Source organism: Streptomyces sp. JH002, assembly GCF_050916115.1.
GTDB classification, from domain to species: Bacteria; Actinomycetota; Actinomycetes; order Streptomycetales; family Streptomycetaceae; genus Streptomyces; species Streptomyces xiamenensis.
In genome coordinates, this window is sequence record NZ_CP087989.1 from 5039654 (window position 1) to 5154996 (window position 115343).

Below are 115343 nucleotides of genomic sequence, written 5' to 3' on the forward strand. Positions count from 1 at the left end.
ACGCGAACGCCGGGTCGTACGTCAGCGCCGCCGGGTTGGTGGAGGCGATCAGCGGCGAGTGACCGTCCGCGTGCTGCAGGCCCTCACCGGTCAGCGTGGTGCGGCCGGCCGTGGCGCCCACGATGAAGCCGCGGCCCAGCTGGTCGCCCAGCGCCCACATCTGGTCGCCGGTGCGCTGCCAGCCGAACATCGAGTAGAAGATGTAGAACGGGATCATCGGCTCGCCGTGCGTGGCGTACGCCGTGGCCGCCGCCGTGAAGTCGGCCATCGAACCGGCCTCGGTGATCCCCTCGTTCAGGATCTGGCCGTTGACGGCTTCCTTGTAGTGCAGCAGCTGGTCGCGGTCGACCGACTCGTAGGTCTGGCCCAGCGGCGAGTAGATCCCGGCGGACGGGAACATCGACTCCATGCCGAAGGTACGGGCCTCGTCGGGGACGATCGGCACCCAGCGCCGCCCCGACTCCTTCTCCCGCATCAGGTCCTTGACCAGCCGGACGATCACCATGGTGGTGGCGACCTCCTGCGAGCCCGAGCCCTTCTCCAGCGCCTTGAACGCCTTCTCGGACGGCTCCGGCAGCACCACCTGGTGCACCCGGCGGGCCGGCGCCGGACCGCCCAGGGCCGCGCGCCGCTCCTGGAGGTAGCGCACCTCGGGGGAGTCGGGGCCGGGGTGGGCGTAGGGCACCAGGTCGCCGGACAGCTCGCTGTCCGGGATGGGAAGCTCCAGCAGGTCCCGCATGGTGCGGAACTGCTCCATCGTGAGCTTCTTCATCTGGTGGTTGGCGTTGCGCGACTGGAAGCCGTCGCCCAGGGTGTGGCCCTTGACGGTCTGGGCCAGCACCACGGTCGGGGCGCCCTTGAACTCCACGGCCGCCCGGTACGCGGCGTACACCTTGCGGGGCTCGTGGCCACCGCGCGAGGTGTGGAAGCACTCGGCGATCTTCGCGTCCGGCAGCGAGGCGCCCAGCTGGGCCAGCGCCGGGTCGGTGCCGAAGAAGTGGTCGCGGATGTAGGCGACGTCGCGGGTGGCGTACGTCTGGAACTGCGCGTCCGGGACCTCCCGCAGCCGCCGTACCAGCGCGCCGGTGGTGTCGGCCCGCAGCAGGTCGTCCCAGGCGGAGCCCCACAGGGTCTTGATGACGTTCCAGCCGGCCGCCCGGAACTGGGCCTCCAGTTCCTGCACGATCTTGAAGTTCGCGCGCACCGGGCCGTCGAGCCGCTGGAGGTTGCAGTTGATGACGAAGGTGAGGTTGTCCAGACCCTCACGCCCGGCCAGCGCCAGCGCGGCGGTCGACTCGGGCTCGTCCATCTCGCCGTCGCCCAGGAACGCCCACACGTGCGAGGCGGAGGTGTCCTTGATGCCGCGGTTCTCCAGGTAGCGGTTGAACCGCGCCTGGTAGATCGCCGACAGCGGGCCTATGCCCATGGAGACGGTGGGGAACTCCCACAGCCACGGCAGCCGCCGCGGGTGCGGGTACGAGGGCAGGCCGGCGCCGCCCGACTCCTGGCGGAAGTTGTCCAGGTGCGCCTCGGTGAGGCGGCCGTCGAGGAAGGCGCGGGCGTAGATGCCGGGGGAGGCGTGGCCCTGGATGAACAGCTGGTCGCCGGAGCCGGGCGCGTCCGCCGCGTCCTTGCCGCGGAAGAAGTGCTGGAACCCGGTCTCGTACAACCAGGCGGCGGAGGCGAAGGTGGCGATGTGGCCGCCCACGCCGTACCGGGCACCCCGGGTGACCATCGCGGCGGCGTTCCACCGGTTCCAGGCGGTGACGCGGGCCTCCAGGGCCTCGTCACCGGGGAAGTCGGGCTCGGCGCCGGTGGGGATGGAGTTGATGTAATCCGTCTCCAGCAGCGAGGGCACATCGATCCCGCTGGCCTGGGCGTGCTCCACCGTACGGCGCACCAGTTGGCCGGCCCGGTGCGGGCCGGCGGCGGCGGCCACGGCGTCGAGGCTCGCGCCCCACTCGGCGGTCTCCTCGGGATCACGATCCGGCAGCTGATCGAGCGCGGAGAGCCGAAGGCGTACGGGATCGGGCATGGGTGGCCCCCTTCCGGACAGGACAATGTCATGCGGGTGTAACAACGGTTCGCTGATGACTGTAAGCCCGTGATCGATGATCGATCAAAGGTGGGTCGTAAAAAAACGCTCAGAACGGGGAAATTGGCATCCTGTGCCAGGACAATTGCGCATCTTCAGGCCCCTCGTGCACCCTGTGCCACCCCCGCCGGGTCCCCGTCCGGCACCTCCCGGCTCTCCGGAACGTGCGGCGCGCAGTTCAGCACATGCGCCTTCACCAGCTCACCGATCCGCGGATCACCCCGCGTGAACGCGTCCAGCAGCGCCTGGTGCTCCTCCGCGTACGACTGCTGCCGCGTCCCCAGCCAGCGGATCGACAGCGCCGTCCACACCTCGATCCCCAGCGACTCCCAGGTGTGCAGCAGCACCCCGTTCCCCGCCGCGCGCACCAGCTCCCGGTGGAAGGCCACCGTGTGCCCCACCTGGGCCTCCCCGTCCCCCGCCCGGTCCGCCGCGTACAGGGCCGCCACATGCGGCTCCAGCGCCGACACGTCGCGCGCCAGCCGCCCCGCGGCCAGCTCCGCCGCGATCTGCTCCAGACCGGCGCGCACCGGATACGTCTCCTCCAGCACGGACACGGTCAGCGCCCGCACCCGCACCCCCTTGTTCGGGACGGACTCGATCAGCCGCAGCGCCTCCAGCTCGCGCAGCGCCTCGCGTACCGGCGTCTGGCTGACCTCCAGCTCCACCGCGATCCGCCGCTCCACGATCCGCTCGCCCGGCTGCCAGCGCCCGCTGACGATCCCCTCCACGATGTGCTGACGGATCTGCTCGCGCAGGGAATGCACGACCGGCTGACTCATGACTGACATCACGCTCCCTGGTACAGGCTGCCCTGGGGGTGTCGTCACAGTCCCGCCTGCCCCGCGGTGTCTGGCACCGGCACCTCGCTGCGTTGTCGCATCGCCCGCATAACCCGCTGTGAGGGCGACCCTCCGCCTTGCGATGCACCGCACCAGAATCCGCGGGGCCCGCCCTTCGGGCGGACGGCGCCACTGTGAAGACACCCCCCAGAACAATAAGGCCGCGCCCCGCCCGGAATGCTCCGGACGGGGCGCGGCCCGCGGTGTCGCCGTGGCCTTACAGACCCAGCTCACCCTCGAACTCGCCGGCCTCCAGGCGGGCCTTCACGTCCGCCAGGTAGCGGGCGGCGTCCGCGCCGTCCACCAGCTGGTGGTCGTAGGACAGCGTCAGGTACACCATGTCGCGGATCGCGATCGTCTCACCCAGCTCGGGGTGGTTGATCACGACCGGACGGCGCACCGTGGCACCGATGCCCAGCTCGGCGACCTGCGGGTAGTTCACGATGATCGTGTCGAACAGCGCACCGCGCGAACCGGTGTTGCTGATCGTGAACGTGCCGCCGCCCATGTCGTCCGGGCTCAGCTTGCCGGAGCGGACCTTGCCGGCCAGCTCGGCGGTCTTCTTGGCGATGCCCGCCAGGGACAGGTCGCCCGCGCCCTTGATGACCGGGACCATCAGGCCCTTCTCGGAGTCCACCGCGATCCCGATGTTCTCCACATCGTGGTACGTGACGGTGTCGTCGTCGTTGAGCTTGGCGTTGACGGCCGGGTGGACCTTCAGCGCCTCGGCCGCGGCCTTCACGAAGAACGGCATCGGGGACAGCTTGGTGCCCTCGCGCGCCAGGAAGGACTCCTTGGCCCGCGCCCGCAGCTTCATGATCCGGGTGACGTCCACCTCGACCACGGTGGACAGCTGCGCCTGGTTGTGCAGCGCCTTCATCATGTTCTGCGCGATGACCTTGCGGATCCGGGTCAGCTTCACCGTCTGGCCGCGCAGCGGGGACGGGGTCTGCGGAGCCGGGGCGGCCTTCGCGGCGGCCGGGGCGGCGGCGGGCGCCGCGGCGGCCTTGGCGGCCTCGGCCGCGGCGAGCACATCCTGCTTGCGGATGCGGCCGCCGACACCGGAGCCGGTGACGGTGTTCAGGTCCACGCCGTTCTCGCCGGCGAGCTTGCGCACCAGCGGGGTGACGTACGCGCCCTCCGCGGCCGGCGCGGGGGCCGGTGCCGCGGCGGCCGGAGCCGGAGCGGGTGCGGGGGCAGGCGCGGGCGCCGGTGCCGGAGCGGCCGGAGCCGGGGCGGGTGCGGCGGCCTGGGGGGCCGGCGCGGGAGCCGGGGCGGGAGCCGGGGCGGCCGGAGCCGGAGCGGCGGCCGGGGCGGGCTCGGCAGCGGCCGCCGCACCGATCACGCCCAGCTTGCCGCCGACCTCGGCGACCTCGTCCTCGCCCACCGTGATCTCCAGCAGGGTGCCGGAGACCGGCGCCGGGATCTCGGTGTCGACCTTGTCGGTGGAGACCTCGAGCAGCGGCTCGTCGGCCTCGACCGACTCGCCGACGGCCTTCAGCCAGCGGGTGACGGTGCCCTCGGTGACGGACTCACCGAGCGCGGGCAGCACCACGTCGGTGCCGGAGGCGGCACCGCCGGACGGCGCCGCCGCAGCGGCGGGGGCGGCCGGAGCCGGGGCCTCGGCCTGCGCCGGGGCGGGCGCGGGCTCGGCCGCGGCGGGCTCCGCGGCCGGGGCGGCGGGAGCGGCGGCCGCCCCCGTACCGTCGTCGATGATCGCCAGCTCGGCGCCCACCTCGACGGTCTCGTCCTCGGCGACCTTGATGTTGGTGAGAACACCGGCGGCGGGCGCCGGGATCTCGGTGTCGACCTTGTCGGTGGAGACCTCGAGCAACGGCTCGTCGGCCTCGACACGCTCACCCTCGGCCTTCAGCCAGCGGGTGACGGTGCCCTCGGTCACGCTCTCGCCGAGCGCCGGAAGGGTTACGGAAACCGGCATGGTTTCTGTTGCTCCTTACGAGATGTGCGGTACGGATGGTGGCGCGCTCTGGTGGGCAACGCGGCCTGGGTCAGTCGTGGGAGTGCAGCGGCTTGCCGGCCAGGGCCAGGTGGGCCTCGCCGAGCGCCTCGTTCTGCGTCGGGTGCGCGTGGATGAGCTGCGCGACCTCGGCGGGCAGCGCCTCCCAGTTGTAGATGAGCTGAGCCTCGCCGACCTGCTCGCCGAGCCGGTCGCCGACCATGTGGACGCCGACGACGGCACCGTCACGGACCTGCACAAGCTTGATCTCGCCCGAGGTCTTCAGGATCTTGCTCTTGCCGTTGCCGGCCAGGCTGTACTTCAGGGTGACGACCTGGTCGGCCCCGTACCGCTCCTTGGCCTTCGCCTCGCTGATGCCCACGGAGGCGACCTCGGGGTGGCAGTACGTCACCCGCGGCACACCGTCGTAGTCGATCGGCACCGGCGACAGACCCGCCAGCCGCTCGGCGACCAGGATGCCCTCGGCGAAGCCGACGTGCGCCAGCTGCAGGGTCGGGATGAGGTCACCGACCGCCGAGATGGTGGGCACGTTGGTGCGGCAGTACTCGTCCACCAGCACGTGGCCGCGCTCCATGGCGACCCCGGCCTCCTCGTAGCCCAGGCCCTGGGAGACCGGACCGCGGCCGATGGCCACCAGCAGCAGCTCGGCCTCGTGGACCTTGCCGTTGTCCAGGGTGACCCGGACGCCGTCGGCGGTGTACTCCACGCCCTTGAAGAAGGAACCGAGGGAGAACTTTATGCCGCGCTTGCGGAAGGCACGCTCCAGCAGCTTCGAGCTGTTCTCGTCCTCCGCCGGAACCAGGTGCGGCAGGCCCTCGATGATCGTGACCTCGGTGCCGAACGACTTCCACGCCGAGGCGAACTCGACGCCGATGACGCCACCGCCCAGCACGATCGCCGACTTCGGGACCCGGTCCAGGACCAGCGCGTGGTCCGAGGAGATCACCCGGTCGCCGTCAATGGTCAGACCCGGCAGCGACTTCGGGGTGGAGCCGGTCGCCAGGAGGATGTGCCGGCCCACGTAGCGCTTGCCGTTCACATCCACGGAGGTGGCCGACGACAGCCGGCCCTCACCCTCCACGTAGGTGATCTTGCGCGAGGCGACCAGACCCTGGAGCCCCTTGTAGAGCCCCGCGATCACCCCGTCCTTGTACTTGTGCACCCCGGCGATGTCGATACCGTCGAAGCTGGCCTTCACGCCGAACTCCGACGCGTCGCGGGCGGCATCGGCTACCTCACCGGCGTGCAGCAGGGCCTTGGTGGGGATGCAGCCGTTGTGCAGACAGGTGCCGCCCAGCTTGTTCTTCTCGATCAGGGCGACGTCCAGGCCCAACTGCGAAGCGCGCAGGGCCGCGGCGTAACCGCCGCTGCCGCCACCGAGAATCACCAGGTCGAAAACGGTGCTGGCGTCGTTCGCCACGTCACGTTCCTCCAAGCATGGGGTTCACCGGAACCCGGTCCGCATCGACCGGCCGGCGGTGTATGTACGCCGCGTGGTGTGATGCGCGGCTCGATGTGGCTCGCCCCGGTTGGTTGAGCCCGGCCCTGTCCTGCCGGAACAACATCTTCGCACTTGTCGGCGACAAGTGAGACGCCGGGCCGGGCAGGGCCGGGGCCACCGTGACGGGCATCACGTGACGGGGCGGGTCAGCCCTGTCCCTCCAGCTCTCCGGCGGCCGCCCGCTCGGCGAGCAACAGCAGGGTGCGCACGGCCGAACCCGTACCACCCTTCGGGGTGTAACCGAAGGCGCCGCCCTCGTTGAAGGCCGGGCCCGCGATGTCCAGGTGCGCCCACGGGGTGCCCGCCGGGACGAACTCCTTCAGGAACAGGCCGGCCACCAGGCCGCCGCCCATCCGCTCACCCATGTTCTTCAGGTCGGCGATGGTGGAGGTGCTGATGCCCTCGGCCAGATCGGCGAGCAGTGGCATCTCCCAGGACTGCTCGCCCGCGCGGCGCGCGCTGTCGTGCAGCAGACCCCGGAAGGTGTCGTCGTTGCCCATCACGGCGAAGGTGCGCTTGCCCAGCGCCAGCATCATCGCGCCGGTCAGGGTCGCCACGTCGACGATCGCGTCCGGGGACTCCTCGCCGGCCCGCACGAGCGCGTCGGCCATCACCAGCCGGCCCTCGGCGTCGGTGTTCAGCACCTCGACGGTCTTGCCGCCGTACATGCGCAGCACGTCACCGGGGCGGGTCGCCGAACCCGAGGGCATGTTCTCGGCCAGCGCCAGCCAGCCGGTGATGTTGACCTTCAGGCCCAGCCGGGCGGCGGCCACGACCGTGGACAGGACGGCGGCGGCGCCGGCCATGTCGCACTTCATCGTCTCGTTGTGACCCGCGGGCTTGAGGGAGATGCCGCCCGAGTCGTAGGTGATGCCCTTGCCGACCAGCGCGATCGTCCGGTCCGCCTCGGGGTGGGTGTGCGCCACCCGCACCAGGCGCGGCGGGGACTGCGAACCGATGCCGACACCGAGGATGCCGCCGAAGCCGCCCTCGCGCAGCGCCGCCTCGTCCAGCACCTCGACGGACAGGCCGTGTTCGGCGGCGGCCTCGGTGGCGTGCGCGGCGAAGTCGGCGGGGGTGAGGGCGTTCGGCGGGGTGTTCACCAGGTCGCGGGTGCGCGCCACCTCGGTGGCCAGCACCTCGGCCCGCGCGATCGCGTCCTGCCGGGCGGCGTCGTCCGCACCCTCGGCGTCGGCGGTCAGCACCGTGACGCGCGCCAGCGGACCGCGGTCGTCCTCGCCGGTCTCGCGGAAGGCGGTGAACGCGTAGGCGCCCAGCAGCGCACCCTCGGCGACCGCCGCGACCCGCGCCGCGTCGGAGACCGGCAGCGCGAACGCGGCGTGCTCCGTGCCGGACAGCGCGCGGGCGGCGGTGCCCGCCGCGCGGCGCAGCGTCTCCGGGTCGAAGTCCTCGCCGTCCTGCGGCGCGGAGCCGAGCCCCACCGCGATCACCAGCGGCGCGGTGGTGCCGGCCGGAGCGGGCAGCCGGGTGATCTCGTCCTTGCCGCCCTTGGCACCGAGGGTGGCCAGCACGCCGGCCGCCTCGGTCAGCAGCCCGGCCGGAGCCGGGACGCCGGCGGCCGGCGCGGGGCCGCCCTCGCCCTTGACGATGCCGATGACCAGGGCATCCGCGCTCACCGCTGTCGCGGAGGTCTTGCTGAGGGTCAGTGCTGTCACGGTGCAGTTATTCCGTTTCGTCGTAGGTCGGGGCCGACGGCCCACAGGGTACGCCGGGCCGCCGTCAGCCTGCTCCCAGGGTCGCCACGAGCAGGGCGGCCGTACCGGCGGTCTCGGACAGCGCGCCCAGCACATCACCGGTCACGCCGCCCAGCCGCCGGCGGCAGCGGGCGAGCAACCCCTCGGCTGCGCACAGCCCGAGAAGGGCGGCGCAGCCGCCGAGGGGCCAGACGACGAGCGTACTGAGCGCCACGACGGAGCCGGCGAGGGCGTACGCGCCGCCGCGCGGCACCACGCCGGCGACGACCGCGCCCAGGCCGTCCGCCCGGGCGGCGGGCACCCCCGCCCGGCAGCCGAGCGTGAGGGCGGTGCGCGAGACCAGGCCGCACAGCACGGCGGCGGCGAGCCCGTACCGTTCCCCCGCCCCGTACAGCTGGGCGAACGCGGCGACTTGCGCGAGCAGCACGAACAGCAGCGTGACCACGCCGAACGGGCCGATGTCGGAGCGCTTCATGACGGCCAGCGCCCCCTCGGCGGGCCGCCCGCTGCCCAGCCCGTCGGCGACATCGGCGAGCCCGTCCAGATGCAGCCCGCGGCTGAGCACGGCCGGCACCGCGACGGTGCCGACGGCCACCAGCCACACCCCGAACCCGAGCCGCGACAGCCCCCAGCCGGCGCCGGCGGCACACAGCCCGATGACAAAACCCGCCACCGGGGCACACAGCATCCCCACCCGTGCGGTGGCCCGGTCCCAGCGGGGCGGCGTGCGGCCCAGCGGCAGCACGGTGAGCGTGCCGAAGGCGAACCGCAGACCGTGCCGCACTGCGTCCAAAGGGGGTGCGGGCGGCGTGGCATCCATGAGGCGGCAGCGTAGCCCCGGACGCTCAGGAACCATGGGGCACTGGCTGTACCGCAACATCGTCGAACCGGGGAAGCTGCCGCTGCTGCTGGCGCTGGCCGCGTTCATCCTCACCTTCGTGATCACCCGCACCATCACCCGGCTGATCCGGGCCGGCCGCGGCCCCTTCCACGATGTGACGGGCGCGGGCGGCACCCACGTCCACCACGTGGTGCCGGGCGTGATCCTCATGCTCATCGGCGGCTTCGGCGGCATCGCGGCCGGTGCGGTGGGCATCACGGCGTACGTGGTGGCGGTGCTGTTCGGGATCGGCGCGGGCCTGGTGCTCGACGAGTTCGCGCTCATCCTGCATCTGCACGACGTGTACTGGAGCGAGCAGGGCCGGCAGAGCGTGGAACTCGTGGTGGTCACGGCGGCCCTGGTGGCGATGCTGCTGGCGGGGTTCGTCCCGCTGGACGTCAAGAACGTCTCGGCGGAGGAGGAGGTCACGCGCGGCAACGCCATCGCGACGGTGCTGGTCAACTTCGGGTTGGTGCTGATCACCCTGCTCAAGGGCAAACGCTGGCTGGCGCTGTGGGGGGTGCTGGTCCCGCCGGTCGCCCTGTTCGGGGCGGTCCGTCTGGCCCGCCCCGACTCGCCCTGGGCCCACCGCCTGTACCGGCGCCGCCCGAAGACGGCGGCCCGCGCCGCCCGCCGGGCCGAACGTCACGACGCCCGCTGGTCGGGCCCCAGCAAGAAGGTGGAGGACTGGCTGGGCGGCACCCCGACCGACGAACAGCGCCAGAAGCGGGACGGCGGTGGCGGTGGCGGGGACGCGGGCGGGGCGTAGCACCGGCGGCCCGGGACGCGGGCCCGGCGCCGCCCGGCACGGGTGGGCGGGCACGGCGCACCACCATCCACCGCACCGTCAGGGACCGCCCGCCCGGGGCGACTTACGTCGCCTCGGTGATCGCGGTCTCCGCCGCGTCGTCCCGCGCGGGCCCGGACTCCGGGGCCGGCTCCGGCAGGACCGGGAGCTCGGCCGCCAGGTCGGCCGCCGCACGGACCAGGGGGAGGGCCAGGAGCGCCCCGGTGCCCTCGCCCACGGTCACGCCGTGATCCAGCAGCGGGTCCATCGCCATCCGATCCAGGGCCTTGGCCTGCCCGGGCTCCCCGCTCGCCTGGCCCGCCAGCCACCAGTCGGGGGAGCGGAACGCGATCCGCTGCGCCACCAGCGCGCACGCCGTGGAGACGACGCCGTCCAGGATCACCGGGGTACGCCGTACCGCGCACTGGAGCAGGAAGCCCGTCATCGCCGTCAGGTCGGCCCCGGCCACCGCCGCGAGCAGCGCCAGCTGGTCGCCCAGGATCGGCCGGCCCCGGCGCAGCCCGTCCCGGATGGCCGCGCACTTGCGCATCCACGCCAGGTCATCGATGCGGATCCCGCCGCGCCCGGTGACCACCGAGGCGTCGGTGCCGCACATGGCGGCGATCAGCACCCCGGCGGGGGTGGTGCCGCCCACCGAGATGTCCCCCAGGAGCAGCAGGTCGGTGCCGGAGTCGGCTTCCTCGTCGGCGACCGCCATCCCGGCGCGGAAGGCCGCTTCGGCCTCCTCGGGGGTCAGCGAGTTCTCGATGTCGAGCCGGCCCGAGCCGCGCCGTACCCGGTGCCGGGTGACCTCCTCGGGGAGTTCCTCCACCGGGCAGTCCAGCGAGGTGTCCACGATCCGCAGCGGCACCCCGGCCCGCCGGGCGAGGATCGCCGCCGGGCTCGTACCGTCCAGGGCGGCCCGCACGAGAGTTGAGGCGCTGCCGGCCGGGCGCGCCGAGACCCCGAGTTCGGCGATGCCGTGGTCGCCGGCGAACAGCACCGCCTTGGGCGATTCGATCGCCCGCACCGGCACCTGTCCCTGGGCGGCGGCCAGCCAGCCGCCCAGGTCGTCCAGCCGGCCGAGTGCCCGGGCCGGCAGCCCGATCCGGGTGCGCCGGTCCTCGGCCTCCCGCCGCAGCTTGGCACTTGGCCGCTCGATGAGGTCGCCGAAGGCATCAAGGGTCAGACCACCGTCGCTCATGGGGTAGAGGCTACCTGTCCGTCACCGCAGCGCAGCGGCCCGTGGTGCGGCCCCGGCCACCCGGTCCCGGCCGGCCCGCGCGGCGCCCGGGCGGTCAGGGCCGGAGCGTGGTCACGGTGCCCGCCACCGCCAGCAGGACCTGCTCGCACTCGGCGGCGATCGCCGCGTTGAGGCGGCCCAGTTCGTCGCGGAAGCGGCGGCCGGCCGGGGTCGCCGGGACTATGCCGGCGCCCACCTCGTTGCTCACCAGCACCACGGTGCGCCCCGTGCTCCGCAGCGCCTCGGCCAGCTCCGCCGTGCGCCCGGCGACCTCGGGCAACTCCCCGGCGTCCGCCGCCTCCCAGGCGCGGGCCCGGTCCATGACGTCGGTGAGCCACAGCGCCAGACAGTCGATCAGCAGCGGTGGCCCGTCAGCCTCCTGAAGCAGCGGAACCAGGTCGCAGGTCTCCCTCGTGCTCCAGCCGCCGGGGCGCCGCTCGCGGTGGGCGGCGATGCGGTGCTGCCACTCGGGGTCGGCGGGCCGCTGTCCGCCGGTGGCCACGTAGACGACGTCGGGGTACGCGGCCAGCCGCCGTTCCGCCTCGGCGGACTTGCCCGACCGCGCGCCGCCCAGGACCAGGGTCCGCCGCGGTGGCTCGGGCACGTCGCGGAAGTCCCCGACGGCCAGGGTCGTGCCGTCCGGTTCCAGCCGGGCGCCGGCCGCGGCCAGCCGGCGGCGCAGTTCGGCGCCGGGCGGTACGTCGTGGTCCAGGTGCACGGCCAGGACATCGGTGGTCCAGGTCACCGCGCCCGCCGCCCGCAGCCGGGCCAGCGCCCCGGGGCGGCCGATGACGTCCAGCAGGCACATGTCGTAGGCGGGTCCGTCGGCCGGCAGCCCGGCGGGGGCGGCGCCGGGCGGCAGGTACAGCAGCCGGCTGCCGTCGGGGCCGGTCACCGCGTAGCCGGTACCGGGAACGTCGAGCGCCAGCGCGCGGACCCGGTGCCCGGTGATCAGGGCCAGTTCCTTGCCGTCCGGGACGCGCACCGGGGCGGGCAGGTCGGCCGGCACCTCCACGCCGGGGGAGGTGTGCGGGTGGGTGAGCAGCACCTGCCGTACGCCGTGCAGCGTCCGCCCGGCGCGGGCGGCGGCCAGGGCCGGTCCCGGGGTGAGGTCGAGCAGCAGGACCCCGTCGATCAGCAGCGCGGTCGCGTTGCGCGCGTCGGGGCCCAGCGCCCGGGCGCAGGAGGCGCACGGGCAGCCGGGGCGGGGGAGACCGGCGGGCGCGCCGGTGCCGAGCAGAGTGACGTCCACGTGCTGATCCTCTCGCCATCCGATCGCGTCCGCTGTCGCAGCCGCGCGTGGGTGGGGGGTGATCTAGTCTGCGATCAGCGGTAGCCGGAGCGGCGTGCGGGCAGTACATACCGAGATCGCACTTGTAGCAGCAGTAGCGGAAGCGGCAGAAGCGGAGGCGTCCATGGCGTGGGTGTGGCGGTTCGAGAAGGCGGACGGTTCGGTGGCCCCGGTCGGCTCCGACCCGGGTGACTTCGGTACGCAGGGGGATGCGGAGAGCTGGATCGGCGAGATCTGGAAGGACCTGCTGGCGGAGGGCGTGGACCAGGTGACGCTGCTGGAGGACGGAAGCAAGGTGTACGGGCCGATGAGCCTGCACGAGGCGGCGGACGACAGCTGACCCCGGGGCCGGCCGGCCCCGTCAGTCGGAGCCGGATCATCGGGTGTTCGGCTTGTCGTACCCCAGTTTCCCCGCCTCGTACGCCACGATGGCCCCACGCGCCACGGAGGGACGGGCGATCCGCCGGTCTCCCGCCCCTCCGCACGGGGCGCGGGTGAGCGACGAGAGTGGGCGAATACCTCGATGACGCACCCACCGGAGACCGCCGGCCGAGGCCGGATCCGCAGCGGGAGAGCGGTGGCGGTGACCGTCGCCGCGGTCGTCCTGGCCGTTCTCCCGGCGGCGGCCCGGGCCATCGTCGGAGGCGAGAGGGCGACCGGGGAATACCCCTTCGTCACCGCCGTCTCCGGCCAGCGCGACGACGGCGTACCCGCCTTCCGCTGCGGCGGATCCCTGATCCACGAGCGGTGGGTCCTGACGGCCGCGCACTGCGTGACCGGCGGCGACGCCACCGTGGACCCCGCCCGGCTGTCGGTGCGGGTGGGCTCCCGGGACCGCACCGCCGGGGGCGCCGTGGCCGGGGTCTCCGAGGTCCTCGTCCACCCCGGCCACGCGCCGCGGGAGTCCTGGCACGCGGACCTCGCCCTGCTCCGGCTGGACCGGGCGGTGGACCTGGAGCCCGTCGAGCTCGCCGGCCCGCCCGCCCGGCCGGGCGACCGCGTCCGCGTCCTCGGCTGGGGCCTCCTCGGCGCCACCCACCCCGCCCCGCCGGCCGAACTGCACCAGCTGGACACCGAGGTGATCCCGGACGCCGCATGCCGCACCGGTGGGCCCCACGACCTCACCGAGGGGGACCTCTGCGTCAGCCCCGACCCGGCCGACGGCACCTGCTACGGCGATTCCGGCGCCCCCGTCCTGCGGTACGCCGACGGCCGTCGGCAGCTGACCGCCGTCGTCTCCCGCGACCTCGCCCCCGGCGGCGCCTCCGAGGAGTGCGGCCTCCACCACGGCGTGCACGTCAGCGTCCCGCACCACGCGCGGTGGATCGAGAGTGTCCTGAACGCCGGCTGACCCCCACCGGCGTACGGGGCCCCGGCCCCGTACGCCGCCCGTCCCTCACACCTCGCCCAGCGTCACCTTCGTGTCGTGCCGGTCGCCGTTGCGCAGATACCCCACCGCCACCTCGTCGCCCGGCTGGTACGCCGCCAGCGCCTCCGACAGCGTCACCACATCGCTCACCACCTCGTCGCCGAGCCGCACCAGGACATCCCCGGCCCGCAGCCCCGCGTCCGCCGCCGGGCCGTTCTCCGTCAGGTCCACGATCGCCGCCCCGATCGGCTGGAACCCGTCGCCCAGGATGGTCCGCACCGTCACCCCCAGCGCCGCCCGCCCCGACCGGGTCACCTTCCCGTCCTCGATCATCTGGTCGGCCAGATCGGTGACCGTGCGTGAGGGGATCGCGAACCCGATCCCCGGCGCCTGGCCCCCGCCCAGCTGCGGATCGCGGGCCGCCAGCGTGGGGATGCCGACCACCTCACCCTTGAGATTGACCAGCGCGCCCCCGCTGTTGCCCGGGTTGATGGCCGCCGAGGTCTGCACCAGGTCGCCCAGCGTCGCCTGGCCCTCGCCCTCGCTCACCGAGCGCCCCACCGCCGAGACGATGCCCTGGGTGACGCTGGAGGACAGCCCCAGCGGGTTGCCCATCGCCAGCACGATCTGCCCCACCTCCACCCGCCCGCTGTCCCCGAACGTCGCGGGCCGCAGCCGGTCCGGCCGGTCGTCCAGCACGATCACGGCCAGGTCCTGCGGGGCGTAGGTGGCCACCAGGGTGGCCGGCAACGGCTGCTGCTGATCCGCCAGCAGCACCTCGAACTCCTTCTCCTCACCCACCACATGGGCGTTGGTGACGATGTGCCCGTCGCCGTCGTAGATGATCCCCGAGCCCAGCCCGTCCCGCGTGGTGATCTGCACGACCGAGGGCAGCACATCCGACACCACCTGCTGGTACGCGTCCTCCAGCGCCCCCGCGTCGGCCCGCGGCGCGGTGTCGGCGGCCGGCGCCGCACCGTCCGACCGGGTGCAGCCGGCCAGCAGCGCGCACAGGGCGCCGAGCGCGGCCAGCGCGCGGAGGGGACGGCGGAGGGGGAGCGCTGAGGGACCGGGGATCGGCGTCATACAGCGGATTGTGACGGCGCACGCCCCCGGGGCGGCGCATATGCGCTACGCCATTCCGGGGGCGTGTGGGAGAAGCGGACGGCTCAGCGGCCGGTACGGGGCGCCTCGCCCCGCTTGATCTGCGGCTTCGGCAGCCGCATCCGGCGCAGCTGGAGGGTACGCATCAGCGCGTACGCACGCGCGCCGCGGTGGCTCTCGTTCGGGTAGTGCTCCACGAGCGCCTTCTTCAGCTGGCGCGAGGAGACCACCGAGTCCATCACGATCATGAGGATGACACCGAGCCACAGCAGCATCGCGATCGGCGCCGCCGACGGGATCATGCTGAGGACCAGGATCAGCACGGCGATGGGCAGGAAGTACTCCGCCACATGCCACTTGCTGTCGGTGAAGTCCCGCGCGAAGCGGCGCACCGGGCCGCGGTCACGCAGCGGCAGATGCCGCTCGTCACCGCTCAGCAGCGCCTCGCGCTGCTTGGCCAGCGCCACCTTGCGGGCGTCGCGCTGCCGCTTGGCGGCCTCCTTGCGGGAAGCCGGCGGCTTCACGACGGCACGCCGCAGGGCCTCCGCCTCGCTGCGCTTGGGGGTGGGCCGCCCCTTGGGCGCCTGGGCGTCATGGATCTGCGGCTCGGCCACCGTCGCGGGGGCCTGCTCTTCTTTCGCACGGCTTCGGAACACATCTCCAGGGTACGGGGTGAGCCGCGGGAACCGTGAGCCCCCTGCGGCAACCCCGGTCCCACCCAGGGTCGCCCCTCCACCTTGCGCCGGACTCGGTCCGGTATCGATCCTCCTGCGGGATGACCCGATTCCGGGCCGGACAGTGCGCTAATGGGAGAGCGCCCCGTAGGCTAGGGGATCAAGCAGGAGAATGGTCTTTAGGTCCGAGTCCGTCACGAAGGGGGCGCCCAGGCCGATGAGTGGTTTGATGAAGCGGATGGGGATGATCTTCCGCGCGAAAGCCAACAAGGCCCTGGACCGGGCCGAGGACCCGCGCGAGACGCTCGATTACTCGTACCAGAAGCAGCTGGAGCTGCTCCAGAAGGTACGCCGCGGGGTCGCCGACGTGGCGACCTCCCGCAAACGTCTTGAGCTCCAGCTGAACCAGCTGAACGGCCAGTCCTCCAAGCTGGAGGAGCAGGGCAAGAAGGCCCTGGCCCTGGGCCGTGAGGACCTCGCCCGCGAGGCCCTGACCCGGCGCTCCGCGCTCCAGCAGCAGGTCTCCGACCTGCAGACGCAGCACGAGACGCTCCAGGCCGAGGAGAACAAGCTGACCCTGGCCGCCCAGCGGCTGCAGGCCAAGGTGGACGCCTTCCGCACCAAGAAGGAGACCATCAAGGCCACCTACACCGCGGCCCAGGCGCAGACCCAGATCGGCGAGGCGTTCTCCGGCATCTCCGAGGAGATGGGCGACGTCGGCCTCGCGATCCAGCGCGCCGAGGACAAGACCGCGCAGCTCCAGGCCCGCTCCGGCGCCATCGACGAGCTGCTGGCCTCCGGTGCCCTGGACGACCCGACCGGGACCTCCAAGGACGACCTGACCGCCGAGCTGGACCGCATCTCCTCCAACTCCGACGTGGAGCTGGAGCTGGAGCGGATGAAGGCCGAGCTGTCCGGCGGCAGCAGCGGCGGCCGGACCGCGATCGAGGGCGGCAACGGCTCCGCCACGCGGGGCGACCAGCAGGAGTCCCCCCGGTTCGACAAGCAGTGACAGCCTGTCCGCGCTGAAGAACACCCACAGGGGCAAGGAGAGCGGTGTGATCGTACGGATCATGGGTGAGGGGCAGGTGAAGCTGGATGACAGCCACTTCCCCAAGCTCAATGAACTCGACGACGAGCTGACGGCCGAGGTCGAGGCCCATGACGAGGAGGGATTCCGGCGGACGCTGACCGCGCTGCTGGACGCCGTCCGGGGCATGGGCACACCGCTGGACGCCGACGCGCTCGAACCGTCCGATCTGCTGCTTCCCCCGCCGGACGCGAGCATCGACGAGGTCCGCGCGATGCTCACCGACGACGGCCTCATCCCGGACTGACCCGGCCCGCCCGCGGGCCGGTCCGACCCCGGACCGGCCCCCGACGTGCCGTCCCACCGGCCGTGTCACGCCGCTGCGTACGCGGCCGGTGCCGCACAACGGCCGCTGCTCGTACCCTGGCACAGTGACTGCGCACCCCGGCACTCCCGCCCGCCCACGGCCCTGGCTGCTGCACCCGCTGGTCGTGGACGCGCTGGTGGCCTCGGTGACGCTGCTGATCGTGCTCGTCCTGTCGGTCACGATCAACAAACACCCCGGTGGCGGCGACGGCTTCGGCGAGCGCCCGCTGCCCCTGCACACCGTCGTCACCGCGCTGCTGGGCGCGGGGGCGCTGGTGCTGCGCCGCCGCCATCCGGGCCCGGTGCTGTGCGCCACCATCCTGCTGACGCTCGTCGAGCTGATCATGGGCACGTTCTCGCACTCGCCCGGCGAGCGCCACACCTCGATGATGGGCATGGTGGCGGTGGCCCTGTTCACCCTGGCCGCCTCCACCGACCGCCCCACCACAGTGCGGGCGGGCACCTGCACGCTGGCCCTGATCACGGTGGCCGGCATGCTGCTGGGCGCCCAGCCCTGGTACACCTCGGAGAACTTCGGCATCATCGCCTGGACCGCGCTGGCCGGTCTGGCGGGCGACGCCGTGCGCCACCGGCGGGCCGCCGTCAACGCGATACGCGAGCGGGCCGAGCGCGCCGAGGCCACCCGCGAGGAGGAGGCACGCCGCCGGGTCGCCGAGGAGCGGCTGCGGATCGCCCGCGAACTCCACGACGTCGTCGCCCACCACATCGCCCTGGTCAATGTGCAGGCCGGGGTCGCCTCCCATGTCATGGACAGCCGCCCCGACCAGGCCAAGGAGGCGCTCGCCCAGGTACGGCTGGCCAGCCGGCAGGCGCTGAGCGAGCTCCAGACCACGGTCGGGCTGCTGCGGCACCGCGACGACCCGGTCGCCCCCACCGAGCCCACCAAGGGCCTGGCGGTGCTCGGTGACCTCGTCGACGGCTTCAGCCGCGCCGGGATGGGGGTGGCCGTCGAGCGCGGGGACGGCGAGGAGGAACGCGCGCTGCCCGCCGCCGTGGACCTGGCCGCCTACCGGGTGGTCCAGGAGGCGCTCACCAATGTCCACAAGCACGCCGGGCCCGACGCCAAGGCACGGGTGCGGATCTCCCGCTCGGGGCGGGGGGACTCCGCGCGGCTCGAGGTGATGGTGCTGGATGATGGGCACGGCGGCGCCCCCGCGCCGCCGCGCGCCCCGGCCGCCGGTGGCGGCCACGGACTGACGGGCATGCGCGAGCGGGCCGCCGCGCTCGGTGGCAGCTGCGAGACCGGGCCGGTGCCCGGCGGCGGGTTCCGGGTACGGGTGGTGCTGCCGCTGCGTTCGCCGGGCGGCCCCGCCGTGGAGCGGTCGGAGGCCGCCGACCGTGGCTGGGTGCGTCCGTGTGGCTGAGAGGGTGTGGGCATGATCCGGGTGATCCTGGCCGATGACCAGGCGCTGCTGCGCAGCGCGTTCCGGGTGCTGGTGGAGTCGGAGCCCGACATGACGGTCACCGGTGAGGCGTCGGACGGCGCCGCGGCGCTGGCGCTGGTGCGTGAGCGGGGCGCCGACGTGGTGCTGATGGACATCCGGATGCCCGGTCTCGACGGGCTCGCCGCGACCCGGGAGATCAGCGCCGACCCGGCGCTGAGCGCGGTGCGGGTGGTCATTCTGACCACCTTTGAGTCGGACGACTACGTGGTGGAGTCGCTGCGGGCCGGCGCCTCCGGGTTCCTGGGCAAGGGTGCCGAGCCGGGCGAGCTGCTGTCGGCGATCCGGCTGGTGGCGGCCGGGGAGGCGCTGCTGTCACCGGCGGCGACGCGCTCGCTGATCACCCGCTTCCTGGCCACCGGGGACCACGGCGCGGCGGGTGGTGGCGCGGCGGCCGACCTCCAGGTGCTGACGGCCCGCGAGCGCGAGGTGCTGGTGGAGGTGGCGGGCGGGCTGTCCAACGACGAGATCGCGGCCCGCTTCGAGGTGAGCCCGCTGACGGTGAAGACCCACATCAACCGGCTGCTGACCAAGCTGGCGGCCCGGGACCGGGCCCAGCTGGTGATGACCGCGTACGAGACGGGTCTGGTGCGGCCCCGCTTCCCCGGCTGAGGGCCGGGCACCGGGGGCCCCGTGCGGGGCCCCCGTGGTGTCGTGCGGGTCAGGGCAGGGCGAGCATCTGCTCCAGGGCCAGCTTGGCGTACTTCTCGGTCTGCGGGTCGACCGTGATGCGGTTGACGGTGCGTCCCTCGGCCAGCGCCTCCAGCGTCCACACCAGGTGGGGCAGGTCGATGCGGTTCATGGTGGAGCAGAAGCAGACGGTCCGGTCGAGGAAGACGATCTCCTTGCCCTCGGCGGCGTAACGATTCGCCAGCCGGCGGACCAGGTTCAGCTCGGTGCCGATCGCCCACTTGGAGCCGGCCGGGGCCGCGTCCAGCGTGTTGATGATGTACTCGGTCGATCCGACGTAGTCGGCGGCGGCCACCACCTCGTGCCGGCACTCGGGGTGCACCAGGACGTTGACACCGGGGACCCGGGCCCGGACGTCCTCCACCGACTCCAGCGAGAACCGGCCGTGCACCGAGCAGTGGCCGCGCCACAGGATCATCTTCGCGTCGCGCAGTTGCTGGGCGGTGAGCCCGCCGTTCGGCTTGTGCGGGTTGTAGAGGACGCAGTCCTCCAGGGACAGGCCCAGGTCGCGCACGGCGGTGTTGCGGCCCAGGTGCTGGTCGGGGAGGAAGAGCACCTTCTCGCCCTGCCCGAAGGCCCAGCGCAGGGCGCGCTCGGCGTTGGAGGAGGTGCAGATGGTGCCGCCGTGCCGGCCGGTGAAGGCCTTGATGTCGGCGGAGGAGTTCATGTACGAGACGGGCACGGTCCGCTCGGCGACCCCGGCCTCGGTGAGGACGTCCCAGGCCTCGGCCACCTGCTCGGCGGTGGCCATGTCGGCCATGGAGCAGCCGGCGGCCAGGTCGGGCAGGATGACCCGCTGGTCGTCGGTGGTGAGGATGTCGGCGGACTCGGCCATGAAGTGCACGCCGCAGAAGACGATGTACTCGGCGTCGGGGCGGGCCGCGGCGTCACGGGCGAGCTTGAAGGAGTCGCCGGTGACGTCGGCGAACTGGATGACCTCGTCCCGCTGGTAGTGGTGGCCCAGGACGAAGACGCGCTCGCCCAGCCGCTCCTTGGCGGCGCGGGCCCGGGCGACCAGGTCGGGGTCCGAGGGGGAGGGGAGGTCCCCGGGGCAGTCCACGCCGCGCTCGCTGGCGGCGTCGGCCTCGCGGCCCAGCAGCAGGAGGGCCAGGGGAGAGGGCTGGACATCCAGGGGATCGGCGGTGCTCGGGGCGGTGTTCACGGCCACCCAACCCTTTCCGGCGCGTCCACGCCTTTTCGTCTATCTGACGTTATGGATGATAGCCGCTTCGCGTCAGTTTGACGACGCTGAAAGCGTCAATGTGACGCATCCCCGGTTTCGGGTCCCCGGGGGTGTGCGAGCATGGGAAGAAGGGAAAAACACCCGCCCAGAACCGGAATGATTCCGTAGGGCTTTCTGTTGGAGCAGCCGGCAGAGGATTCCGTACTACCCGGGAGAGAAGCAGATGTCCGTATCGGACCAGACCGTTGTGAGCGACGGCATCATCCTTTCCGACGCGGCCGCGGCCAAGGTCAAGAGCCTGCTGGAGCAGGAAGGCCGGGAAGACCTCGCACTGCGCGTTGCGGTCCAGCCGGGCGGCTGCTCCGGGCTGCGCTACCAGCTCTTCTTCGACGAGCGCTCGCTCGACGGCGATGTCGTCAAGGACTTCGACGGCGTCAAGGTCGTCACCGACCGGATGAGCGCCCCGTACCTGGGCGGCGCCTCCATCGACTTCGTCGACACCATCGAGAAGCAGGGCTTCACCATCGACAACCCCAACGCCACCGGCTCCTGCGCCTGCGGCGACTCCTTCAACTGAGTCGCACACACCAGCACGCGCGCGAAGGGCGGCGGCCCCCCTGGTGGGGCCGCCGCCCTTCGCCGTGCCACGGGCCTGTGGTGCGCCGCCGCTCAGCTCACCGGGATCTCCTGACCCCACTCGTCGACCAGCGTCCGGTCGCCGATGGGGGACTCCAGCGTCAGCTCACCGGTCTGCTCCTCGGCCACCAGGATGCACGCGTCGTACGGATCACCCGGCACCTCCTCGACCAGCACCCGCACCTCGTCCGCCGACTCCTCGGCGACCAGGCGGTACTCGGCGCACACCCCGGTCCAGTAGGTCAGCTCGAGCGCGGTGTCCTGCGGGTCGTAGGACTCGACGGAGGTCCCGGTGTACCCGGGCTCCTCCCCGCCGTCCGAGCCACCGGTCGTGCCGCCGTCCCCGGGGTACGCCGGCTCGGCCGACCCGGCGGAGGAGCCGGAGTCGGGGTACGAGCCGTCCGGGATCCCGTCGAACTCCACCGCCGGGTACTGGAGGGTGCTGTCGAGGCCGTCGCCGCCGCTCAGGGTGTAGGACCAGCCCGGCACCAGCGTGGTCGGGGTGAAGTCGTTCTCCTGCCACAGCATCAGGACCTGCTCCGCGCCGGTCACCTCACGCTGTTCGACGATCGGCTCGGGCAGCTCGATCGGCTCCGGCAGCGGCACCGGCGCGCACTCCGCGACCGTCGCCCCGGCGGACTCGCCCTCCGGGTCACCGTCGATGTGCGGCATCTCCTCGGGCAGCAGCGTCGGACAGTCGGCGAAGCCGGGCTCCACCCGGGCCACCGGGCCCGCCTCGGCCGCGTTGCGCGCGTCCAGCGTCTCCTGGGCGCTCAGCATCTCCCGCTCCCGCTCCACCACCGGCTCACCGACCGATCCGGAGGCGGAGACGATCACGCCCTGCGACGACACCGTGATCTCGGTCTCCAGACCGTGGGCCCGCAGCCCGTCCACCATGCGGGTGAACAGCAGCGTGCGGTTCCCGTCGTGTCGCTCCAGCTCCTCCACCGGCGCGTCCGTCAGCCCCAGCAGGTCGAGCAGCGGTGCGGCGGCCGTCAGCGCCTCCTCCCTGGACGGCGCGGGCCCCACGGGCTCCGCCGGCGCTCCCTCGCTGCTCACGATGGTGTGCGGGTCATCCGGATCGCTGGGCTCCACCGTCGTGTACGCGTCGACCCCGGATTCGGCCGAGTAGAACCACTGACCCGTCTCCCTGGTCGCCGAGAGATAGGAGCCGTTCGCGTCCGGCCCGGCGGCGTGCCACCAGTGGCCGTCGCTGAGCCTGGGCTCCCCCTCCACCCCGAGCGCCGCGGCCAGTTCGGCCACCCGCTCCTCGTCGATCCCCTGCGCGAATCCGTACACCGGGGCACTTCCCGGGCCCTCCGGCAGCGGCCCGGTGGCGACCAGCTCCGTGCCCCAGTACCCGCCCGGCCAGTCGGCGACCCCTTCTCCCGCGGTGCGCGACCCGGGATCGCTCCACTCCGGTTCCAGGGCTCCCTCCCACTCCCCGCCCCCGTCCCCGCCGCCGAGCACCGCCTGCGCGCCGAAGAGGCCGCCCGCCAGCAGGGCGACGCCCAGGGCTCCCGCGGTGACGGTCAGCCAGCGCGGGCGTTCCCTGCGGGGTGGCTCCTGCGCCGGGGTGAGCACTTCTGTCTCGTCCGACTCTTCCGTCACGGCCAAGCTCCTTCCATGGGCTCTTACCACTGGGACGGAACGACCCCACGCCGGGTTCCTGGGGCCACCGGTAGCCTGGTCGGGCCGATATCCGTGCCTCCCCGGGAGCAGTCCACCGTGCGCATCGCCGTCTCCGGCTCCATCGCCCATGACCATCTGATGACCTTCCCCGGCCGGTTCGCCGACCAGTTGGTGGGGGATCAGCTGCACACCGTCTCGCTCTCCTTCCTCGTCGACGCCCTCGAGGTGCGCCGCGGCGGGGTCGGCGCCAACATCTGCTTCGGGATGGGGCAGCTCGGCGCCCGCCCGATCCTGGTGGGCGCGGCCGGCGAGGACTTCGAGGAGTACCGGGCCTGGCTGGACCGGCACGGCGTGGACACCTCCGCCGTACGGATCTCCGAGGTGCTGCACACCGCCCGTTTCGTGTGCACGACGGACGCCGACCACAACCAGATCGGCTCCTTCTACACCGGCGCCATGAGCGAGGCCCGGCTGATCGAGCTGGCGGCGGTCGCCGCCCGCGTCGGTGACCTGGACCTGGTGCACATCGGGGCCGATGACCCCGAGGCGATGATGCGCCACACCGAGGAGTGCCGCACCCGGGGCATCCCCTTCGCCGCCGACTACTCGCAGCAGCTGGCGCGGATGGACGGCGAGGACATCAAGAACCTCACCGAGGGCGCCGCCTACCTCTTCAACAACGAGTACGAGAAGGCCCTCATCGAGACCAAGACCGGCTGGTCGGCCGAGGAGGTGCTGAGCAAGGTCGGCACCCAGGTCACCACGCTGGGCGCGCGCGGGGTGCGGATCGACCGGGCGGGCCAGGAGACGATCTTCGTCGGCTGCGCCGAGGAGGAGTCGAAGACCGACCCGACCGGCGTCGGCGACGCCTTCCGCGCCGGGTTCCTGGCCGGGCTGGCCTGGGGCGCCTCGCTGGAGCGTTCCGCCCAGGTGGGCTGCATGCTGGCCACGCTGGTGATCGAGACGGTCGGCACCCAGGAGTACACGCTGCGCCGGGGCGCCTTCATGGAGCGCTTCACCAAGGCGTACGGCGCGGACGCGGCGGCCGAGGTCCGCGAGCACCTGCGCTAGGTCCTGTCCGACACATGGCGCCGGTCAGGCCCGCGTTGTCCGGTGCTGGGGGCAGCTCCCGGCCGAGGGCCGGGGGAGCGACGCGGGCCGGGCGGGATGTGTCGGACAGGCCCCAGGGAGCCTCCGGGCCCCGGGGGCGCCTGCTCCGTTCCCGCACCTCACCCGAGGTGGCGGGAGGGGAGCCCCCGGAGCGGGCCGTCCGGGTGATTCCCCGGCGCCCCCGGTTCACTCCGCCCGGCGGACCCGGTACGCGGTGGCGCCCGCGTCCGCTTCGCTCTCGCCCAGATAGTCGTGGTGGTGGGTGTGGCACCAGGCGGGGATGTCCAGACGGGCGGCCTCGTCGTCGGACAGGACGGTGACCACCGCGCCCACCGGCACGGTGCCGATCACCGCCGCCAGCTCGATCACCGGGACCGGGCAGCGCTTGCCGAGCGCGTCCACCGTCACCCCGTCCGGGCCGCTCGCCACCACCACCGGGTCGGCGTCCGGCACCAGTTGGGCACGGACGGAGCCGACCGCCTCGGGGAGGGTGGCCAGGAAACGGTTCACCTCCCCGCGGGTGGTCCCCGGTGGCAGCGAGACCCGTACGTTGCCCTCCGAGAGCACGCCCATCGCCCGCAGGACATGGCTGGGCGTGAGCGTCGAGGAGGTGCACGAGGAGCCGGAGGAGACCGCGAAGCCGGCCCGGTCCAGGGCGTGCAGCAGCGCCTCGCCGTCCGCGTAGAGGCAGGAGAAGGTGACCAGGTGCGGCAGCCGCCGTACCGGGTCGCCCACCACCTCGGTGTCGGGGACGAGTTCCGGCACCCGGTCCCTGATCCGGTCCACCAGGGCGGCCAGCCGCTCCGCCTCGGCCGCGGCCTCCTGGCGGACCGCGCGCAGCGAGGCCGCCGCCGCCACGATCGCCGGGATGTTCTCGAAGCCGGCCGCCCGGCCGCGTTCGCGCTCGTCGGCGGGCGGCGGGGGAGCGAACCGTACGCCCTTGCGCACCACGAGCAGCCCCACCCCGGCCGGGCCGCCCCACTTGTGCGCGCTGGCCGCCAGCAGCGACCAGTCGCCGGGCACCGGACCCCAGGGCAGCGACTGGGCCGCGTCCACCAGCAGCGGGACCCCGGCCGCCCAGCACAGCTCGGCCGCCTCCGCGACCGGCTGGGCGGTGCCCACCTCGTGGTTGGCGGACTGGAGGCAGACCAGCGCGGCGGGGTCGCCGTCGCCCAGCGCCTGCCGCAGGGCGTCGGTGCGCAGCCGTCCGGTGCGCTCGACCGGCAGTTCGGTGACGGTGCCGCCCGCCGCCTCGTGCGTCCCGGCGGCGTGCAGTACGGCCGAGTGCTCGACCGCCGACACCAGCAGCCGCCGGCTCACCCGGCGGCGGGCGGCCAGCGCGCCCGCGATGCCGGTGTGCAGCGCACGGGTACCCGAAGGGGTGAACGTCAGTTCGTCGGGGCGGCAGCCGACCGCCTCCGCCGCCGACTCGCGCGCCGCGTCCAGCAGCATCCTGGCCCGGCGGCCCTCACGGTGCGGGCGGCCGGGATCGGCCCACCCGTCGTCGAGCGCGGCCAGCAGGGCCTGCCGGGCGACCGGGTGCAGGGGGAGGGAGGAGGCGGCATCGAAGTAGGACACCCCCTGAACGTAGCGCCCCCGCGTCAACCCGGTGCCCGCGGCCACCCGGTATCGAACCCCTGTGCCCGACGCGCTCGCACGGCGTCAGAAGGGGGCGCTGAGCGGGGACTCGGCGGGTGGCGGAACCGGCGCGCCGGGTTGGGCACCCTCCCCGCACGACCTCAAATAGCGTCCAGTAGGGTTTGCACCGCATAAACATCCAAACCCCTGCCCGTGTCAGGGCCGGTGCCCCCGCCCCGGGCGAAGGCAGTGGCCGTATACCGCGGGCGAGACTCTCGGGAAGGCGCTACGTGAGTCCCAACGGCTCCGACCGCTCGTCGCGGCGCCCGGTGCGGCGGATCCTGCCGCAGGCGTTGCTCGCGGGCTTGGTCCTGGCGACCGCGACAGGTTGCACATCCGAGGACTTCCCCCGTCTCGGTATGCCCACTCCGGTGACGGAGGAGGCGCCGCGCATTCTGTCCCTGTGGCAGGGCTCGTGGGCCGCCGCTCTGGTGACGGGCGTACTGGTGTGGGGGCTGATCCTGTGGAGTGTCTTCTTCCACCGCCGGTCCAGGACCAAGGTGGAAGTGCCGCCGCAGAACCGGTACAACCTGCCCATCGAGGCGCTGTACACCCTGGTTCCGCTGGTGATCGTCTCGGTCCTCTTCTACTTCACCGCACGTGACCAGACCAAGCTCCTGGAGACCTCGGACCAGCCGGACCACGTGATCAACGTGGTCGGTTTCCAGTGGAGCTGGGCCTTCAACTACCTGGAGCCGGTCGGACACCTGTCCGAGGAAACCCCGACCCAGAAGTTCGCCCAGAACGCTCCCGAGCTGGCGTCCATCCCCGACCGCTTCATGGAGGCCGTCCCGGAGAACGCGGACGGGGTCTACACCGTGGGCGCGCTGGACGACCGCGACCCGGACACCGGCAACCCCGGGCCCACCCTGTGGCTGCCCGAGGGCGAGACGGTTCAGTTCATCATCACGTCGCGGGACGTCAACCACTCCTTCTGGGTGGTTCCGTTCCTCATGAAGCAGGACGCGATCCCCGGGCACACCAACCGCTTCGAGGTGACCCCGAACAAGCAGGGCACCTTCATGGGCAAGTGCGCCGAGCTGTGCGGCGAGGCCCATGCCCGGATGCTCTTCAACGTGAAGGTCGTCTCCCCCGAGGAGTACCAGCAGCACCTCCAGGATCTGGCTGCCCAGGGTCAGACGGGCTTCATCCCGGCGGGCATCGAGCAGACGGAAGCCGCCACTAACGCGGAGACGAACCAGCCGTGACAATCCTTGACACCCCACAGGAGGCCGGCGCCGCGAAGGCAGTGCCGCCGGTGCGCCGGAAAGAGCCCGGCAATATTGTGATCAAGTGGCTCACCACCACGGATCACAAGACGATCGGCAATATGTATCTGCTGACGTCGTTCATCTTCTTCATCATCGGCGGCGTCATGGCGCTCATCATGCGCGCCGAGCTGGCCAGGCCGGGTCTGCAGCTGGTCTCCAAGGAGCAGTTCAACCAGCTGTTCACCATGCACGGCACGGTGATGCTGCTGCTCTTCGCGACCCCGCTGTTCGCCGGGTTCGCGAACTGGATCATGCCGCTGCAGATCGGCGCGCCCGATGTGGCGTTCCCGCGGCTGAACATGCTGGCGTACTGGCTGTACCTCTTCGGCGGTCTGCTGGTGATCGCGGGCTTCTTCACCCCGCAGGGCGCCGCGAGCTTCGGCTGGTTCGCCTACTCACCACTGTCCGACGCGGTCCGCTCGCCGGGCGTGGGCGCCGACATGTGGGTGATGGGTCTGGCCTTCTCCGGCTTCGGCACCATCCTGGGCGCGGTCAACTTCATCACCACCATCATCTGCATGCGCGCCCCCGGCATGACGATGTTCCGGATGCCGATCTTCACCTGGAACGTCCTGCTCACCGGTGTGCTCGTGCTGCTGGCCTTCCCCGTGCTGGCCGCCGCGCTGTTCGCGCTGGCCGCCGACCGGGTGTTCGGGGCACAAATCTTCAATCCGGCCAACGGCGGCTCGATTCTGTGGCAACACCTCTTCTGGTTCTTCGGCCATCCAGAGGTGTACATCATCGCGCTGCCGTTCTTCGGCATCATCTCGGAGATCATCCCGGTCTTCAGCCGCAAGCCGATCTTCGGTTACATCGGTCTGGTCATCGCGACCATTTCCATCGCCGGTCTGTCGGTGACGGTGTGGGCGCACCACATGTACGTGACGGGAGCGGTACTCCTACCGTTCTTCTCGTTCATGACCTTCCTGATCGCGGTACCGACCGGTGTGAAGTTCTTCAACTGGATCGGCACCATGTGGAAGGGGTCGCTGAGTTTCGAGACCCCGATGCTGTGGTCGATCGGCTTCCTGGTCACGTTCCTCTTCGGTGGTCTGACCGGCGTCATCCTGGCCTCGCCGCCGCTGGACTTCCATGTCTCGGACACCTACTTCGTGGTGGCGCACTTCCACTACGTGGTGTTCGGCACCGTGGTCTTCGCGATGTTCGCCGGCTTCCATTTCTGGTGGCCGAAGTGGACCGGCAAGATGCTGGACGAGCGTCTTGGCAAGATCACCTTCTGGACGCTGTTCATCGGCTTCCACGGCACCTTCCTGGTCCAGCACTGGCTGGGCACCGAGGGCATGGTGCGGCGGTACGCGGACTATCTGGCCGCGGACGGCTTCACCGCGCTGAACACCATCTCCACCATCAGCTCGTTCCTGCTGGGCATGTCGATGCTGCCGTTCTTCTACAACGTCTGGAAGACGTGGAAGTACGGGAAGCCGGTCAACGCCGACGACCCGTGGGGCTACGGCCGCTCGCTGGAGTGGGCGACCTCCTCCCCGCCGCCGCGGCACAACTTCGTCACCCTGCCGAAGATCCGCTCCGAATCGCCGGCGTTCGACCTGCACCACCCGGAGCTGGCCGTGCTGGACGCGCTGGAGAACACCGATCCCCGCACCGCGGTGACCGGTGGGACCGAGAGCAAGCCGACCGAGGGCCGCACCGAGTCCGAGGGAGACGCCAAGTGAAGATCCAGGGTTACCTCTTCAGCGGCATCGCCCTGTTCATGCTGGGCGCGGCCATCGTCTACGGACTGTGGTCCAAGGAGCCGGTGGGCACGACCGCCCTGTTCCTGTCCTTCTCGCTGGCCGCGATGATCGGGTTCTACCTGGTCTTCACGGCCCGCCGGGTGGACACCGGGGCGCAGGACCGCAAGGACGCCGACATCGCGGACGACGCGGGGGAGCTCGGCTTCTTCGCGCCGCACAGCTGGGCGCCGCTGGTGCTGGCGCTCGGTGGTCTGACCGCGTTCATGGGGCCGGTGTTCGGCTGGTGGCTGGCGTTCTTCACCGCGCCGCTGCTGCTCATCGGTCTGTGGCTGTGGGTCTTCGAGTTCTACCGGGGCGAGAACCAGAACCAGTAGCCGCGACGTCCCGCGCACGTACCGCCGCCGGCCCCCGGGGAAGCCTCCCCGGGGGCCGGCGGCGTGCCGGGGAAAGGCGACGCGACCGGTGGGTCCCCCGAATGCGGGAACCCCGCGCGCCCTGTCGGAGTATTATTCGTATTTTGTGACCATGGGTCACGAAAGAGGCATCTCGGACAGCGCGCCCATCAGGGCGGTCGCATCCCGCCGGACGGCGCTCAGCTGCGCCCTGATACTCGCCCCGCTGATGGTCTGGGTCACCGCGTGCAGCGATGCCTCCAGATCCCTCACGGGCAAGCCCTACGACGCCACGGAACAGCTCTCCTTCGGCCCCGCCGGGGACAGCGACGCCGCCGTCAACCCCGACGAGCCACTGAAGATCACCAGCAAGGAAACCGACGGCCGGATCACGGACGTGGTGGCCACCGACGCGATCGGCCGCACCGTCACCGGACAGCTGTCCGAGGACGGCAGCAGCTGGCACAGCACGAGCCCGCTGGCGGCCGGGGCCAGCTACACCATTCAGGTGAGCACCGAGAACGACGGCCGCCCGGGCCGCGGCACCCACACCTTCAGCACCGGCGACTCGGACGCCGCCCCCCTCGACATCGAACTGGGCCCCACCGCGGGCACCTACGGGGTCGGTCAGCCGCTCACCGCGGAACTCAGCGAGGAGGTCGCCGACCCGGCCGAACGGCTCCTGGTGGAGAGCGCCCTCACGGTCGCCTCCGAGCCCCAGGTGGAGGGCTCGTGGCACTGGGTGGACGACACCCTGCTGCACTACCGGCCCAAGGAGTACTGGCCGGCCGGGGCGAGCGTCACGGTCAGCTCCCAGCTCGCCGGACTGCACATCAGGGAAGGGCTGCGCGGCGGTGCCGGGCAGGAACTCCAGCTCACCATCGGCGACCGCGTGGAGGCATTGGCCGACATCAGCGGCCACCACATGACCGTCTCCCGCAACGGCGAGGTCCTGCGCACCCTGCCCATCACCACCGGAAAAGTGGGATTCGCCACCCGCGACGGCAAGAAGGTCGTCCTCGGCCAGGAGCAGAACGTCCGGATGACCGGCACCAGCATCGGCATCCCGGCCGGCAGCTCCGAGTCGTACGACCTCGACGTCTCCTGGGCCACCCGGCTCACCTGGAGCGGCGAGTACGTGCACGCCGCGCCCTGGTCGGTGGGCTCCCAGGGCAACTCCAACGTCAGCCACGGGTGTACCGGAATGAGTGACGCCGACGCCCGCTGGTTCTTCGAAACCGTGCGCCAGGGCGACATCGTCGAACACATCAACGGCTACGGCGAGGACATGGCGCCCTTCGGCAACGGCTTCGGCGACTGGAACCTGTCCTGGGACGAGTGGCTGGCGGGCAGCGCGCTCCACCAGGCGCCCGACCCGGCCGGCGCGTCCGGCAGCCCCAGCCGGCTCGCCCCGGCGCTCTGAGAGCCCGCCAGAGCTCCTGGGAGCCCCCCTGTGGCCCCGGCCCCGTCCAGCGACCGGCCGGGGCCTCAGCCGGGGCTCTCCCGGCTCAGGCGACGGCGGGCAGCCGCGAGCGCAGCAGTTCCGCCAGGGCGGCCGCCAGCTGGACCGGGTCCACCGGGTGCGGTACGGCCGACTCCGCCCGGCTCCAGGTCGCCAGCCAGGCGTCCTGGGGCCGTCCGATCAGCAGCAGCACGGGCGGGCAGTCGAAGATCTCGTCCTTGATCTGCCGGCACACTCCCATGCCGCCCGCCGGGACGGCCTCGCCGTCCAGCACGCACACGTCGATGCCGCCGCGCTCCAGTTCGGACAGCACTGCGGGCAGGGTGGCGCACTCCACATACTCCACCGCCGGGGCGTCGGCGGCGGGGCGGCGGCCGGCCGCCAGACGTACCTGTTCGCGGGTGTTCGCGTCGTCGCTGTAGACCAGCACCGTTGCGGTCCGCTGCATCGTTCCTCCGCGTGAATGGACGGGTAGCGTGGCCCGGATGCTACTCCGTCGGCACCGCCCGGCGGCAGGGGTCGTCAACCTCGGAGTGGCCCCGCGTCGTCCCAGGACATACCGCTTGGACACACCGAATGGCACCCCCCGGCTAAGCGCCGGATAAGCGACCGACATAATGTCCGGCGTGGCGACAGCAACAGCAGTAGAAACCGGGCGCGCACACCCCTCGGTCAACAGGCCGAATGTCACCAGCGTCGGAACCGTCATCTGGCTGAGTTCCGAGCTGATGTTCTTCGCGGCGCTCTTCGCGATGTACTTCACCCTGCGATCGGTGATGGGAGCGGACTTCTGGACGGATAAGGCGGATACCCTCAACGTCCCCTTCGCCCTGGGCAACACCTCGATCCTGGTGCTCTCTTCCCTGTTCTGCCAGCTCGGCGTCTTCGCCGCCGAGCGCGGCGACGTGAAGAAGCTGCGCCTGTGGTTCGTGGTCACCTTCGTCATGGGCGCGGTCTTCATCGGCGGCCAGGTGACGGAGTATGTGGAACTGGTGCACGAGGGCGTCACGCTGTCCTCCGACCCGTACGGGTCCGCCTTCTACCTCACCACCGGCTTCCACGGCCTCCACGTGGTGGGCGGACTGATCGCCTTCCTGCTGGTCCTGGGACGGACCTACGCGGCGCGGCGGTTCACCCACGAGCAGGCCACGTCGGCCATCGTCGTGTCCTACTACTGGCACTTCGTGGATGTCGTCTGGATCGGCCTCTTCGCCACGATCTACCTGATCAAGTAGCCGGTCGCCGCACCGGACGCGCTCCGACGCACACCTCAAGCACCGACGCAGCAGATCCTGACACCGGGGTAATCCGTGAAAAAGCTCTCCGCACGACGGCGCCATCCGCTGGCTGCGCTCGTCGTCCTTATCTTCGCGCTGGCGGTCACCGGGGGGCTGTACGCCGTACTGGCGCCCTCGGGTGAGGCCCAGGCCGAGGAAACGGCCCAGACCCTCGCCATCGAGGAAGGCAAGGCGCTCTACTCCGTGGGCTGCTCCAGCTGCCACGGCAACGAGGGCCAGGGCGGCACCGGTGGACCCTCTCTGGTGGGTGTCGGTGCCGCTTCCGTCGACTTCCAGGTGGGCACCGGCCGGATGCCCATGGCGCAGCCGGGCCCGCAGGCCGAACGCAAGCCCACCGTCTACAACCAGGCCGAGATCGACCAGCTCGCCGCGTACATCGCCTCCCTGGGCCCCGGCCCGGCCGTGCCGGAGTCCGACGCGTACGACCCCGCCCAGGGTGACCCGGCGCGCGGTGGCGAACTGTTCCGCACCAACTGCTCGCAGTGCCACAACTACACCGGTCAGGGTGGTGCGCTGACGCACGGCAAGTTCGCCCCCAACCTGGCGGACGTGAACCCGCGTCACCTGTACGAAGCCATGCTGACCGGCCCGCAGAACATGCCCTCCTTCCCCGACGGGGTGCTCCCCGAGGACGCCAAGCGCGACATCATCGCCTGGCTGGACGCGACGAACACCTCCGAGTCGCCCAACCCCGGCGGTCTGAGCCTGGGCGGATACGGCCCGGTGGGTGAGGGCTTCTTCGCCTGGACCATCGGCATCGGCATGCTGATCGCCGTGGCCGTGTGGATCGCCGCCCGCAGCGCGAAGGCGAAGAAGTCATGAGCAATCCCGACGACAACGACTCCCGGAACTCCCACAACAACGTGTCTGACGAACACCTGCCGAGTGAGCAGGAGCGTGGCGCGGTGGCCCCGGCGGACGATCCGTTCGCCGACCCCGGACTGCCGCCGCACGAACACCGCAGGCAGGACATCGACGAGCGGGCCGCCAAACGGTCCGAGCGCACCGTGGCCCTGCTGTTCACGGTGTCCATGCTGGCCACCATCGGCTTCATCGCCTCCTACGTGGCGATCCCGATCGACAAGATCGTCTACATCTGGCCCTTCGGTCACATCAGCGGGCTCAACTTCGCCCTCGGTCTGACCCTGGGTGTCGCCCTCTTCTGCATCGGCGCCGGCGCGGTCCACTGGGCCCGCACGCTGATGTCGGACGAGGAGATGAGCGACGAGCGGCACCCGATCGAGGCCACGCCCGAGGTCAAGGCCCAGGTCCTGGCGGACTTCGCCCAGGGCACCAAGGAGTCGCAGTTCGGCCGGCGCAAGCTGGTGCGGACCACGCTCTTCGGCGCGCTGGCGCTGGTGCCGCTCTCCGGAGTGGTGCTGCTGCGCGACCTCGGCCCGCTGCCCGGCACCAAGCTGCGCCACACCATGTGGAAGCCCGGCTCGCTGATCATCAACGAGAACACGATGCAGCCGCTGCGGCCCGAGGACATCACGCTCGGTTCGCTGACCCAGGCCATGCCGGAGGGTCTCGACCCGCACGACCACAACTTCCAGGTCGAGATCGCCAAGGCCGCGGTCATGCTGGTCCGCCTGGAGCCGGACGACATCAAGGACCCGAAGTCGGCCGAGTGGGGCCACGAGGGCATCCTGTGCTTCTCCAAGATCTGCACGCACATCGGTTGCCCGGCCACCCTGTACGAGCAGCAGACCCATCACGCGCTGTGCCCCTGCCACCAGTCGACGTTCGACCTCGCCGACGGGGCGCGGGTGCTGTTCGGTCCCGCGGGTCACCCGCTGCCGCAGCTGCGTATCAAGGTGAACGACGACGGTTACCTCGAAGCCCTCGGTGACTTCGAGGAGCCGCCCGGCCCGAGCTTCTGGGAGCGCGGATGAGTACGGCAACCAAGAACGCCGAGGCTCCCGAGGCACCGTCCTCGCGGGGCAAGGCGCCCGCCGGCGAGCGCATCGCCGACTGGGCGGACGGCCGGGTGGGGATCTACTCCCTCGCCAAGGCCAACATGCGCAAGATCTTCCCGGACCACTGGTCCTTCCTGCTGGGCGAGATCTGCCTCTACGCCTTCATCATCCTCATCGCGACCGGTGTCTATCTGACGCTGTTCTTCGTGCCGAGCATGGCGGAGGTCGAGTACCACGGCTCGTACGCGCCCATGAACGGGCTGCTGATGTCCGAGGCGTACGCCTCGACGCTCGACATCAGCTTCGAGGTCCGCGGTGGTCTGCTCGTGCGGCAGATCCACCACTGGGCCGCGCTGATCTTCGTGGTCGGCATCTTCATGCACATGATGCGGGTGTTCTTCACCGGTGCCTTCCGCAAGCCGCGTGAGGTCAACTGGGTCTTCGGCTTCCTGCTCTTCGTGCTGGCGATCCTCACCGGTCTGACGGGCTACTCGCTCCCCGACGACCTGCTCTCCGGTGTCGGTATCCGCTTCTCCGAGGGCGCGATGCTCGCCGTCCCGGTGGTCGGCTCCTACCTCCAGATGTTCGTCTTCGGCGGGGAGTTCCCCGGCACGGACATCATCCCGAGGTTCTTCGTCGCGCACGTGCTGCTGCTGCCCGGCATCATGGCCGCGCTGGTGGTGGCGCACCTCATCCTGATCGTGTTCCACAAGCACACCCACTACGCCGGGCCCGGCCGCCGCAACACCAACGTGGTCGGTTTCCCGCTGTTCCCGGTGTACATGGCCAAGGCCGGCGGGTTCTTCTTCCTGGTCTTCGGTGTGATCGCGATCATCGCCGCGACCACGACGATCAACGGGGTGTGGGTGCTCGGCCCGTACCGGCCGGACCAGATCACCTCCAACGCGCAACCGGACTGGTACCTGGGCTTCTCCGAGGGTCTGGTGCGGCTGATGCCGGGCTGGGAGTGGGTGATCCCGGGCGGCTACACGCTGAACTTCGGTCTGCTGGTGCCGCTGGCGGTCTTCCCGCTGATGCTGATCATCATCGCGGTGTACCCGTTCTTCGAGAGCTGGGTCACCAAGGACCGGCGCGAGCACCACATCGCGGAGCGGCCGCGCAACGCGCCGACCCGTACCGCGTTCGGTGTGGCGTGGATCAGCTGGTACCTGGTCGCCCTGGTGGCCGGTGGCAACGACGTGATCGCGCTGAAGTTCGGGCTGTCGATCAACACCATCACCTGGATCTGCCGGATCGCCTTCTTCGTCCTGCCGGTGCTCGTCTTCTGGGCCACCCGCCGGGTGTGCCTGGGCCTGCAGCGCCGGGACAAGGAGAAGGTGCTGCACGGCCGGGAGACCGGTGTGATCAAGCGGCTGCCGCACGGCGAGTTCATCGAGGTGCACGAGCCGCTGGACCGCGAGCAGCTGCACACGCTCACCGCGCACGACCAGTACAAGCCGGCCGAACTGCCGCCGGCGACGGACGAGAACGGGGTCCGGAACAAGGTCGGCGTCATCGAGCGGATGCGGGTCAAGGTCAGCCGCGGCTACTTCGGCGAGAGCGGTCAGGTCGCCAAGCCGACCGCCGAGGAGTACCGCGAGATCACCGAGGGACACGGCCACCACTGAGCCGCGTTCCGCGCTGACAGGTCAGAGCCCCGGTCCGATCTTCGGACCGGGGCTCTTGCCGTGTCACGGGCAGGCTAGGCTGCCCCGCAGAAGATCCCCGGATCCCCCAGAGGTGAGCCATGAGCACTGTGCCCCCCGTCGGCGACGACGCCGCGGCGGCCCGCGCCTGGCCGGACATCCTCACCGCCCTCATCGCCGGAACCGACCTCTCCACCGGGGACACCGCCTGGGCGATGGACCGCATCATGCGCGGCGAGGCCACCGACGCGCAGATCGCCGGATTCGCGGTCGCGCTGCGCGCCAAGGGCGAGACCGTCGGCGAGATCGCCGGGCTCGTCCGGGCCATGTACGCGCACGCCCGGCTGATCGAGGTCCCCGGCCCGGCCGTGGACATCGTGGGCACCGGCGGCGACCGGGCCAAGACCGTCAACATCTCCACCATGTCCGCCATCGTGGTGGCCGGCACCGGCGCCAAGGTCGTCAAGCACGGCAACCGGGCGGCCTCCAGCGCCAGCGGCGCCTCCGACGTCCTGGAGAAGCTGGGCGTCAACCTCACGCTGCCTCCCGAGCGGGTCGCCGAAGTGGCCCAGGAGGCGGGCATCACCTTCTGCTTCGCCGCCAACTTCCACCCCGCGCTGCGCCATGTGGCGGGCGCCCGGCGCGAGCTGGGGGTGGCGACCCCGTTCAACTTCCTGGGGCCGCTGACCAACCCGGCCCGGGTCCGGGCCCAGGCCACCGGCGTGGCCGACGCCCGGATGGCCCCGATCATGGCCGGGGTGCTGGCCGAACGGGGCAGCTCGGCGCTGATCTTCCGCGGCGACGACGGCCTGGACGAGCTGACCACCACGGCCACCTCCACCGTGTGGGTGGTCCGGGACGGGGCGGTGCGCCAGGAGACCTTCGACCCGCGCGAGGTGGGTCTGGAACTGGTGCCGGTGTCCGCGCTGCGCGGCGCCGACGCCTCGTACAACGCGGACGTGGCGCGCCGGCTGCTGGCCGGTGAGCCGGGCCCGGTACGCGACGCGGTCCTGCTGAACTCGGCCGCCGCGCTGGTGGCGCTCGATCCCTCGGACGCCCCGCTGGCCGAGCAGATCGCGGCGGGCATGACCCGGGCGGCGGCCTCCGTCGACACGGGCGCCGCCCGCGAGACCCTGGAGCGCTGGGTGAGCGCGACCCACCGCTGATCGCTCCTGTCCCCGGACTCCGTCCGGCAGGCACCCCCTGGCCCGGGTGGCCGCCAGCCCGTGCGGCGCGGCGGCCCCCGGTGCGGGACGGGGCGGCATGATCCGCCGCCTCGAACTCACCCGGGCGCTGCTCAGCGGGCCACGGCTGCTGGTCATCGACGAGCCCACCATCGGCCTGGACCCGGTCGCCCGCATCAGCGTGTGGCGGCACGTCGACGAGGTCCGCGCCGCCACCGGGATGACCTTCCTGGTCCTGTCGGCGGCTCTGGCCGTCACCGCCGCCTCGCTGCTGCTGCCGCGCCTGGCGCGCTGAACGCCGGGCGGCATCCGTCCGGCGCGGCCTCAGGCGTCGAGGCCGATCGCGAAGGCCGCCTCCAGGTCGTGCTGGGAGTAGGCGCGGAACGCGATGTGGGTTTCGGTCGACTCCACGCCGGGAACCTTGCTGATCCTGCCGGGGATCACGTCCGCCAGGTCGTCGTGGCGGGGGACGCGGACGATGGCGATCAGGTCGTGCGCGCCGGTCACCGAGTACACCTCGCTGACCCCCTCCAGGGCCGCGATCGCCTCCGCGATCTCCGGGATGCGGTCCACGCTGGTCTTGATGAGCACGATGGAGGTGATCACGGCTTGGCCTTCCCTGGACGCCGGTCGCGGTACGCCGCTCACCATAGCCCGCGCGCCCCCGTCATCCGCCGGACGGGCGATCCCCGGCGCTTGAGCACACGGGCCAGTACGCAGGCCGTAGGGTGACCGTGCGGATGATGACAGCCTCCCCCGGACCCCCTTCGGGAGGTACCCCCGGCCGGGCAGTTCAGAAAGTAGGCGAAACCATGGCGCATTCTCGGCCAACGGATGCTGACGGACGGGTGTGACCGGTCATGGATGCCACGGATGGCGATGAGGGAGCGGAGCCCGCAGAGAGCCTGGACCGTCCGCTGCCGGAGAAGGTCCGGCACCGTGTGATCGTGCTGGCCGGAGACGCCTTCGCCGGCCTCACCGTCAACGAGCTGCCGCCGGTCCTGCGGCAGTACGCGCGGTTCACCCCCGCCCGCCGGGTCCGGCACGGCGGCGCCGCCATCGCCACCGCCCTGGAGAACGACACCCTCTTCCGGCACCGCGTCGCGGCCCGGCTGCGGGCCGCCGAACCGGAGTTGTCCGAGGCCGTGGAGGGCGGCACGCCGCCCGCCGCCGCCGATCCGGTCGCGGTCGCCGCCATCGCCTATCTGCTGCGGCCCCCCGGCTGGGCCAAGCTGGTGGCCGCCGCCGGCGAGGAGGCGCAGCGCGCCCAGGACGAGCGCGCCGGTGAGGAGCGCGAGCGCGAACTCGCCCGGCTGCGCACCGAGCTGGCCGACGCCCGCACCACCGCGCGTACCGACAGCGAGCGGCTGCGCGCCGAGCTCGAAGCGGCCCGCAAGGAGACCGACGCGGTGCACCGCAAGCTGCGCAGCGCGCTCAGCGACGTGCGGCGCGGCGAGGCCACGGTGCGCAAGCTGCGCGAGGAACTGGAGACGGTCCGCGGTGAGGCCGGTGCCGCCCGTGCCGCGGCGGACAGCGAGGCGCGGCGGTTGCGCGCCCGGCTGGCCGAGGCCGAGACCACCCTGGAGTCGGGCCGCAGGGCGGCGCGCGAGGGTCGGGGCATCGAGGACATGCGGCTGCGGCTGCTGCTGGACACCGTGCTGGACGCGGCCCAGGGGCTGCGCCGGGAACTGGCCCTGCCACCCTCCCAGTTGCGGCCCGCCCAGACGGTCGACGCGGTGCGCCCCGGGGAGCTGTCCCCGCAGGACGTCGCCCATCGCGCGCTGGCCGAGGACGATCCGGCGCTCCTGGACCAGTTGCTGGCGCTGCCGCAGGCCCATCTGGTGGTCGACGGCTACAACGTCACCAAATCCGGTTATCCCACCCTGCCGTTGGAGAAGCAGCGGGCCCGGCTGCTGCGCGGACTCGCGGTGCTGGCCGCGCAGACCGGCGCCGAGATGACCTGCGTGTTCGACGGCGCGGAGCTGGCCGCGCCGGTGCTGCTGACGCCGCCACGCGGGGTGCGGGTGCTGTTCAGCAACCCGGGACAGACCGCCGACGAGCTGATCCGGCGGCTGGTGCGCGCCGAACCCCCGGGCCGCCCCGTGGTGGTGGTCTCCTCCGACCGGGAGGTCGCCGACGGCATCGCACGCGCCGGAGCCCGTCCCGCCGCCTCCGCCCTGCTGCTCAAACGCCTTGCCCGGACATGATCCGGTTGCGCCGGTCTGGCCCGTCCTGCTGGTATTTCCCCCGGTCGGCCGCGGTGTGCCCGCTTCTGTGCCGCACACTGGGTGACCCGTGGTCGCTCGGCGTGTGAGGTAAGTAAAAAAAGCCCACAGGGATTTGAATGAGGGAACAACGCCTCGCTAGGGTCGGGCCTCGAACCTTCGCGCGGTCGCTCACCCATCCCGGGGGGCCGTGAGGGTACCGCCGATTCCGCGGCCGATGCGCGGAGCCGGGGCCAAGCCCCCACACCCGGCAGGCGGCTGAGGAAGAAGGAGCTCGCCCCAGTGGCGTCCCACCGTCGTCCCAAGCCCCCGAGCCGTACGCGGGTGACCGTCTTCGGCGCCACCGCGGCCGCCACCGTAGCCCTCAGCTCCCAGGCAGCCCACGCCGAGACCAAGGAACAGGTCCAGGAGCGGGTTGACGAGCTCCACCACGAAGCGGCCGTCGCCACCGAGGAGTGGAACGGGGCCAAGGAGCGCGAGGAAGCGCTCCAGGAAGAGGTGGAGACCCTTCAGGACTCCGCCGCCCGCGGCCAGGAGGAGCTCAACGAGCTGCGCTCCGGCCTCGGTTCCATCGCCGCCGCCCAGTACCGCACCGGCGGCCTGGACCCCTCCGTACAGCTCTTCCTGTCCGGTGACCCCGACGCGTACCTCGAACGCGCCTCCACGCTCAGCCAGGTCACCGGCAAGCAGGCCGAGACGCTGCAGATCATCGAGTCCAAGCAGCGCACCCTGTCCCAGCAGCGCGACGAGGCCACCGAGAAGCTCGCCGAGCTCGAGGAGACCCGGGACGAGCTCAAGGACCGCAAGGACACCATCCAGGGCAAGCTGAGCGAGGCGCAGTCCCTGCTCAACCAGCTCACCGAGGAGGAGCGCGCGGCGATCGCCGCCGCCGAGGCCGAGGAGGCGGCCGCCGCCCAGGCGGAGGCCGAGCGCGCCAACCGCAGTGGCAGCGACGGCCGTCCGGTCCTGGACGGCAGCGGCTCAGCCCGTGGCCAGTCCGCGCTCTCCGCCGGCGCCACCAAGGTCGGCTCCCCGTACCAGTGGGGTGCCACCGGGCCCAACTCCTTCGACTGCTCCGGCTTCGTCAGCTGGTCGTACTCGCAGGCCGGCGTCACCCTGCCGCGTACCTCCCAGGCGCAGGCCAACGCGGGGACCCGGGTCAGCGAGAGCCAGCTGGCGCCCGGCGACATCGTGTTGTTCTACGGCGACCTGCACCACGTGGGGATCTACGCCGGCAATGGCCAGGTGCTGCATTCGCCGGGTACCGGCAAGTACGTCGAGTACACCGGGCTGCACACCATGCCGTTCCAGTTCGGTGTCCGGGTCGGCTGACCCGGCGCGTTCCTCCATCCGGGTGAATCGGCGGCCGGACACCGTGGCCGCCGACCCCCGCTGACCTGCGGCGCTTCCCTGGCTCGCCGGACAACATCCGGCCCGGGATGCGCTGTACCCGGCCGCGCCGCAACTAGATTCTGCCCCCTTCAGGTACCCCACCGAAGGGAACACGGCGCGCAGTGGCAACCCACCGGCGACCCCCGCAGCACGGCCCGGCCCGCGCGGCCCGCGCCTCCGTCCTGTCCGCCGCGGCGAGTGCCGCGGTCGCCCTCAGCAGCGCGCCCGCCGTGGCCGAGCCCGTCCCCAGCAGCGTCAGCGCCGCCGAGCGAGTGGACCGGCTCTTCGCCGAGGCCGAGCGCGCCGTGGAGGCGTACAACGGCACCTCGGAACGGGTCGAGGAGCTGACCGCCGAGGCCGAGCTCTACCAGCGGCGGGTGGAGACCGGCAGGCAGGCCGTCAACGAGACACGCCGCTCCCTGGGTTCGGCCGCCGCCGCGCACTACCGGGCCGGCGGCATCGACCCCACCGTCACCCTCATGCTCTCCGACGACCCGGACAGCTATCTCGCCCGCGCCGCCACGCTGAACCGGGTCAGCACCAGACGCTCGGGTGAGCTGCGCGAACTGCAGGCCGCCCAGCGCACCCTGGAACAGCGCCGTGCCGAGGCCGGCGACAAACTCGACGAACTCGCCGCCGAACGCGCGGCGCTCGCCCGCGAGAAGCGCACCGTGCTGCGCAAGCTCGCCACCGCCCAGGCCCAGTACGACCGGCTCACCGCCCGCGAACGGGCCGACCGGGAGGCGCGCGAGCAGGCCGCGGCCACCACCACCGCCGCCACCGGGGCCGCACCCACCCCGGCCGCCGCACCCACCGCGAGCGGCCGCGGCGCCACCGCGCTCGCCGCCGCCCACAGCGCCCTCGGCAGCCCCTACGCCTGGGGCGCGGCCGGCCCGAACTCCTTCGACTGCTCGGGACTGACCCAGTGGGCCTACCGCCAGGCCGGGATCTCCCTGCCCCGCACCTCCCAGGCCCAGGCGGCGGCCGGCACCGCCGTACCGCTGTCCGCCGCCCAGCCGGGCGACCTCGTCGTCTACCGCGGCGACGCCAGCCACATCGCCCTGTACGTGGGCGGCGGCCAGGTCATCCACGCGCCCTACCCCGGCGCCCAGGTACGCATGGAGCCGGTCGGCATGATGCCGCTGCACTCCGTGGTCCGACCCTGAACCGGGGCCCGGGCCCCGCCACCGGATACGCTCGCCCCTGATGCGTAAGACATTGATCGTCACCAATGACTTCCCGCCGCGCCCCGGCGGCATCCAGGCGTTCCTGCACAGCATGGCGCTGCGCCTGGAGCCGGACCGGGTGGTCGTGTACGCCTCCACCTGGAAGCGCGACAAGGAGGGCCGGGCGGCCACCGCGGCCTTCGACGCCGAGCAGCCGTACCCGGTCATCAGGGACCGCAGCACCATGCTGCTGCCCACCCCGCGCGTCACCCGCCGCGCGGTCAACCTGCTGCGCACCCACGGGTGCGAGTCGGTGTGGTTCGGCGCGGCGGCGCCGCTGGGCCTGATGGGGCCGGCCCTGCGCAAGGCGGGCGCCCAGCGGCTGGTGGCCACCAGCCACGGCCACGAGGCCGGCTGGGCCCAGCTGCCCGCCGCCCGGCACCTGCTGCGCCGCATCGGCGAGGGCACCGACACAGTGACGTATCTGGGGGAGTACACCCGCTCACGGATCGCCTCGGCGCTCACCGGGGAAGCCGCCGGGCGCATGGTGCAACTGCCGCCCGGCGTGGACGAGAAGCTGTTCCACCCGGGATCCGGCGGTGACAAGGTCCGCGCCGAACTGGGCCTCACCGACCGTCCCGTGGTGGTGTGTGTCTCCCGCCTGGTGCCGCGCAAGGGCCAGGACACCCTGATCAGGGCCATGCCCCGGATCCTGGCCGCCGAGCCGGACACCGTCCTGCTGATCGTCGGCGACGGCCCCTACCGCAGGGACCTGGAGAAGCTGGCGCAGGAGAGCGGAGTGGCCGGCTCCGTCCGGTTCACCGGGCCCGTCCCCTGGGAGCGGCTGCCCGCCCACTTCGGGGCCGGCGACGTGTTCGCCATGCCCTGCCGCACCCGGCGCCGCGGCCTCGACGTGGAGGGCCTGGGCATCGTGTACCTGGAGGCGTCGGCCACCGGACTGCCGGTGGTCTCCGGCGACTCGGGCGGCGCGCCCGACGCGGTGCTGGACGGCGAGACCGGCTGGATCGTCCGCGGCGGCGCCCCCGGCGCCGCGGCCGAGACCGCCGAGCGCATCGTCACCCTGCTGCGCGACCCGGGGCTGCGGCGCCGGATGGGCGAGCGCGGACGGCAGTGGGTCGAGGAGAAGTGGCGCTGGGACCTGCTGGCGCAGCGGCTGCGTGAACTGCTCTAGCGACGGCCCGCGATAGCCTTCCCGGTGACACTCACCCCCCACGACACGACGACAGCGCGCGCGGAACAAGGAGCCACCGGGATGGCCGAACACACCAGGTCGAGCATCACCATCGACGCCACACCGGCCGAGGTCATGGCGGTGATCGCCGACTTCGGCCGCTACCCCGAGTGGACGGGCGAGGTGCGGGAGGCCGAGGTGCTCGGCACGGACGGGCGCGGGCGCGCCGAGCAGGTGCGGCTGCTGCTGGACGCCGGCGCCATCAAGGACGAGCACACCCTGGCGTACACCTGGTCGGAGTCCGACGAGGTCAGCTGGTCGCTCGTGAAGTCCCAGATGCTGCGCTCGCTCGACGGCTCCTACCGGCTGGTGCCGGTGGACGGCGGCAAGCACACCGAGGTCACCTACCAGCTGACCGTGGACGTGAAGATCCCGATGCTGGGCACCATCAAGCGCAAGGCCGAGAAGGTCATCATCGAACGTGCCCTGGACGGGCTGAAGAAGCGGGTGGAGAGCGGCGAGGCGACCGCCGGATGACGTCGGCACGGGTGCTGCTGGTCACCGGGCCCGGCGGGGCCGGCACGACGACCGTCGCGGCCGGCACCGCGCTGGCGGAGGCACGGGGCGGGCGCACGGTGCTGCTGCTCGGCGAGCGCGTCGGGACACTCTCCGGGGTGGCGGCCGTCCGCCCCGACACCGGGCAGTGGTTCCGGGACGGCGTACTGGGGATCCAGCGGCAGACGGGCACCGACCTGCTGCACGAGGACGAACTGACCGCCCTCCCCGGCAGCGAAGGGCTCGCCCTGCTCACCGCGCTGGCGCAGGCGCACCGCTCCGGGCGGTGGCAGACGCTGGTCGTCGACCTCCCGCCGGTCACCGAGGCGATCCGGCTGCTGGCCCTGCCCGAACTGCTGGCCCGCTACGTCCGCAGGCTGCTCCCCGGCGGCCGCCCGGCCTCGCTCCTCGCCCAGCTGGCCGGCCTGCCGTACGAGGCGGCCGGACGCTGGGCCGGGGAACTCGATCAGCTGCACGCCCTGCTGACCTCACCGGCGACGGCGGTGCGGCTGGTGGTCGAACCCACGGCACAGGCACCCGCCACCGTACGGATGGCCAGGGCCGGACTCGCCCTGCACGGGCTGGCCCTGGAGACGGTGATCGCCAACCGGGTGCTGCCCTCCGGCTCCCCGGACCCCTGGCTGCGCGAGCTGGCGGCGGCACAGCAGTCGGCCCTCGACGCGCTCCCGGCCGAGACCCGCGACCTCCCGCACCTGGGCGGCACCCCCGGCGAGGCGGAGCTGACGGAGCTGGCCGCGAGCGGGGCGCTGGACTGGGCCCCGGCGGGCGAGCCGCGGCGGCTCACCCCGGTCCTCGACGAGGGGCCGGTGTGGCGGCTGCCGCTGCCCGGCGCGAACCGCTCGGAACTGGACCTGGTGCGGCGCGGCGACGAACTCTTCCTCACGGTCGGACCGTTCCGCCGCGCGGTGCCGCTGCCCGCCGAGCTGCGGCACCGCGAGGTGACCGGCGCGGCCCTGGAGGAATCGGGGGCGCTCGCCGTACGGTTCGCCCCCGATCCGGGGTAACGTCGGGGAATCCACGACGCGCAGCTGTGCCAGGAGAACGCCATGAGCGAACCCACCGAGCAGCCATCCGACGCCGACCCGCACGCCTGGGAACAGGCCTGCGCGGAAGATCTCGCCGCCGAGCGGGCCCGGTTCCGCGAACGCACCGGACAGTCCTCGCACGGGGACACCGCCGAGGAACTGCGCAAGCTCATGACGGCGATCACCGAGGAGGCGGGGCGGATCGGGGCCCGGTTCGGGGCGGACGCCACACTGCTGGCCGCCCGCGCCCGGTCGGCGGTCAACCCCGACGTCCTCCAGCACCTGTCCAACGCGGGCGCCGAACTCGTGGCCGCCTACCGGGCCGCGGTGATCGGGTACCAGCGGCAGAGCACCGAGGACGGGCCCGGGGCCGAGGAGCGCGGTGACGCCCGCGACGGTCGTGACGACCGTGACGGAGAGGAACCTTCCGGTCCGGCCCAGCGCATTGATCTGGACTGATCGCGAGGTACGGTGTTCGCCGGCGGGGACCGACTGACCTTATCGAGGATTTCATGGGACTGACCATCGGCGTTGACATCGGCGGCACCAAGATCGCGGCCGGTGTGGTCGACGAAGAGGGCACGATCCTCGACACCAGCACCGTGCCCACGCCGCCCACCCCCGAGGGAGTGGTGGAGGCCATCGCCGAGGCCGTCAAGACCGTGGGACGCGGCAGCAAGTGCGAGGCCGTGGGCATCGGCGCGGCCGGCTACGTCGACGACAAGCGCGCCACGGTCCTGTTCGCCCCGAACATCAAGTGGCGCCACGAGGCACTCAAGGACAAAGTCGAACAGCGCGTCGGGCTCTCGGTCGTCGTCGAGAACGACGCCAACGCCGCAGCCTGGGGCGAATACCGCTTCGGAGCGGGCGCCGGGCACGACGACGTCGTCGTCATCACCCTCGGCACGGGCCTGGGCGGCGGCATCATCATGGGCGGCCGGCTCTACCGCGGACGGTTCGGCGTCGCGGGCGAGTTCGGCCACATCCGGGTGGTGCCGGACGGCCTGCTGTGCGGCTGCGGCAGCCAGGGCTGCTGGGAGCAGTACGCGTCGGGCCGCGCCCTGGTGCGCTACGCCCGGCAGCGGGCCAGCGCCACCCCCGAGGCCGCGAGCATCCTGCTGGCGGAGGGGGACGGCACCCCCGAGGGCATCGAGGGCCGCCATGTCTCCGCCGCCGCGCGGCAGGGCGACCCGGTGGCCATCGACTCCTTCCGCGAGCTGGCCCGTTGGGCCGGTGCCGGGCTCGCCGACCTGGCCTCCCTGTTCGACCCGTCCGCCTTCATCGTGGGAGGCGGCGTCTCGGACGAGGGCGACCTCGTCCTGGAGCCGATCCGCAAGTCCTTCCGGCGCTGGCTGGTCGGCAGCCGCTACCGGCCGCACGCCCAGGTGGTGGCCGCCCAGCTCGGCGGCCGCGCCGGCCTGGTCGGCGCGGCGGACCTGGCCCGCCAGGGCTAGGCCGTCTCCTTCGGATCTTCGCGGGGCCGCGCTGCCGACTGCCGGGGGAGCGGCCTGATCCACGAAGATCCGCAAGAGACGACCTGGGGCTTGTCCGACGGGTTCCGGCTGGCCCGGCGGCCGTCAGCCGCTCACCTCCAGCGCCGTCCCGTACAGGCGGCGCACGTGCAGCCGGATGACCACCCGGCGTTCGGCGACCTGTTGCTCCAGGAACACGCTCTCGTCCGCGGGCCGCATGTCGGCCGGCAGCATGTCGAGCAGTTCGCGGCCGACCGCGTCGCCCGGGCTCGTGGTGATCTCCGAGACCTCGGCCTCGCCCTCGGCGACCGCGAACGACCACACGTCGCCGCCCGGCACATGCAGGGCGGCGTGCGGGTCGCGGCGGATGTGTCCGGGCTTGGCGCGGTCGGCCGTGGTGGAGATCCGCACGACGCGGGCCGCCGGGTCCCAGTGGTACAGCATCGTGGTCAGGTGCGGGTGGCCGCTGCGCCGCACGGTGGCCACGGTGCCGAACCGCTGGGCGGCCAGCAGCGCGGACAGCGCGTCGTCGGTCAGGGGGCGGGGCCCGGGTCGATCCGTCATGACGCGGTCAACCGCGCTGAGGGACCCTGCATTCCACCACCGGGCGTGCACCGGCGCTAGCCTCGGGCGTATGCCCGCCGTCGTGCGCCTGCTCAGCTACAACGTCCGGTCGCTGCGTGATGACACCGCCGCGCTGGCCCGGGTGATCCGGGCCTGCGCACCGGATGTGGTCGCCGTCCAGGAGGCGCCCCGGTTCGCCGGGTGGCGGCGCCGGGCCCTGCGGCTGGGGCGGGCCACCGGGCTGCTGTACGTCAGCGGGGGCGCCCCGACCTGCGGCACCATGATCATGACCACTCTGCGGCCCACCGTGGAGCGGGTGGCGGAGGTGACCCTCCCGTACACCCCCGGGCTGCACCGGCGCGGACTGGCCTGCGCCGTCCTGCGCTTCGGCGCCGGCACCCGGCTCGCCGTGGTCAGCTGCCATCTGGGGCTGCGCGCCGCGGAGCGGCGCCGGCACGCGCCGCTGGTACGGGAGCAGTTGGCGGCGCTGGGCGCGCCCGCCGCCGTGCTGGCGGGCGACCTCAACGAGCCGCCGCGGGGCGCGGCCTTCCGGTATCTCACCCGCGATCTCACCGACGGCTGGGCCGCCGCTCCCCGGGGCGGGGAGCACACGTACCCCGCCACCGGCGCGGTCAGCCGTATCGACGCCGTGCTCAGTACGGAACGGGTCACCGTGGAGGAGTGCGGCGTCCCGCTCGGCCACCCCGGCGTCACGGAGCACGATCTGCGGGCCGCCAGTGACCATCTGCCGGTTCTGGCCACCCTCCGGGTGCCCTGAGGCTGCCCGTCAGACCACGGCGCCGCTGCCCGGGTCCGTCCAGTCGTCGTCGCCGTCCCGCATCCGCGAGATCAGCGCGGCGAAGCCGCCCAGGAAACCGCCGACCCCCAGGGTGACGATCCACCAGGTCATCTCCTGCTGGAAGAGCACCGAGCCGAGCAGCAGCAGCGGCCCGCCCAGCACCGCCACCCAGGCGAGCTTCGTGGTCAGGTCCGTCTCGGGCAGCGGTGGCGGGTCCGGCGGGACGAAGTGGTCGCCGTCGGGGTCCTCGCCGGGGCCCCAGTCGCGCGGGCCGCTGCCGGACCACGCGCCGGTACCCGTGCCGGAGACGGTGCCGCCGCCCTCCTTGCCGCTCTCCGTGCCGGCCGCACCGGCCCCGCCGGTCCCACTGCCTTCGGCGCCGGCCGTACCGGTCCCACCGGGCACACCCGTCCCGCCGGCCGCACCGGCCCCGCCGGCCTCCGCGCCGGACTCCCGGTCCGGCTCGGCGGGCGGCACCCGGTCCACGGTGTCGGTCAGATCCAGCTCGTCGCCCTTGGGCCAGACCCCGGGTGGATCGGCCGGCTCCTCGCCGTATCCGGCGACGATCTGAGCCCAGGCGGCTTCCTCGTCGATCGGGTCGCGGCCGTCGCCGCGCTCCTGGTCACGTTCCGTCACTGGCGGTCTTCCTCGTCGCGGGGCGGATGACGCGGGTGATGAAGGCGTCCGTCTCCTGAAAGATACGCTCCGCGTCATGGTCCAGGGTGGCCACGTGATAGCTGTTCTCCAGCACCAGCTCGGTGACATCCGTGGAGGACACCGAACCCAGCACCACGGCCGAGTCACCCGGTGGCACCACATGGTCGACCGCGCTGTGCATCAGCAGCAGCGGCTGCGTGACCTGCGGCAGTTCGCCGCGTACCAGATGCACCAGTTGCCGCAGCGCGTACGCCGCGGGTAGCGGCACCCGGTCGTAGCCGACCTCGGCCGGGGCGTCCGGCCTGCGGATGTCCCCCACCACCCCGCGCGCACTGGGCAGCACGTGCCGCAGCAGCGGCAGCGCGAACCCCTGGACGCGCGGGAAGGTGATCGCCGGGTTGACGACCGCGACGCCGGCGATCCGGTCGCCGTGCAGGGCGGCCAGCCGCAGCGCCAGCGTGCCGCCCATCGACAGGCCGCACACGAACACCCGCTCGCAGCGGTCCCGCAGCTCCCGCAGTTCACGGTCGACGGCCGCGTACCAGTCCTGCCAGCCGGTCACCCGCAGATCCCGCTGCGCGGTGCCGTGCCCCGGGAGCAGCGGCAGAGCCACGGTGTGACCGCGTTCGGCCAGGTGCCGGGCCCAGGGCCGCAGGGGCTGCGGGGTGCCGGTGAAGCCGTGGCACAGCAGCACACCGGTGGCCGACCCCGCGTGGGAGAAGGGTTCGGCTCCGCTCAGCAGGGGCATGGGGGCCTCCGTTCGGTGCGGGGGTGCGGCCAGCCTACGTGGGCCCGGAGGCGCCAAGAACAGTAAATCCCCAGTAGGGTCGGGCACGAAAGAACACAGGAGGTTGGCGGAGTGCTGTACGGCGCGATGAAGATTTCCGTCGGAGCAGGGCTGAAGCTGGCCTTCCGACCATGGGTGGAGGGGCTGGAGCATGTGCCCTCCGAAGGGCCCGCGATCCTGGCGAGCAATCACCTGTCCTTCTCGGACTCCTTCTTCCTCCCCGTGGTGCTGGACCGCAAGGTCACCTTCATCGCGAAATCCGAGTACTTCACCTCCCCCGGGGTCAAGGGGAAGCTGACGGCGGCGTTCTTCAAGGGCGTCGGGCAGCTTCCGGTGGACCGCTCCGGCACCCGCGGGGCGGGCGAGGCTGCGGTGCGCAGCGGCATAGCGGTCATCGAGCGCGGCGAGCTGTTCGGCATCTACCCGGAGGGCACCCGTTCCCCGGACGGCCGCCTGTACCGGGGCCGGCCCGGCGGTCTGGCCCGGGTCGCGCTAGCGACGGGCGCGCCCGTCCTGCCGGTGGCCATGATCGACACGGAGAAGATCCAGCCGCCCGGGAAGGTGATGCCCAAGCTGATGCGCCCCGGCATCCGGATCGGCGCGCCGCTGGACTTCACCCGCTATCAGGGCATGGAGGGGGATCGCTTCATCCTGCGTTCGGTCACCGACGAGGTGATGTACGCGATCATGAAGCTCTCCGGACAGGAGTACGTGGACACCTACGCCTCGGTGGTCAAGAAGGCCATGGAGGAGGAGGCGAAGCGGAAGAAGGCGGAGGCCAAGGAAGCCTCGCCGGACTGAGGGGGAGGGGCACCGGCGGATGGCTGACAAGGCGCGGACGGGGGAGGACCGGGGCACGGCGGAGCCGTCCTCGGGCATATCGGTGGAGCAGCCGTTGTGGCGGGCGCTCACCGGATACCGGGTGGTCACCCTCGGCTACGCGCTGGCGGTGTTCGCGCTCGGCTACCGGGACTACGGCCGGCCGCTGCTCGGCGTCGGCTACCTCGCGCTGCTGACGGCCTGGACCCTGCTGACCCTGCCGAACGTCTCCTCGGCCGAGCGCTGCACGGGCCGGTTCCTGACGGCGGACCTGACGATGGCGGTGAGCGGCATCCTGCTCAGCTCGCTGGCCGACCCCGCCGGCCGCGTGGGCCCCACCCTGCCCTCGATCTGGGTGGCGGGCCCGGTGATCGCGGTGGCCATCAAGAGCGGCTGGCGCTGGGCCGCGTTCGGCTCCGCGCTGGTGGGCGCCGCCAATCTGCTGGAGGACGGGCACTTCTCGCGCAGCGCGCTGCACAACGCGCTGCTGGTGTGCGTGGCGAGCATCGCGATCGGCTACGTGGTGGAGGTGGCGCGGGCCAGTGAGCGCACCCTGGCCAGGGCGCTGCGGATCGAGGCCGCGAACCGGGAGCGCGAACGGCTGGCCCGGGACATCCACGACAGCGTGCTCCAGGTGCTGGCCATGGTGCAGCGGCGCGGCACGGCCATCGGCGGTGAGGCCGCCGAGCTGGGGCGGCTGGCGGGCGACCAGGAGGTGGCGCTGCGGGCGCTGGTCACCGGGCAGCGGCAGGCGGCCGCCGGCTCCCCCGCCGGGCCGCCACCGGGCGCGGCCTTCGACGGGCTCCTCGCCGGGGAGCGGCCCGCGGCCCCGCACGACCCGGACGCCGAGATCGATCTGCGCACGCTGCTCACCCTCGCGGCGGGCGGCCCCGGCGGGCCCGTCACGTACGCGGGCCCCGGCTGCCCCGTACCGCTGCCGGCGGAGACCGCACGGGCCGTGGCCGCCGCTGTCGGTGCCGCCCTGGACAATGTGCGCAGCCACGCGGGCGGCCCGGCGGGAGAGCCGGCGGCCGCCTGGATTCTGCTGGAGGACGAGCCGGAGGAGATCACCGTGACGGTGCGCGACGACGGCCCCGGCATCCCCGAGGGGCGGCTGGCGGCGGCGGAGGCCGAGGGCAGGATGGGCGCGGCGCTGTCCATCCGGGGACGGATGCGGGAGCTGGGCGGCAGCGCGCGCTGGATCTCGGTGCCCGGGCAGGGCACCGAGGTGGAGCTGCGGCTGCCCCGGCAGCGCGGGCGGAAGGACACCGGCCGGTGAGCGCGGGACAGGCGGTGACGGTGATGGTCGTGGACGACCATCCGATGTGGCGCGACGCGGTCGCCAGGGATCTGGGGGCGGCCGGGTTCGACGTGGTGGCCACCGCGGGGGACGGCCCGCAGGCGGTGCGCCGGGCCCGCGCGGTACGCCCCGACGTGCTGGTGCTCGACCTCAACCTGCCGGGGCTGCCCGGGGCGGAGGTGTGCCGGCGGCTGGCCGGCGCTCCCGGGGCGGGCGCCGAACAGGGGCCCCGGGTGCTGGTGCTGTCGGCCAGCGGTGAGCAGGAGGACGTGCTGGAGGCGGTGAAGGCGGGGGCCACCGGCTACCTGGTGAAATCAGCCAGCGCCGAGGAACTGGCCGAGGCCGTGCGGCGCACCGCCGGGGGCGATCCGGTCTTCACCCCCGGCCTGGCCGGCCTGGTGCTGGGGGAGTACCGGCGGCTGGCCTCGGGGCCGCCCCCGGGGAGCGGGGGCGGCCTTGAGGTGCCGCAGCTGACCGAGCGGGAGACGGAGGTGCTGCGGCTGGTCGCCAAGGGGCTCACCTACCGGCAGATCGCCGACCGGCTGGTGATCTCGCACCGCACCGTGCAGAACCATGTGCAGAACACCCTCGGCAAGCTGCAACTGCACAGCCGGGTGGAGCTGGTGCGCTACGCGATCGAACGCGGGCTCGACACCGAGTGATCCAGCAGCTCGGCGACGATCGCCGGGCCGCCCAGGGTCAGCACCGACTCGGGATGGAACTGCACGGAGGCGAAGCCCTCCCCGCGCAGCGCGTACACGTCCCCGGTGGCCTCGTCGCGGCTGACCTCGATGGCGTGCGCGCGCAGTTCGTGCGCGGTGTCCTGATCGCAGCGGGCGGTGAACGAGTTGTAGCAGCCGACGGTCTCGGGCCGGCCGAAGAAGTCGATGCGTTCCTGCGCCCCCTGGAACGGGTGTTCCTTGCGATGGAGTTCCAGGCCGAGTTCGGCGGCGATCAGCTCGTGGCCCAGGCAGACCCCGAGGATGCCGCCGGGGTGCGGCCCTGCCAGCAGGGTGGCCGTCAGCGTCCGCAGCAGCCGCATCTTGGGGTCGGCGGTGTCGTTGGGGTCGCCGGGTCCGGGGCCCAGCACCACGGGCCCGGGATGGGCGGCGGCGCGGGCGGGCAGCCCCGGAGCGTCGTAGCGTTCCACCGTGACATCGGCGCCGGTGGTGCGCAGCAGGTGGGCGAGCATCGAGGTGAAGGTGTCCTCGCCGTCGACCACCAGCACCCGCCCGCTTCCGGTGGGGCGGCGCGGGGCGAGGTCCTGCATCCGCAGCCAGAACGGCGCGAGGCCGGCGCGGCGGCCGTCCAGGGCGGCCCGCACCCGGGGGTCGGCGGCCAGCGCGCGGACCGCGGGCGCGGCGGCGGCGCTCCGTACCGGCCGCTCGCCGGGGGCCGCGGTCACCGGCTGCCCGAGTGCGGCCAGCACCCCGGCCGCCTTGGCGTGCGTCTCGGCGACCTCGCCGGCCGGGTCGGAACCGCGTACCAGGGTGGCGCCGACCGGCAGCCGCAGCGCCCCGTCGGGCGCGATGTCCACGGTGCGGATGAGGATCGGTGAATCCAGGGTCTGGGTCCCGGTGGCGTCGTGCCCCAGCAGCGCGAGCGCGGCCCCGTAGTAGCCGCGTCCGGTCGGCTCGTGGCGGCGGATGACCCGGCAGGCGTTCTCCACCGGGCTGCCGGTGACGGTGGCGGCGAACATCGTCTCGCGCAGGACCTCGCGCACGTCCAGGGTGCTGCGCCCGCGCAATTCGTACTCGGTGTGCGCCAGATGCGCCATCTCCTTCAGCCGGGGGCCGATCACCACCCCGCCCCGGTCGCCGACCGCGCACATCATCTTCAGCTCCTCGTCGACGACCATCGAGAGTTCCTCGATCTCCTTGGGGTCGTCGAGGAAGTCCAGCAGCCCCTGCGGGTCGGGTCCGGTGGCCGGGTAGCGGTAGGTGCCGCTGATGGGGTTCATGACGACGGTGCCGCCGTGCATCCGGACGTGCACCTCGGGGCTGGCGCCGACCAGGGTGCGCTCGCCGGTGTGCACCACGAACGTCCAGTACGCGCCGCGTTCGCCGGCCAGCAGCCGGCGGAAGAGGGCGAGCGCGTCCCGCCGGGCGAAGCCGTCGATCCGGCCGGTGAACGTCCGCCGGATCACGAAGTTGGCGCCCTGGCCCGCGCCGATCTCCTCGCGCAGCACGGTGCGCACGATCTCCTCGTACGCCGGGTCGTCGATGTCGAAACGGCCCTCGGCCACGGAGACGGCGTGCGCGGGCAGCGCGTCGAGGGCCCGCGCCAGCGGTAGCTCCTCCACCCGGTCCGGGACCAGGACGGACAGCGGGGTGCCGTCGTCGGTGACCTCGAAGCCGCGCTCGGCGATCTGCCGGAACGGGATCAGGGCCAGCGCCCCGATGCCGGGCCGCTCGGGCAGCGGGAGGGCGCCGATCCGGTCGACCTCGTGGACCGGGCCGGTCAGTACCTCGATGGTGCCCTCGCCGGAGCGCACCCGCCCCGGGGTGCGCCGGTGCAGGAGGGCGAACGGCTCGCCGCCGTTCAGCAGCCGCTCGATGACGGCTGCGGGTGATGAGTGGTGCCCCATGGTGACAACCCCTGTCCTGGGTGGGGAAGGGGCGACCCGATGGCCGGCGAACGCCGAAGGCCGCCCCTTCGGGCGGCCTTCGCGTCGTGCTGCGGGATGCGCGCAGTCAGTGGGCCGCCGAGGGAGCGGGCCACCACCAGTTACGGGTCTGCTGCGTGCGCATGCCGTGGACTATAGCGCCCGAGTGGCCCCCGTCTCACTTCGCGGGCGCGGGGAAACGCCACCCGTACGAACCCGTAACCTTGGGCGCGTGACCGTGAACGCTGACAGCAGCTTCTCCATCGCTTCCTCCTGGCGAGACCTGCCCGCGGCGCAGCAGCCCGAATATCCGGACCTCGAGGCTCTGCGCGCTGTGACCGCGGACATCGAGGGCTATCCGCCGCTGGTGTTCGCCGGCGAGGCGGACCAACTGCGGGCCCGGCTGGCGAGCGTGGCACGGGGCGAGGCGTTCCTGCTCCAGGGCGGCGACTGCGCCGAGGCGTTCGACCAGGTCAGCGCCGACCAGATCCGCGCCAAGCTGAAGACCCTGCTCCAGATGAGCGCGGTCCTCACGTACGCGGCCGCGGTCCCGGTGGTCAAGGTCGGGCGCATCGCCGGCCAGTACTCCAAGCCGCGTTCGAAGCCGACCGAGACCCGCGACGGGGTGTCGCTGCCCTCCTACCGGGGCGACTCGGTCAACGGCCCCGAGTTCACCCCCGAGGCCCGGATCCCGGACCCGGAGCGGCTGCGCCGGATGTACCACGCCTCGGCCGCCACGCTGAACCTGGTGCGCGGCTTCACCACCGGCGGGTACGCGGACCTGCGGCAGGTGCACGCCTGGAACCAGGACTTCGTGCGCACCTCCGCCTCCGGCCAGCGCTACGAGGCGCTGGCGCGGGAGATCGACAACGCGCTGAACTTCATGAAGGCGTGCGGCGCCGACCCGGCCGAGTTCCACTCGGTGGAGTTCTACGCCTCGCACGAGGCGCTGCTGCTGGACTACGAGGCGGCGCTGACCCGCGTGGACTCGCGCAGCGGGCGGCTGTACGACGTCTCCGGCCACATGGTGTGGATCGGGGAGCGGACCCGCCAGCTGGACGGGGCGCACATCGCGTTCGCGGCCTCCATCTCCAACCCGATCGGGGTGAAGATCGGCCCGACCACGACTCCGGAGGAGGCGCTGGCGCTGATCGACCGGCTCGACCCGGAGCGGGAGGCGGGGCGGCTGACCTTCATCACGCGGATGGGGGCGGACAAGATCCGCGACCTGCTGCCGCCGCTGGTGGAGCGGGTCACGGCGTCCGGCGCCGAGGTGGCGTGGGTGTGCGACCCGATGCACGGCAACACCTTCGAGGCGGCCTCCGGGCACAAGACGCGGCGCTTCGACGACGTGCTGGACGAGGTGAAGGGCTTCTTCGAGGTCCACAAGGGCCTGGGCACCCACCCCGGCGGCATCCATGTGGAGCTGACCGGCGACGACGTCACCGAGTGCGTCGGCGGCGGCAACGAGATCCTCGTCGATGACCTGCACCAGCGCTACGAGACGGCCTGCGACCCCCGGCTGAACCGCAGCCAGTCGCTGGATCTGGCCTTCCTGGTGGCGGAGATGTACCGGGGCTGAGGCCACCGGAGAACAGGGGCGGGGCCCCGGAGTGCGCCAGCGCACACCGGGGCCCTGTTCTCTGTCCGGCGACGGGAAGGTAAGGTGAGGTTTGCCTTACTAAGATCGGAAGATCACTGCGGGAGGTGGAGCGGGTGTACGTCTGCTCGTGCTTCGGCATCACCGAGGACCAGGTCCGCGCCCACGCGGACGCGGGCGCCTGTACTCCCCGCCAGATCGCGGCCACCAGCGGGGCCGGCACGGACTGCGGCTCGTGCGTCCGCCGCATCCAGGGCCTGCTGGGCCGCCCCTGCCCCCGCCGCGAACCGGCCGCCGCCGCCGCGCCCGAGCGCCGCGCCCCCGAGCCCGCCGCCGTGCCCACGACCGCCCGGCCCCTCCCCGCCGCCCCGGCCCCCGCGCTTTCCCCGCGGCCCGCACGCACCCCGGCCGCCGCCGTCTGAGCCCCGGGGCCGATCCCTCACGCTGAGGGCGCCCTCCTTGGTACCGTGAGCCTCGCTGGATCACAACTCGCCGTGGGGGAAGGCATGTCGGGGCGCGAAGAGGCCTTACGCACCAGTTCGGACTCCGGCGGGGGCGGCGGCTCCACAACCCCCGACCTCTCGCTGGATCCCGCGGCGCTGAACGGGATCGCCGAGGACGCGCGGGCACTCCGCTTCGGCCTGTCCGCCACGGCCGGCCTGGCGACCTCGGCCAGCCTCAGCGCCGCCGCCGACCTGAGGGTCGCCGATCTCGCCTCCGCCGGTTCGCTCACCACCATGGCCAACCGCTTCTTCCGCAAAACCATGGACCTGGTGGCCGACTGCCAGACCATTGAGGACGGACTCGGTCTCTCCTCCACCTCGCACACGGAGCTGGAGGCCGAGGTGGTCGCGCAACTACACCGGACGAACCAGGAGATCACCGAGAGGGATCCCGGCCCCACCGAGATCATCGGGATGTGGGGAACGAGCGGGGGGCCCGATGCCCGGATATGAGCAGTTGTACGGGCTGAAGCTGACGCATCTCGAATCGGCGGCGGGAGACTGGAGCACTCTGGCCGGCCGACTGGGGGAGTTGGCGGAGGAAGCCGAGCGGGATTTCCTCACCAAGGTCGAACCGCTGGACTGGCGCGGGGAAACGGCGGACATGGCGAAGCCGTTCCTGACCCTCACCGGGCAGCGGTTCCGCTACGCCCACGAGACGGCGCTCTCCGTTCACGAGGTGCTGAACGGATTGCTGGACGCCCAGCGGCAGGCTCGCAACGACCTGCTGGCGGTGGAGACGGAGGCCGCCGATCTGTCGCTCGGTATCCACTCGGACGGCACCGTCTACTCGCGGTTGAACGGCGCGTACGCGGACGAGGAACTCGAGCGGATGGAGCGCTGGACCGGCTCGCACCGCTCGAGTCCGGGACAGGCACAGCAGGCCGACGTCGATTACATCGTGCGCCGTATCGAAGAGGTCCTGGCACGGTCCGCCGAGGCGGATGCCACTGCCTCCCGCGCCCTGGGTGATCTGGCCGGCGAGGCCGGGGAGGGATTCGGCGTCCCCCCGCTGACCGGTATGGAGAGCGCCGCACGTATGCAGGGGCTGGAAGACGCCTCCGAACTGGCCGGGCTCTACCGTTCCGGCGAATATCTGACCCAGGAGGGGCTGGAGCGGGCGACCGAGATTCTGACGGCCCAGCGGGACAACGAGTACTTCGCCGTCCACTTCACCACCACGCTGGGCGCCGACGGTGTCCTCGATTTCTGGTCCAACCTGGTGCTGGTGGATCCCTACCGTGAACCGACGCAGGAGTACCTGCGCTCGGTCGAGGAGGCCCGGGAAGCCCTCGGCGCGACCCTTGGCACGGCGACCAGGGCCGGTGGCGCCCGGATGGAGACATGGCAGGCGGATGTCCTCGACCAGCTCGACCGGATACACGGACCGGAGAACGGTGGAGCGCTGCTGGGCGCGCAGATCATGAGCGATCTCATGCGCCACGGCGAGTGGGACACGGACTATCTCACGGCGTACGGGGACCGTCTGATCGCCATCGAGCAGCCCTCGGGAGACGGCGCCCGCTGGGTACCGCCGACCACCTCCACGCTTCCCGGCCTGGAGTTCCGCTACGACCCGGCCACCGGCTTCATGCGGGCCCTGGACAACAACCCGGACGCGTCGTACGCGTTCTTCTCCTCGACGGAACCCACGGACACCACGGCGTATTTCCTGGAGGAGCGCTCCTACGCCCCCAACCTGAGCGAGGAGACGGAAACGGGCCGCAGCGCGGCCCGCGACGCCGTCATGGACGCTCTCCTGGCGGCCACCTCGGGACGCAGCTCCGACGAGCCCTCCCCCTTGTCGCCAGAGCACAGTGCCGAGCAGTTGCGTCTGTTCCGGCATGTCATGGACGTGAGCGCCGGAACGGGCAACGACTTCGACGCAGAATTTCGCGAGGGCATGGCGAGGCTGCTGGGAGAGTACCGGGCGGAGGTCTTCGACACGGCCAGCAATCATTCGGGGAGCCAAATCCCCCTGGACCCCGGCCACCTTGCGGAGATCTCCAACCAGATCTCCCGGAGTCCCGAGGCCTACGACATTCTCCATGTGCTGATGGCGGCGGAGTATGCCGAGCGCATCAGTAGCGACACCACAGGGAGCACAGATTTTGTTCTCGAAGGCATAGGGCAATCCATTGGGTTTCTGGAGAACGGCAGATTTGAGGCTCTGGAAATTGACGACGATGATTCCGTCTGGTCGGACCGGTGGACCTATCGTTCCATTGGAAACATTGCGGAGAAAATTCCTTACGCGGGCGGAATTCTGCGCAGTTCCATCGAACTATTCGGAAGCCAATGGGTGGAGTGGTCCGGCACGGACAGTGCGACCCAGGCCATGGAAAATCGCAGTGAATACTATGCCTATGAGAATGTATTCATGAACGAACTGGCGGCGCAATGGTTGGCGCTGCACCCGGATTCGGCGGGAGGTCTCTCCCCGGAACAAGCGCTCACCGACGCGGAGCGAACCGTGAGGGAAGCCGCTGGACAAGGGCATATGGGCGCTGTCGGGATCAACGGAGGAAACCCTTGGCGAAGCTCCTGAAGTGGCCGCTGCTCTCGATTGCGGCCCTCGCAGTTGTCGTCTCGGGGTGGTTGTACGTTTCCCGTGAGGGAGCCTACGAAACCCCCGAGAGTCTGTGCGGGATAGCGACGGATCCGGAACTTACCGGGGCCGTTCTCCCTGCGGGAGGAGAGATCGAGGTCAGAAATCCTCGGGTGAAATCGAGTGCAGACATGCTGTGCCGGGTCGATATCGATGGCCAATCGGCTCTGGGGATCGATGTTTTCAGTTTCGAATACGTTTCCCAAAGTCTGCGTGAGTGGTACGACGCGGCGCCGACTACGTTCGGATTCCGCGTGGAGGAAGAAGTCTCGGTGGCCGGTGACGAGGCTCTTCTCGGTTCGAACGGGTCACTGATCAGGGCGCACTGTCCCGGCGTGGGGCCGGAGGCCGTGCTGGAGATCAACATATGGAGGCGTGACGCCGTGCAGGTGTCCGAGGAGGGCCGCCGGGCCATGGCGGACTTCACTGCCGCCTTCATGGCCTCCGCGAAGGACACGTACGGCTGCTGAGGGGGCGGACCGCCGCTCGGAGTGAGTGGCCCGCCCCCTGGGGCTCAGGCTTCGTCGGGCTGTTCGATCAGCTGGGCGATGTACAGGGGTTCGCCCAGCTTCTCGATGAGTTCGAGCTGGGTGTCGAGGTAGTCGATGTGGTGTTCCTCGTCCTTCAGGATCGACTCGAAGATCTTCGCCGAGGTGATGTCCGACTTGGCGCGCATGAGTTCGACGCCGCGGCGCAGGCGGTCGATGGCCTCCACCTCGATCTGGCGGTCCGCCTGGAACATCTCGGTGACCGTCTGGCCCACCCGGACATGGAAGAGCCGCTGGTAGTTGGGCAGCCCTTCCAGGAACAGGATCCGGTCGGTGAGGACCTCCGCGTGCCGCATCTCGTCGAAGGACTCGGCGCGGGTGTACTTGGCGAGCTTCACCCAGCCGAAGTTCTCCTGCATCTTCGCGTGCAGGAAGTACTGGTTGATGGCCGTCAGTTCGGCGGTGAGCTGTTCATTCAGGAACTCGATGACCTCGGGATCGCCCTGCATGGCAGCGCGCTCCTTCCGCGAGAAGGGGCAGGTGTTCGAGGCATCGTGGCACCCCCGGGGGATTACGTCCAGTAAGCGAAGGCTTACCGAATTACCCCGTTTCCGGGGAGTTCTCGCCGGGTCAGGGGTGGCGGTGCGGACTGTGCATGTCAGGTCTGTCACCATAGAGGGATGGGTCACCCGGAAAGCCGTTCGGAGGAGGAAGCGGACACGCGACAGGCGGCCGGAGGGCTGCCACCTGGACAGCGTGAGCAGCGCGGCTGGCCGGTCACCCACTACGGGCCCGTGCCGCGGTTCAGGGCCGAACGCTGGGAGTTCCGGGTCTTCGGCGCGACCGCCACCGGCGACAAACGGTGCTGGAACCACGAGGAGTTCAGCGCTCTGCCGTACGAGACGGTGGTCGCCGATCTGCACTGTGTCACCAAGTTCAGCATGCTGGGCGCCGAATGGGGCGGGGTGCGGGCCAGCACCCTGCTCTCCCTCGTACCCCCCGCCCCGGGCGTCACTCATGTGATGGTGTGGGCGGAGTACGGCTACAGCGCCAATCTGCGGCTGGCCGACTTCGCCGACGGGCACAGCGTGTTCGCCACCCATCGCGACGGTGAGCTGCTGACGGCGGAGCACGGGTTCCCGCTGCGTCTGGTGGTGCCGCGGCTGTACGCCTGGAAGGGTCCCAAGTGGGTGCGCGGCGTGGAGTACATGACCGCCGACCGCCGCGGGTTCTGGGAGGAGCGCGGCTACCACAACCTGGGCGACCCCTGGCGCGAGCAGCGCTACAGCTATCAGGAGGAGCCGGGTGACGGCCCCGAGCTGTGAGCCGGTGTCTTCCTGAGCTCCTTCAGCAGGGCCACGTCCGCCGCGTGACCCTCGGGTCCGCCCGGGGTCTCGATGATCAGCGGGACGCCGGCGGTCGCCGGGTGGCGCAGCAGTTCGGCGAAGGCGGCGCGGCCGATGTGGCCGGCGCCGATGTTCTCGTGGCGGTCGCGCCGCGATCCGGCCGGTGCCTTGGAATCGTTGGCGTGGATCAGCCGCAGCCGGTCCGGGCCGGCCACCCGGACCAGCTCGTCCAGGGTCGCGCGCGCCCCGTCCGGGGCCGCCAGATCGTGGCCGGCGGCGAAGACGTGGGCGGTGTCCAGGCAGATCCCCACCCGGGGGTGGCCGCGCAGCGCGGCCAGGTACGGCTCCAGGTCGGCGATCCGGGAACACAGGGAGGCGCCCTGGCCCGCGGTCGGTTCCAGCAGCAGGTAGGGGTCCTCGTCGTGGGTGAGCTCGTCCAGCAGCGGCAGCAGCAGCTCCCCGGTCTGGGCCAGCGCCGATTCCCGGCCGCGTCCGCCGGTCGCCGAACCGGTGTGCACCACCACGCCCCGGGCGCCGATCGCCCGGCCCCGGCGCAGCGAGTGCCGCAGCGAGCGCACCGAGCGCTCGGCGGTGACCGGATCGGCGGAGCCCGGGTTGATCAGATAGGGCGCGTGGACGTACGCGGGCAGCCGCCGCTCGGCGCACCCGGCGCGGAACTCCTCGTCCTGGCCCGGGTCCCCGGGCGGGGTGGCCCAGCCGCGCGGGTTGGCGACGAACACCTGGAGCGTCTCCGCGCCCAGCGTGGCGGCGTACGCAAGGCCACGGGCGGCCAGGCCCCCGGCTACGGGGACGTGGCCGCCCATGGGATTGCGGTCGCGATCTGAGGTCACCCGGAAAGCTTGCCAGGTGCGGGTGTGAGGTGCCGCCGGGGGCCGCCGGTCAGTAGGGGCCGTTCACATTGTCGATGGAACCGTAGCGGTCCCAGGCGTAGTTGGCGGCGGCCACGATATTGGCGACCGGGTCGTAAAGGCTGTAGGGAGTGCCTTCCACGTGATAGGCGTCGAAGGTCGGCTGAATCACCTGGAGCAGCCCGATGGACGGCGTGCCATTGATCCAGTTGATGTCCCAGTCATTGATCGCGTTGGGATCACCGCTGGATTCCCGCATGATGTTGCGGTAGAGCCCGTCGTAGGAGCCCGGAATTCCGTGCTCGGCCATGATGTCCAGCGCCTCGCGGATCCAGCCGTCCAGGTCGTCGGTGTACGTGGGGGCGGCGGGCGCCACCGGCTCGGCCGCCGGAGCCGGCGCCTCGGGGGCGGCGGTGACCTCGGCGGCGGCCGTCTCGGCCGCGGCCAGCGCCTCGCGCTCGGCGGCGCGGCTGGCGGCCTGCTCCGCGGCGACCCGCTCGGCCTCGGCCTGCTGCGCGGCCAGCTCCTGGGCGGCCTGGACGGCCTGCTCGGCGGCGACGCGCTCGGCCTGCCGGGAGGGGGACTCGGGGGCCAGCGCGCGCAGCGTCTTCTGCAGGGACTGCGCCACGTCCTGGGGGGCGGAGCCGTCGACCTCGGCCGCACCACCGTCGTACCGCTGCTGACCGGGGACGTCGTTGGCCTTCAGTACCCAGGCGACCGACCGGTCCGCGGAGTCCGCCGCGGCGGACTCGTGGGCGCTCGCGGTGGGTACGAGGGTGAAGGCGATGGCCGCCATGCCGCAGCCGGCGACGGCCGTCGTGGCGGACTTCTGGAGCCGGGAGAAGCGACTTCGGCGGGGAGTGGGGAGCTGAGCGGTCATGCGGGGGACCTCACGTTCTCGCGAATGCTGCGACGGCCTTTCGTAGCAGCAGCGGAAAACCCCGCGCAAAGGTCACGAATACTAATGAGGTTAGTGCTGGGGCAAATCATCCCCGGGGGGTTCCCCGAGGGGTCCCCGAGGATTGTTCCCGGAATTTCCCCGGCTTTTTACGGCCTGCGGCGCGCACGTGAAAAACACTAAGCGCGGTCGTATGTGACGCCCGCCCTATGGCGCGCATCACAGCGGCGGGGGCCCTCCGTGGTACGGAATGTGACCCCCGCCTCAGTGCGTACGGTCCTCAGCGGACCCAGATGGTGATGGTCGATCCGCGCGGGGCGGTGTCCCCGCCGTAGATCGACTGGTTGAAGACGGTGCCGGTGAAGAAGAGCCGGTTGACGTTGACCTCGAAGCCCGCGTCCTCCAGGATCCGCCGGGCCTCGCTCTCCGACTCGCCGCGCACGTCGGGCACCTCGATCATCTCCTGGCCCTTGGAGATGGTGAGGGTGATGACATCGCCCTCACCCGCGCTCTCGCCGGGCGTGGGGGACTGTTCGGCGACGGTGCCCGACTCCTCCTCGGAGAACACCCGCTCCGGGGCGACCTCGACCTCGAAGCCGGCCTCCGTCAGCTGCTGCATGGCGGTGCCCTCGGCCGTACCGATGACCTCGGGCACCTCGATCTCGGCGCCGCGGCTGACCACCAGCGCCACCGCCGCGTCCGGGCGCTTCTCGGTGCCGGGCGCCGGGTCGGTGGAGATCACCGAGCCCCGTGGTACCTCGGTGGAGAATTCCCGGGTCTCGGTGCCCGGGGTCAGGCCGGCCCGGGTCAGCTGTTCCTTGGCGTCCGCCAGCGGGATGCCGCGCAGATTGGGCACGACGGCCACGGGCGGGCCCTGGGAGACGGTGAGGGTGACGGTGGCGTTCTTGCGCACCCGGTCGCCGCGCGCCGGGTCGGTGGAGATGACATGGCCGGGCTCCACGGTCTCGTGGTACGCCTCGTCGACCGTCACCTTCAGCCCGGCCTCGCGCAGGGTCTGCTCGGCCTCGGCCTGCGGCACCCCGTACACCCCGGGGGTGTGCAGGAACTGCCCGGAGTTGATGTACCAGATGCCGGCGCCGACGCCCAGGACGGCCAGCACGGCGGCGACCATGGCCAGGACGGCGCGGCGCGGCAGCCTCCGGCGGACCGGCGGTGCTGCCGCGCGGTCGTCCTCGTCCCCGTCGTGCGACAGGGGCGGCAGCAGTTGGATCCGGGCGGTGTGGTCCACCGCGTCGCGGTCGGGGCCGTCCGGGGCGGTGGAGCGTACGCCGGCCGGGCGGGGCACCACGCTCGTCCGCTCGTCGGGGTCGGCGGTGGCCGGGACCGCGGCGGTCTCGTCGGCGTCCGTCGTGCCGGCGGCGCTCTCGCCCGCCGGCACCTGGGTCGCCGCCGGCGGCTGGAGGTGCAGCTCCTCGTCGGTCAGCTCATCCCGTATCGCGCGGACCAGTGCCAGCAGCCCGGCGGCGTCCTCGGGCCGGTCCTGGGGCGTCCTGGCGGCGGCGCGCGCCACCAGGGTGTCCAGGGCCGGCGCCAGCCCGGGCACGGCCTGCGAGGGCGGCGGCACGTCCCGGTGGACGTGCGCGAACAGCACCTGGGCCGGGGAGTCGCCGGTGTGCGGCTTGGCACCGGTCAGCAGCTCGTACAGCAGCACCCCGCAGGCGTAGACGTCGGCGCGCTGGTCGGCGGTGCCGTGCTCGATGCGTTCGGGTGCCAGGTACGAGATGGTGCCCAGCAGGGTGCCGGTGTCGGCGGAGGTCTGGTGGTCGACGCCGCGCGCCAGGCCGAAGTCGGCGACCTTGACCCGGCCGTTCCCGCCGATCAGGACGTTCTCGGGCTTGATGTCGCGGTGCACGAGCCCGGCCCGGTGGGCGGCGGCCAGACCGGCCAGCAGCGGCTCGACGATGTCCAGTACGGCCCGCGGCGACAGGGCGCCGCGCTCGCGCAGCAGGTCGCGCAGGGTGCAGCCGGCCACGTACTCCATGGCCAGATAGACGTAGTCCCCGTCGCGGCCCTGGTCGAGCACGCCGACGATGTTCTGGTGGTCGAGGCGGGCCACCGACTTGGCCTCGCGGATGAAGCGCTCGGTGAAGTCGGCGTCGTCCGCCAGCGAGGGGTGCATGACCTTGACGGCCAGCTCGCGTTCGAGGCGGGTGTCCACCGCCCGGTAGACCGTGGCCATGCCGCCGACGGCGATCCGCTCGTCCACGCGGTAACGGCCGTCGAGTACATGCCCGATGAGCGGGTCCTCAAGGGTGGTGTCCACGGCTGTTGAGTCTACGGTCTGCCGCGGACACCCACCCGGCCGCCGCGGTCCTGTGATCAGGACCGCAGCGAAACAGTGACGGAAGTGTCAGCTCCCCGTTGCCAGTCCGAGCAGGGAGCGGATCTCGATCTCCGTGTCGATGCCCAGGGTGCCGTAACCCTGCTCGTAGTTCTCCCACACCGCAGCCTCGTCACCGGCGTCCGCCAGGTCCTGCCAGTACGGCAGGCTGCTCTCGCGGGCGTCGATCAGCTCGCCGACCAGCGTCTCCAGTTCGGCGTCCGACCAGGTGGCGGCGGAGAGCGCGGCGATCTCGTCCTCGATGACGGACGCCATGGCGTCACCCCAGGACCGGAAGGCGGGGACGCCGGAGTCCTCCGCCGGCTCCATCCACGACTCGGTGTCCAGCGCGCCGGTGATCTCCAGGTAGCCCAGGGCGTCGGCGCTCAGCGCGCTCTCGTCGGGGCGCAGCGACTCGGACATCGACCGGCCGCTGGCGAGCCCGAAGAAGCACAGGATCTCGCGGTCGCCCATGCTCCAGCTGGCTTCCTCGGGGTGGTAGTAGAAGATGCCGGTGTCCTCACCGAGCGTCCAGGTGTCCAGGATGTAGGGCTGGACGAGCCGGTTGCACTCGGCGTTGGCGATCTCCACCATCTCGTCCATGCCGGGGAAGCTGTCGTACCCGGTGACCTCGAAGGAGCCGAATGCCTCGGCCTCGTGCGGCACGTCGCAGGGGTAGAGGGTGACGTCGGTCTCGCTGCCGCCCTCCTCGCCCTGGTAGTCGGAGAGGCCGCTGGTGTCGAAGCAGTCGCCGACGGCGATGTCGAAGACGGTGATCCCCTCGCCGTCCGGCGCGACCTCGCGGCCGGGGTCGCCGTTCTCCTCGTCGGTGGCCGACTCGCTGGGGGAGGGGGTGGGGGTCGCCTCGCTGCCCTTGTCGTCCTTGAGGAACACCGTGGGGACCAGGATCGCCAGCGTGATGATCTGCACGGCGGCCAGGGCGATACCGGCGATGGCCAGCGGCCTGCCGCGTTCCCCGGTCTTCTTCACCTGGTTGAGACCCAGGATGCCCAGGATCAGCGCGATCGGGGCCATGGCGAGCAGGCCGGTCACCAGCGAACCGACGGCCAGGCCGTTGGTCTTGGCCGGCGGCTGCGGCTGCCCGTACGGCGGCGGGACGGGACCACCGGGGTACCCGGGGCCTCCCGGGTAGCCGGGGCCGCCGGGCGGCGGGTAGCCGTAGCCCTGCGGCGGGCCGGGCACCGGCGCCTGGCCCGGGTAACCGTAGCCCGCGCCCTGGGCGGCGGGCCCGGGCGGCGGGGAGGCGGAGGCGTACGGGTTCTGGCCCTGCTCCGGTCCCGGCGGCGGCGGTTGCGGCGGTGTGCTCACGGTCGTTCTCTCCTTCAGCTGCCGCTCGGGAGACAGGGGCCGGCCCGCGGCTCGCGATCCCCCGTAACGGACAGAATGGTCCCCCAGATCCGGCGATCGTATATCAGTGCGATCGGATCAAAATGCCGGTCGTTCGGGGTCCAGCTCCGCCCGCCCCTCCAGCGGCGAGGACGCCAGGGCGAAATGCCGCCGCGGAATCCGCCCCGCGCCGAACGCCAGCCGCCCCGCCTCGACCGCGTGCCGCATCGCCCGCGCCATCGGCACCGGACGCTGCGCCCGGGTCACCGCCGAGGCCAGCATCACCCCGGCGCAGCCCAGCTCCATGGCCAGCGCCGCGTCCGAGGCGGTGCCCGCGCCCGCGTCCAGGATCACCGGCACCCCGGCCCGCTCGGTGATCAGCGAGAAATTGTGCGGATTGCGGATGCCGAGCCCCGAGCCGATCGGCGAGCCCAGCGGCATCACCGCCGCGCACCCCGCCTCCTCCAGATGCCGCGCCAGCACCGGGTCGTCATTGGTGTAGGGGAGCACCGTGAAGCCGTCGTCCACCAGCGTCTCGGCGGCGTCCAGCGTCGCCACCGGATCCGGCAGCAGGGTGCGCTCGTCGGCGATGACCTCCAGCTTGACCAGCGCGGTGCCCAGCGCCTCGCGCGCCAGCCGCGCGGTCAGCACCGCCTCGCCCGCGGTGAAACAGCCCGCGGTGTTCGGCAGCGGCGCGATGCCGAGATTGCGCAGGATGCCGAGCACCGAGCCCCGTGCTCCGGGATCCACCCGCCGCATCGCCACCGTCGTCAGCTGGGTGCCGGAGGCGGCCAGGGCGCGCTCCAGCACCTCGGGGCTGGGGGCGCCGCCGGTACCCATGATCAACCGGGAGGTCAGCCGCAGCGGGCCGAGCACCAGGACATCGTCCCCGTCCCCCGGAGAAGGGCTCGCGGTGGTGGCGGCGTTCGCGGGGCCGCCCGCCGCGCCGGTCGTGAGGTCGGTCATCGGTCGTCAGCCTCCCTGGACGGCGGTCAGGATCTCCACCCGGTCACCCGGCACCAGCGTGGTGGCGTGCCAGCGGGCCCGGGGGACCACGCACTCGTTGACCGCCGCCGCGACCCCCGCCCCCGTGTCGCGCGAGAGCAACTCGGTGACCAGGTCGGCCAGGGTCGTGCCGGGCGCCAGCTCGCGCGGGGCGCCATTGACGGAAACGGTGGGGGACCCGCTCATACCGGCACCACCGAGGGGAAGCGCAGCGGGCTGAAGGGCCGCGCGATCGCCGGGAGTTCGCCGGTGACCAGCGACTCGGCCAGGACCTCCCCGGTCAGCGGGGTGAGCAGCACCCCGTTGCGGTGGTGCCCGGTGGCCAGCTGGAGCCCCGGCAACCCGGTGGGCCCCAGCAGCGGCGCGTTGTCCGGACTGCCGGGCCGCAGCCCCGCGAGGCATTCGCGCAACGGCAGCTCGGTGATGCCCGGCACCAGCTCGTGCGCGTCCCGCAGCAGCTGATAGACGCCGCCCGCGGTCACCGTGGTGTCCCAGCCCTGCTCGCACGAGGTGGCGCCCACCACGAGTTCGCCGTCGGCACGCGGCACCAGGTAGACGGCCGAGCCGCGCACCACCGCCCGCACCGTGCGCGAGAGGAACGCGCCACGGCCCGTGCCCTCCGGCACCGGCGGCATGCGCAGCCGCAGCACCTCGCCCTTGACCGGCCTGACCGGCGGGGCGATCCCGGGCGGCAGCCCCGGCAGTTCACCGCTGTGGCTGCCGGCCGCCAGCACCGTACGGGCGGCCGACAGCGCCGTACCGTCCGCCAGGACCGCGCCGGTGGCCCGGTCCCCGGTGACGGTGAGTTCACGCACCCACTCGCGGTGGAAGATGACACCGGCCCGTTCGCAGGCGGTCAGCAGCGCGGCGGCCAGCCGGCGCGGGTCGACCTGGTGGTCGCCGTCCACCCGCAGCCCGCCGCGCACCCCCGGGGCCAGCATCGGCTCCAGCCGCCGGCACTCGCGGCCGGTGAGCCACTGCGAGCGCAGCCCGCACCGCTGGTGCAGCGCGTGCACCTCACGCAACTGCGCACGGTCGTCCGCGTCCAGCGCGACGGCCAGGGTGCCGCAGGCGCGGAAACCGACACCTGATCCCGCGGCGTCCTCCAGCTCGGCGGCGAAGTCCGGGTAGCGGGCGGCCGAGGCGAGGTTGAGTTCGAGGAGCGGCTCCTCGCCGTGGTGCAGTTCGGTGACGGCGGCGAGCATGCCGGCGGCCACCTGGGCGGCGCCGCCGCCCGGCGCCGGGTCGGCGACGGCGACGCGCAGCCCCCGCCCGGCCGCCCGCCAGGCGGTGACCAGACCGATGACGCCGCCACCGATGATCAGGACATCGGACGTACGGCCTGCGGACGCTGAGGGCACGGACCTCACCACGCGGCTGCTCCCTTCGCCGGCATGACCCGGATCAGGTTCGTACGGTCGGAGGCCGCCCGCCTCCCTCTCAGCCCGGACCGCCGGGCTCCCGTGTGCTCTGTCGCCCGCCACAGTAGTACGGGCGGCGCCGGGGACGAAAAGCCCCCGCAGCCCTGCGGCTTCCCCGCCCCCCCGCTCCGGACGTCCGCGCGGCGGACCGGTGTTCGCGCCGCGCACCGGCCGCGACCGGAAAACCCGTGGCGCGCGGCAGGGCCGGGCCCCGTGCCGCGCGCGTAGGGTGGCCGCGTGGAACAACGGGATCAGCGGGTCGTCATCGCCGGGGCCGGGCTCGCCGGCGCGCAGACCGCGGTGCGGCTGCGCGAAGCGGGCTGGGCCGGAACCGTCACCGTGGTCGGGGCCGAGCGCCACCGGCCCTACGACCGCCCGCCGCTGTCCAAGGACGTGCTGCTCGGCAAGGCCGAAGGCGCGCCCCTCGATGTGGACTTCGACACCCTCGGCATCGAACTCCTGCTGGGCCGCACCGCCACCGGAATCGACGCCGGCGCCCGCGTGCTGCGCACGGACGCCGGACCCGTGCCGTACGACCGGCTGGTCATCGCCACCGGCGCCGAGGCGCTGGCCCTGCCCGGCAGCGAAGGGACCCCCGGCGTCCACGTGCTGCGCACCCTGGACGACGCCGCCCGGCTGCGCCCGCTGCTGACCGCCCGCAGCCCGCTCGTCGCGGTCGGCGCCGGCTGGATCGGCGCCGAGGTCGCCACCGCCGCCCGCGCTGCAGGGGCCCCCGTCACCGTGCTGGAGGCCGCCGGCCACCCGCTGCCCGGCGCGCTGCCGCCGGAACTCACCGAACCGATGCGCCAGTGGTACGCGGACGCCGGCGCCGAACTGCGCACCGGCGCCCGGGTGGCGGCCGTCCGGCCGGGTGAGGTGAAGCTGGACGGCGGCGAGCTGCTGCCCGCCGGCGCCGTGCTGGTCGGCATCGGCTCCCGCCCCGCCACCGGCTGGCTCGCCGGCAGCGGCGTGGAACTGGCCGCCGACGGCTCGGTCCGCGCGGACGACCGGCTGCGCACCTCGCTGCCCGGGGTGTACGCGGTCGGCGACTGCGCGTCCTTCCCCTCGGCCCGGTACGGCCGCCGGCTGCTGGTGCACCACTGGGACAACGCCCTGGCCGGGCCCGCCACCGTCGCCGCCCGTATCACCGGGACGGCCGACACGGCGTACGACCCGGTGCCGTACTTCTGGAGCGAGCAGTTCGGCCGTTTCGTGCAGTACGCCGGGCAGCACGGTCCGCACGACACGCTGCTGTGGCGGGGCGACCCCGCCGCCGCCGGCGCCCCCGGCGCCGCCTGGTCGGTGTGCTGGCTGGACGGCGCCGGGGTGCTGCGGGCGGTGTGCGCCGTGGACCGGCCGCGCGACCTGGCCCAGGGCCGCCGGCTCATCGAACGCGGTGCCCGCCTCGACCCGGAGCGCGCCGCCGACCCGGCTGTGCCCCTGAAGAACGCGACGGTCTGAACGGCGCGGGGCGGCCCCCGCACGGCGGTACCGTCCCTCCGCTGCCACTCCCCGATGACGCCTGTCAGTCGGAGGTGGCAGGCTTGAGGCGTGACCGAGATTGATGCGAAAACCGAAGCTCTCGTCCCCGACTGGCTCACCCTCCCCGACATCGCCGAAGCGCTGGACGTGGAAGTGACCCGGGTTCGTCAGCTGGTCAAGGAGGGGCAGCTGATCGCCGTGCGCCGGGGCGAGAACCGGGTGCTCCAGGTGCCGTCCGCCTTCATCGGCGAGGGCAGGATCGTCAAGGGCCTGGCCGGCACCCTGACGCTGCTGCGCGACGACGGCTTCAGCGACGGGGAAATGCTGGAGTGGCTCTTCACCCCGGACGACAGCCTGCCCGGCACGCCCGCCGATGCCCTGCGGGAGAACCGCGGGACCGAGGTGAAGCGGCGGGCCCAGGCCCTGGCCGTGTGACGGCCGCACGCGCGACCACCCGACCGCTCGACCGTACGACCGCCTGACCGGTGGCGCGGCACCCCTGGTGCCGCGCCACCGCACCGACCTGCCAAGCACCACCGAGGGGGAGAGCCGTGACCGACGGCATCGCCGGCGCCCGGCTGTATCTGTGCACCGATGCCAGGAAGCGCCAGGGCGACCTGCCCGCCTTCCTGGACGCCGTCCTGGCCGGCGGCGTGGACATCGTCCAACTGCGCGACAAGAGTCTGGAGGCCGCTGAGGAACTGGAGCTTCTGGAGGTCTTCGCCGACGCCTGCCGGCGGCACGGCAGGCTTCTCGCGGTCAACGACCGCGCCGATGTCGCGCACGCCGCCCGCGCCGACGTGCTCCACCTGGGGCAGGGCGATCTGCCGGTGCCCGCCGCCCGCGCGCTGCTCGGCACCGGGGTGCGCATCGGGCGCTCCACCCACAGCGAGGCCCAGGTCGACGCCGCGCTCGCACAGCCCGGCGTGGACTACTTCTGCACCGGCCCCGTCTGGCCCACCCCCACCAAACCGGGCCGCTCCGCCCCCGGGCTGCCGCTGGTGCGGTACGCGGCCGCCCGCCGCCCCGAGCGGCCCTGGTTCGCCATCGGCGGCATCGACGCCGGCAATCTGGATCAGGTGCTGGAGGCCGGGGCCCGCCGGATCGTGGTGGTACGGGCGCTGGCCGAGGCCGGGGACCCCGGTGCGGCGGCGAGCGCGCTGGCCGCCCGGCTGCGCGCCGTGTGAGGCCGTACGCCCGTCCGCAACCCGGACACGCATGGGAGATTTCCGTCGCTCTGGGTAGCCTGCGGCCATGGCCCTTGGGATTCCGTCCACGATGAATGACCGGGCGCACACGGTGCGCGACCTCCTCGCCGCCGGCAAGCGTTCGTACTCCTTCGAATTCACCCCGCCCAGAACCGAGCAGGGCGAACGCACCATGTGGAACGCCATCCGCCGGGTCGAGGCCGTGGGCCCGACCTTCGTGTCCGTGACCTACGGCGCCGGCGGCTCCTCGCGCGAGCGCACGGTGCGGGCCACCGAGCGGATCGCCACCGAGACGACACTCACCCCGGTCGCCCACCTCACGGCCGTCAACCACTCGGTGTCCGAGCTGCGGAACATCATCGGGCAGTACGCGGGCGCCGGCATCCGCAACATGCTCGCGCTGCGCGGCGACCCGCCCGGCGACCCGATGGGGGAGTGGAACCGGCACCCCGAGGGTGTGACATACGCCGCGGAACTCGTGAGTCTCATCAAGGAGTCGGGCGATTTCTGTGTCGGGGTCGCGGCATTTCCGGAGATGCATCCGCGTTCCACCGACTGGGAGACGGATATCCGGCATTTCATCAACAAGTGCCGGGCGGGGGCGGACTTCGCGCTCACCCAGATGTTCTTCGACCCCGAGGACTACCTGCGGCTTCGTGACCGGGTGGCCGCCGCGGGATGCGATGTCCCGATCATCCCGGAAATCATGCCCATCGCGAATCTGCGGCAGATCGAACGCTTCAAGGAGCTCAGCAACTCCTCCTTCCCCGAAGAGCTGGAGAATCGGCTCCGCGCGGTCAAGGACGACCCGATGGCTGTACGCTCGGTCGGGATCGAGTTCGCCACCGAGTTGTGTGCACGGTTGATGGATGAGGACATCCCCGGTCTGCACTTCGTCACCCTGAACACGACGCTGCACTCGACGGCGACGCTGGACGTCTACAAGAACCTCGGTCTGCACCGGGCGGGCCTGGAACAGCGCTGAAGCACAGCTGAGAGGGGCGTACATGGGCTGGGCGGTCCTCTACATCGCGTTCGGAATCGTGGCCCTGTGGCTGCTCGGGGAGGTCCTGCTCCAGTACAAGGCGAGACTGCGCTGGCGGCTGCTGGCCTTCTCCGGCTTTCTGGCCGTGGTCCTCGGCGTGGTGCTGCCGAACGTGCCGGTGATCGCGCTGGGCACCCTCGCGTTCGCCACCGGCCAGACCTTCGTGACGCTGTCCTTCCGGCGCGGGTTCTCCACCGGCTGGGCGCTGGGCGGCCAGCCGGGCAACAGCAAGCGCCGGCGGCGCGAAGGCGCCGAGGAGAGCGGCGAGATGCGTCCGCTGGACCCGGTCGAGGAGAGCAGCGAGGCCGGGTACGACGGCCCGCCCTCGCCCCCGCCCGCGCCGCCCGCCGCACCGGGGGAGTCCGGCGCGGACGGCGGCGGCTACGACGCGTGGGACTACGACCCGCAGACCGCCCACCAGGGCGAATCCGCGCCGCAGGAGCAGGACCCGTACGCCGGGCACCAGGCGGGGGCGCAGTCCCCGGAGACGGTGTACGGGGACGGCTACCACGAGCAGCAGCCCTACGACGCGGCGGGCACCGGGTACGACCCGGCCCAGCACCAGCCCTACGGAGACCCGCAGCAGCAGCCGTACGCCGAGCCCTACGCCGGCGCCGGGGCGACCGCGGCGTACGAGACCTACGGCGCCCCGTACGGCGACCCGCAGCAACAGCAGTACGGGCAGCAGGAGTACGCCGACCAGTGGCAGACGGCCGCGGCCGACACCTACTACCAGGAGACCCCGCCCGGCGGGGTCTGGGTCCCCCAGCAGCGCGAGACCGCCGCCCCCGCCCCCGCGCAGGACAGCGGCTACGGCTACCCGCCCCAGCAGGACACCTACCCCCCGCAGCAGCACCCGGGCGGCTACGACCCGGCGGCCGACCAGGGGTACTACTACAACGAGCAGCAGCAGCGCTACTGACTGCCGGGCGGGGCCGCGCACAACGGCCCCGCCCCGCACGTCAGTAGGAGCCGCGCCAGCCGGGACCCTCCACGATCAGACCGGTGGCCAGCGCCCCCGACATGCCGGTGTGCGCCAGCCCGCCGCCCGGGTGCGCCAGGGCGCCGGCCCGCCAGGCGCCCGGCAGGCGGCCCGCGTTGGGGGCGGCGAGCAGTTCGCCGTCCGCCCCGGCCAGGGCGGGCGCCGGGATCACCCCGCCGGGCATGCCGGTCTCCCGCTCGATGTCCAGCGGGGTACGCACCTGGTGCCAGCGCACGTTCTCCAGGCCCGCCGCCGTCAGCAGCCGGTCCGTCCAGCGCTCCACGGTGGCGGCCTCCCGCCAGTCCACGGTCCCCTGCGGCGGCGCCAGCGCCGATACGACCGCCGTGTGCCCCGCCGGGCCGGTGCCGGTGGCGGGCCACAGCGTCGCGTCGTCGGGCCGCAGCACCCGTACGACGGGCCCGCCGTCCGCCGGGTGCACCAGCAGCCGGTGCGCCGTGCCCGGCGGGCGGGCGCCGTCCAGCGCCAGCAGCACCGTGAACCGGCTCTCCCCGCGCGGCGCGGCGCCGAGCCCCGGGGCGCTCCACACCACGTGGTCGGCCGACACCCGCTCACCGTCGGCCAGTTCGACTCCGGCCGCCTTCCCGTCGCGTTCCAGGATCCGCCGCGCCTCGGCCCCGTGCACGAACTCCACCCCGCGCTCCGCGCACCGTTCGCGCACCGCGTCCACCAGCGCGGCGATGCCGCCCACCGGGTACCAGGTGCCGAACGTCTGCTCCACATAGGCCAGTACGGTCGCGGAGGCGGGTGCCCGCTCGAACCGGATGCCGTACTCCTCGACAGTGCCGGCCAGCAGAGCCGTCAGCCGGGCGTCGCCCAGCTCCCGTTCCGCCACCGCGGGCAACCCCGATCCCTGGGCTGGGGCCCGGCGCCGCAGCAGCCCGGTGCGCCGGGGCGGCAGCGCCGGGTACGGGTCGGGCAGCAGGGCCGCCCGTCCGGCCGCCGAGGTCAGCGGCTCCTCCACCAGCGGCCGCCGGGTGGCCTCCCAGGTCTGCCGGGCCCGCCCCAGCAGCGCGTGCCAGCGCTCTCCCGCACCGGCGCCGAGCGCCTCGTCCAGAGCCTGTCCCACCCCGCCCCGGGAGAAGCCGGGCAGCCGCAGCCGGGTGCCGTCCGCGAACCGGTGCTCGGCGGCCGGATCGACCCGCCGCAGTTCGACGCACTCCTCCAGGGGCCGTTTGCCGGTCTTGATGAACAGGTCCCGCCACACCGCCGGCAGCCACAGCAGTCCGGGTCCGGTGTCGAAGGTGAAACCGTCCCGCTCGAACCTGCCCGCCGCTCCGCCCGCCCGGCCGCCGCGTTCCAGCACCGTCACCCGGTGCCCCGCCACGGCCAGCCGGGCCGCCGTCGCCATGCCGCCCATACCGGCACCGACCACCACCACTCGCGCCATGCGCCGCACCCTACCCGGGGCCGCGCGGGCCGGTTCGAACGGTCTCCCCGGGGCCTGGGCGGCCCGCGCCGGGGCGTGCCACGGGTCCGGCGGGCACAAAGGTACCTAGCCGGGGGACGGCCTACTCAGAGACCGGATGAGTACCGGCCTGAGCACGAGAGCGGATGGGCGAAAGCGCTGCCGGACGGCAGGCTTTTGATCAGCGGGAACCGGGGTCCGCACCGCCGGCACGGGGCGGCGGAGCGGCTCCGGGCCCCGGCTCTTCCGCGCGGCCCCTGCACGCCGCTGCCCGTCGCGCCCGCGGCACCGGCGCGCGCCGCGACCAGGGCGCGGGACAGCGGCACAGGACCACGGCGCGGCTCAGGGCGCGTCCGCCCGCACCCGGCCGTTCAGCAGCCGGGCCAGCGCCAGGTGAACATCGCGCAGCGGCCGTTCGGGATGGAACGAGAGCCAGTCCAGGGCCCCCACCAGGATCATCCCCACTAACGCGCCCGCCGTCAGCTCCACATCGAGCGCCGGGTCCAGCTCCCCGCCCTTCACCCCCTCGTGCAGCACGCGCTCCACCACCTCCACCGCCTGCTGCCGGGCGGACAGCAAGGTGGCGTGCCAGGCCCGGTGGGTACGCCACAGCTCGGCGGTGAACAGCCGGGTGAGCGAGGGGTTGCGCTCGATGAACACCAGCCCGGCCAGGGCTATCGCCGACAGCCGCCCGACCGCGTCCGTCCCCCGGTGCAGCGCCGCCTCGTCGGCCCGGTGCAGCTCGCCGGCGAGCCGGCCCACCCCGTCCCGCAGCACTTCCTCGAACAGCTCGCTCTTGCCGGCGAAGTTGTAGTAGACGGTGCCCTTGGCGACGCCCGCGCGCTCGGCGATCTCCTCCACCGTCGTGGCGGAGAAGCCCTGTGCGGCGATGAGCGTCACCGCCGCGTCGTAGAGCCTTTGCCGCGTCGCGTTGCGACGGTTGCTGATCGCGCGTGTCATGCGCCGATTCTCTCCTCACCACAAGGCTGTTGGGGCCCGCGGGGCGTATGTGCAGGTGTTTGCAGTGCTCAGCGCGGATTGTCAGTGGCATGCGTCAGCATGTGCCCAGATGCGAAGAACGGACCGACACACGAAGAGCAGCACCGCCGAATGACGACTGGAGGCTCGTCATGACCGGATTCCCCGCCGACGTGCACCGGGTGCCGCGCCGCGCCCCGGCGCCGCCCGCCGCCCTCGATCTCCTCGCCCAGGCCGCGCGCGGGCTGGACGAGGCCGCCACGCTGCCCGACCCGGGTGAGGCGTACGTGGCCGCCCATCTCGCCGCGCTGCGCACCGCAGCGGCCGTGGTCGCCGCCCGGGGCCGCCCCGAGCCGACCGCGCGGGGCCGCAGCCGGATCCGCAGCGTGTGGGAGGTGCTGCCGGAGATCGCTCCGGAACTGTCCGAGTGGAGCACCCTGTTCGCCGCCAGCGCCGCCCGCCGGGCCCGGATAGACGCCGGGATACGCCGGGCCGCCGATCTGCGGGAGGCCGCCGAGCTGCGGCGGGCGGCCGGGTTCTTCCTGCGGCTGGTGGAGTCCATGCTGATCAGGCAGCCGGTGCTGCGGACCGAGGACCCCGGAGGTCCGGTGCCGAAGTAGGCTGTGGCTGCCCGCGTACGGCGGGCCGCGCACCCGCAGGACCGGCGGTACGCGGCAGCACAGCAGTACACAGCACTTCGAGGAGCCGCCCGTCATGCCGTCCAACCCCCCGGCCCGGGACGCGGGCGGACCGCTGTCCCCGGGGCCGCACACCGTGCTGCGCACCGGCGTGGTGTGGGAGGTGCTGCGTCGTGCCCTCACCGAGCGGGCCGCCGAGACCGGCCGGCCGGTCCTGGACGTGCTGGACACCGGAGGCGGCAGCGGCAGCTTCGCCGTGCCCGTGGCCGGGCTCGGCCACCGGGTGACCGTCGTGGACCCGAGCCCCAACGCGCTCTTCGCCCTCCAGCGGCGGGCCGCCGAGGAAGGCGTGGCGGACCGGGTGCACGGTGTGCAGGGTGACACCCAGGGCCTGCTGGACGTCGCCGAGCCGGGCGGCTACGACATGGTCTTCTGCCACGGGGTGCTGGAGTACGTGGATGATCCGCGCGCCGGTCTGGCCGCCGTGGCCGGGGCGCTGCGTCCCGGTGGCGGCACGCTGAGCCTGCTGGCGGCCGGGGTGGGCGGGGCGGTGCTCTCCCGTGCCCTGGCGGGGCGCTTCACGGAGGCCAGGAGGGCGCTGGGCGACCCGGACGGCCGCTGGGGCGAGGCCGACCCCGTTCCGCGCCGCTACACGCCCCAGGAGCTTGCCGCGCTGGTCACCGAGGCGGGGCTGGAGCCGGGGGCGGTGCACGGGGTGCGGATCTTCGCCGATCTGGTGCCCGGAGTGCTGGTGGACACCGAGCCGGACGCGCTGCGCGCGCTGGCGGCGCTGGAGGCCGAGGCGGCCGAGCTGCCGGCCTTCCAGGCGGTCGCCGGACAGCTGCATCTGCTCGCCCGGCTGCCCCATGAGGCGCCGGGCCGCCAAATGTGATCTCCGCCCCGTATTATCGGCAGTCAGCCCTCCGGCATGACCCGGGTCGGGGACGGGAAAGACTTGTCCGATCCCGTGGATCCGCGTCACCCGGCGGGTGGGTGAAATTGGCGAACTGGGGTGGGTTTCACAGGGAGCCTTCCCTGCCTATCCTGGAAAGAGTCGGAAACGGTCGCCTCCGCGGCCGGCGAGTAGGAGGACTCCGTGCCGCTCTCGGACCACGAGCAGCGCATGCTCGAACAAATGGAGCGAGCGCTGTACGCCGAAGATCCCAAGTTCGCGACAGCGCTTGAGGGCAGTGAGCTGCGGACGTTCACCCGCAAGCGGGTGTACCAGGCGATCGCCGGATTCCTGGTGGGCATCGCGCTCCTGATGGGCGGCATGGTCGCCCAGCTGATCTGGCTCAGCGTCGTCGGTTTTGTGATCATGCTGGGGTGTGCGGTCATCGCCGTCACCGGCTGGCGGAAGGCTCCCGCGCCCGGCGAGGGGGCGGCCCCCGCGGGCGGTGGCAAGGGACAGCGGCCGCACAAGCAGCGGCGTTCGATGATGACCCGTATGGAGGAGCGCTGGCAGCGCCGCCGCGATGATCGCGGCGATTGAGCGAAGATCCCCGGGATTCCGGGGGTGAAGGTGCGGAAGGGCCCGCCGGTCCGGGAACCGGCGGGCCCTTCCGTTGTGCTTCTCGGTGCCCGTTCTTTCCCTTTCCGGGCTTTCAGGCTTTCCGCAATTTCCCGAGGAATGCGGTGCGGCGTTCACGCAGCCGCCGGGCGGCCCGCAGCCGCTGTTCACTCATCCGGTAAGTCACCCGAATGGCGGAGCGCGGCAACAGCAGTGCCCGCCACCGGGTCCCGCGCCCGACCCCGGCCCGCAGCCCGGCCAGGGCCGTCCGTACGTCCCGGGCCGGCCCCTCGTCCGCCGGTTCCGCCCCCGGCGCACCGGCCCCGGGCGGCGCGGGCGCGTACAGCTCCCGCTCCACCCCGGTGGCCAGCCGGTGGACGGCCTCCTGGGCCGCGGCGTCCAGTGTGATCACGGTGGTGATCCTGGTGGCGGTCTGCCGCGGCGTCTCCGCCGCCAGCGGCCCGATGCCCAGGTCCCAGGCGCTGTCGCTCAGCTCCTGCCAGGCGGCCGTCGCCCCCGCGCCGGGCGCCAGCCGCCGGGCCCGCACCCGCTCGCGCCACAGCGGCGGTGCGGCGAGCACGGTGAGCAGCGCCAGCGCGGCGCCCGCCCCCCACAGCCACGGCCCCGGGGAGGGGCCGCCGCCCGAACCGCCGCCGGCCGCGGCGGGGGCCTCGCTCTCGCACGCGGCGGCCTCCCGCACCGGGTCGCAGGTCTCCGGGTCGGTGGGCGTCGGCGAGTTCTCGGGGGCCTCCGGCTCCGCGGTCTCCGTGTCCTCCTCGCCCGGCCGGGCCGGGTCGGGGCGGTCGGCCTCCGGGAGCGTGTAGTCGGGGGTGTTGCCCTGTCCCGGGGTGGGCTCGAAGCGGGTCCAGCCCACACCCTCGAAGTACAGCTCGGGCCAGGCGTGCGCGTTGTGCAGGCCGACACGGTAGGAGCCGTCCACCTGCCGGTCGCCCGGGGTGAAGCCGACCGCCACCTGCGCCGGGATGCCCAGGGTGCGGGCCATGGCCGCCATGCTGAACGCGAAGTGGACGCAGAAGCCCTCGCGGTCCTCCAGGAACGCGGCGATCGCCTCGCTGCCGCTGCCCGAGGAGACGTCGGTGTTGTACCGGAAGCCGCCGTCCTTGGCGAACCAGTCCTGCAGCGCCACCGCCCGCGCGTGGTCGTCGGCGGCGTCGGCCGTGACCTCCCGCGCCAGTTCGGCGACGACCTCCGGAAGGTCGGGGGGCACCTGGGTGTAGTAGGAGGCGAGGTTGGCGGGTGCGGGCGGCGCCCCCGCCAGCTGCTCGGCGGTGGGCTGCACCTGGCGGTGCGTCACCGTCCAGGTCCGGCCCTGGGTGGTCATCCGCCCGTTGTCCGAGACCAGGGTCTGCGAACCGCGGTCGAACCACCACGCCCCGTCCGTCATCACCGACACCGCCGGGTAGGGCACCGGCAGCGAGGTCTGCGCGTACGAGCCGCTGGCCTCTATCACCGTGGTCATCTCCTGGAAGGCCACATCGGGGCCGAGCCCGGGCACCAGCCACGGGGCCCCGGGCACCTCGTTCTCCAGCCAGCGCGAGGACTTCCACTCGCTGCCGGTGAACTCGTCCAGCGCCACCAGCCGCAGATACATGCCGGTGGGGTCGCCGCCCTCGGTGCGGTAGGTGAGCACCTGCTGGTTCTGCGGCTGGTTCAGCTGGTCCTGGAGCGCCACCACCGGGTTGACCGAGCTGATCCGGCCCGGTCCGCCGGTGCCGGTGCCCGAGCCGCCGCCGTCCAGGTCCAGCAGGCCCTCGCCCAGCGTGGGCATCAGGACGGGCGCCAGCACCGCGGCGCCCAGCGTCAGCGCGCCGATCCGCCGGCCGGCCCGCAGCCGGGGCCCCGCCGACTGCGCGGGCGGCGCCGCGGCGGCGGGCTGCCCGTACCCGTATCCGCGGGCCGGCCCCGGGCCGGTGAAGTAGCGGCCCCAGCGGTCCAGCCGCTCCTGGCCCTCGGCCAGCAGAAGCAGCAGATAGCCCGCCGCCGCTGCCAGGAAGTACAGCCAGCCGGCCTGCTCCTGGTTGACCCCGGCCGCTATCGAGTACAGCGCCAGCAGCGGCAGCCCCGCCGCCGCGGCGCTCGCCGAGGTGACCGCCAGGACATCCACCAGCAGCCCGATCAGCAGCACCCCGGCCAGCAGCATCAGCCGGATGCCGTCCGTCATCGGGGCCGGTGCCACGTAGTGGCCGATGTCCTCGGCGCCCGCCGACAGCAGTTCGCCGAACCGGCCGAACGCCTCGGGTCCCGGCAGCAGACCGCCCAGCGCGTACGCGGACACCGTGCTCACCGTCACCAGCAGCAGCGACACCAGGACCTGGGCAGCGACCGCCAGCGCGGCGGGCGCGCCCAGCCGCCGCGCCACCATCCCGGTGGCGGTCTGGGCGGCCAGCAGCAGCCCGGCCTGCACCAGCCAGCCGCTGTCCTTCACCAGCGGCAGCAGCGCCGCCGCCGAGCCCATCGTGGCCAGCCACGCGGCCAGCGCGACCCTCGGCCTCGTCTCCAACACCGCTCACAGCCCCCTGTACGCGCCGGCTCGTTCCCCGTCGGCCTGCTGCCACACCTGCGCCAGCGGCACCCCGGGATGCAGCGGCAGCGCGGCCCAGCCGCTCTCCCGCAACCGCCCCAGCGCCCCGGCCTCCACCGCCGGGTCCAGCTGGCCCGCCGCCACGAAGGCGACCCCCTCGGACGCCCGCTGCCGCAACCGCGCCAGCTGGGCGATCGCCGCCGCGTCCGGCGCGCCGAGAAAGGCGATCAGCAGCCCGGTCTCGGTGCCGGCCAGCGCGGCCAGCGCACCGTCGAGATCCGACCTGGGGGCGGACACGGCCTGGGTGTCGGTCACCAGGTCCAGCGGCCCGGGCAGGGGGGAGTGGTCCAGGACCGCCAGGGCGTCCATCATCAGGCCCATCGTCTCCGCGCTGTCCGCCACGTGCTGGTCGGGCGCCGGGACCAGATGACCCGTGTCGGTCACCAGCCGCACCTGGTAGCCGCGTTCGGCCAGGTGCGAGATCACCGAGGCGGCCCCGGAGACCGCCCGCTCGAAGGGCGCCTGCGGCCCCGAACCCGCGTAACCCGAACGCCGCGTGTCCAGCAGCACGGTGCACTGGGCGCGCGGCGGCTGCTCCTCGCGGCGCACCATGAGCGTGCCCCGGTGCGCGGTGGACCGCCAGTGCACCCGGCGCAGATCGTCCCCGTACCGGTAGTCGCGGGGAATGATGTCTTCCTCGCCGGTCACGGCCATGGACCGCTGCCCGCTCTCGCCCTGCCCGCCCGAGGCGCCGCCCAGCCGTACCGCCGGCAGCCGCTCGATGTGCGGCAGCACCGTCATCACGTCGTACGCGTCGAAGGAGCGGTGCAGTTCGACCATGCCGAACGGGTCGGCCAGCCGCAGCTCCAGCGGCCCCAGCGGATAGCGCCCGCGCTGGTCGGAACGGACCCGGTAGCTGACCTCGCGCTGCCCGCCCGGCTCGATCCGGTCCAGCACGAACCGCGGCCGGGGCCCCAGCACGTACGGCACCCGGTCCTGGAGCATCAGCTGACCACTGGGCAGCCGGAACCAGTTGTCCACCCGCAGATGCACCCGGGACTCGCCGCCGGCCGGCACCCGCGCGGGGGACAACCGGCGCGAGGCCGAGACCCGGTTGCGGGTGAGGTACAGCACCAGGACGCACACCACCGGCAGCGCCGCGAGCAGCGCGCCGACCCGCAGCAGATCCGGCTGGCCCAGCAGATAGGCGCACACCGAGGCGGCGGCGCCGGCGGCCAGGAACGACCGCCCGCGCGTCGTCAGGCCGCCGAAGGCCGCCCGCAGCGGCCCGCGCCGGTCCCCGTCGCCGCCGGGCATCAGTAGCCCCGGTGCTGCGGGGCGCCGTACGGGGAGGAAACCGCCGTACGGTGCACGATCTCGGTGACGATGTGCTCCGAGGTGCGCCGGTTCAGCTGCGCCTGGGCGGTGGGCAGCAGCCGGTGCGCCAGCACCGGAACGGCCAGCGCCTGCACGTCGTCGGGCAGCACGTAGCCGCGCCCGCACAGCGCGGCGGACGCCTTGGCGGCCCGCAGCAGTTGCAGGGTGGCGCGCGGCGAGGCACCCAGACGCAGCTCGGCGTGGGTGCGGGTGGCGATCACCAGGTCCACCGCGTACCGGCGGACCGCGTCCGAGACATGGATCTCGCGCACCGCCTCGATCAGCTTCACCACGTCCTGGGCGCTCGCCACCGGCTGGAGCGCGTCCAGCGGGGAGTAGCCGCCGTGCGACTGCAGCATCCGCAGCTCGGCCTCGGGGTCCGGATAGCCCACCGAGACCCGGGCCATGAAGCGGTCGCGCTGCGCCTCGGGCAGCGGATAGGTGCCCTCCATCTCCACCGGGTTCTGGGTGGCGATCACCATGAACGGGTCGGGCAGCGGATAGGTGCGGCCGTCCGCGGTGACCTGGCGCTCCTCCATCGCCTCCAGCAGCGCCGACTGGGTCTTGGGCGAGGCGCGGTTGATCTCGTCGCCGATCATGATCTGGGCGAACACCGCGCCCGGCTTGAACTCGAATTCCTTGGTCTGCTGGTCGTAGACGCTGATCCCGGTGATGTCCGAGGGCAGCAGGTCCGGGGTGAACTGCACCCGCCGCACCGTGCAGTCGATGGCCCGGGCCAGCGACTTGGCCAGCATGGTCTTGCCCACCCCGGGCACGTCCTCCAGGAGCAGGTGCCCCTCGGCCAGGAGCACGGTCAAGGAGATGCGTACGACCTCCGGCTTGCCCTCGATCACGCTCTCCACGGCGCGGCGCACCTGCTCCGCCGTGGCGCTCAGATCGGTGAGCTTCGTCTGCTCCTCATAGGTCGTCAACCGGCCCTCCTCGGCCCGCACTGCTGTCTCGGTCCCCACCCTGAACGGCGCGGACGCTGCCGGATACGACGACACCGGAAACGTGCCGGGAGGTCGCCCTCCGGCAGCCATTCTTCACGCCCCCGGTCCCGGCCGTCACCGGCCGGCGGTGTCCTGCGGGTCGATCTCGCGGAGCAGACCCGAGGTCACGTCGAACACAAATCCGCGTACGTCATCAGTGTGCAAGAGGAACGGCGAGGTCCGCACGCGTGCCATCGACTGGCGTACGTCCTGGTCCAGATCGGTGAACGACTCGACGGCCCAGCTCGGCTTCTGACCCACTTCCAGCTCCAGCTCGTGCCGGAACTCCTCGGTGAGTTGCAGCAGGCCACAGCCGGTGTGGTGGATGAGGACGACGGAACGGGTGCCGAGACCGCGCTGAGAGATGGTCAGCGAGCGGATGATGTCCTCGGTGACCACGCCGCCCGCGTTGCGGATCGTGTGACAGTCGCCCAGATCCAGGCCGAGCGCGGCGTGCAGATCGAGACGGGCGTCCATGCAGGCGACAATCGCCACTTTCCGCACGGGGCGGGCGTCCATCCCGGGATCGGTGAACGTCGTGGCGTACTGCTGATTGGCTGAGACCAATTCATCTGTGACCGATTTTGCCATGCCCCGACGGTATTACGCGGCGCCCGCTCACGGATACCGGAGCCCGTCCGTGAGACCGGACGTCACAGCGGAAACGTGTCACACCCGTCCCCGGGGGTGACCGGAGTCACCCCGGGAAGCGCACGGCCGAAACACGAACACACACCCCGAACCTCAATGATTGACCCACCAGGCGTGTGGACTAAGGTGACGCGCACCGGGAGGCGGGCCGGGCCGCCAGAGCCACCGTCTTCGTACCGCACCGCTCACCTCGGAAGGCGCATGACCACCAGCAACGACCGGCCCCCGCACACCCGGCACCGCCCGGTCATGCTCCAGCGCTGCCTCGACCTGCTCGCCCCCGCGCTCGACGCGCCCGGCGCCACCGTCGTGGACTGCACCCTGGGCCTGGGCGGCCACAGCGAGGCGCTGCTCGGTGCCTTCCCGCAGGTCAGGCTCATCGGCCTGGACCGCGACACGCGCGCCCTGGAGCTGGCCGGCGCCCGGCTCGCCCCGTACGGCGACCGCGCCACCCTGGTGCACGCGGTGTACGACGAACTCCCCGCCGTCCTCGCCCGGCTCGGCACCCCGCGGGTCGCCGGCGTCCTCTTCGACCTGGGCGTCTCCTCCATGCAGCTGGACGAGGCCGATCGCGGCTTCGCCTACTCCCAGGACGCCCCGCTGGACATGCGGATGGACCAGACCACCGGGCTCAGCGCCGCCGAGGTGCTGAACACCTATCCGCCCGGTGAACTCGTCCGCATCCTGCGCGCCTACGGCGAGGAGAAGTTCGCCCGCAAGATCGTCGAGGCCGTCGTCGCCGAACGGGCGAAGCAGCCGCTGACCTCCAGCGCCCGCCTGGTCACCCTCATCCGCGACGCCCTGCCGCAGGCCGCCAAGCGCACCGGTGGCAACCCGGCCAAGCGCACCTTCCAGGCGCTGCGCATCGAGGTCAACGGCGAGCTGTCCGTCCTGGAGCGCGCCATGCCCGCCGCCGTCGACGCCCTGGCGGTCGGCGGCCGGATCGCGGTGCTCTCCTACCACTCGCTGGAGGACCGCCTGGTCAAGCGGGTGCTGGCGGACGGCGCCCGCAGCACGGCTCCGGCCGGTCTGCCCGTGGTCCCCGAGGAGTACCAGCCACGGCTGAAGCTGCTCACCCGGGGCGCCGAACTGCCCACCGACGAGGAGATCGCCGAGAACAAGCGGGCCGCACCCGCCCGGCTGCGCGGCGCCGAGCGGGTGCGGGAGCGGGTGCGGTGAGCCCGAAACGGCGCGAGCCGGGCCCGCAGACCCGCATCGCCCGGCTGACGGGTCTGGTGCCGGCGGGCCGCGGCTCCGCCGCCCGTACGCCGTTCGTGCTGCTGATCGTCCTGCTGCTGGGCGCCGGGATGCTCGCTCTGCTGCTGCTGAACGCCTCGCTCAACCAGGGCTCCTTCGAACTGAGCGAGCTCCGCCGGCACACCCAGGAACTCACCGACGAACAGCAGGCGCTGCAGGCCGAGGTGGACGCCTTCTCGGCGCCCGGCGCGCTGTCCGAACGCGCCCGTGAACTGGGCCTCGTCCCGGCCGGGCCGCCCGCATTCCTGGACCGCGACGGCACCGTGACCGGCGAGCCCTCGCCGGCCCCGGAACCGCCACCGGACCCCGAGGAGTCCGACACCACGGACGGTACGGACGGCACGGACCCGGCGGACACCCCGGAGACCCCGGAGACCCCGCAGGACCCGGACACCCCGCAGGACCCGGACACCCCGCAGGACCCGGACACCCCGGACGGGACCGACCCGACGGACGAGAGCGGCCCGGCGGACGCCGGACCGGACGGCAGCGAGGACGGCGCCGCGGCCGGGACACCGGACACGGACCCGGTGGACCCCGCCGACCCGGCGGCGCCCGAGGAGGAGACGGACCAGTGAGCGGATCGGCCGGCAACCGCGGCGGGGGAACCCGGCCCCCCGCCCCCCGTCGCCCCCGGAAGCCCGGCGGCTCCCGCGGCGGCCACCCCCGCCCCGCCACCGTGCGCCCCAGGCTGCGGCTCGTCAGCCTCGGCCTCGCCCTCGTCATGGTGGCCTTCACCGTGCGGCTGCTCCAGGTCCAGGCCGTGGACGCCGCCACCTACACCGACAAGGCCGCCGTCAACCGCTACGTCACCGTGCCGCTCGCCGCCCAGCGCGGCGACATCACCGACCGCAACGGCACCGCGCTGGCCACCACCGTCGACGCGTACGACATCACCGCCGACCCCTTCCTGTTCACCGAGGAACAGACCGGCGTCCCCGACGCCCCCGCCCAGGCCGCCGCCCTGCTCGCCCCCATCCTCGACCGCGACGAGGACACCCTGACCGCCCTGCTGTCCGAGCCCGGCTCCCGGTACGCCGTGCTCGCCCGCAAGCAGACCCCGCAGATCTGGCGGCAGATCAAGGACCTGCGCGGCAACCTCAGCGAGGCCGCGGCCAAGGGCACCGGCGACCAGGTCCTCTCCGGCGTCTTCGCCGAGAAGAACGCCAAGCGCGTCTACCCGGGCGGTGACCTGGCCGCGGCCACCCTCGGCTTCGTCAACGCCGAAGGTGTCGGCGGCGGCGGCCTGGAGGCCCAGCTCAACACCGCGCTGGCCGGCGAGGACGGCACCATCACCTACGCCCAGTCGGGTGGCCGCCGGGTGCCCACCGCCGGTTCCCAGGAGCAGCCCGCCGTCCCGGGCACCGACATCGAGCTGACCATCGACCGCGACATCCAGTGGGCCGCGCAGAACGCCATCAGCCGGCAGGTCGAGGAGTCCAAGGCCGACGACGGCTACGTCATCGTCCTGGACACCACCACCGGCGAGATCCTCGCGCTGGCCGGGGCCCCCGGTTACGACCCCAACGACCTCTCCTCGGTCACCAGCAGCGACATCCTGCGCAACGCCGCCCTGCTGGACGCCTACGAGCCGGGCTCCACCCTCAAGGTCGCCACCATGGCCGCCGTCCTCGAGGAGGGCGTCGCCACCCCCGGCACCCACGTCACGGTCCCCAACCGGCTGCCGCGCGCCGACCGCAACTTCGCCGACGACCACGACCACGAGACGTACTACCTCACCCTGGCCGGTGTGCTCGCCCGGTCCAGCAACATCGGCACCATCCTCGCCGCCGAGGAACTGGGCGACACCCAGCCCGAGGCGAACGAGGTCCTGCACTCCTACCTCACCCGCTTCGGCTTCGGCCGGCCCACCGGGCTCGGCTTCCCCGGCGAGACCTCCGGCATCCTCGCCGCCCCCGGGGACTGGAACACCTCGCAGCAGTACACGATCCCCTTCGGCCAGGGCATGTCCGTCAACGCCCTCCAGGCCGCCTCGGTGTACTCCACCGTCGCCAACGGCGGCGAGCGCATCGCCCCCACCCTGATCCGCGGCTACACCGGCCCCGACGGCACCTACGAGCCCTCCCCCGAGCCCGCCCGCGAGCGGGTGATCAGCGAGGAGACGGCGGCCACCCTCGGCGAAATACTGGAGACCGTCGTCACCGCCCCCGAGGGCACCGGCAGCGCCGCCCAGATCCCCGGCTACCGGGTGGCGGGCAAGACCGGTACCTCCAACCGGGTGGATCCGCTCACCGGCCGCTACTCCGGCTACACCGCGTCGTTCGCGGGCTTCGCGCCCGCCGACAACCCCCGCATCACGGTCTACTGCGCCGTGCAGAACCCCACCAAAGGCAGTTACAACGGCAGCAAGGTGTGCGGACCGGTCTTCAACGAGGTCATGGACTTCTCCCTGAAGGCGCTCCAGGTCCCGCCCACCGGCACGGACTTTCCGGGCCTTCCCGTCACGTTCGACCCCAACGACTGACCGAAGCGGAGAGCAAGCACGTGAGAACGATCACCGAGGGCGAAGGAAACGCCCCGCTGGGCGCGGCATCCGGCCGCACCTCACTTCGCGGCACCCCCACCACGCCGGGTACGCTCACCGCCGTGCCCCACGCTGATCTCACCCCGTCGGCGCCGCCCCGCCCGGCACGGGTCTCCCCCGTACCGCTGGCGCAGCTGGCCGGGCTGCTGGGGGTCGCCGAACCCGCCGCCGCGCACGCCGGTGCCGCCGTCACCGGCATCACCCACGACTCGCGCGCCGCCCTCCCGGGTGACATCTACGCCGCGCTGCCCGGCGCCCGCTTCCACGGCGCCGACTTCTGCGCCCAGGCCGCGAGCCGCGGCGCGGTGGCCGTACTCACCGATCCCACCGGCGTCGAACGCGCTGCCGCCGCCGGGCTGCCCGTCCTCACGGTGCCCGACCCCCGCACCCGGATGGGTCAGCTGGCCGCCACCATTTACGGCGAGCCCGGCGCCGGGCTGCTGAAGATCGGCATCACCGGCACCTCCGGCAAGACCACCACCGCCTACCTGGTGGAGGGCGGCCTGCGCGCGGTGGCCAAGGAGGGCGAGCCGACCGGGCTGATCGGCACGGTCGAGACCCGCATCGGGGACCAGCGGGTGAAGTCCGAGCGCACCACCCCGGAGGCCACCGAGCTGCAGGGACTGTTCGCCGTGATGCGCGAACGCGGAGTGACCTCGCTCGCCATGGAGGTCTCCAGCCACGCGCTGGTGATGGGCCGGGTGGACGGCGTCGTCTTCGACGTGGCGGTCTTCAACAACCTCAGCCCCGAGCACCTCGACTTCCACCCCGACATGGCCGACTACTACGCCGCCAAGGCGCAGCTGTTCACCAAGGCCAGGGCCCAGGCCGGGGTCGTCAACATCGACGACGAGTACGGCCGCCGCCTCGCCGGTGAGGCCGAGATCCCGATCACCACCTTCTCCGCCGAGGGCCACCCGGACGCCGACTGGCGCGCCGGGGACGTCACCCTGGGCCCGCTCGGCTCCACCTTCACCGCCATCGGGCCCGGCGGGGTACGGGTGTCCGCCACCGCGCCGCTGCCCGGCCCGTTCAACGTCGCCAACACCCTCGGTGCCATCGCCGCCCTGGCCGTGGCCGGCATCGACCCGGTCACCGCGGCCGGCGGCATCGCCACCGTCCCCGGCGTCCCGGGGCGCCTGGAGCGGGTGGACGCGGGGCAGCCCTACCTCGCCGTCGTGGACTACGCGCACAAGCCGGACGCCGTCGAATCGGTGCTGTACGCCCTGCGCAAGGTCACCGAGGGCAAGGTGCACGCCGTGCTGGGCTGCGGCGGCGACCGCGACCCGCACAAGCGGCCCGCGATGGGCGCCGCGCTCGCCCGGCTCGCCGACACCGCCGTGCTCACCTCCGACAACCCGCGCTCCGAGGACCCGCTGGCCATCCTCGCCGCGATGCTCGCCGGCGCCGCCGAGGTGCCCGTTCACGAGCGCGGCACCGTCCTCCTGGAGGAGGACCGCGCCGCCGCCATCGCCCTGGCCGTCGCCCGCGCCGAGGCGGGCGACACCGTCCTGGTGGCCGGCAAGGGCCACGAGCTGGGCCAGGACATCGCCGGAGTCATCCGGCCCTTCGACGACCGAACCGAACTGCGTGCCGCCATCGAGCGGGCCGCGGTTGCCCATCCGCCCTCACGCCACAACGCCACGCGAGGCCCACTGAAGTGATCCCTCTTCCCGTTGCTGAGCTCGTCACGGTCGTACGGGGCACCCCGCACGACATACCGGAGCCGCCACCTCCCGTCACCGGGCCCGTGGTCATCGACTCCAGGGAGGCCGTCCCCGGCGCCCTGTTCGCCGCCCTGCCGGGCGACCGCGTCGACGGCCACGACTTCGCCGACCGGGCGGTCGCCGCCGGCGCGGCCGTCGTCCTGGCCACCCGCCGCCTCGGCGCCGGGGTCCCCACGATCGTGGTCGACGACGTCACCGAAGCGCTGGGTGCCCTCGCCCAGCACACGGTGCGCCGGCTCGGTACCCCGGTCATCGCCCTCACCGGCTCCTCCGGCAAGACGAGCACCAAGGACCTCACCGCCCAGCTGCTGGAGCGCGTGGGCCCCACGGTCTACACCGCCGAATCGTTCAACAACGAGATCGGCCTGCCGCTGACCGCGCTGCGCCTGACCGGGGAAACCCGTCATCTCCTGCTGGAGATGGGCGCCCGCGGGATCGGCCACATCCGCTATCTCACGACGCTGGCCCCGCCCACCATCGGCATGGTGCTGAACGTGGGCACCGCCCACCTGGGCGAGTTCGGCAGCCGGGAGGCGATCGCGCAGGCCAAGGGCGAGATCGTCGAAGGGCTGCCGCCGGCCGAGGAGGGCGGGGTGGCGATTCTCAACGCCGACGACCCCCTGGTGCGCGCGATGAGCGAGCGCACCCGCGCCCGTACCGTGTTCTTCGGGGAGGCCGAAGAGGCGGACATCCGCGCCGAAGACGTCCATCTGACCCCTCAGGGACGCCCCGCGTTCCGCCTCAAGACCCCCACCGGGTGCGCCGACGTGACCATGCGGTTGTACGGTGAGCACCATGTGTCGAACGCGCTTGCCGCTGCGGCTGTTGCGCATGAGGTAGGCATGTCCGCTGCGGAGATCGCTCAAACGCTTTCCGCCGCGGGCCCGCTCTCGAAGTGGCGGATGGAGGTCACCGAGCGAGCGGACGGCGTGACGATCGTCAACGACGCCTACAACGCCAACCCGGATTCCATGCGGGCCGCCCTGCGCGCACTCGCCGCCATGGGCGGCGCCGCCGGAGCCGGGGGTGGCCGTACGTGGGCGGTGCTCGGCGCCATGGCCGAGCTGGGGGACGACGCGCTCGCCGAGCACGACGCCGTCGGACGGCTCGCCGTCCGGCTCAACGTCAGCAAGCTTGTGTCCGTGGGCGGTCAAGAGGCCGCCTGGCTGGACATGGGCGCCAAGAACGAGGGTTCGTGGGGTGAGGAGTCGGTGCACGTGTCCGACGCTTCGGCAGCGGTGGAGCTGCTGCGCGGTCAGTTGCGGCCGGGAGATGTGGTGTTGGTGAAGGCGTCCAGGTCGGTGGGCCTGGAGCAGGTCGCCATCGCACTGGCCGGCGACGTCGACGGCGTTGGTGAGGTCGCCGCCCGATGAGGCAGATCCTCTTCTCCGGTGCCATCGGGCTGTTCCTCACGCTGATCGGCACCCCGCTCCTGATCAAGCTGCTCGCCCGCAAGGGCTACGGCCAGTTCATCCGGGACGACGGCCCACGCGGCCACGCCGGCAAGCGCGGCACCCCCACCATGGGCGGTATCGCGTTCATCCTGGCCACCCTGATCGCGTACGCCGCGACCAAGATCATGACCAGCTCCGCGCCCACCATCACCGGGCTGCTGGTGCTGTTCCTGTTCGCCGGGATGGGCCTGGTCGGCTTCCTCGACGACTACATCAAGATCGTCAAGCAGCGCTCGCTCGGTCTGCGGGCCGGCGCCAAGATGCTCGGCCAGTTCTTCGTCGGTATCGCCTTCGCGATCCTCGCGCTGAACTTCTCCGACTCGCGCGGCCTGACCCCCGGCTCCACGCACCTGTCCTTCACCCAGGACTTCGGCTGGTCCATCGGCCCGGTGCTGTTCGTGCTGTGGGCGCTGTTCATGATCCTTGCGATGTCCAACGGCGTGAACCTGACCGACGGCCTGGACGGCCTGGCCACCGGTGCCTCGGTGATGGTCTTCGGCGCCTATGTCTTCATCGGCGTGTGGCAGTACGGCCAGACCTGCGCCAACGAGCTGACCGCCGGGGCCACCTGTTACGAGGTGCGCGACCCGCTGGACACCGCCGTGGTCGCCGCCGCCATGATGGGCGCCCTGTTCGGCTTCCTGTGGTGGAACACCTCGCCCGCCAAGATCTTCATGGGCGACACCGGCTCGCTGGCCCTGGGCGGCGCCCTGGCCGGTCTGGCCATCGTCTCCCGCACCCAGCTGCTGGTGGCCCTGCTCGGCGGTCTGTTCGTCCTGATCACCATGTCCGTGGTGATCCAGGTCGGCTCCTTCCGGCTCACCGGACGCCGGGTGTTCAAGATGGCACCGCTCCAGCACCACTTCGAACTGAAGGGGTGGAGCGAGGTTCTGGTCGTGGTCCGATTCTGGATCATCCAGGGCATCTGCGTGATCGTCGGTATCGGAGTCTTCTACGGCGGATGGGTGGCGGACTGGTGAGCGAGTTCTCCGGGCAGCGGATCACCGTCGCCGGACTCGGCGTGAGCGGCATCTCCGCCGCCCGCGCCCTGGCCGGCCTCGGCGCCCGCGTCACGGTGGTCGACGGCGGTGACGGCGAGCGGCAGCGCGGCGCCGCCGCCGAGCTGGAACGGGCCCACACCGGCATCACGGTGCGGCTCGGCGACGGCGCCACCCTCCCGGAGGGCACGGACCTGGTGGTCACCTCGCCCGGCTGGCGGCCGGACAGCGCGCTGTTCGCCGCCGCCGGGTCGGCCGGGGTCGAGGTCGTCGGCGACGTCGAGATCGCCTGGCGGCTGCGCGGCCCCGACGCCCCGCCGTGGCTGGCCGTCACCGGCACCAACGGCAAGACCACCACCGTACAAATGCTCGCCGCCATCCTCACGGCGGCGGGCCTGCGCACGGCGGCGGTCGGCAACATCGGCACCCCGATCATCGACGTGGTGCTCTCCGGCGAGCCGTACGACGTGCTCGCCGTCGAACTCTCCAGCTACCAGCTGCACTGGGCGCCCTCGGTGCGCCCGCACTCGGCCGCGGTGCTCAACCTCGCCCCCGACCACCTCGACTGGCACGGCTCGATGGCCGGCTACGCCGCCGACAAGGGCCGGATCTACGAGGGCAACACCGTCGCCTGCGTCTACAACGCGGCCGACCCCGCCACCGAGGACCTGGTCCGCGAGGCGGACGTGGTCGAGGGCTGCCGCGCCATCGGCTTCACCCTGGGAACCCCCGGGCCCTCCCAGCTGGGCGTGGTGGACGGCATCCTGGTCGACCGCGCCTTCATCCCCCAGCGCCACCGGCAGGCCCAGGAGCTGGCCGAGGTCACCGATGTGACCCCGGCCGCCCCGCACAACATCGCCAACGCGCTGGCGGCGGCGGCCCTGGCCCGCGCCTACGGCGTCGAACCCAAGGCGGTACGGGACGGGCTGCGCGCCTTCACCCCCGACGCGCACCGCATCGCGCACGTCGCGGACGTGGCGGGCGTCTCCTACGTGAACGACTCGAAGGCCACCAACACCCACGCCGCCCAGGCCTCGCTGGCCGCCTACGAGTCCATCGTGTGGATCGCCGGCGGCCTGGCCAAGGGCGCCACCTTCGACGACCTGGTCAAGACGGCCGCCGGCCGGCTGCGCGGCGCCGTACTGATCGGCGCCGACCGGCAGCTGATCGCCGACGCCCTGGCGCGACACGCGCCGGATGTCCCGGTCGTCGGCCTCGACCGGACCGACACTGAAGCGATGGCCGCCGCCGTACGGGAGGCGACCGCGCTCGCCCGTCCCGGCGACACCGTCCTGATGGCCCCGGCCTGTGCGTCGATGGACATGTTCACCAACTACAACGAGCGCGGCGAGGCGTTCGCGGCGGCCGTCGCGGACCTGACCGACTGACCCCGCCACCTCCGGCCGCCGGCGGGACACCGAGGAGGGGACGGAGCGATGACGCCCTGCCTGCCGTCGAGGGCGGAGCACAGACCCCCCGGGCACCGGCCGGCCGCCACCCGCCGGGAGACCGCCGCCCACCCGCGCCCCGTTCTCCCGGCACCGGCCGCGCGGACGTTTCCGTACCGCCGTGTCGCGACGGCCGCCGGTGCGGCCATGATGTTCCGTCCAGGTGCCGGAGAGCGGTGGGGGAGAGCATGAGACGTACGGGTGCTGATGGGTCGGGTGGCCGGCGCTGGCTGCCGGCGGCCGTGCTGCCCGCCGTGGCACCGGCCGGAGCCGAAGGGCTCGTGCTGCGCGAGGCGCGCGGCCGGACGCCGTCGGCCCGGGGAAAGGTGGCCCCGGCCCCGCGCCGGTCCCCGGCCGCCGCGTCCCGGACGAAGGCCGCGCCCGCCGCGGCCAGGAAGCGTGCCCCCAGGCCGCCTTCACGGCCCTCCAGAGCGCCGCGCACGCCGCGCTTCGTACGCCGCCTCCGGCGCACCTGGGACCGGCCGCTGACGGCCTATTACGTGCTGCTCGGCACGGGGCTGCTGCTGGCCTTCCTCGGCCTGGTGATGGTCTTCTCGGCCTCCCAGATCCAGGCGTTGCGCTGGGGGCTGCCCGCCACGTACTACTTCCACAAGCAACTGCTGGCCTTCGCCGGCGGCGCGGTGCTGCTGATCCTCGCCATGCGGATGCCGATCCGGCTGCTGCGCGCGCTGACCTATCCGTTCCTCGCCGTCACCGTCGGCCTGCTCGTCCTCGTCCAGGTGCCCGGCATCGGCGTCGAGGTGAACGGCAACACCAACTGGCTTGACCTGGTGGGCGGGTTCCGCCTCCAGCCCAGCGAGTTCGCCAAACTCGCCCTGGTGCTGTGGGGCGCCGATCTGCTCGCGCGCAAGGGGGACAGGGCGCTGCTCGGCCAGATCCGGCACCTGCTCATCCCGCTGATCCCCGGCGCGCTGCTCGTCTACGGCCTGGTGATGCTGGGCGGTGACATGGGCACCGTGGTCATCCTCACGATGATCCTCTTCGCCCTGCTGTGGCTGGCCGGCGCCCCCACCCGGCTGTTCACCGGCGTGCTGGCCACCGCCGCCGGTCTCGCGGCGCTGTTCATGGCCGCCGCCCCGCACCGCATGGACCGGCTCGCCTGCGTCGGCGCCACCGAGCCGGGCGACGGCGACCGCTGCTGGCAGGCCGTGCACGGCATCTACGCCCTCGCCAGCGGCGGCTGGTTCGGCTCGGGGCTGGGCGCCAGTGTGGAGAAATGGGGTGAACTCCCCGAGCCCCACACGGACTTCATCTTCGCCATCACGGGGGAGGAGCTCGGTCTTGCGGGGACGCTGTCGGTGCTCGGTCTGTTCGCGGCTCTAGGCTATGCGGGTATCCGCGTGGCCGGACGCACGGAGGACCCCTTCGTGAGGTATGCCGCGGGCGGGGTGACAGCCTGGATCATGACCCAGGTCGTGGTGAACATCGGCGCGGTGCTGGGACTGCTTCCCATCGCCGGGGTGCCCCTCCCGCTGTTCTCGTACGGGGGGTCCGCCCTGCTGTCCACCATGTTCGCGGTCGGGCTGCTGATCGCCTTCGCGCGCAGCGACCCCGCCGCCGGGGCGGCCCTGGCCATGCGGAAACCTGGGCTCATTGGTAAGTCGATGAGACGGCGCGCGAAGAAGGCGCCGTCCGGAGAGCGGTGAAATTCGGTGCATGTTGTACTCGCCGGCGGGGGGACCGCCGGTCACATCGAGCCCGCGCTCGCCCTCGCGGACGCCCTGCGCAGGCAGGACCCGACCGTGGGGATCACGGCCCTCGGCACGGAGCGCGGCCTGGAGACCAGGCTGGTGCCCGAGCGTGGCTACGAACTCGGCCTGATCCCGGCCGTACCGCTGCCGCGCAAGCCGACCCCCGAGCTGATCACCGTCCCCGGGCGGCTGCGCGGAACGGTCAAGGCCGCCGAGGAGATCCTGGAGCGCACCAAGGCGGACTGCGTGGTGGGCTTCGGCGGCTACGTGGCCCTGCCGGGTTACCTGGCGGCCAAGCGGCAGCGGGTGCCGATCGTGGTCCACGAGGCCAACGCGCGTCCCGGACTCGCCAACAAGATCGGCGCCCGGTACACGAAGTTCGTCGCCGTCTCCACTCCGGACAGCAAGCTGCGGCACGCCCGCTACGTGGGCATCCCGCTGCGCCGTTCGATCGCGACCCTGGACCGGATGGCGGTACGGGCCGAGGCGCGTGCCGCGTTCGGGCTCGACCCCAATCTGCCCACCCTGCTGGTGTCGGGCGGTTCGCAGGGCGCGCGGCGCCTGAACGAGGTCGTCCAGGCCTCGGTGACGGTCCTTCAGCGCTCCGGGGTGCAGATCCTGCACGCGGTCGGTCCGAAGAACGACCTGCCGCAGGTGGAGACGATGCCCGGGATGCCGCCGTACGTCCCGGTACCGTATGTGGACCGCATGGACCTCGCGTACGCGGCGGCCGACATGATGCTGTGCCGCGCGGGCGCGATGACCGTCGCCGAACTGTCGGCCGTCGGGCTGCCGGCCGCCTACGTCCCGCTGCCGATCGGCAACGGCGAACAGCGGCTGAACGCCCAGCCGCTGGTGAAGGCGGGCGGTGGACTGATCGTGGACGACGCGGAGCTGACGCCGGAGTGGGTCAAGGGCAACGTCCTGCCGGTGCTGACCGATCCGGGTCGGCTGCTGGCGATGTCCAGGGCGGCCAGTGAGTTCGGCCGGCCGGACGCCGACGATCTGCTCGTCGGCATGGTGCACGAGGCGATCGCGGCCCGCAAGTCGTAGCGGGCGGCTGAGGAAGGCGAGGGAGCGTGGCCGGAGCCGGCAGCGTCGCCCAGCGGCGACAGGTGAAGGCACCGCCCGGGGCCGGGCAGCGCCCGCCGGGCCGTCGGCTGCTGCCGCGCTCCCGGATCCTGTCGGCGCTGCTGCTGGTGGCGGCCGTCGGGCTGGCCGGCTTCGGCGCCTGGGCGCTGTACGGTTCGCAGTGGCTGCGCATCGAGAAGGTGTCGGTGAGCTGGGAGCCGGAGAGCCGACGGGAACTGACCGGCGATCAGGTGCTGTCGGTGGCCGCGGTTCCGCTGGGCGCGCCGATGGCCTCGCTGGACAAGGACGCCATCGAGGCGCGGCTGCTCGCCGAACTGCCCCGGCTGAAGTCGGTGCGGGTGGTCCGCGCCTGGCCGCACGGGGTGGGTCTGAAACTCACCGAGCGCGAGCCGCAGGCCCAGCTTCCGGCGCCGGGCGGCTATGCCGAGGTGGACGACGAGGGCGTGCGGTTCGCGGAGATCGCCGAGCCGCTGCCCTCCGTACCGCTGCTGGAGCTGGACATGGAGGACAGCCCCAGCGCCCGCCGGTTCGGTGAGGAGCGCACGCTGCGCGACGCGGTGGCGGTGGCGTCGGCGCTGCCCGGGCCGCTGGCCGGGGAGACCTCGGTGATCCGGATCGCGTCCTACGACGCCATCACCCTTGAACTATCAGATGATCGCACCGTGCGCTGGGGGAGTCCGGAGGACTCCCCGGCGAAGGCGGAAGCGCTGACCATACTGATGAAAGCGGCCCCGGACGCCCGGCACTTCGATGTGAGCGTGCCCAGCGCCCCGGCCGCGTCGGGGGGTTGACGATGGATACCTGGTTCGCCGCACCAAGCGTGATCACATAGGGTGAAAAGAAAAACGGGAGGTTCGGCGTGTTCGTTGAACGCGTACCACATGTCGACTTAGTGTCCGTTCCGAGCAATCCAAGGAACGACCAGCACAGCTAACCCTAAACTTGAGCGTTAGGGTCGGGTCGGCTTTCCCAAACCGTCCCATCGGCATCCTTCGGCGCACCGCTGCATCCGCGGAGCGGCGATACGTAATCGAGGCGAGAGGCCTTCGACGTGGCAGCACCGCAGAACTACCTCGCAGTCATCAAGGTCGTCGGTATCGGCGGCGGTGGCGTCAACGCCATCAACCGGATGATCGAGGTCGGTCTCAAAGGCGTCGAGTTCATCGCGATCAACACCGATGCGCAGGCGCTGCTGATGAGCGACGCCGACGTCAAACTCGACGTCGGCCGTGAGCTCACCCGTGGCCTGGGCGCCGGAGCCGACCCGGAGGTGGGCCGCAAGGCCGCCGAGGATCACCGCGAGGAGATCGAGGAGGTCCTCAAGGGGGCCGACATGGTCTTCGTCACCGCGGGCGAGGGCGGCGGCACCGGCACCGGCGGCGCGCCGGTGGTCGCGAACATCGCCCGTACCCTCGGCGCCCTGACCATCGGCGTGGTCACCCGGCCCTTCACCTTCGAGGGCCGCCGCCGCGCCAACCAGGCCGAGGACGGCATCGCCCAGCTGCGCGACGAGGTCGACACCCTCATCGTCATCCCCAACGACCGCCTGCTGTCCATCTCGGACCGCCAGGTCAGCGTCCTGGACGCCTTCAAGTCCGCGGACCAGGTCCTGCTGTCGGGTGTGCAGGGCATCACCGACCTCATCACCACCCCCGGCCTGATCAACCTGGACTTCGCCGACGTCAAGTCCGTGATGTCGGAGGCCGGCTCCGCCCTGATGGGCATCGGCTCGGCGCGCGGCGACGACCGCGCGGTGGCCGCCGCCGAGATGGCGATCTCCTCCCCGCTGCTGGAAGCCTCCATCGACGGGGCGCGCGGGGTGCTGCTGTCCATCTCCGGCGGTTCCGACCTCGGTCTGTTCGAGATCAACGAGGCCGCCCAGCTGGTGAGCGAGGCCGCCCACCCCGAGGCCAACATCATCTTCGGCGCGGTCATCGACGACGCGCTGGGCGACGAGGTCCGGGTCACCGTCATCGCGGCCGGGTTCGACGGCGGCCAGCCGCCGGCCCGCAGCCGGGACCGGGTGCTCGGCTCGTACAGCGCCAAGGAGGAGACGCCGGCGCCGGCGGCCAAGGACCGCGGCACGGACGGCGACGGTGAGCGCCCCTCCTTCGGAGGGCTCGGCACCCTGCCCTCCCGTGAGCCGGCCGAGCGTGAGACGCCCGCGGTCGCCGAGCCGGTCGCCGAACGGCCCGAGACGACGACCCCGCTCAGCCCCCAGGTGCCCTCGGCCCGCCCGTACGACGGCGGTCAGGCCGAGGAGCTCGACGTCCCCGACTTCCTCAAGTGATCATTTCCTGACGTGATAGACCGACAGAGCATGGCGAGCGGCGCGCATTTCGCCTTCACCAACCGGTGGGGCGGGGTGAGCGCCGCTCCGTATGACACGCTCAATCTGGGCGGCGCGGTCGGTGACGACAGCGCCGCTGTCGAGGCCAACCGGGCGCGCGCGGCGGCCGATCTGGGTCTTGATCCGGCCGCGGTGTGCTGGATGACGCAGGTGCACGGCCGGGAGGTCGCGGTCGCCGAGGGCCCGTGGCCCGGTGGACTGGCCCCCCGCGCGGACGGGCTGGTGACCGCCCGGCGCGGTCTGGCCCTCGCGGTGCTCACCGCCGACTGCACCCCCGTTCTGCTGGCCGACGCCACCGCCGGAGTGGTCGGCGCGGCGCACGCCGGGCGGCCGGGGCTCGCTCTGGGGGTGGTGCCGGCCACCATCGAGGCGATGGTGGCGCTGGGCGCCGAGCCGGAGCGGATCACCGCCAGGACCGGACCCGCGGTGTGCGGCCCCTGTTACGAGGTGCCGGCCGCGATGCGTGACGAGGTCGAGGCCGCGGTGCCGGGCAGTGGCTGCTTCACCCGGAGCGGTACTCCCGGGATCGACATCGGTGAGGGCGTGCGCCGGCAGCTGGCGGGTGTTGGGGTCACCGACTTCCTGCTTTCCCCGGTGTGCACGCTGGAGTCCGCCGACCACTACTCCTACCGCCGGGACCGGACCACCGGACGGCAGGCCAGCTATGTATGGGTGTCCCCCCTATGAGTGAGCGCGAGCAGGAACTGAGGTCGGGGCTCGCCCGGGTGGAGGAGCGCATTGTCCGCGCGTGTGGTGCGGCGGGGCGCGCGCGGGAGGACGTCACGCTGGTGGTGGTGACCAAGACCTACCCGGTGGAGGATGTGCGGCTGCTGGCGGGCCTGGGAATCCGGCATTTCGCGGAAAACCGGGACCAAGAGGCGGCGCAGAAGGCGGCGGCCTGCGCGGATCTTTCACTGAACTGGCACTTTGTGGGTCAGTTGCAGACCAATAAGGTCCGTTCGGTGGCCGGATATGCCGATTATGTGCATTCGGTGGATCGGGTGCGGCTGGTCGGCGCGCTCTCCTCGGCGGTGGCCACCGCCGGGCGCCCGCCGTTGCAGGTACTGGTTCAGGTCGCCCTGGAGAAGGAATCCGGACAGGGTGCGGGCCGGGGCGGGGTAGCGCCGGAGGGCGTGGAGGAGTTGGCGCACGCGGTGGCGGACGCCCCCGGCCTGGAGCTCGCCGGACTCATGACGGTCGCCCCGCTGAGTGGGGCGTACGCCGGGCGCCCGGCGTACGCCTTTGAACGGCTGTGGGAAATCTCAAGGGACCTGCGCGCCACCCATCCTGCTGCCACCATGGTTTCGGCGGGTATGAGCGCCGACCTTGAGGAGGCGATCGGGGCGGGGGCGACACACGTACGCGTCGGCAGTGCGGTACTCGGAGTCCGCCCCGCCCTCGGGTAACGTCGCCAAACGAGTCGGAACACTGCCGAAAATATGGTCATTCCCGATACATTCGGGCACAGTGACGTGGATTGACGGCCCATCCGGGGCGGTGCCGATCCACCAGAGAGCGGAGGATCCAGTCGATGGCTGGCGCGATGCGCAAGATGGCGGTCTACCTCGGCCTCGTGGAGGACGACGGCTACGACCGCCCGGGGTACGGCCCCGACGACGATTTCGAACCCGAGCCCGAGCCGGAGCGCGCACGGCGCCAGCAGGCGCACGAACCGCCGCCCCGGGAGCGGGTGGAGGAGCCGGTGCGGGTGGTGCATCCGCCGGCCCAGCGGGAGAGTGAACCGGCCCCGGCGCCCCTCCTGTCGGAAAACAGACGACCTGGGAGGATCGCTCCCGTGTCTTCCATCACATCCGAACGACCCCACGTCGAGAAGAGCGCACCGGTGATCATGCCCAAGGTCGTGTCCGAGCGGGAGCCGTATCGCATCACCACGCTGCACCCGCGCACCTACAACGAAGCCCGTACGATCGGGGAACACTTCCGCGAGGGAACCCCGGTGATCATGAACCTCACGGAGATGGACGACACGGACGCGAAGCGACTTGTCGACTTTGCCGCTGGCTTGGTCTTCGGTCTGCATGGCAGCATCGAGCGCGTGACGCAGAAGGTCTTCCTTCTGTCGCCTGCTAACGTCGATGTAACGGCGGAGGACAAGGCCCGGATCGCTGAGGGCGGGTTCTTCAACCAGAGCTGACACGACAGCAACCGGACGAGAGCGAACCCGGCCAACCGGCCGGGCAGGGCAGGGGAGAGGGACACCCAGGATGGGCATCGTACGAGACGTGATCCTGATCGCCTTGTATTGCGTCCTCGGACTTCTGCTCTTCCGGCTGGTGATGGACTACGTCTTCATGTTCGCGCGCTCATGGCAGCCCGGACGGGCGATGGTCGTCGCCCTGGAGGCCACCTACACTGTCACCGATCCGCCGCTGAAGGCGCTGCGGAAGGTGATTCCTCCGCTGCGCTTCGGGGGTGTGGCGCTTGATCTGTCCTTCTTCGTACTCATGATCATCGTCTACATCCTGATCAACGTCGTGGCCGGGCTGTGAACGAGTACGGTCTTGCCGATATGCTGACGAAATACGTTGAGGTGAAGAGATGCCGTTGACCCCCGAGGACGTGCGGAACAAGCAGTTCACCACTGTCCGTCTCCGCGAAGGCTATGACGAGGACGAGGTCGACGCCTTCCTCGACGAGGTCGAGGCAGAGCTGACCCGGCTGCTGCGGGAGAACGAGGACCTGCGCGCCAAACTCGCGGCCGCCACCCGCGCCGCCGCCCAGAATCAGCAGAACATGCGCAAGCCGGAGCCCCAGGAACGCCCCGGGCCCGGTGGCCCCGGCGGGCCCGGTGGCCCGCCGGCCATATCCGGTCCGCAACCCGGTCCCCAGCAACAGCAGATGGGCGGCCCGCCCCAGCTGCCGGGGCCCGGTGGTCCGATGGGTCCGGGCGGTCCGGGTGGTCCCGGTGGTCCCGGTCAGATGCAGCAGCACCAGCAGATGGGCGGCCCCGGCCCGATGGGTCACGGCCCCGGCCCCGGTGGACCGATGGGTCCCGGTGGCCCCAACCCGCTGGGCGGCCCCGGTGGTCCCGGTGGTCCCGGTCAGATGCAGCAGCACCAGCAGATGGGCGGCCCCGGCCCGATGGGCCACGGCCCCGGCCCCGGCGGCCCCGGCCCGATGCAGCAGCCCGGCGGCAACGAGAGCGCTGCCCGTGTGCTGTCCCTCGCGCAGCAGACCGCCGACCAGGCGATCGCGGAGGCCCGTTCCGAGGCCAACAAGATCGTCGGTGAGGCGCGCAGCCGTGCCGAGGGTCTGGAGCGGGACGCCCGCGCCAAGGCCGACGCGCTGGAGCGGGACGCCCAGGAGAAGCACCGGGTCGCGATGGGCTCCCTGGAGTCCGCCCGCGCCACCCTGGAGCGCAAGGTCGAGGACCTGCGCGGCTTCGAGCGGGAGTACCGCACGCGACTGAAGTCGTACCTGGAGAGCCAGCTGCGTCAGCTGGAGAGCCAGTCCGACGACTCGCTCGCCCCGCCGCGCACCCCGGCGGCCGCTTCGCTGCCGCCGTCCCCGCAGCCCTCGCTGGCCTCGGCCGGCGCGCCGTCCGGTCCGGGCGGTGGCATGGGCGGCGGACACCAGTCCATGGGCGGTCAGCAGCAGATGGGCGGCCCCGGTCACAACGGCACCCACGGCGGCCACCCCGGTGGCGGTCACGCGGGTCCGCCGTCCTACGGCGGCCAGCAGGGGATGTCCCCGGCGATGACCCAGCCGATGGCGCCGGTCCGCCCGGCCGGCCCGCAGCCGGTCCAGCAGCAGGCCCCGTCCCCGATGCGCGGGTTCCTGATCGACGAGGACGACAACTGACGTCGCCCACCACGGCGTAACGCGTCGGCATATCACCAACGAGGCCGGGCCCGGACAAGATGTCCGGGCCCGGCCTCGTTGGTGTGCGCGGGGGAGCGATCAGGTCGGTGTGCCGGGCGGGCCACCCGGCCCGCCCGGCACACCCCCCGTGCCGCTACACCCGGCGCAGGTGGAAGGTGAGGGTCAGATCCTCATCGCTGAAGGCCGGGCCGAAGGCGTCGGTGGGCTCGCCCTCCGCGAAGTCCGCGGCCAGCACCTCCGTGGAGATCAGCGCCTGGTGGTCCGCCAGGGCGCGGCTCACCTCCGGGTCGGTGGCCGCCCAGCGCACCGCGATCCGGTCGGTGACCTCCAGGCCGCTGTTCTTGCGGGCCTCCTGCACCAGCCGGATGATGTCCCGGGCGATGCCCGCCCGGCGCAGCTCCGGAGTGATCTCCAGGTCCAGCGCCACGGTCGCACCGGTGTCCGAGGCCACCGACCAGCCCTCGCGGGGCGTTTCGGTGATGATGACCTCTTCCGGGGTGAGGGCGATCCGCTCGCCCTCCACCTCGACCGCGGCCGTGCCGGCCCGCAGCGCCGCCGACAACTCGGTGGCATCCGCCGCCGCGATGGCCTGCGCGACCGGCTGGGTGCGCTTGCCGAAGCGGCGTCCCAGCGCCCGGAAGTTGGCCTTCGCGGTGGTGTCCACCAGCGAGCCGCCCATCTCGGAGAGCGCGGCCAGCCCGGTGACGTTCAACTCGTCGGCGATCTGCTCCCGCAGGTCCTCGCCGAGCAGTTCGAAGCCCTGCGCCGCGACCAGCGCCCGGGACAGCGGCTGCCGGGTCTTCACCCCGGACTCCGCGCGGGTGGCCCGGCCCAGCTCCACCAGGCGGCGCACCAGCAGCATGTCCTGCGACAGATCCGCGTCCACCCGGGACGGGTCGGAGTCCGGCCAGCCGGCCAGGTGCACCGAATCGGGGGCACCGGGGGTCACCGGCACCACCAGGTCCTGCCAGACCCGTTCGGTGATGAACGGCACCAGCGGGGCCATCAGCCGGGTCACGGTCTCCAGCACCTCGTGCAGGGTGCGCAGCGCGGCCGGCTCGCCCTGCCAGAAACGGCGGCGGGAACGGCGCACGTACCAGTTGGACAGATCGTCGACGAACGTCGAGATCAGCTTGCCGGCCCGCTGGGTGTCATAGGTGTCCATGGCCTTGGTGACCATCTCGACCAGGGCGTTCAGCTCGCTCAGCAGCCAGCGGTCCAGCAGCGGCCGGTCGGCCGGCGCCGGGTCGCCCGCCGCCGGGGCCCAGGACGCGGCGCGCGCGTACAGGGACTGGAAGGCGACGGTGTTCCAGTAGGTGAGCAGCGTCTTGCGCACCACCTCCTGGATGGTGCCGTGGCCCACCCGGCGGGCCGCCCACGGGGAGCCGCCCGCCGCCATGAACCAGCGCACCGCGTCCGCGCCGTGCTGGTCCATGAGCGGGATGGGCTCCAGGGTGTTGCCCAGGTGCTTGGACATCTTGCGGCCGTCCTCGGCCAGGATGTGGCCCAGGCAGACGACGTTCTCGTAGGAGTTCTTGTCGAAGACCAGGGTGCCCACGGCCATCAGGGTGTAGAACCAGCCCCGGGTCTGGTCGATGGCCTCGGCGATGTACTGGGCCGGGTAGTGCTTCTCGAACTCCTCGCGGTTGCGGTGCGGGTAGCCCCACTGCGCGAACGGCATGGCGCCCGAGTCGTACCAGCCGTCGATGACCTCCGGGACCCGGGTGGCGGTGAGCGCGCAGCCCTCGGCCGTGCAGGGGAAGGTGATCTCGTCGATGTACGGGCGGTGCGGGTCCAGCCCCGACTGGTCGGTGCCGGTCAGCTCGCTCAGCTCGGCGAGCGAGCCGACACAGGTGCGGTGGTCCTCGGCGCAGCGCCAGATGGGCAGCGGGGTGCCCCAGTAGCGGTTGCGGGAGAGCGCCCAGTCGATGTTGTTGTTGAGCCAGTCGCCGAAGCGGCCGTGCTTGACGGACTCCGGGTGCCAGGTCGTGTTCTCGTTCTCCCGCAGCAGGGCGTCCTTGACCTGGGTGGTGCGGATGTACCAGGACGGCTGTGCGTAGTAGAGCAGCGGGGTGTGGCAGCGCCAGCAGTGCGGGTAGCTGTGCTCGTAGGCCAGGTGCTTGAAGAGCAGACCGCGCTCGCGCAGGTCGGCGGTGAGCGCCTCGTCGGCCTTCTTGAAGAACTGGCCGCCGACCAGCGGGACGTCCTCGGCGAAGGTGCCGTCCGGGCGGACCGGGTTGACGACCGGCAGGCCGTACGCGCGCCCGACCCGCAGGTCATCCTCGCCGAAGGCGGGCGACTGGTGGACGAGACCGGTGCCGTCCTCGGTGGTGACGTAGGTGTCGTTGACGATGTAGTGGGCGGCCTCGTCGAAGGGGACCAGCTCGAAGGGGCGCTGGTAGGTCCAGCGTTCCATCTCGGCGCCGGTGAAGGTCTCGCCGGTGGCCTGCCAGCCCTCGCCCAGCGCGGTGCTCAGCAGCGCCTCGGCGACGACCAGCCGCTCGGCGCCGTCGGTTGCCACGGCGTAGGTGACCTCGGGGTGGGCGGCGACGGCGGTGTTGGAGACCAGGGTCCAGGGGGTGGTGGTCCACACCAGCAGGGCCGCCTGTCCGGCGAGCGGGCCGGAGGTGAGCGGCATCCGGACGTAGACGGAGGGGTCGACGACCGTCTCGTAGCCCTGGGCCAGCTCGTGGTCGGACAGGCCGGTGCCGCAGCGCGGGCACCAGGGCGCGACCCGGTGGTCCTGGGTGAGCAGGCCCTTGTTGAAGATCTCCTTGAGCGACCACCACACGGACTCGATGTACTGCGGGTCCATGGTGCGGTAGGCGTCGTCGAGATCCACCCAGTAGCCCATGCGCGTGGTCAGCTCGGAGAAGGCGTCCGTGTGCCGGGTGACCGACTCGCGGCACTTGGCGTTGAACGCCGCGATGCCGTACGCCTCGATGTCCTGCTTGCCGGTGAAGCCCAGCTCCTTCTCCACCGCCAGCTCCACGGGCAGGCCGTGGCAGTCCCAGCCGGCCTTGCGGCTGACGTGGTAGCCGCGCATGGTGCGGTAGCGGGGAAAGGCGTCCTTGAAGACCCGCGCCTCGATGTGGTGGGCCCCCGGCATGCCGTTGGCGGTGGGCGGGCCCTCGTAGAACACCCACTCCGGGCGCCCCTGGGACTGCTCCAGGGTGCGGTTGAACGTCTTGTTCTCGCGCCAGAAGTCGAGGACCGCGTGTTCGAGCGCGGGCAGATCGACTTGGGCCGGCACGGGGCGGTACTGCGTCATCGGCATTCCTCCGGCGGACACACTGATCTCCGTCGGAGGGACGAGAGCCCGGCTCGGGCGCCCGCGGTACCACCCTCCTTGGCCGGGGCGCGGTGCTGACCGCCTCCTCGGCCCCCTCATTGGGCCGCGATGCCGGCTCTACTCACCCACCGGGACACAGCTGGTCCCGGTGTGGCTTTCCTCCGGCGGCTCCGGGGTGATCTTCGCGCCGCGCACGCCCCCGGGCTCGCACCGTCCCCGGGTCGCTCCTGGCTGCCGGACGGCGCTACTCGTCCCCATCCATGCCTTTCGCTGCGCCCCAGTGTACGGGGCGTCGCGCAGGGGGAACGACCGGTTATCCGGGGGCCGGGCGGGGCACAACGCAGGAGGATCGGCGCGTCCCCGTTGCCGCTCACCCCGGGTCGATTTATCGTTCCGGTCACAATGCGCGAGCAAGATCACACTATGTGAAGGGGCCGCCGCGATGGTGGCGAGCGATACCGGCGATTCATCGGACGGCACTCCGGCCGAGCCCGGCAAGAAGACCACGGCCAAGACGACGAAGAGCACGCGGAAGCCGGCGAAGAAGACGGCGGGGAAGAGCGTGCGGAAGGCGGCGGCGGAGGAGACGGCCCACAGCGCCGCCCCCGCGAAGCGGACGGCCGCGAGCAGGCCGGCCAAGAAGTCCACGACGGACGAGACGGGAGTCAAGAAGGTGGCTGCGAAGAACACCACGACGGAGACGACGGAGACGACCGAGGACTCGGCCGCCGCGGTGCCCACCGCCCGGGCCGCCGCCCCCGGGGAACTGCCGGTCCGGCCGGGCGAGGACCCCTGGACGCCGGAGGAGGTCGCCGAGGCCCGCAGCGAGCTGACGGGCGAGGCCGACCGGCTGCGGACCGAGATCGCCGCGTCCGAGGACGCGCTGGCCGGGCTGATGCGTGACTCGGGCGACGGTGCCGGGGACGACGAGGCGGACACCGGCTCGAAGAACATCACCCGCGAGCACGAGCTGGCGCTCGCGGCCAACGCGCGCGAGATGCTCTACCAGACGGAGAAGGCGCTGGACCGGCTGGCGGCCGGCACGTACGGAACGTGCGAGGTGTGCGGCAAGCCGATCGGGAAGGCCAGGATGCAGGCGTTCCCCCGCGCGACGCTGTGCGTCGAGGACAAGCAGCGGCAGGAACGGCGGGTCTGACGGCGGGCGTGCCGGTCGTCGGGTGATCGGACCGGCCCGTGTCGTACCCTCAACGTGTGAGCGAGGCGGAGCGCACCATCGAGACACCCGAAGATTCCTCCCGTCGTCCGGAGCCGGACGAGCCCGTGGAGGAAACGGCACCCCAGCCGGAGGCGGCCGCGGACGCGGCGGAAGAGCCCGGGGCCGACCCCGCGGCGCCTCGGCGCCGCCGGGTCGGCGTGCTGGCGGTGGTGGCGGCGTTCGCCTTCGTGCTGGACCTCGTCACCAAGATCGCCGCGGTGGAGTGGCTGGAGCACCAGCGCTCCATCGACATCATCGGCGACTGGCTGCGCTTCTCGGTGATCCGCAACGGCGGGGCCGCCTTCGGCTTCGGCGAGGCGCTGACCGTCTTCCTGACGGCCGTGGCCGCCATCGTGGTGGTGGTGATCATCCGGCTGGCCCGCAAGCTCTACAGCACACCGTGGGCGATCGCGCTGGGACTGCTGCTGGGCGGGGCGTTCGGCAACCTCACCGACCGGCTCTTCCGGGCCCCGGGGGTCTTCGAGGGCCACGTCGTGGACTTCATCTCCGTCCAGCACTTCTCCGTGTTCAACCTGGCCGACTCGGCGATCGTCTGCGGTGGCATTCTCATCGTCATCCTCTCCTTCCGGGGCCTTGACCCGGACGGCACCGTGCACAAGGACTGACCGGCCTCGGGCATACTCGTTCGGGTGAGCGCGCATCCCGAGACCCGGACCCTTCCCGTACCCGACGGCCTGGAAGGGAAGCGGGTCGACGCCGCCCTCGCCCGGATGCTCGGCTTCTCCCGCACCAAGGCGGCAGAACTCGCCAGCGAGGGCAAGGTGCGGCTGGACGGCGCCGAGGTCGGAAAATCCGAGCGGGTGACCGGCGGCTCCTGGATCGAGGTCGAGATTCCCCCGCCGCCGGGCGCGGTGACCGTGGTGGCCGAGCCGGTCGAGGGCATGGAAATCGTGCACGACGACGACGAACTGGTCGTGGTCGACAAGCCGGTGGGGGTCGCCGCCCACCCCAGCCCCGGCTGGACCGGGCCCACCGTGATCGGCGGCCTCGCCGCGGCCGGCTACCGCATCGCCACCTCGGGCGCGGCCGAACGGCAGGGCATCGTCCACCGACTGGACGTGGGCACCTCGGGACTGATGGTCGTCGCCAAGTCCGAGCGCGCCTACTCGGTGCTCAAGCAGCAGTTCCGCGAACGCACGGTCGACAAGCGCTACCAGGCCCTCGTCCAGGGCCACCCCGACCCGCTCAGCGGCACCATCGACGCGCCCATCGGGCGCCACCCGCAGCACGACTACAAGTGGGCGGTCACCGCCGAGGGCAAGCCCTCGGTCACGCACTACGACCTGATCGAGGCGTTCCGGGCGGCGAGCCTGCTCGACATCAAGCTGGAGACGGGCCGCACCCACCAGATCCGGGTGCACATGTCCGCGCACCGGCACCCCTGCGTCGGAGACCTGACCTACGGCGCCGACCCGACACTCGCCAAGCGGCTGGGGCTCACCCGGCAGTGGCTGCACGCCGTGCGGCTCGGGTTCACCCACCCCGGCGACGGACAGTGGGCGGAGTTCGCCAGCTCCTACCCCGAGGACCTCCAGCGGGCCCTGGACCGCGTGCGGTCCGAGAGCGCCTGACCGCCTGACGGCGCCGGGGGTCTTACCCGGACGTTTGCCCCGAATACACAGGGGTCCCTTTAGGATCAACTGAATGGACCAGCTCACGCTGCTGTTCGCCCTGCTGCTCGGTGCCGTGGTCACCGTGCCGCTGGGCGACCGGATCTCCCTGCCCGCGCCCGTGCTGATGACCCTGTTCGGCGGTGCGCTGGCCCTGCTGCCGTTCGTACCGAACGTCGAGATCGCCCCCGAGCTGATCCTGCCCCTGGTACTGCCACCGCTGCTCTACGCGGCCGTCCAGCGCACATCCTGGCGGCAGTTCACCGCCAACCTGCGGCCCATCCTGCTGCTGGCGGTGGCCCTGGTCTTCGTCACCACCGCCGCCGTCGCCGCGGTGGCGCACGCGATCGTCCCGGGCCTGCCGCTGGCCGGCGCCGTGGCGCTGGGCGCCCTCGTCGCGCCCCCCGACCCGATCGCCGCCACCGCCGTGGCCGGACGGATCGGACTACCCCGCCGGATGGTGTCCATCCTGGAGGGCGAGGGCCTGTTCAACGACGTCACCGCCATCACCCTCTACCACGTGGCCATCGCCGCGACCGTCACCGGCACCTTCTCGGTGGGCACGGCGGGCGCCGAACTGCTGCTGTCGGCGGCAGTGGCGATCGTGGTCGGCGTCGTGCTGGGCTGGGCGACCGTCAAGGTACTCGCCCTGCTGGGCGACGCGACCCTGCGCACCGGGATGACACTGCTGGTGCCCTTCGCCGCCTACGTGATCGCCGAGCAGACCCACGGCTCCGGGGTCCTCGCCGTCCTCGTCACCGCCATCTTCCTGAGCGAGGGCTCCGCGGACGCCGACGACGTCGCCGGGCGGATGACCGGACAGGCGTTCTGGTCGATCATCGACACCCTGGTCACCGGCGTCGCCTTCGGACTCATCGGCCTCGAACTGCACACCGTGCTCGGCACCGCCACCGACCGCTGGCGGGAGATGCTGCCGGCCGCCGGACTCGTCCTCGCCGTGGTCATCCTCGTCCGGCTGCTGTGGCTGCTGCCCGCCTCCTGGCTCACCCAGCGGCTGCACCGGCGCACCGACTACGCCGAGGAGATCCCGGTCAGCCCGCGCGAGACCCTGGTGATGTGGTGGTCGGGGATGCGCGGAGTGGCCTCGGTCGCCCTGGCCCTGGCCATCCCGCTGTCAACGGATACCGGCGCCGACTTCCCCGAGCGCGACGCCCTCGTCTTCGTCGCCTTCGTGGTGGTCCTCGGCACACTGCTGCTCCAGGGACTGACGCTGCCCTGGCTCGCCGGGAAACTGGGAGTGCGCGCGGACAGCGGCGTCGAGGAGGAACTGGAGCACCAGCTGGCGATGCGGGCGGCCAAGGCCGCCAAGCGGCGGCTGCGGGAGATCGAGGAGGCGGAGGGGGAGGACCTGCCCGAGGAGGTCTCGGAGATCCTGCTGCGCCGCGCGTACGACATCGGGGTGCGGATCTCGCCGCGGATCGCGGACGACGAGCGGCGCGACGCCTTCCACAAGCGGGCCGGCTACCTCAAGCACATCCACCGGCTCAACGCCGAACTGCTGTCGGCGGCCCGGCACGAGGTGCTCGCCGCACGCAGCGAGCCGGGTTCCGACCCGGAGGTGGTCGACCGGGTGCTGCGTCAGCTGGACCAGCGCAGTCTGTAGACCGGTACGGGCCCGGCCCCGGAGCCCCGGCGCGGGGGGCGGACCTCAGGGGGAGGGGCGGTCCTCGGCCCCGGAGGGGGATATCGCCGCGGGGGAGTGCGCCACCCTGGGCAGGGCGTGCGGGTGGTGGTCCCGCAGCCAGGCGATCAGCTCCTCGCGGACCGCGCAGCGCAGCGTCCAGGCGTCCCCGGAGTCCTTGGCCGACATCGCCGCACGGACCTGGATCGTGGTCGGCGTACTGTCGGTCACCACCAGGCTCCACACCCGGCCGTCCCAGTCCGCGCGGCCCAGCAGGAACTCCTGGAGCCGCTTGCGCAGCGCCGGGATCGGGGTGGCGTGGTCCAGGTGCAGATACACCGTCGCGGTGATCTCGTGGCCGCCGCGCGACCAGTTCTCGTAGGGACGGCTGTTGAAGTACGACACCGGCATCGTCAGCCGGCGGTCGTCCCAGATGCGGATGGTGAGGAAGGCCAGCGACAGTTCCTCGACGGTGCCCCACTCGCCGTCCACCACGACCGTGTCGCCGATCTTCACCGACTCGCCGAAGGCGATCTGCAGGCCGGCGAACAGGTTGCCGAGCATCGACTGGGCCGCCACACCGGCGATCACGCCGATCACACCGGCCGAGGCGAGCATCGAGGTGCCCAGCGCCCGCAGGTCCGGGAAGACCAGCAGTATCGCCACCGCCGACGCCACGATCGCCAGGATGGTGGTGACCACCCGGCGCAGCATCGTCAGCTGGGTGCGGAACTGCCGGACCCGGGCCAGGTCCTCCGTCCTGGCCTCGTACCGGACCAGGGTGTTCTCGGCGACCGCGTCGGCCGCGCGGATCGCCAGCCAGGCGGCGGAGGCGATGGTGAGGGTGGCCAGGATCTTGGGCACCACATCGCCCTTGCCCAGCGACAGCTCCCACACCGCGTAGCTGATCTGCACGGCGCCCGAGGCGAGCAGCACCTGCAGCGGCGGCTGGCAGCTGCGCAGCAGGGACCACAGCCGGGTCTCGGGGTGGCGGGCGTCGGCGGCGCGCAGCGCGCGGTCGATCAGCCAGCCCATGAGCAGGGTGAGGGCGACGGTGCCACCGATCACCAGCAGTGGCCGCAGCACATCATCCATCGGTGGTTCAGTCCTCCGTCGTCGTGGTCCCCTGCGGGCCTGTACGCCGCGCGCTCACCCGGCCAGGCTACTGGCAGGATGAGGGCGCAGAGCAAGAGTGCCCCCTTCGGAAAGCGATCCCACCATGGCCGACGTTGTGCTGTTCCACTCCGCGTACGGGCTGCGGCCCGCCGTGCACACGGCGGCGGAGCGGCTGCGGGCCGCCGGGCACCAGGTGCACGTGCCCGACCTCTACGACGGGCGGACCGCCGGGACCGTGGAGGAGGGGATGGAGATCAAGGACGACATCGGCACGGACGAACTGCTGCGCCGTGCCGTCGTCGCCGCCGCCCCGTACTCGGACAGGGGCCTGGTGTACGCCGGCTTCTCGCTGGGTGCCTCGCTGGCGCAGACGCTGGCGCTGGGGGACGTGAAGGCGCGCGGGCTGCTGCTGCTCCACGGGACGGGGGACATCGCCGATGACGCGTCCTCGCCCGGGCTGCCGGTGCAATTGCACGTGGCCGACCCGGACCCGTTCGAGCCGCACGACTGGCAGACCGCCTGGTACCTGCGGATCGGGCGGGCCGGTGCGGACGCGGAGGTCTTCCCCTACGCGGGTGCGGGGCACCTGTACACCGACCCGGAGCTGCCTGACTACGACGCGGAGGCGGCGGAGGCCACCTGGCGCATCGCGCTGGCGTTCCTCGACGAGGTGGGGTGACACCCGGCCCCCACGGTGGTGGGGGCCGGGGGCCGGCCCGGGTGCCTCAGCCCTGGGAGGCGGCGGCCAGGGCCGCGTCCAGGCTCTCGGGGGTGTACGGCGGGTTCTCGAGCTTCTGGCCGTTGATCGCGACGGACGGGGTGCCGCCGACCCCGGAGGCGTCGAACTTGTCCGACATCTCCAGGGCCCAGGTGGCGTAGGTGCTGTTGGTGATGGCGTCCTGGAACTCCTGGTTGTCCTTGAGCTCCGGGACGGTGTCGCCGATCTCGATCAGGTACTCGTCGGTGAATCCGTCCGTGCGCTCGTTGGGGTGCCAGTCGGCCGAGTAGAGGGCCTCGTGGAAGCCGAGGAAGGCCTCGGGGCTGACGTTGAGGGCCGCGCCGAGGGCGGAGACGGCGTTCTTGGAGCCGTCGCCGGGGAAGTTGTTGTCCAGGAAGGTGCCGAAGACGAACTCGACCTTGTAGCTGCCGTCCTCGATGCCCTGCTTGAACGTGTCGCCCATCGCCTGTTCGAAGGTGGCGCAGATCGGGCAGCGCGGGTCCTCGTACAGGGTGACGGTGTTGGCGGCGTCCGGGTCGCCGACCTGGATGGTGAGGCTGTCGTCACCGGAGGTGTTGGCCGGGGCCTCGGTCGGGTAGTTGACCGCGTTCTCGGCGTCGGCGTCGGTGTCGTCGGTGGCGGGGGCGCCGTTGTCGACGATGTCGCGCGCGGCGCTCCAGTCGGTGCTGTCACCGCCACCGCCGCTGTTGTTGGCGATGGCGAAACCTATGCCGCCGGCTATCGCCAGGATGGCGACGACCGAGCCGCCGACGGTCAGCTGCCGGCGGATCTTGTCGCGCTTCGCCTGCTTGTCGCGTTCCGCCTTCAGGCGCTCGCGGGCCTCGCGCTTGGCTTCCTGGGAGTTGCGCTTGCTCATGATCGGGGTCTCCGTGAGGTGTGGGGTTCCAGTGCTGCGTGGTGCGGTCAGGCCGCGAGGGCCGGGCCGCGCGGCGGACCGCGCAGGGACACGGAGTGGGTGAGCAGCGCGCCGGCGCCCAGCGGGCGAGGCCGCAGCGCGGCGTACCGTACGGGCCCGCGGCCGGCGGTGGCGGCGGCCCGGTGAACCGCGACGGCGATCAGCAGCGGCCGGAAGGTGGCGGCCACGGCGGCGTGCAGCAGCCGGGCCAGCGCGGCCTCGCCGCAGCGCAGCCAGGCCGCGGCGGCGAGCCCCACCGTGAGGTGGGCGCCGAGCAGCAGCCAGGGCAGCGCCGGGTGGACGGGGGTGGCCAGCGGGGTCTGCTCACCGGTGGCGAGCCGGGCCAGTGGCGTACCGACGTCGCCGCCCGCGCAGAACAGGTTCAGGCCCATGAAGTGCAGCGGGCGGACCAGGCCGCCCTGGCCGGTGCCGTAACAGGCGCTCTGGCCGGCGGTGAAGATCGTGTCGGCGGCCAGCTGGAGGGGCAGCAGGAGTCCGGCGATGTGCCAGAAGCGGCGCTCGCCGGTCCCGGCCAGCACGTACGCCACGGCGAAGATCACCACGGTGACGGCGGCCACGGTGAGGAGCGGCAGCGGCGTACCGGACAGCAGGACGTGCGCGGCGGACGCCAGCGCGACGCACAGCGCGCTGAAGACGGCCGCGCGCGCCGTGCGTATGCCGGGTCCGCTGACTATGCCCATCGAGCCGAGTGTGCCACGGGTGGGCCCGTGGCCGGTATGGGGGTGACGGAGGTGACCGTCACAACGCGATACCGGCCCAGGCGGAGGGGCCGAATCCGCCCTTGATGTCCGAGGCGATGTTGTCCGGGTTCACCAGGAAGCCGAGCTCGAAGATCGTCGTCTTCTGCCGGCCCTCGACCTTGAGGCGGACCGGGGAGTCCCCGGGGTGGGCCTTGAGGGTGCGCTTGAGCTCACGGACGGCGCGGCCGTTGATCCGGTGCTCGGGGAGGACGAGCAGCACCGGGGGTTTGCCGCCGTGCTCGGCCGAGGAGATGTCCAGGGCGGTGATCTCCTGGCCGAAGATGCTGATGGTCCCGTCGCGCTCGTTGATGCGGCCGCGGACCGAGAGCACGTTGTCGTCGATCAGCTCGTGCTGGACGAGGGCGTACGACTTGGGGAAGAACAGCACCTCGCAGCTGGCGTCCCGGTCGGCGATGGTGACGATGGCCCACGGGTCGCCCTGCTTGTTGAGGCGGCGGTCGATGCCGGTGATCAGTCCGGCGATCTTGGTCTCGCCCTCGGTGCGGCCGGAGGCGAGCAGCTCGGCGATGGAGGTGTCGCGGCTGCGGGCCAGGATGTGCTCGGCGCCGTCCAGGGGGTGCGAGGAGACGTACAGGCCGAGCATCTCGCGTTCGAGGGAGAGCTTGGCCTTGCGGTTCCACTCCTGGTCGCTGACCTCGAAGTCCAGACCGATGGTCGGGATGTCGTCGCCGGTGTCGATGGAGCCGAAGAGGTCGTCCTGGCCGATGGCCTGCTGCTTCTTGACGGGGATGACGGCGTCCACGGCGGTCTCGTGGATGTCGCACAGGCCCTTGCGGGTGTGGCCCAGGGAGTCGAAGGAGCCGGCCTTGATGAGGGAGTCGATGGTGCGCTTGTTGCACACCACGATCTCGGACTTGTCGAGGAAGTCGGCGAAGGAGGTGTACTTGCCCTTGGACTTGCGGGTGCTGACCAGGGATTCGATGACGTTGGCGCCCACGTTGCGGATGGACTGGAGGCCGAAGCGGACGTCCTCGCCGATGGCGGAGAAGTCGGCGACGGACTCGTTGACGTCGGGGGAGAGGATCTTGATGCCCAGGCGGCGGCACTCCGCCAGGTAGATGGCGGTCTTGTCCTTGTCGTTGTCGACGGAGGTGAGCAGGGCCGCCATGTACTCGGCGGGGAAGTTGGCCTTCAGGTAGGCGGTCCAGTACGCGACCATGCCGTACGCGACGGTGTGCGACTTGTTGAACGCGTACCCGGAGAAGGGGACCAGCACGTCCCACACGGCCTGGATCGCCTCGTCCGAGTAGCCGCGCTCGCGGCAGCCCTGCTGGAAGGGGATGAACTCCTTGGCGAGGACCTCGGGCTTCTTCTTGCCCATGGCGCGGCGCAGCAGGTCGGCCTGGCCCAGGCTGTAGCCGGCCAGGATCTGGGCGGCCTTCTGCACCTGCTCCTGGTAGACGATGAGGCCGTAGGTCGGGTTGAGGATCTCCTCCAGCGGCTTCTCCAGCTCCGGGTGGATCGGGGTGATCTCCTGGCGGCCGATCTTGCGCAGCGCGTAGTTGGTGTGCGAGTCGACGCCCATCGGGCCGGGGCGGTAGAGGGCGAGGACGGCGGAGATGTCGTCGAAGCGGTCGGGCTGCATCAGGCGCAGCAGGGAGCGCATGGCCGTGCCGTCGAGCTGGAAGACGCCGAGGGTGTCGCCGCGGGCGAGGAGTTCGTAGGTGGGTTTGTCGTCCAGTTCGATGGTGCTGGTGTCGACATCGATGCCGCGGTTCTCTTTGATGATCTTGATGGCGTGATCGATGATGCCCAGGTTCCGAAGACCCAGGAAGTCCATCTTGATCAGGCCCATCTCCTCGCAGTCGGGATACGAGAAGCCGGTGATGATGGTGCCGTCGCGGTCCCGCTTGTGCATCGGGATGAGGTCGAGGAGCGGGGTGCGGGAGAGGATGACGGCGGCGGCGTGCACGCCCGTGCCGCGGGTGAGGCCCTCGATGCCGCGCGCGGTGTCGATGACCTTCTTGACGTCGGGCTCGTTCTCGTACATCGAGCGGATCTCGGCGGCCTCGGAGTACCGGGGGTGTTCCGGGTCGAAGATGCCGGACAGCGGGATGCCCTTGCCCATGACATCCGGCGGCATCGCCTTGGTGATGCGGTCGCCCATGGAGAAGGGGAAGCCGAGGATGCGGTTGGCGTCCTTGACGGCCGCCTTCGCCTTGATGGTGCCGAAGGTGTTGACCTGGGCGGTGTAGGCCTCGCCGTACTTGTCGGTGAGGTAGCGCACCATGACATCGCGCTGGCGGTCGTCGAAGTCGAGGTCGACATCCGGGGGGTTGATGCGCTCGGGGTTGAGGAACCGCTCGAAGAGCAGGCCGTGCTTGAGCGGGTCGACGTCGGTGATGCGGGTCAGGTACGCGACGAGGGAGCCGGCCGCCGAGCCTCGTCCCGGGCCGACGGGGACGCCGTTGTCGCGGCCGTACTTGCAGATGTCGGAGACCACGAGGAAGTAGGAGTCGAAGCCCATCGGGGTGATGACCGACAGCTCGGTCTCCAGGCGCTCCAGCACCTCGGGCTCGGGGTTGTCGCCGTAGCGCTCCTTGATGCCGCGCTCGCACTCCTTGCGCAGCCAGCTGGCCTGGGTCTCGCCCGCGGGGACGTCGAACTGCGGCATCTGGTCCTCGTAGGCGAACACCTCCTTGTACGACTCGACGCGCTCGGCGATCAGCAGGGTGTTGTCGCAGGCCTCGGGGAGTTCGGAGAACAGCTGCCGCATCTCGGCGGAGGTCTTGATGTAGTAGCCGGTGCCGTTGAACTTGAAGCGGTTGGTGTCCGCCTTGTTCTTGCCCACGCCCACGCACAGCAGGCTGTCGTGGTCGTCCGCCTGGTCCTCGGTGACGTAGTGCGAGTCGTTGGTGGCCAGCAGCGGGATGTTCAGCTGCTTGGCGATGCGCAGCAGGTCCTCGCGGACGGTGCGTTCGATGTCCAGGCCGTGGTCCATCAGTTCCAGGAAGTAGTTCTCTTTCCCGAAGATGTCCTGGTAGGTGGCGGCGGCCTTGACGGCCTCGTCGTACTGGCCGAGCCGGAGCCGGGTCTGCACCTCGCCGGAGGGGCAGCCGGTGGTGGCGATGATGCCGGTGGCGTGCTGGGAGATCAGCTCGCGGTCCATGCGGGGCTTCATGTAGTAGCCCTCGAAGGAGGCGAGGGAGGAGAGCCGGAAGAGGTTGCGCAGCCCCTGGGCGTTCTGCGCCCACATGGTCATGTGGGTGTAGCGGCCACCGCCGGAGACGTCCTTGCCGCCCTCGCCGCTGGCGTCCTGGCCGCGTCCGCTGCCGCCCCAGAAGACCTGCTTCTTGTGGAAGCGGGACTCGGGCGCGACGTACGCCTCGATGCCGATGATCGGCTTGACGCCGGTCTTGCTCGCGGTGCTGAAGAATTCGTAGGCCCCGAACATGTTGCCGTGGTCGCTCATCGCGACGGCGGGCATCCCCTGGCGTTCGACTTCGGCGAACAGTTTGCCGTTCTTCGCGGCCCCGTCGAGCATCGAGTACTCGGTGTGAACATGCAGGTGAACGAAGTTGTCGGCCACGGTGGTAGGGACTCCTCGCGGGGTGGGGCTCAGGGGGGTGTGGGGGTTCCCCACCCTAACGCGATGAGGCCGGTGGGCCGGTGGGTGACGTGGGTGAAGGTGTGTGGGAAATCCGGTCCCGGTGAGGG

At 72.2% G+C, this 115343-nt stretch carries 103 protein-coding genes, 1 pseudogene and 1 riboswitch (1 of these 105 cut by a window edge); of the genes and pseudogenes, 66 read left to right on the forward strand and 38 right to left on the reverse strand.

Features of this window, described 5'->3' with window-relative positions; all coding sequences use genetic code 11:
* The 6 genes from aceE to H7827_RS23190 all read right to left on the reverse strand — a co-directional run.
* A protein-coding gene (gene aceE, locus H7827_RS23165) for a pyruvate dehydrogenase (acetyl-transferring), homodimeric type (RefSeq protein WP_030734583.1) crosses the window boundary here: on the reverse strand, window positions 1-2035 show its 5' portion. 644 nt of this gene lie to the left of the window's left edge; only the first 2035 of its 2679 coding nucleotides appear in the window; its start codon is at window positions 2033-2035; its stop codon lies off the left edge, out of view.
* A gap of 155 nt (window positions 2036-2190) precedes the next feature.
* Window positions 2191-2877, reverse strand: a complete 687-nt coding sequence (locus tag H7827_RS23170) for a GntR family transcriptional regulator (RefSeq protein WP_386539503.1) — start codon at window positions 2875-2877, stop codon at window positions 2191-2193.
* 277 nt (window positions 2878-3154) lie between these two features.
* Window positions 3155-4876 carry a 2-oxoglutarate dehydrogenase, E2 component, dihydrolipoamide succinyltransferase gene (gene sucB, locus H7827_RS23175; RefSeq protein ID WP_432747226.1) on the reverse strand — a complete coding sequence of 574 codons (1722 nt, stop codon included), beginning with the start codon at window positions 4874-4876 and terminating at the stop codon, window positions 3155-3157.
* Window positions 4877-4946: 70 nt separating this feature from the next.
* The gene (gene lpdA, locus H7827_RS23180) at window positions 4947-6335 is read right to left on the reverse strand and encodes a dihydrolipoyl dehydrogenase (protein WP_030734574.1); all 1389 of its coding nucleotides are present in this window, start codon (window positions 6333-6335) and stop codon (window positions 4947-4949) included.
* Between the two features lie 227 nt (window positions 6336-6562).
* On the reverse strand, window positions 6563-8092 hold the full coding sequence (locus H7827_RS23185; RefSeq protein ID WP_432747227.1) for a leucyl aminopeptidase: 1530 nt from the start codon (window positions 8090-8092) through the stop codon (window positions 6563-6565).
* Between the two features lie 64 nt (window positions 8093-8156).
* On the reverse strand, window positions 8157-8951 hold the full coding sequence (locus H7827_RS23190; RefSeq protein WP_432747228.1) for an adenosylcobinamide-GDP ribazoletransferase: 795 nt from the start codon (window positions 8949-8951) through the stop codon (window positions 8157-8159).
* A 34-nt stretch (window positions 8952-8985) separates the two neighbouring features.
* Here H7827_RS23190 and H7827_RS23195 point away from each other — a divergent pair, with 34 nt between their 5' ends.
* The gene (locus H7827_RS23195; protein WP_432747229.1) at window positions 8986-9780 is read left to right on the forward strand and encodes a hypothetical protein; all 795 of its coding nucleotides are present in this window, start codon (window positions 8986-8988) and stop codon (window positions 9778-9780) included.
* A gap of 103 nt (window positions 9781-9883) precedes the next feature.
* On the opposite strand, the gene H7827_RS23200 is transcribed toward H7827_RS23195, so the two are convergent.
* A complete protein-coding gene (locus tag H7827_RS23200; RefSeq protein ID WP_386539511.1) occupies window positions 9884-11002 on the reverse strand; it encodes a nicotinate-nucleotide--dimethylbenzimidazole phosphoribosyltransferase in 1119 nt (372 codons plus the stop codon).
* Window positions 11003-11096: 94 nt separating this feature from the next.
* Complete coding sequence (locus H7827_RS23205) at window positions 11097-12293, reverse strand: bifunctional adenosylcobinamide kinase/adenosylcobinamide-phosphate guanylyltransferase (RefSeq protein WP_432747230.1); 1197 nt, start codon at window positions 12291-12293, stop codon at window positions 11097-11099.
* A gap of 163 nt (window positions 12294-12456) precedes the next feature.
* Between H7827_RS23205 and H7827_RS23210 the strand changes: the two genes are divergently transcribed.
* Window positions 12457-12672, forward strand: coding sequence for a hypothetical protein (locus H7827_RS23210; RefSeq protein WP_030734562.1), 216 nt, complete (start codon window positions 12457-12459; stop codon window positions 12670-12672).
* Between the two features lie 183 nt (window positions 12673-12855).
* Window positions 12856-13683 (forward strand): S1 family peptidase, encoded by an 828-nt coding sequence (locus tag H7827_RS23215; RefSeq protein ID WP_432747231.1) that lies wholly within the window; start codon window positions 12856-12858, stop codon window positions 13681-13683.
* Window positions 13684-13728: 45 nt separating this feature from the next.
* Here the strand turns inward: H7827_RS23215 and H7827_RS23220 are convergent, their stop codons facing one another.
* Both H7827_RS23220 and H7827_RS23225 read right to left on the reverse strand, forming a co-directional pair.
* On the reverse strand, window positions 13729-14787 hold the full coding sequence (locus H7827_RS23220; RefSeq protein ID WP_200367832.1) for a S1C family serine protease: 1059 nt from the start codon (window positions 14785-14787) through the stop codon (window positions 13729-13731).
* A gap of 83 nt (window positions 14788-14870) precedes the next feature.
* Complete coding sequence (locus tag H7827_RS23225; protein ID WP_386539520.1) at window positions 14871-15461, reverse strand: DUF3043 domain-containing protein; 591 nt, start codon at window positions 15459-15461, stop codon at window positions 14871-14873.
* A 247-nt stretch (window positions 15462-15708) separates the two neighbouring features.
* Here H7827_RS23225 and H7827_RS23230 point away from each other — a divergent pair, with 247 nt between their 5' ends.
* From H7827_RS23230 to H7827_RS23245, 4 genes are all read left to right on the forward strand, one after another.
* Window positions 15709-16491 (forward strand): PspA/IM30 family protein, encoded by a 783-nt coding sequence (locus tag H7827_RS23230; RefSeq protein WP_386539522.1) that lies wholly within the window; start codon window positions 15709-15711, stop codon window positions 16489-16491.
* A gap of 46 nt (window positions 16492-16537) precedes the next feature.
* Window positions 16538-16816, forward strand: coding sequence for a PspA-associated protein PspAA (pspAA, locus tag H7827_RS23235; RefSeq protein ID WP_019433754.1), 279 nt, complete (start codon window positions 16538-16540; stop codon window positions 16814-16816).
* Between the two features lie 124 nt (window positions 16817-16940).
* Window positions 16941-18260, forward strand: coding sequence for a sensor histidine kinase (locus H7827_RS23240; protein ID WP_432747232.1), 1320 nt, complete (start codon window positions 16941-16943; stop codon window positions 18258-18260).
* A gap of 12 nt (window positions 18261-18272) precedes the next feature.
* Complete coding sequence (locus H7827_RS23245) at window positions 18273-18950, forward strand: response regulator (protein WP_030734551.1); 678 nt, start codon at window positions 18273-18275, stop codon at window positions 18948-18950.
* A 49-nt stretch (window positions 18951-18999) separates the two neighbouring features.
* Here H7827_RS23245 and nadA read toward each other — a convergent pair whose 3' ends face one another.
* Window positions 19000-20190, reverse strand: coding sequence for a quinolinate synthase NadA (gene nadA / locus H7827_RS23250; RefSeq protein ID WP_030734549.1), 1191 nt, complete (start codon window positions 20188-20190; stop codon window positions 19000-19002).
* Window positions 20191-20434: 244 nt separating this feature from the next.
* Between nadA and H7827_RS23255 the strand changes: the two genes are divergently transcribed.
* Complete coding sequence (locus tag H7827_RS23255) at window positions 20435-20788, forward strand: HesB/IscA family protein (RefSeq protein WP_030734546.1); 354 nt, start codon at window positions 20435-20437, stop codon at window positions 20786-20788.
* A 92-nt stretch (window positions 20789-20880) separates the two neighbouring features.
* On the opposite strand, the gene H7827_RS23260 is transcribed toward H7827_RS23255, so the two are convergent.
* Complete coding sequence (locus tag H7827_RS23260; protein WP_432747233.1) at window positions 20881-22458, reverse strand: hypothetical protein; 1578 nt, start codon at window positions 22456-22458, stop codon at window positions 20881-20883.
* Window positions 22459-22575: 117 nt separating this feature from the next.
* Between H7827_RS23260 and H7827_RS23265 the strand changes: the two genes are divergently transcribed.
* Window positions 22576-23550 carry a carbohydrate kinase family protein gene (locus tag H7827_RS23265; RefSeq protein WP_432747234.1) on the forward strand — a complete coding sequence of 325 codons (975 nt, stop codon included), beginning with the start codon at window positions 22576-22578 and terminating at the stop codon, window positions 23548-23550.
* Between the two features lie 225 nt (window positions 23551-23775).
* Here the strand turns inward: H7827_RS23265 and H7827_RS23270 are convergent, their stop codons facing one another.
* Window positions 23776-25167, reverse strand: a complete 1392-nt coding sequence (locus H7827_RS23270) for a cysteine desulfurase/sulfurtransferase TusA family protein (protein ID WP_432747235.1) — start codon at window positions 25165-25167, stop codon at window positions 23776-23778.
* Between the two features lie 290 nt (window positions 25168-25457).
* Between H7827_RS23270 and ctaC the strand changes: the two genes are divergently transcribed.
* From ctaC to H7827_RS23290, 4 genes are all read left to right on the forward strand, one after another.
* On the forward strand, window positions 25458-26435 hold the full coding sequence (ctaC, locus tag H7827_RS23275) for an aa3-type cytochrome oxidase subunit II (protein WP_386541926.1): 978 nt from the start codon (window positions 25458-25460) through the stop codon (window positions 26433-26435).
* Complete coding sequence (ctaD, locus tag H7827_RS23280; RefSeq protein WP_046723099.1) at window positions 26432-28189, forward strand: aa3-type cytochrome oxidase subunit I; 1758 nt, start codon at window positions 26432-26434, stop codon at window positions 28187-28189. Before ctaC ends, ctaD begins: the two co-directional genes overlap by 4 nt.
* The gene (locus tag H7827_RS23285) at window positions 28186-28584 is read left to right on the forward strand and encodes a cytochrome c oxidase subunit 4 (RefSeq protein ID WP_432747236.1); all 399 of its coding nucleotides are present in this window, start codon (window positions 28186-28188) and stop codon (window positions 28582-28584) included. The genes ctaD and H7827_RS23285 overlap by 4 nt, the downstream gene beginning before the upstream one ends.
* A gap of 151 nt (window positions 28585-28735) precedes the next feature.
* Window positions 28736-30025 (forward strand): L,D-transpeptidase, encoded by a 1290-nt coding sequence (locus H7827_RS23290; RefSeq protein WP_386538639.1) that lies wholly within the window; start codon window positions 28736-28738, stop codon window positions 30023-30025.
* 85 nt (window positions 30026-30110) lie between these two features.
* On the opposite strand, the gene H7827_RS23295 is transcribed toward H7827_RS23290, so the two are convergent.
* Complete coding sequence (locus H7827_RS23295; RefSeq protein WP_386538637.1) at window positions 30111-30512, reverse strand: hypothetical protein; 402 nt, start codon at window positions 30510-30512, stop codon at window positions 30111-30113.
* A gap of 169 nt (window positions 30513-30681) precedes the next feature.
* Here H7827_RS23295 and ctaE point away from each other — a divergent pair, with 169 nt between their 5' ends.
* The 6 genes and pseudogenes from ctaE to H7827_RS23325 form a co-directional block, all read left to right on the forward strand.
* Window positions 30682-31299: an aa3-type cytochrome oxidase subunit III gene (gene ctaE, locus H7827_RS23300; RefSeq protein ID WP_030734513.1), complete on the forward strand. Its 618-nt coding sequence runs from the start codon at window positions 30682-30684 to the stop codon at window positions 31297-31299.
* Window positions 31300-31374: 75 nt separating this feature from the next.
* Window positions 31375-32184, forward strand: coding sequence for a cytochrome bc1 complex diheme cytochrome c subunit (gene qcrC / locus H7827_RS23305; RefSeq protein ID WP_030734511.1), 810 nt, complete (start codon window positions 31375-31377; stop codon window positions 32182-32184).
* Window positions 32181-33257 carry a cytochrome bc1 complex Rieske iron-sulfur subunit gene (qcrA, locus tag H7827_RS23310; protein ID WP_052385336.1) on the forward strand — a complete coding sequence of 359 codons (1077 nt, stop codon included), beginning with the start codon at window positions 32181-32183 and terminating at the stop codon, window positions 33255-33257. The genes qcrC and qcrA overlap by 4 nt, the downstream gene beginning before the upstream one ends.
* Window positions 33254-34909, forward strand: a complete 1656-nt coding sequence (gene qcrB, locus H7827_RS23315) for a cytochrome bc1 complex cytochrome b subunit (RefSeq protein ID WP_386538634.1) — start codon at window positions 33254-33256, stop codon at window positions 34907-34909. Before qcrA ends, qcrB begins: the two co-directional genes overlap by 4 nt.
* A gap of 119 nt (window positions 34910-35028) precedes the next feature.
* Window positions 35029-36093: an anthranilate phosphoribosyltransferase gene (gene trpD / locus H7827_RS23320; RefSeq protein WP_432747237.1), complete on the forward strand. Its 1065-nt coding sequence runs from the start codon at window positions 35029-35031 to the stop codon at window positions 36091-36093.
* Window positions 36094-36178: 85 nt separating this feature from the next.
* Window positions 36179-36346 (forward strand): annotated as a pseudogene (locus tag H7827_RS23325) (ABC transporter ATP-binding protein); the annotation flags it as partial.
* A gap of 89 nt (window positions 36347-36435) precedes the next feature.
* Here the strand turns inward: H7827_RS23325 and H7827_RS23330 are convergent.
* Window positions 36436-36717, reverse strand: a complete 282-nt coding sequence (locus H7827_RS23330; protein WP_030734501.1) for an Lrp/AsnC ligand binding domain-containing protein — start codon at window positions 36715-36717, stop codon at window positions 36436-36438.
* Between the two features lie 254 nt (window positions 36718-36971).
* On the opposite strand from H7827_RS23330, the gene H7827_RS23335 reads away from it, so the two are divergent.
* From H7827_RS23335 to H7827_RS23370, 8 genes are all read left to right on the forward strand, one after another.
* Window positions 36972-38318, forward strand: coding sequence for an NYN domain-containing protein (locus H7827_RS23335; RefSeq protein ID WP_432747238.1), 1347 nt, complete (start codon window positions 36972-36974; stop codon window positions 38316-38318).
* 300 nt (window positions 38319-38618) lie between these two features.
* A complete protein-coding gene (locus H7827_RS23340; RefSeq protein WP_386538628.1) occupies window positions 38619-39668 on the forward strand; it encodes a C40 family peptidase in 1050 nt (349 codons plus the stop codon).
* A 182-nt stretch (window positions 39669-39850) separates the two neighbouring features.
* On the forward strand, window positions 39851-40894 hold the full coding sequence (locus H7827_RS23345) for an NlpC/P60 family protein (RefSeq protein WP_432747239.1): 1044 nt from the start codon (window positions 39851-39853) through the stop codon (window positions 40892-40894).
* Between the two features lie 40 nt (window positions 40895-40934).
* Window positions 40935-42086 carry a glycosyltransferase family 4 protein gene (locus H7827_RS23350; RefSeq protein ID WP_432747240.1) on the forward strand — a complete coding sequence of 384 codons (1152 nt, stop codon included), beginning with the start codon at window positions 40935-40937 and terminating at the stop codon, window positions 42084-42086.
* An 81-nt stretch (window positions 42087-42167) separates the two neighbouring features.
* Entirely contained in the window at window positions 42168-42623 is a 456-nt protein-coding gene (locus tag H7827_RS23355) for an SRPBCC family protein (protein ID WP_386538623.1), read from the forward strand.
* Window positions 42620-43666: an ArsA family ATPase gene (locus tag H7827_RS23360; protein WP_432747241.1), complete on the forward strand. Its 1047-nt coding sequence runs from the start codon at window positions 42620-42622 to the stop codon at window positions 43664-43666. The genes H7827_RS23355 and H7827_RS23360 overlap by 4 nt, the downstream gene beginning before the upstream one ends.
* 42 nt (window positions 43667-43708) lie before the next feature.
* Window positions 43709-44146 (forward strand): DUF5304 family protein, encoded by a 438-nt coding sequence (locus H7827_RS23365; RefSeq protein WP_432747242.1) that lies wholly within the window; start codon window positions 43709-43711, stop codon window positions 44144-44146.
* Between the two features lie 53 nt (window positions 44147-44199).
* Complete coding sequence (locus tag H7827_RS23370; RefSeq protein ID WP_046723087.1) at window positions 44200-45141, forward strand: ROK family glucokinase; 942 nt, start codon at window positions 44200-44202, stop codon at window positions 45139-45141.
* A 123-nt stretch (window positions 45142-45264) separates the two neighbouring features.
* Here the strand turns inward: H7827_RS23370 and H7827_RS23375 are convergent, their stop codons facing one another.
* A complete protein-coding gene (locus H7827_RS23375) occupies window positions 45265-45723 on the reverse strand; it encodes a TIGR03618 family F420-dependent PPOX class oxidoreductase (RefSeq protein WP_432747243.1) in 459 nt (152 codons plus the stop codon).
* Window positions 45724-45793: 70 nt separating this feature from the next.
* On the opposite strand from H7827_RS23375, the gene H7827_RS23380 reads away from it, so the two are divergent.
* Window positions 45794-46501, forward strand: a complete 708-nt coding sequence (locus tag H7827_RS23380; protein WP_432747244.1) for an endonuclease/exonuclease/phosphatase family protein — start codon at window positions 45794-45796, stop codon at window positions 46499-46501.
* Window positions 46502-46510: 9 nt separating this feature from the next.
* On the opposite strand, the gene H7827_RS23385 is transcribed toward H7827_RS23380, so the two are convergent.
* Together H7827_RS23385 and H7827_RS23390 are read right to left on the reverse strand one after the other, a co-directional pair.
* The gene (locus H7827_RS23385; protein WP_432747245.1) at window positions 46511-47236 is read right to left on the reverse strand and encodes a hypothetical protein; all 726 of its coding nucleotides are present in this window, start codon (window positions 47234-47236) and stop codon (window positions 46511-46513) included.
* A complete protein-coding gene (locus H7827_RS23390) occupies window positions 47145-47927 on the reverse strand; it encodes an alpha/beta hydrolase (protein WP_030734467.1) in 783 nt (260 codons plus the stop codon). Before H7827_RS23390 ends, H7827_RS23385 begins: the two co-directional genes overlap by 92 nt.
* Before the next feature lie 111 nt (window positions 47928-48038).
* On the opposite strand from H7827_RS23390, the gene H7827_RS23395 reads away from it, so the two are divergent.
* Genes H7827_RS23395 through H7827_RS23405 form a run of 3 tightly spaced genes read left to right on the forward strand, consistent with a single transcriptional unit; the run spans window position 48039 to window position 50747 of the window.
* Complete coding sequence (locus H7827_RS23395) at window positions 48039-48767, forward strand: lysophospholipid acyltransferase family protein (protein WP_200367860.1); 729 nt, start codon at window positions 48039-48041, stop codon at window positions 48765-48767.
* 19 nt (window positions 48768-48786) lie between these two features.
* Window positions 48787-50064 carry a MacS family sensor histidine kinase gene (macS, locus tag H7827_RS23400; RefSeq protein ID WP_432747246.1) on the forward strand — a complete coding sequence of 426 codons (1278 nt, stop codon included), beginning with the start codon at window positions 48787-48789 and terminating at the stop codon, window positions 50062-50064.
* Between the two features lie 23 nt (window positions 50065-50087).
* Window positions 50088-50747, forward strand: coding sequence for a response regulator (locus H7827_RS23405; protein ID WP_386538644.1), 660 nt, complete (start codon window positions 50088-50090; stop codon window positions 50745-50747).
* Here H7827_RS23405 and H7827_RS23410 read toward each other — a convergent pair.
* On the reverse strand, window positions 50714-52672 hold the full coding sequence (locus H7827_RS23410; protein WP_432747247.1) for an anthranilate synthase family protein: 1959 nt from the start codon (window positions 52670-52672) through the stop codon (window positions 50714-50716). The two genes, H7827_RS23405 and H7827_RS23410, sit on opposite strands and share 34 nt — an antisense overlap.
* A 250-nt stretch (window positions 52673-52922) precedes the next feature.
* Here H7827_RS23410 and H7827_RS23415 point away from each other — a divergent pair, with 250 nt between their 5' ends.
* The 5 genes from H7827_RS23415 (at window position 52923) to H7827_RS23435 (ending at window position 57871) form a co-directional block, all read left to right on the forward strand.
* A complete protein-coding gene (locus tag H7827_RS23415) occupies window positions 52923-54272 on the forward strand; it encodes a class II 3-deoxy-7-phosphoheptulonate synthase (protein WP_432747248.1) in 1350 nt (449 codons plus the stop codon).
* Between the two features lie 134 nt (window positions 54273-54406).
* Window positions 54407-54712, forward strand: coding sequence for a (2Fe-2S)-binding protein (locus H7827_RS23420; protein WP_432748041.1), 306 nt, complete (start codon window positions 54407-54409; stop codon window positions 54710-54712).
* Window positions 54713-54796: 84 nt separating this feature from the next.
* Window positions 54797-55246, forward strand: coding sequence for a hypothetical protein (locus H7827_RS23425; protein WP_432747249.1), 450 nt, complete (start codon window positions 54797-54799; stop codon window positions 55244-55246).
* Window positions 55233-57341, forward strand: coding sequence for a hypothetical protein (locus tag H7827_RS23430; protein WP_432747250.1), 2109 nt, complete (start codon window positions 55233-55235; stop codon window positions 57339-57341). Before H7827_RS23425 ends, H7827_RS23430 begins: the two co-directional genes overlap by 14 nt.
* On the forward strand, window positions 57326-57871 hold the full coding sequence (locus H7827_RS23435) for a hypothetical protein (protein ID WP_432747251.1): 546 nt from the start codon (window positions 57326-57328) through the stop codon (window positions 57869-57871). The genes H7827_RS23430 and H7827_RS23435 overlap by 16 nt, the downstream gene beginning before the upstream one ends.
* Before the next feature lie 44 nt (window positions 57872-57915).
* Here the strand turns inward: H7827_RS23435 and bfr are convergent, their stop codons facing one another.
* On the reverse strand, window positions 57916-58398 hold the full coding sequence (bfr, locus tag H7827_RS23440; RefSeq protein ID WP_386538600.1) for a bacterioferritin: 483 nt from the start codon (window positions 58396-58398) through the stop codon (window positions 57916-57918).
* 171 nt (window positions 58399-58569) lie between these two features.
* On the opposite strand from bfr, the gene H7827_RS23445 reads away from it, so the two are divergent.
* On the forward strand, window positions 58570-59214 hold the full coding sequence (locus H7827_RS23445) for a sulfite oxidase-like oxidoreductase (RefSeq protein WP_386538598.1): 645 nt from the start codon (window positions 58570-58572) through the stop codon (window positions 59212-59214).
* On the opposite strand, the gene H7827_RS23450 is transcribed toward H7827_RS23445, so the two are convergent.
* From H7827_RS23450 to thiO, 7 genes are all read right to left on the reverse strand, one after another.
* A complete protein-coding gene (locus H7827_RS23450; RefSeq protein ID WP_386538641.1) occupies window positions 59181-60059 on the reverse strand; it encodes a deoxyribonuclease IV in 879 nt (292 codons plus the stop codon). The two genes, H7827_RS23445 and H7827_RS23450, sit on opposite strands and share 34 nt — an antisense overlap.
* A gap of 76 nt (window positions 60060-60135) precedes the next feature.
* Entirely contained in the window at window positions 60136-60984 is an 849-nt protein-coding gene (locus H7827_RS23455; protein WP_432747252.1) for a transglycosylase SLT domain-containing protein, read from the reverse strand.
* Between the two features lie 298 nt (window positions 60985-61282).
* Window positions 61283-63286, reverse strand: a complete 2004-nt coding sequence (gene pknB, locus H7827_RS23460; RefSeq protein ID WP_432747253.1) for a Stk1 family PASTA domain-containing Ser/Thr kinase — start codon at window positions 63284-63286, stop codon at window positions 61283-61285.
* Window positions 63287-63373: 87 nt separating this feature from the next.
* Entirely contained in the window at window positions 63374-64672 is a 1299-nt protein-coding gene (locus H7827_RS23465; RefSeq protein ID WP_432747254.1) for a DUF4190 domain-containing protein, read from the reverse strand.
* Between the two features lie 117 nt (window positions 64673-64789).
* Complete coding sequence (locus tag H7827_RS23470) at window positions 64790-65530, reverse strand: thiazole synthase (RefSeq protein ID WP_432748043.1); 741 nt, start codon at window positions 65528-65530, stop codon at window positions 64790-64792.
* A 132-nt stretch (window positions 65531-65662) separates the two neighbouring features.
* Window positions 65663-65881, reverse strand: coding sequence for a sulfur carrier protein ThiS (gene thiS / locus H7827_RS23475; RefSeq protein ID WP_432747255.1), 219 nt, complete (start codon window positions 65879-65881; stop codon window positions 65663-65665).
* The gene (gene thiO, locus H7827_RS23480) at window positions 65878-67056 is read right to left on the reverse strand and encodes a glycine oxidase ThiO (RefSeq protein WP_432747256.1); all 1179 of its coding nucleotides are present in this window, start codon (window positions 67054-67056) and stop codon (window positions 65878-65880) included. Before thiO ends, thiS begins: the two co-directional genes overlap by 4 nt.
* A gap of 19 nt (window positions 67057-67075) precedes the next feature.
* A riboswitch (TPP riboswitch) is annotated at window positions 67076-67161 on the reverse strand.
* 192 nt (window positions 67162-67353) lie between these two features.
* Here thiO and H7827_RS23485 point away from each other — a divergent pair.
* The 5 genes from H7827_RS23485 (at window position 67354) to H7827_RS23505 (ending at window position 71773) form a co-directional block, all read left to right on the forward strand.
* Window positions 67354-68577 carry an NAD(P)/FAD-dependent oxidoreductase gene (locus tag H7827_RS23485; protein WP_432747257.1) on the forward strand — a complete coding sequence of 408 codons (1224 nt, stop codon included), beginning with the start codon at window positions 67354-67356 and terminating at the stop codon, window positions 68575-68577.
* A gap of 90 nt (window positions 68578-68667) precedes the next feature.
* A complete protein-coding gene (locus tag H7827_RS23490; RefSeq protein ID WP_386538587.1) occupies window positions 68668-69033 on the forward strand; it encodes an Rv2175c family DNA-binding protein in 366 nt (121 codons plus the stop codon).
* 116 nt (window positions 69034-69149) lie between these two features.
* Window positions 69150-69785, forward strand: coding sequence for a thiamine phosphate synthase (thiE, locus tag H7827_RS23495; RefSeq protein WP_432747258.1), 636 nt, complete (start codon window positions 69150-69152; stop codon window positions 69783-69785).
* A gap of 67 nt (window positions 69786-69852) precedes the next feature.
* A complete protein-coding gene (gene metF, locus H7827_RS23500) occupies window positions 69853-70791 on the forward strand; it encodes a methylenetetrahydrofolate reductase [NAD(P)H] (RefSeq protein ID WP_432747259.1) in 939 nt (312 codons plus the stop codon).
* A 22-nt stretch (window positions 70792-70813) separates the two neighbouring features.
* On the forward strand, window positions 70814-71773 hold the full coding sequence (locus H7827_RS23505; RefSeq protein ID WP_432747260.1) for a hypothetical protein: 960 nt from the start codon (window positions 70814-70816) through the stop codon (window positions 71771-71773).
* Between the two features lie 40 nt (window positions 71774-71813).
* On the opposite strand, the gene H7827_RS23510 is transcribed toward H7827_RS23505, so the two are convergent.
* Both H7827_RS23510 and H7827_RS23515 read right to left on the reverse strand, forming a co-directional pair.
* Window positions 71814-73241, reverse strand: coding sequence for a phytoene desaturase family protein (locus H7827_RS23510; protein WP_432747261.1), 1428 nt, complete (start codon window positions 73239-73241; stop codon window positions 71814-71816).
* Between the two features lie 360 nt (window positions 73242-73601).
* Window positions 73602-74219, reverse strand: a complete 618-nt coding sequence (locus tag H7827_RS23515; protein ID WP_386541430.1) for a TetR/AcrR family transcriptional regulator — start codon at window positions 74217-74219, stop codon at window positions 73602-73604.
* A 170-nt stretch (window positions 74220-74389) separates the two neighbouring features.
* Here H7827_RS23515 and H7827_RS23520 point away from each other — a divergent pair, with 170 nt between their 5' ends.
* The 3 genes from H7827_RS23520 to H7827_RS23530 all read left to right on the forward strand — a co-directional run bounded on the left by H7827_RS23520 (window position 74390) and on the right by H7827_RS23530 (window position 76367).
* Complete coding sequence (locus H7827_RS23520) at window positions 74390-74857, forward strand: SAV_6107 family HEPN domain-containing protein (protein WP_030734405.1); 468 nt, start codon at window positions 74390-74392, stop codon at window positions 74855-74857.
* A gap of 94 nt (window positions 74858-74951) precedes the next feature.
* Window positions 74952-75767 (forward strand): methyltransferase, encoded by an 816-nt coding sequence (locus H7827_RS23525; protein ID WP_234306910.1) that lies wholly within the window; start codon window positions 74952-74954, stop codon window positions 75765-75767.
* 204 nt (window positions 75768-75971) lie between these two features.
* The gene (locus H7827_RS23530) at window positions 75972-76367 is read left to right on the forward strand and encodes a DUF3040 domain-containing protein (RefSeq protein ID WP_046723065.1); all 396 of its coding nucleotides are present in this window, start codon (window positions 75972-75974) and stop codon (window positions 76365-76367) included.
* Between the two features lie 112 nt (window positions 76368-76479).
* On the opposite strand, the gene H7827_RS23535 is transcribed toward H7827_RS23530, so the two are convergent.
* The 4 genes from H7827_RS23535 to H7827_RS23550 all read right to left on the reverse strand — a co-directional run bounded on the left by H7827_RS23535 (window position 76480) and on the right by H7827_RS23550 (window position 81887).
* Complete coding sequence (locus H7827_RS23535) at window positions 76480-78909, reverse strand: transglutaminaseTgpA domain-containing protein (protein ID WP_432747262.1); 2430 nt, start codon at window positions 78907-78909, stop codon at window positions 76480-76482.
* Between the two features lie 3 nt (window positions 78910-78912).
* Window positions 78913-80244 carry a DUF58 domain-containing protein gene (locus H7827_RS23540; protein ID WP_386541435.1) on the reverse strand — a complete coding sequence of 444 codons (1332 nt, stop codon included), beginning with the start codon at window positions 80242-80244 and terminating at the stop codon, window positions 78913-78915.
* Window positions 80244-81236 carry an AAA family ATPase gene (locus H7827_RS23545; RefSeq protein ID WP_386541437.1) on the reverse strand — a complete coding sequence of 331 codons (993 nt, stop codon included), beginning with the start codon at window positions 81234-81236 and terminating at the stop codon, window positions 80244-80246. The genes H7827_RS23540 and H7827_RS23545 overlap by 1 nt, the downstream gene beginning before the upstream one ends.
* 135 nt (window positions 81237-81371) lie before the next feature.
* The gene (locus H7827_RS23550) at window positions 81372-81887 is read right to left on the reverse strand and encodes a beta-class carbonic anhydrase (protein WP_043177952.1); all 516 of its coding nucleotides are present in this window, start codon (window positions 81885-81887) and stop codon (window positions 81372-81374) included.
* Window positions 81888-82148: 261 nt separating this feature from the next.
* On the opposite strand from H7827_RS23550, the gene rsmH reads away from it, so the two are divergent.
* The 16 genes from rsmH to H7827_RS23630 all read left to right on the forward strand — a co-directional run bounded on the left by rsmH (window position 82149) and on the right by H7827_RS23630 (window position 100352).
* Window positions 82149-83126, forward strand: a complete 978-nt coding sequence (rsmH, locus tag H7827_RS23555; RefSeq protein ID WP_432747263.1) for a 16S rRNA (cytosine(1402)-N(4))-methyltransferase RsmH — start codon at window positions 82149-82151, stop codon at window positions 83124-83126.
* Window positions 83123-83782, forward strand: coding sequence for a septum formation initiator (locus tag H7827_RS23560; protein ID WP_432747265.1), 660 nt, complete (start codon window positions 83123-83125; stop codon window positions 83780-83782). Before rsmH ends, H7827_RS23560 begins: the two co-directional genes overlap by 4 nt.
* Window positions 83779-85689, forward strand: coding sequence for a peptidoglycan D,D-transpeptidase FtsI family protein (locus tag H7827_RS23565; protein ID WP_432747266.1), 1911 nt, complete (start codon window positions 83779-83781; stop codon window positions 85687-85689). Before H7827_RS23560 ends, H7827_RS23565 begins: the two co-directional genes overlap by 4 nt.
* Before the next feature lie 20 nt (window positions 85690-85709).
* The gene (locus tag H7827_RS23570; protein ID WP_432747267.1) at window positions 85710-87413 is read left to right on the forward strand and encodes a UDP-N-acetylmuramoyl-L-alanyl-D-glutamate--2,6-diaminopimelate ligase; all 1704 of its coding nucleotides are present in this window, start codon (window positions 85710-85712) and stop codon (window positions 87411-87413) included.
* Window positions 87410-88849 carry a UDP-N-acetylmuramoyl-tripeptide--D-alanyl-D-alanine ligase gene (locus H7827_RS23575; RefSeq protein WP_432747268.1) on the forward strand — a complete coding sequence of 480 codons (1440 nt, stop codon included), beginning with the start codon at window positions 87410-87412 and terminating at the stop codon, window positions 88847-88849. The genes H7827_RS23570 and H7827_RS23575 overlap by 4 nt, the downstream gene beginning before the upstream one ends.
* Complete coding sequence (gene mraY / locus H7827_RS23580; RefSeq protein ID WP_200367900.1) at window positions 88846-89910, forward strand: phospho-N-acetylmuramoyl-pentapeptide-transferase; 1065 nt, start codon at window positions 88846-88848, stop codon at window positions 89908-89910. The genes H7827_RS23575 and mraY overlap by 4 nt, the downstream gene beginning before the upstream one ends.
* Window positions 89892-91316, forward strand: coding sequence for a UDP-N-acetylmuramoyl-L-alanine--D-glutamate ligase (gene murD / locus H7827_RS23585; protein ID WP_200367902.1), 1425 nt, complete (start codon window positions 89892-89894; stop codon window positions 91314-91316). The genes mraY and murD overlap by 19 nt, the downstream gene beginning before the upstream one ends.
* 248 nt (window positions 91317-91564) lie before the next feature.
* Window positions 91565-93043: a putative lipid II flippase FtsW gene (ftsW, locus tag H7827_RS23590; protein WP_386541852.1), complete on the forward strand. Its 1479-nt coding sequence runs from the start codon at window positions 91565-91567 to the stop codon at window positions 93041-93043.
* Window positions 93044-93049: 6 nt separating this feature from the next.
* On the forward strand, window positions 93050-94141 hold the full coding sequence (gene murG, locus H7827_RS23595) for an undecaprenyldiphospho-muramoylpentapeptide beta-N-acetylglucosaminyltransferase (RefSeq protein WP_432747269.1): 1092 nt from the start codon (window positions 93050-93052) through the stop codon (window positions 94139-94141).
* Window positions 94142-94167: 26 nt separating this feature from the next.
* Window positions 94168-94971: a cell division protein FtsQ/DivIB gene (locus tag H7827_RS23600; RefSeq protein WP_386541851.1), complete on the forward strand. Its 804-nt coding sequence runs from the start codon at window positions 94168-94170 to the stop codon at window positions 94969-94971.
* Window positions 94972-95231: 260 nt separating this feature from the next.
* The gene (gene ftsZ, locus H7827_RS23605; protein WP_432747270.1) at window positions 95232-96470 is read left to right on the forward strand and encodes a cell division protein FtsZ; all 1239 of its coding nucleotides are present in this window, start codon (window positions 95232-95234) and stop codon (window positions 96468-96470) included.
* A gap of 30 nt (window positions 96471-96500) precedes the next feature.
* The gene (pgeF, locus tag H7827_RS23610) at window positions 96501-97217 is read left to right on the forward strand and encodes a peptidoglycan editing factor PgeF (RefSeq protein ID WP_432748044.1); all 717 of its coding nucleotides are present in this window, start codon (window positions 96501-96503) and stop codon (window positions 97215-97217) included.
* Complete coding sequence (locus tag H7827_RS23615) at window positions 97214-97936, forward strand: YggS family pyridoxal phosphate-dependent enzyme (protein WP_432747271.1); 723 nt, start codon at window positions 97214-97216, stop codon at window positions 97934-97936. The genes pgeF and H7827_RS23615 overlap by 4 nt, the downstream gene beginning before the upstream one ends.
* A 125-nt stretch (window positions 97937-98061) precedes the next feature.
* Complete coding sequence (locus H7827_RS23620) at window positions 98062-98685, forward strand: cell division protein SepF (RefSeq protein ID WP_386541846.1); 624 nt, start codon at window positions 98062-98064, stop codon at window positions 98683-98685.
* Between the two features lie 70 nt (window positions 98686-98755).
* On the forward strand, window positions 98756-99040 hold the full coding sequence (locus H7827_RS23625) for a YggT family protein (protein WP_019433675.1): 285 nt from the start codon (window positions 98756-98758) through the stop codon (window positions 99038-99040).
* 49 nt (window positions 99041-99089) lie between these two features.
* Window positions 99090-100352, forward strand: coding sequence for a DivIVA domain-containing protein (locus H7827_RS23630; protein WP_432747272.1), 1263 nt, complete (start codon window positions 99090-99092; stop codon window positions 100350-100352).
* A gap of 154 nt (window positions 100353-100506) precedes the next feature.
* Here H7827_RS23630 and ileS read toward each other — a convergent pair whose 3' ends face one another.
* Complete coding sequence (ileS, locus tag H7827_RS23635) at window positions 100507-103650, reverse strand: isoleucine--tRNA ligase (protein ID WP_432748045.1); 3144 nt, start codon at window positions 103648-103650, stop codon at window positions 100507-100509.
* Between the two features lie 457 nt (window positions 103651-104107).
* Here ileS and H7827_RS23640 point away from each other — a divergent pair, with 457 nt between their 5' ends.
* From H7827_RS23640 to H7827_RS23655, 4 genes are all read left to right on the forward strand, one after another.
* A complete protein-coding gene (locus H7827_RS23640; protein WP_432747273.1) occupies window positions 104108-104821 on the forward strand; it encodes a TraR/DksA family transcriptional regulator in 714 nt (237 codons plus the stop codon).
* A 56-nt stretch (window positions 104822-104877) separates the two neighbouring features.
* On the forward strand, window positions 104878-105507 hold the full coding sequence (gene lspA / locus H7827_RS23645; RefSeq protein WP_432747274.1) for a signal peptidase II: 630 nt from the start codon (window positions 104878-104880) through the stop codon (window positions 105505-105507).
* A 24-nt stretch (window positions 105508-105531) separates the two neighbouring features.
* A complete protein-coding gene (locus tag H7827_RS23650; RefSeq protein WP_432747275.1) occupies window positions 105532-106473 on the forward strand; it encodes an RluA family pseudouridine synthase in 942 nt (313 codons plus the stop codon).
* Between the two features lie 73 nt (window positions 106474-106546).
* Window positions 106547-108136 carry a Na+/H+ antiporter gene (locus H7827_RS23655; protein WP_386541173.1) on the forward strand — a complete coding sequence of 530 codons (1590 nt, stop codon included), beginning with the start codon at window positions 106547-106549 and terminating at the stop codon, window positions 108134-108136.
* A gap of 45 nt (window positions 108137-108181) precedes the next feature.
* Here the strand turns inward: H7827_RS23655 and H7827_RS23660 are convergent, their stop codons facing one another.
* Window positions 108182-109249, reverse strand: a complete 1068-nt coding sequence (locus H7827_RS23660) for a mechanosensitive ion channel family protein (RefSeq protein ID WP_386541171.1) — start codon at window positions 109247-109249, stop codon at window positions 108182-108184.
* A 124-nt stretch (window positions 109250-109373) separates the two neighbouring features.
* Here H7827_RS23660 and H7827_RS23665 point away from each other — a divergent pair, with 124 nt between their 5' ends.
* Window positions 109374-109949 carry a dienelactone hydrolase family protein gene (locus H7827_RS23665; RefSeq protein WP_386541169.1) on the forward strand — a complete coding sequence of 192 codons (576 nt, stop codon included), beginning with the start codon at window positions 109374-109376 and terminating at the stop codon, window positions 109947-109949.
* Window positions 109950-109995: 46 nt separating this feature from the next.
* On the opposite strand, the gene H7827_RS23670 is transcribed toward H7827_RS23665, so the two are convergent.
* From H7827_RS23670 to dnaE, 3 genes are read right to left on the reverse strand one after another with little or no spacing between them, the layout of a single operon-like run.
* Entirely contained in the window at window positions 109996-110865 is an 870-nt protein-coding gene (locus H7827_RS23670; RefSeq protein ID WP_432747276.1) for a thioredoxin domain-containing protein, read from the reverse strand.
* A gap of 47 nt (window positions 110866-110912) precedes the next feature.
* On the reverse strand, window positions 110913-111605 hold the full coding sequence (locus tag H7827_RS23675; RefSeq protein ID WP_432747277.1) for a hypothetical protein: 693 nt from the start codon (window positions 111603-111605) through the stop codon (window positions 110913-110915).
* A gap of 58 nt (window positions 111606-111663) precedes the next feature.
* Window positions 111664-115215, reverse strand: a complete 3552-nt coding sequence (gene dnaE / locus H7827_RS23680; protein WP_432747278.1) for a DNA polymerase III subunit alpha — start codon at window positions 115213-115215, stop codon at window positions 111664-111666.
* Window positions 115216-115343 lie beyond the last annotated feature (128 nt).

Excerpts from the sequence above, each read along its gene's own strand:
- H7827_RS23170 (WP_386539503.1), bottom strand. The coding sequence starts at position 2,877 with ATGAGTCAGCCGGTCGTGCATTCCCTGCGCGAGCAGATCCGTCAGCAC.
- sucB (WP_432747226.1), bottom strand. The coding sequence starts at position 4,876 with ATGCCGGTTTCCGTAACCCTTCCGGCGCTCGGCGAGAGCGTGACCGAG.
- H7827_RS23190 (WP_432747228.1), bottom strand. The coding sequence starts at position 8,951 with ATGGATGCCACGCCGCCCGCACCCCCTTTGGACGCAGTGCGGCACGGT.
- H7827_RS23195 (WP_432747229.1), top strand. The coding sequence starts at position 8,986 with ATGGGGCACTGGCTGTACCGCAACATCGTCGAACCGGGGAAGCTGCCG.
- H7827_RS23200 (WP_386539511.1), bottom strand. The coding sequence starts at position 11,002 with ATGAGCGACGGTGGTCTGACCCTTGATGCCTTCGGCGACCTCATCGAG.
- H7827_RS23210 (WP_030734562.1), top strand. The coding sequence starts at position 12,457 with ATGGCGTGGGTGTGGCGGTTCGAGAAGGCGGACGGTTCGGTGGCCCCG.
- H7827_RS23215 (WP_432747231.1), top strand. The coding sequence starts at position 12,856 with ATGACGCACCCACCGGAGACCGCCGGCCGAGGCCGGATCCGCAGCGGG.
- H7827_RS23220 (WP_200367832.1), bottom strand. The coding sequence starts at position 14,787 with ATGACGCCGATCCCCGGTCCCTCAGCGCTCCCCCTCCGCCGTCCCCTC.
- H7827_RS23230 (WP_386539522.1), top strand. The coding sequence starts at position 15,709 with ATGAAGCGGATGGGGATGATCTTCCGCGCGAAAGCCAACAAGGCCCTG.
- H7827_RS23245 (WP_030734551.1), top strand. The coding sequence starts at position 18,273 with ATGATCCGGGTGATCCTGGCCGATGACCAGGCGCTGCTGCGCAGCGCG.
- H7827_RS23255 (WP_030734546.1), top strand. The coding sequence starts at position 20,435 with ATGTCCGTATCGGACCAGACCGTTGTGAGCGACGGCATCATCCTTTCC.
- H7827_RS23290 (WP_386538639.1), top strand. The coding sequence starts at position 28,736 with ATGGGTCACGAAAGAGGCATCTCGGACAGCGCGCCCATCAGGGCGGTC.
- H7827_RS23295 (WP_386538637.1), bottom strand. The coding sequence starts at position 30,512 with ATGCAGCGGACCGCAACGGTGCTGGTCTACAGCGACGACGCGAACACC.
- ctaE (WP_030734513.1), top strand. The coding sequence starts at position 30,682 with ATGTCCGGCGTGGCGACAGCAACAGCAGTAGAAACCGGGCGCGCACAC.
- qcrA (WP_052385336.1), top strand. The coding sequence starts at position 32,181 with ATGAGCAATCCCGACGACAACGACTCCCGGAACTCCCACAACAACGTG.
- qcrB (WP_386538634.1), top strand. The coding sequence starts at position 33,254 with ATGAGTACGGCAACCAAGAACGCCGAGGCTCCCGAGGCACCGTCCTCG.
- trpD (WP_432747237.1), top strand. The coding sequence starts at position 35,029 with ATGAGCACTGTGCCCCCCGTCGGCGACGACGCCGCGGCGGCCCGCGCC.
- H7827_RS23335 (WP_432747238.1), top strand. The coding sequence starts at position 36,972 with ATGGATGCCACGGATGGCGATGAGGGAGCGGAGCCCGCAGAGAGCCTG.
- H7827_RS23350 (WP_432747240.1), top strand. The coding sequence starts at position 40,935 with ATGCGTAAGACATTGATCGTCACCAATGACTTCCCGCCGCGCCCCGGC.
- H7827_RS23355 (WP_386538623.1), top strand. The coding sequence starts at position 42,168 with ATGGCCGAACACACCAGGTCGAGCATCACCATCGACGCCACACCGGCC.
- H7827_RS23360 (WP_432747241.1), top strand. The coding sequence starts at position 42,620 with ATGACGTCGGCACGGGTGCTGCTGGTCACCGGGCCCGGCGGGGCCGGC.
- H7827_RS23365 (WP_432747242.1), top strand. The coding sequence starts at position 43,709 with ATGAGCGAACCCACCGAGCAGCCATCCGACGCCGACCCGCACGCCTGG.
- H7827_RS23370 (WP_046723087.1), top strand. The coding sequence starts at position 44,200 with ATGGGACTGACCATCGGCGTTGACATCGGCGGCACCAAGATCGCGGCC.
- H7827_RS23375 (WP_432747243.1), bottom strand. The coding sequence starts at position 45,723 with ATGACGGATCGACCCGGGCCCCGCCCCCTGACCGACGACGCGCTGTCC.
- H7827_RS23380 (WP_432747244.1), top strand. The coding sequence starts at position 45,794 with ATGCCCGCCGTCGTGCGCCTGCTCAGCTACAACGTCCGGTCGCTGCGT.
- H7827_RS23385 (WP_432747245.1), bottom strand. The coding sequence starts at position 47,236 with ATGACGCGGAGCGTATCTTTCAGGAGACGGACGCCTTCATCACCCGCG.
- H7827_RS23390 (WP_030734467.1), bottom strand. The coding sequence starts at position 47,927 with ATGCCCCTGCTGAGCGGAGCCGAACCCTTCTCCCACGCGGGGTCGGCC.
- macS (WP_432747246.1), top strand. The coding sequence starts at position 48,787 with ATGGCTGACAAGGCGCGGACGGGGGAGGACCGGGGCACGGCGGAGCCG.
- H7827_RS23405 (WP_386538644.1), top strand. The coding sequence starts at position 50,088 with ATGGTCGTGGACGACCATCCGATGTGGCGCGACGCGGTCGCCAGGGAT.
- H7827_RS23410 (WP_432747247.1), bottom strand. The coding sequence starts at position 52,672 with ATGGGGCACCACTCATCACCCGCAGCCGTCATCGAGCGGCTGCTGAAC.
- H7827_RS23425 (WP_432747249.1), top strand. The coding sequence starts at position 54,797 with ATGTCGGGGCGCGAAGAGGCCTTACGCACCAGTTCGGACTCCGGCGGG.
- H7827_RS23430 (WP_432747250.1), top strand. The coding sequence starts at position 55,233 with ATGCCCGGATATGAGCAGTTGTACGGGCTGAAGCTGACGCATCTCGAA.
- bfr (WP_386538600.1), bottom strand. The coding sequence starts at position 58,398 with ATGCAGGGCGATCCCGAGGTCATCGAGTTCCTGAATGAACAGCTCACC.
- H7827_RS23445 (WP_386538598.1), top strand. The coding sequence starts at position 58,570 with ATGGGTCACCCGGAAAGCCGTTCGGAGGAGGAAGCGGACACGCGACAG.
- H7827_RS23450 (WP_386538641.1), bottom strand. The coding sequence starts at position 60,059 with ATGGGCGGCCACGTCCCCGTAGCCGGGGGCCTGGCCGCCCGTGGCCTT.
- H7827_RS23455 (WP_432747252.1), bottom strand. The coding sequence starts at position 60,984 with ATGACCGCTCAGCTCCCCACTCCCCGCCGAAGTCGCTTCTCCCGGCTC.
- H7827_RS23470 (WP_432748043.1), bottom strand. The coding sequence starts at position 65,530 with ATGGGTACCGGCGGCGCCCCCAGCCCCGAGGTGCTGGAGCGCGCCCTG.
- thiS (WP_432747255.1), bottom strand. The coding sequence starts at position 65,881 with ATGAGCGGGTCCCCCACCGTTTCCGTCAATGGCGCCCCGCGCGAGCTG.
- metF (WP_432747259.1), top strand. The coding sequence starts at position 69,853 with ATGGCCCTTGGGATTCCGTCCACGATGAATGACCGGGCGCACACGGTG.
- H7827_RS23505 (WP_432747260.1), top strand. The coding sequence starts at position 70,814 with ATGGGCTGGGCGGTCCTCTACATCGCGTTCGGAATCGTGGCCCTGTGG.
- H7827_RS23510 (WP_432747261.1), bottom strand. The coding sequence starts at position 73,241 with ATGGCGCGAGTGGTGGTGGTCGGTGCCGGTATGGGCGGCATGGCGACG.
- H7827_RS23515 (WP_386541430.1), bottom strand. The coding sequence starts at position 74,219 with ATGACACGCGCGATCAGCAACCGTCGCAACGCGACGCGGCAAAGGCTC.
- H7827_RS23520 (WP_030734405.1), top strand. The coding sequence starts at position 74,390 with ATGACCGGATTCCCCGCCGACGTGCACCGGGTGCCGCGCCGCGCCCCG.
- H7827_RS23525 (WP_234306910.1), top strand. The coding sequence starts at position 74,952 with ATGCCGTCCAACCCCCCGGCCCGGGACGCGGGCGGACCGCTGTCCCCG.
- H7827_RS23540 (WP_386541435.1), bottom strand. The coding sequence starts at position 80,244 with ATGCCCGGCGGCGACGGGGACCGGCGCGGGCCGCTGCGGGCGGCCTTC.
- H7827_RS23550 (WP_043177952.1), bottom strand. The coding sequence starts at position 81,887 with ATGGCAAAATCGGTCACAGATGAATTGGTCTCAGCCAATCAGCAGTAC.
- rsmH (WP_432747263.1), top strand. The coding sequence starts at position 82,149 with ATGACCACCAGCAACGACCGGCCCCCGCACACCCGGCACCGCCCGGTC.
- mraY (WP_200367900.1), top strand. The coding sequence starts at position 88,846 with ATGAGGCAGATCCTCTTCTCCGGTGCCATCGGGCTGTTCCTCACGCTG.
- murD (WP_200367902.1), top strand. The coding sequence starts at position 89,892 with ATGGGTGGCGGACTGGTGAGCGAGTTCTCCGGGCAGCGGATCACCGTC.
- ftsW (WP_386541852.1), top strand. The coding sequence starts at position 91,565 with ATGAGACGTACGGGTGCTGATGGGTCGGGTGGCCGGCGCTGGCTGCCG.
- pgeF (WP_432748044.1), top strand. The coding sequence starts at position 96,501 with ATGGCGAGCGGCGCGCATTTCGCCTTCACCAACCGGTGGGGCGGGGTG.
- H7827_RS23615 (WP_432747271.1), top strand. The coding sequence starts at position 97,214 with ATGAGTGAGCGCGAGCAGGAACTGAGGTCGGGGCTCGCCCGGGTGGAG.
- H7827_RS23620 (WP_386541846.1), top strand. The coding sequence starts at position 98,062 with ATGGCTGGCGCGATGCGCAAGATGGCGGTCTACCTCGGCCTCGTGGAG.
- H7827_RS23625 (WP_019433675.1), top strand. The coding sequence starts at position 98,756 with ATGGGCATCGTACGAGACGTGATCCTGATCGCCTTGTATTGCGTCCTC.
- H7827_RS23630 (WP_432747272.1), top strand. The coding sequence starts at position 99,090 with ATGCCGTTGACCCCCGAGGACGTGCGGAACAAGCAGTTCACCACTGTC.
- ileS (WP_432748045.1), bottom strand. The coding sequence starts at position 103,650 with ATGCCGATGACGCAGTACCGCCCCGTGCCGGCCCAAGTCGATCTGCCC.
- H7827_RS23640 (WP_432747273.1), top strand. The coding sequence starts at position 104,108 with ATGGTGGCGAGCGATACCGGCGATTCATCGGACGGCACTCCGGCCGAG.
- H7827_RS23655 (WP_386541173.1), top strand. The coding sequence starts at position 106,547 with ATGGACCAGCTCACGCTGCTGTTCGCCCTGCTGCTCGGTGCCGTGGTC.
- H7827_RS23660 (WP_386541171.1), bottom strand. The coding sequence starts at position 109,249 with ATGGATGATGTGCTGCGGCCACTGCTGGTGATCGGTGGCACCGTCGCC.
- H7827_RS23665 (WP_386541169.1), top strand. The coding sequence starts at position 109,374 with ATGGCCGACGTTGTGCTGTTCCACTCCGCGTACGGGCTGCGGCCCGCC.
- H7827_RS23670 (WP_432747276.1), bottom strand. The coding sequence starts at position 110,865 with ATGAGCAAGCGCAACTCCCAGGAAGCCAAGCGCGAGGCCCGCGAGCGC.
- H7827_RS23675 (WP_432747277.1), bottom strand. The coding sequence starts at position 111,605 with ATGGGCATAGTCAGCGGACCCGGCATACGCACGGCGCGCGCGGCCGTC.